We start from the raw sequence: 115,343 nt of genomic DNA, 5'->3' as shown, positions 1-115,343 counted from the left end.
ACCGTCCGCGTCAGGTCACCGTTGGCGACGGCCGCCGCGACCTGGGAGATGTTCCGCACCTGCACGGTCAGGTTGTTGGCCATCAGGTTGACGTTGTCGGTGAGGTCCTTCCAGATGCCCGTGACGCCCGACGCGTGAGCCTGGCCACCGAGGATGCCCTCCGTGCCCACCTCACGGGCGACCCGGGTCACCTGCTCGGCGAACGACGACAGCTGGTCGACCATCGTGTTGACCGTCGTGACGAGTTCAAGGATCTCGCCCTTGGCGTCAACAGTGATCTTCTTCGACAGGTCGCCCTTGGCGACGGCGGTCGTGACCTCGGCGATGTTGCGCACCTGGATGGTCAGGTTGTTCGCCATGAAGTTCACGGACTGCGTGAGGTCCTTCCAGGTGCCGGAGACACCCTGCACCTCGGCCTGACCGCCGAGCATGCCCTCCGTACCCACCTCACGGGCCACTCGCGTGACCTCCTGGGCGAACGACGACAGCTGGTCGACCATCGTGTTCAGGGTGTTCTTGAGCTCCAGGATCTCGCCGCGCGCATCCACGGTGATCTTCTGGGACAGGTCACCGCGGGCCACCGCGGTCGCCACCTGGGCGATGTTGCGCACCTGGGCGGTGAGGTTGCCGGCCATGCCGTTCACCGAGTCGGTGAGGTCGCGCCACACCCCGGCGACCCCGGGCACCTGCGCCTGCCCGCCGAGGCGGCCCTCCGTACCCACGTCACGGGCGACCCGGGTCACCTGGTCGGCGAAGGCCGAGAGTTGATCGACCATGGTGTTGATCGTGTTCTTCAGCTCAAGGATCTCTCCGCGAGCGTCGACATCGATCTTCTGGGACAGGTCGCCATTGGCCACCGCCGTCGTCACCTGGGCGATGTTCCTCACCTGGGAGGTCAGGTTGCCGGCCATGAAGTTGACGGAGTCGGTGAGTTCCTTCCAGGTACCGGACACCCCGTCCACCCGCGCCTGCCCGCCGAGACGGCCCTCCGTACCCACGTCACGGGCCATCCGCGTCACCTGGTCGGCGAAGCTCGACAGCTGGTCCACCATCGTGTTCACGGTGTTCTTCAGCTGGAGCATCTCGCCGGAGACATCGACAGTGACCTTCTGCGACAGGTCGCCATTGGCCACCGCCGTCGTCACCTGGGCGATGTTCCTCACCTGTCCGGTGAGATTCCGGAACGCCGTGTTGACGGAGTCCGTCAGGTCCTTCCACGTACCCGCCGCGCCCGGCACCTGCGCCTGGCCGCCCAGCTCACCCTCGACACCGACCTCCCGCGCGACCCGGGTGACCTCGGCACCGAACGCGGACAGCTGGTCGACCATCCCGTTGACGGTGTTCTTCAGCTCCAGCATCTCGCCGGCGACCTCGACGCTGACCTTCTGCGACAGATCACCGCTGGCCACAGCGGTCGTCACGGCGGCGATGTCCCGCACCTGGGTGGTCAGGTTCCGGAAGACCGTGTTGACGGAGTCCGTCAGGTCCTTCCACGTACCCGCCGCACCCGGCACGTTCGCCTGACCGCCGAGCCGCCCCTCGCCACCGACCTCGTTGGCGACGCGGGTGACCTCGTCCGCGAACGTCCGCAGCGTCTCGGTCATCTGGTTGATCGTCTCGGCGAGCTGGGCGACCTCGCCGCGCGCCGACACCGTCACCTTCTGCGACAGATCGCCATTGGCGACCGCGGTCGTCACCTGCGCGATCCCGCGCACCTGGGCCGTCAGGTTGCCGGCCATAAGATTCACCGAATCGGTGAGGTCTTTCCACACACCCGCCACACCCGGCACCTGCGCCTGGCCACCGAGCTCGCCCTCCGTACCCACCTCGCGCGCGACTCGCGTCACCTCGGAGGAGAAGGACGACAGTTGGTCGACCATCGTGTTGACGGTGTTCTTCAGCTCCAGCATCTCGCCGGCCACGTGAACCGTGACCTTCCGGGACAGATCACCCTTCGCGACCGCCGTCGTCACCAGCGCGATGTCCCGGACCTGCGCCGTCAGCCGGTACGCCATGGTGTTGACCGAGTCCGTGAGATCCCGCCACGAACCGGACATCCCGCGCACCTGGGCCTGACCGCCCAGCTTGCCCTCCGTACCGACCTCGCTGGCCACCCGCGTGACCTCGTCGGTGAAGGTCGACAACTGGTCGACAAGGTTGTTGACCGTGCGCCCGACCTTGAGGAACTCCCCGCGCAGCGGATGCCCATTGCCGTCCGCGGCCTGCGCCCGCAGCTCCATCCGGGGCGACAGATCACCCTCCGCGACCGCGCTCAGCACCCGGCCGACCTCGGCCACCGGACGTACGAGATCGTCGACGAGCGCGTTCGAGGCATCGATCGCCACGGCCCACGAGCCCTCGCTGACGCCCGCTTCCAGCCGCTCGGTCAACTTCCCCTCGCGCCCCACCATGCGCCGTACGCGCGACAATTCACCCGTCAAGTGGAGATTACGGTCAGCCACCTCGTTGAAGACCGCCGCGATCTGCGACATGACACCGTCGCCGGACACGGTGAGCCGCTTCCGGAAGTTGCCGTCACGCATCGACTCCAGCGCCGACAGCAACCTGTCCAGGGACGCCGTGTCCACCTCGGTCGTCCCGTTGCGCGGTTTACGGCGGTTACTCAGGGCCTGTCCGCCTTTCGCGCGCGTCTTAGTGCCCCGCGTCGCTGCGCCAGACTCCACTGTGTCCCTCCCGAAGGGGTCGACCGTTTCTGCTCTGTGTGCTCTGCCATCACTCGCGCGTACCAGGACACTGCCAGCGCCCGTTTAGACCTTCTCCTGGAGCTTGCCCAGTGTTTCACCCCGTCCGAACCCGGCCATAACAGTTCGGCAGCTTTGCACACCGTCCGCACACTCTGGGGACGTAAACACTGCAGACCTGCATCCGTATGGACCGCGAAGGTAAGTAACCTTGCATACGGCTGTCCAGCCACACCGGTCCGTCCGGTCTGGGCGGTGGCACGACCACGAGCGGGCAGGCATCGGAGGGGCACCGCACCATGACCACCGGACTGCATCCAGGGGGACCACCCCAGGATCCCCGGCCGACGGGGAACCAGGCCCTGCCCCGGCAGGAACGGGTCGGCCCCGGCACGCATGCCGACAATCGGACGAGGAGTTCTGTGATCACCGCGCGCGCGTCCGCCACCTTCGACCCCGTCGGGCGATCGGTGGCGACCGCCCGTTCCTTCGTCCGCGACACCCTGCAGGGCTGGGGCTTCGCGGACATCGTCGACGACGCCGTGGTCCTCACGAGCGAACTGGTCACCAACGCCGTGATCCACGCGGGCACCTCCGCGGACGTCCTGTGTCTACGCAGTGACGACGGCGTACGCGTCGAGGTGGCCGACCGCTACCCGGAGCGGGAGATCCCTCTGCAGGGTTCGCCCGTCAACATGGGCAGCCCCGACCGGGAGGGAGGCCGCGGCCTCCAGCTGTGCGCGGCGCTGGCCGGGCGCTGGGGCGTCGAGTACACGCCCACACAGAAACAGGTGTGGTTCCAGATCGACCTCCCCGCGCGCGCGGTGGGCACCCGCTCCGCGGGTCCGTCCCTCCCCGCCGCCCTGCTCCCACTGGCCGACGGCCGGGTCCGGGTCGCGGTCATCCAGATCGACCGCACCGGGTCCATCGCGGCATGGAACGAGGACGCCGACGAACTCTTCGGCTACGCACCGGAGTCGGTCATCGGCAAGCCCCTCACCGACCTCGCCGCCTGGCCGCACACCCCCGGCACCAGTACCGGCATCGCCGAGGCCCTCCAACTCTCCCGTTGGGAGGGCAGTTACGGCATAAGGGGCGCCAGCGGCCGCGTCATCCCGGTGTACGCCTCCCACCTTCGCGTCCGCGACACGGAGGGCGAGCCCTCGACGGTCTGCCTCCTCGTACGCGACCACGAACGGGCGGTCCTGCAGACCCCGTTGCGCGGCAGCTCGTCCGACACGATGTCGAGCTCCGAGGGCCAGAACACCGACCCCTTCGAGGTGTTCATCGGCTCCCCCGCCCCGGACGACCTCGACGGTCTGCTCCAGCGCACGGTGGAGCGCGCCCGCGACATGCTCGACGCGGACTCCGCCTTCCTGCTCCTGGCCACGGACGACGAGACGGAGTTGGAGGTGCGGGCCTCGACGGGTCTCCCCTCCGCCCGCCAGCGCTTCGCCCGCGTCCCGGTCGAGGCGGGCCCCGGCCGTTACGGATCGGCCCGGATGCCGGCCGTCCACGACGACCTCTCGGCCGTCCCCGGCGCGGTCCCCCTTCTGAGCGGCACAGGCATGCGCTCGGTCGTCACCGTCCCCCTCAAGGTGGAGGGACGGCTCACCGGCTCCCTGGGTGTCGCCGCCGAGTCCCCCGGCCGCTACTCGAACGAAGAGGCCCTGCGTCTCCAGTTCGCCGCCGATCGCATCGCGTTGGCCGTGGAATCGGCCCGCCTGGGCGAACTGGAACGCCTGCGCAGAGGTTCGCTCAGCTTCCTGGTCGAGGCCTCCGACCTCCTCGCGGGAACACTCGACCGCGACCAGACCCTCGCCCTCATGGCCCAGATGACCGTCCCGACCCTGGCGACCTGGTGCGCGGTCTACACGATCGCCGACCAGGCCTCGGACCCGTATCTCTCGTACGTCCTGCACGAGGACGAGGACCGCATCGACGGCCTCAAGGCCCTCCTGTCGAAGATCGCCCCGCCGGACCCGGTCCCCACCCCCGGCGCCCGCGTCTGGTCGGCCCCGGCGGCCGCGGCCCATCAGGCGGCCCTGCGTACGTCCATGCGGAGCCTGGGGCTCAACTCGCCCACCTCGGTCAGTTCCGGCATCGGCACAACTCTCGCCACGGCGGCGGCGGTCGGCGGCGAGACAGTGGTCCTGCCCCTGGTCGCCCGCAACCGCGTGATCGGCATGCTCACCCTCGGCAAGCCGACGGACGAACACTTCCGCCAGGAAATCCTGGAACTGGCCGAGGACCTGAGCCGCCGGGCCGCCCTGGCCCTGGACAACGCCCGCCTCTACTCGGAACGCACCGCCATCAGCCAGTCCCTCCAACGCAGCCTCCTCCCACCGGAGTTGCCGGAGATCGACGGCGTGGAGGTGGAGGTCATCTACCGCGCGGCCGGCGAGGGCAACGAGGTCGGCGGCGACTTCTACGACCTCTTCCCCATCCGCGACGGCGCCTACGGCTTCGCCATCGGCGATGTCTGCGGTACGGGCCCGGAGGCCGCGGCGGTGACGGGCCTGGCCCGCCACGCACTCCGCCTGCTGGCGAGGGAGGGCTTCGGCGGCCCGGCGGTCCTGGAGCGCCTCAACTCGGCGATCCTCGACGAGGGGGCCCGCAGCCGCTTCCTGACCCTCCTGTACGGCGAGTTGTGGCCACAGGAGGACGGCAGCGCCGTACTGAAGGTGGTCTGCGCCGGCCACCCGCTCCCGCTCCGCCTGCGCCAGGACGGCACGGTGGAACCGGCAGCGGAGCCCCAGCCCCTCCTGGGCGTCCTGGAGGACCTGGAGCTGTACGAGCAGACGATCACCCTCGACCCCGGCGACGTCCTGCTCTGTGTCACGGACGGGGTCACGGAACGCCGCGAGGGCACCCGCATGCTGGGCGACGACGGCCTGACAGACGTCCTGACGACCTGTACGGGCCTGACGGCCGGCGCGGTCGCGGCCCGCATCATGCGCGCCGTCGAACGCTTCGCCTCCGACGCCCCCTCCGACGACATGGCGATCCTCGCGATGCGCGTACCGGGCCTGCAGAAGGACTGACGGAGCGACGACGGGCATGAGAAAGGCCCCGCCCAATTGGGCGGGGCCTTCTGTGTGGAGCCCCCCAACGGAATCGAACCGTTGACCTTCTCCTTACCATGGAGACGCTCTGCCGACTGAGCTAGGGGGGCCAGTTACTTTTCGAGGTTTCCCTCGCGGCAACAAAAGAGATCATACCCCGAACAGACCCGTGCTCCCAACTACGCCCGTACGATCAGAACGCGGGCTGCAGCAGTCCCCCGAGCGAGTTGCACGCGGAGACGATCCGCTGCATGTCCCGCTTGGTCAACGAGGCGTCGACCGGCAGCGCCAGGGTCTCGTCGACAGCCAACTCGGTCTCGGGCAGCGAGACACAGCACCGGAACGCGGGCATGCGATGCACCGGTGCCTTCACGGGCACTCGGCAGTCGACTCCTCTGGCCCGCAGGGCCCGAGCGAAGGCATCCCGATCGGGCCGCCCGTTGCCGGGCACTCGCACGACGTACTGCTGGTAGGTGTGTCCGTCCCCGTCGTCGGGCGTGCGCACACCCCTCAGCTTCAGATCGAGGAACGCCGCGCGTTGCCGCCGTTGAGCGATCTCGTCGTACGGCGCCTCGGACTCCCCGTGCTGCAACACGAGAAGCCCGCGCCGCTGCCCGAGATCGAGGAAACGCCCCATGTCGGCCGGCCGTCCGAAGCGGTGTACGACAACGACAGCCGCCGTCCGCGGAGTTGTCGCCGCCTCGACGCCTGACGCGTCAAGGCAGTAGGTCACCGGGTCTATGTCGGCGAACACCGGCAGCCCCCCGGCCTGGATCACCGCCTCGGCGACTTCCACGTTCCCGTAGGCCGGCACGACGACCTCGTCGCCGACTCCGACGCCGGCGGCCCTGAGCATTGCAGCAGTACTCATGCCATGGATGTTTGCCGCGAGACGTGAACGTCAAGTGACGCACAACAAAAAAGGGTTGGACCCCGAACCGAAGTTCAGGATCCAACCCTTTCAATATTTGTTCGGCGGTGTCCTACTCTCCCACAGGGTCCCCCCTGCAGTACCATCGGCGCTGTGAGGCTTAGCTTCCGGGTTCGGAATGTAACCGGGCGTTTCCCTCACGCTATGACCACCGAAACACGGTGAAACATATATCAACCGCACCACCCCCCATAACCAACGGGGGTGGGGTTGTTCGTGGTTTCAGAACCAACACAGTGGACGCGAGCAACTGAGGACAAGCCCTCGGCCTATTAGTACCAGTCACCTCCACCCGTTACCGGGCTTCCAGATCTGGCCTATCAACCCAGTCGTCTACTGGGAGCCTTAACCCCTCAAAGGGGGTGGGAACACTCATCTCGAAGCAGGCTTCCCGCTTAGATGCTTTCAGCGGTTATCCCTCCCGAACGTAGCCAACCAGCCATGCCCTTGGCAGGACAACTGGCACACCAGAGGTTCGTCCGTCCCGGTCCTCTCGTACTAGGGACAGCCCTTCTCAATGTTCCTGCGCGCGCAGCGGATAGGGACCGAACTGTCTCACGACGTTCTAAACCCAGCTCGCGTACCGCTTTAATGGGCGAACAGCCCAACCCTTGGGACCGACTCCAGCCCCAGGATGCGACGAGCCGACATCGAGGTGCCAAACCATCCCGTCGATATGGACTCTTGGGGAAGATCAGCCTGTTATCCCCGGGGTACCTTTTATCCGTTGAGCGACGGCGCTTCCACAAGCCACCGCCGGATCACTAGTCCCGACTTTCGTCCCTGCTCGACCCGTCGGTCTCACAGTCAAGCTCCCTTGTGCACTTACACTCAACACCTGATTGCCAACCAGGCTGAGGGAACCTTTGGGCGCCTCCGTTACTCTTTAGGAGGCAACCGCCCCAGTTAAACTACCCATCAGACACTGTCCCTGATCCGGATCACGGACCCAGGTTAGACATCCAGCACGACCAGACTGGTATTTCAACGACGACTCCACAGACACTGGCGTGCCCACTTCACAGTCTCCCAGCTATCCTACACAAGCCGAACCGAACACCAATATCAAACTATAGTAAAGGTCCCGGGGTCTTTCCGTCCTGCTGCGCGAAACGAGCATCTTTACTCGTAGTGCAATTTCACCGGGCCTATGGTTGAGACAGTCGAGAAGTCGTTACGCCATTCGTGCAGGTCGGAACTTACCCGACAAGGAATTTCGCTACCTTAGGATGGTTATAGTTACCACCGCCGTTTACTGGCGCTTAAGTTCTCAGCTTCGCCACACCGAAATGTGACTAACCGGTCCCCTTAACGTTCCAGCACCGGGCAGGCGTCAGTCCGTATACATCGCCTTACGGCTTCGCACGGACCTGTGTTTTTAGTAAACAGTCGCTTCTCGCTGGTCTCTGCGGCCACCCCCAGCTCGGAAAGCAAGTTTCCTCACCGGTGATGGCCCCCCTTCTCCCGAAGTTACGGGGGCATTTTGCCGAGTTCCTTAACCATAGTTCACCCGAACGCCTCGGTATTCTCTACCTGACCACCTGAGTCGGTTTAGGGTACGGGCCGCCATGAAACTCGCTAGAGGCTTTTCTCGACAGCATAGGATCATCCACTTCACCACAATCGGCTCGGCATCAGGTCTCAGCCTTAATGTGCGACGGATTTGCCTATCGCACGGCCTACACCCTTACCCCGGGACAACCACCGCCCGGGATGGACTACCTTCCTGCGTCACCCCATCACTCACCTACTGCAGGTCTGGTCCGTCGGCTCCACCACTCCCCCTTGCCCGAAGGCTCCGGGGCGGCTTCACGGACTTAGCATCGCCTGGTTCAATGTTTGACGCTTCACAGCGGGTACCGGAATATCAACCGGTTATCCATCGACTACGCCTGTCGGCCTCGCCTTAGGTCCCGACTTACCCTGGGCAGATCAGCTTGACCCAGGAACCCTTAGTCAATCGGCGCACACGTTTCCCACGTGTGTATCGCTACTCATGCCTGCATTCTCACTCGTGAACCGTCCACCACTAGCTTCCGCTGCAGCTTCACCCGGCACACGACGCTCCCCTACCCATCCCAGCAGGCGTTGGCCCTATTGCTGGAATGACACGACTTCGGCGGTACGCTTGAGCCCCGCTACATTGTCGGCGCGGAATCACTAGACCAGTGAGCTATTACGCACTCTTTCAAGGGTGGCTGCTTCTAAGCCAACCTCCTGGTTGTCTGTGCGACTCCACATCCTTTCCCACTTAGCGTACGCTTAGGGGCCTTAGTCGATGCTCTGGGCTGTTTCCCTCTCGACCATGGAGCTTATCCCCCACAGTCTCACTGCCGTGCTCTCACTTACCGGCATTCGGAGTTTGGCTAAGGTCAGTAACCCGGTAGGGCCCATCGCCTATCCAGTGCTCTACCTCCGGCAAGAAACACACGACGCTGCACCTAAATGCATTTCGGGGAGAACCAGCTATCACGGAGTTTGATTGGCCTTTCACCCCTAACCACAGGTCATCCCCCAGGTTTTCAACCCTGGTGGGTTCGGTCCTCCACGAAGTCTTACCTCCGCTTCAACCTGCCCATGGCTAGATCACTCCGCTTCGGGTCTTGAGCGCGCTACTGAATCGCCCTATTCGGACTCGCTTTCGCTACGGCTTCCCCACACGGGTTAACCTCGCAACACACCGCAAACTCGCAGGCTCATTCTTCAAAAGGCACGCAGTCACGACGTTGAGTACAAGTACTCAACGCGACGCTCCCACGGCTTGTAGGCACACGGTTTCAGGTACTATTTCACTCCGCTCCCGCGGTACTTTTCACCATTCCCTCACGGTACTATCCGCTATCGGTCACCAGGGAATATTTAGGCTTAACGGGTGGTCCCGCCAGATTCACACGGGATTTCTCGGGCCCCGTGCTACTTGGGTGTCTCTCAAACGAGCCGTTGATGTTTCGACTACGGGGGTCTTACCCTCTACGCCGGACCTTTCGCATGTCCTTCGCCTACACCAACGGTTTCTGACTCGCCTCACAGCCGGCAGACTGTGAAAGAGAGATCCCACAACCCCGCACACGCAACCCCTGCCGGGTCTCACACGTATACGGTTTGGCCTCATCCGGTTTCGCTCGCCACTACTCCCGGAATCACGGTTGTTTTCTCTTCCTGCGGGTACTGAGATGTTTCACTTCCCCGCGTTCCCTCCACACACCCTATGTGTTCAGATGTGGGTGACAGCCCATGACGACTGCCGGGTTTCCCCATTCGGAAACCCCCGGATCAAAGCCTGGTTGACGACTCCCCGGGGACTATCGTGGCCTCCCACGTCCTTCATCGGTTCCTGGTGCCAAGGCATCCACCGTGCGCCCTTAAAAACTTGGCCACAGATGCTCGCGTCCACTGTGCAGTTCTCAAACAACGACCAACCACCCACCACCCCACCCACACGGGCGAGTTCACTGGGGCCGGCACTGAAGGCGACCGTTTCCGGCCGTACCCTCAGACACCCAACAGCGTGCCCGGCCCTCTCACCGCTTCCCTCAACGTTCCACGCCCCGAAGGACAGTACTGGAAGGAGAAGACAGTCAAGAGTGCCGAATAATCAACGTTCCACCCATGAGCAACCAGCATCGGACATGCGCCGATGTACTGGCCCTGGACCACCAAGCAAGCTTGGCGGCCTAGATGCTCCTTAGAAAGGAGGTGATCCAGCCGCACCTTCCGGTACGGCTACCTTGTTACGACTTCGTCCCAATCGCCAGTCCCACCTTCGACAGCTCCCTCCCCGTAAGGGGTTGGGCCACCGGCTTCGGGTGTTACCGACTTTCGTGACGTGACGGGCGGTGTGTACAAGGCCCGGGAACGTATTCACCGCAGCAATGCTGATCTGCGATTACTAGCAACTCCGACTTCATGGGGTCGAGTTGCAGACCCCAATCCGAACTGAGACCGGCTTTTTGAGATTCGCTCCGCCTCACGGCATCGCAGCTCATTGTACCGGCCATTGTAGCACGTGTGCAGCCCAAGACATAAGGGGCATGATGACTTGACGTCGTCCCCACCTTCCTCCGAGTTGACCCCGGCAGTCTCCTGTGAGTCCCCATCACCCCGAAGGGCATGCTGGCAACACAGAACAAGGGTTGCGCTCGTTGCGGGACTTAACCCAACATCTCACGACACGAGCTGACGACAGCCATGCACCACCTGTACACCGACCACAAGGGGGCACCCATCTCTGGATGTTTCCGGTGTATGTCAAGCCTTGGTAAGGTTCTTCGCGTTGCGTCGAATTAAGCCACATGCTCCGCTGCTTGTGCGGGCCCCCGTCAATTCCTTTGAGTTTTAGCCTTGCGGCCGTACTCCCCAGGCGGGGAACTTAATGCGTTAGCTGCGGCACCGACGACGTGGAATGTCGCCAACACCTAGTTCCCACCGTTTACGGCGTGGACTACCAGGGTATCTAATCCTGTTCGCTCCCCACGCTTTCGCTCCTCAGCGTCAGTAATGGCCCAGAGATCCGCCTTCGCCACCGGTGTTCCTCCTGATATCTGCGCATTTCACCGCTACACCAGGAATTCCGATCTCCCCTACCACACTCTAGTCTGCCCGTATCGAATGCAGACCCGGGGTTAAGCCCCGGGCTTTCACATCCGACGCGACAGACCGCCTACGAGCTCTTTACGCCCAATAATTCCGGACAACGCTTGCGCCCTACGTATTACCGCGGCTGCTGGCACGTAGTTAGCCGGCGCTTCTTCTGCAGGTACCGTCACTTTCGCTTCTTCCCTGCTGAAAGAGGTTTACAACCCGAAGGCCGTCATCCCTCACGCGGCGTCGCTGCATCAGGCTTTCGCCCATTGTGCAATATTCCCCACTGCTGCCTCCCGTAGGAGTCTGGGCCGTGTCTCAGTCCCAGTGTGGCCGGTCGCCCTCTCAGGCCGGCTACCCGTCGTCGCCTTGGTGAGCCACTACCTCACCAACAAGCTGATAGGCCGCGGGCTCATCCTGCACCGCCGGAGCTTTGAACCCACCCCCATGCGAGGGAAGGTATTATCCGGTATTAGACCCCGTTTCCAGGGCTTGTCCCAGAGTGCAGGGCAGATTGCCCACGTGTTACTCACCCGTTCGCCACTAATCCACCCCGAAAGGCTTCATCGTTCGACTTGCATGTGTTAAGCACGCCGCCAGCGTTCGTCCTGAGCCAGGATCAAACTCTCCGTGAATGTTTACCGGATATCCGGTGCACACACACGAGAGCGGAACAGTCAAGCGGAATAAGCCCGACCGTTCACAGCGTCCTCGCTGTGTTTGTGTTACTTCAAAGGAACCTCGAACTCACAGAACATTCCGTGAGCCGGGGTATCAACAAATCTGGCGTTGATTTTTGGCACGCTGTTGAGTTCTCAAGGAACGGACGCTTCCTTCATACTCACCCAAGAGACTCTCTCAGGCTTTCCTCCGGGCAGTTTCCCTTCGGTCCTACTGTTTAACTTTGTCTCGCTGTCCTGCGTTTCCGACTCTATCAGACCGTTTCCGTATCCGATTTCCTCGGCGCTTTCCAGGTTTTCGCTTTCGCGTTTCCCTTTCCGGCGACTCCGACTTTATCAGAAGTTCTGAGTCGGAATTTCCGTCCCGCTCGGGTTGGTCCCTGGCTCGCAGTTGAGCCGGGTTCCCTCGCTGGCGGAGCCGTAAACGTACTGGAGCGGGGCTCCTCGATGCAAATCGAGGAGCCCCGCTCCGGGTTCACGCGTACGAGGGGCAGCTCAGGCGCCCTCCGTGGCCGTCAGACCTCCACGACGACCGGGAGGATCATCGGGCGCCGACGGTAGGTGTCCGACACCCATTTGCCCAGTGTGCGGCGGATGAGTTGCTGCATCTGGTGGGGCTCCACCACCCCGTCCTGCGCCGACCTCTGGAGGACCTCGGCGATCCTCGGAACGACGTCGGTGAAGGCGGAGTCCTCGATGCCCGACCCGCGGGCCTGGATGTGCGGGCCCCCCGTGATCTTGCCCGTCGACGAGTCCATCACCACGAAGACCGAGATGATGCCCTCGTCGCCGAGGATCCTGCGGTCCTTCAGGGTGGGTTCGCCGACATCCCCGACCGAGAGTCCGTCGACGTACACATAGCCGGCCTGGACCTTGCCCGAGATCTTCGCCTTGCCCTCGATCAGGTCGACGACCACGCCGTCCTCGGCGATGACGATCCGGTCGTGCGGGACGCCCGTCATGGCGCCCAGTTCGGCGTTGGCCCGCAGATGGCGCCATTCACCGTGGACCGGCATCAGGTTGCGCGGCTTGCAGATGTTGTAGAAGTACAGGAGCTCGCCGGCCGAGGCGTGGCCGGAGACGTGCACCTTGGCATTGCCCTTGTGGACGACCTTCGCACCCCAGCGGGTCAGGCCGTTGATCACTCGGTACACCGAGTTCTCGTTGCCGGGGATCAGGGACGAGGCCAGGATCACCGTGTCGCCTTGGACGATACGGATCTGGTGGTCCCTGTTGGCCATGCGGGACAGCGCGGCCATCGGTTCGCCCTGGGAACCCGTGCAGACCAGCACGACCTGGTGGTCCGGGAGGTCGTCCAGGGTCTTGACGTCCACGACGAGACCCGGCGGGACCTTCAGATAGCCCAGGTCCCGGGCGATGCCCATGTTGCGGACCATCGATCGCCCGACAAAAGCGACCCTGCGACCGTATTCGTGGGCGGCGTCCAGGATCTGCTGGATGCGGTGGATATGGCTGGCGAAGCTCGCCACGATGACTCGCTTGCCGGCGCCGGCGAAGACCTGACGCAGCACGTTCGAGATGTCCCGCTCGGGCGGAACGAAACCCGGAACCTCGGCGTTCGTCGAGTCGGAGAGAAGAAGGTCGATGCCCTCTTCGCTCAGTCGCGCGAAGGCGTGCAGGTCGGTGAGGCGGCCGTCCAGCGGGAGCTGGTCCATCTTGAAGTCGCCGGTGTGGACCACCATGCCCGCAGGGGTGCGGATGGCGACCGCGAGGGCGTCCGGAATGGAGTGGTTGACCGCGATGAACTCGCACTCGAAGGGGCCGATGCGCTCACGGTTCCCCTCCGTCACCTCAAGGGTGTACGGGCGGATGCGGTGCTCCTGGAGCTTCGCCTCGATGAACGCGAGGGTCAGCTTCGAGCCGATCAGCGGGATGTCCGACTTCTCCCGCAGGAGGTAGGGGACGGCACCGATGTGGTCCTCGTGGCCGTGCGTGAGGACGATGCCCTCGATGTCGTCGAGACGATCTCTGATGGACGTGAAGTCCGGCAGGATCAGGTCGATTCCGGGCTGCTCCTCCTCGGGGAAGAGCACGCCACAGTCGACGATCAGCAGGCGACCGCCGTACTCGAAGACGGTCATGTTGCGGCCGATCTCACCGAGGCCGCCCAGCGGGGTGACCCGCAGGCCGCCCTCCGGGAGCTTCGGCGGGGCGCCGAGTTCAGGATGCGGATGACTCAAAAGACTCTCCTCACCACGCACGCCACGTACCGGCAAGGCACGTGGCGCGCATGACGTTCGTGCAAAAGCAGTTGTTGGATGTGGACTGCGGACACGGTTGTCCCGCGTATTCAGTTGTGAAGTCTGGTGTCAGAGCTGTACCCCGCCTGCGGCAAGATCGATCTTGAGCTGGGTGATCTCGTCGGCCGACAGCTCGACCATCGGTGCGCGCAGCGGTCCGGCGGGCAGTCCCTGGAGGGCGAGCGCCGCCTTGGTGGTCATGACGCCCTGGGTACGGAACATGCCCGTGAAGACCGGGAGCAGCTTCTGGTGGATCTCGGTGGCCTTCTGGACCTCTCCGGCGATGTACGCCTCCACGAGGGTGCGCAGCTCCGGTGTGACTACGTGGCCGACGACCGACACGAAGCCGACCGCGCCCACGGACAGGAGCGGCAGGTTCAGCATGTCGTCGCCCGAGTACCAGGCGAGGCCCGAGCGGGCGATGGCCCAGCTCGCTCGGCCGAGGTCGCCCTTGGCGTCCTTGTTGGCGACGATCCGGGGGTGCTCGGCGAGTCGGACGATCGTCTCGGTGCTGATCGGGACCCCGCTGCGGCCGGGGATGTCGTACAGCATGACCGGGAGTTCGGTGGCGTCGGCGATGGCCTTGAAGTGCCGGTACAGGCCCTCCTGCGGGGGCTTGTTGTAGTACGGCGTCACCGTCAGAAGGCCGTGCGCGCCGGTGCTTTCCGCAGCGCGGGCCAGTTCGATGCTGTGGTGGGTGTCGTTCGTGCCGACGCCCGCGATGACGTGCGCCCGCTCGCCGACGGCCTCCAGTACGGCTCGTACGAGGTCCGATTTCTCCGCGTCGCTGGTGGTCGGGGACTCGCCGGTGGTGCCGTTGATGACCAGGCCGTCATTGCCTGCGTCCACCAGGTGGGTGGCGAGCCGCTGTGCGCCGTCGAGGTCGAGCGCGCCGTCCGCCGTGAACGGCGTGACCATGGCGGTGAGGACCCTCCCGAAGGGGGTCTGCGGAGTGGAGGTCGGAGCCATGGGTACCACGCTACTCGGTGCGCAGGGCGCGGTCTGCCCTAGGGGTGCGGGAAAAGTCATGACAAAGAAGGAGCCCGGCACTGCCTGCTCGGGGGTTCAAGCAGTGCCGGGTCCGTTTGATCAGGCTAGATGAACCTCTCGAAATACCGCAATACGGACACTTCGCGAGGCTGATCCGCACATCTGTGCCTGGTAGTGCAACGTGCGTGCGTCTGCCTTAGGGTGCGACCCTGCCGTTCGCGTTGAAGGCCGCGTGGGTCAGCGGCATGAGCTTCGACCACTCCGCCTCCATCTTCTCGCCGACCATCTCGATCTCCCGCTGCGGGAACGACGGCACCTTCGCCAGCTCGTGCTGGGTGCGCAGGCCGAGGAAGTGCATCAGTGAGCGCGCGTTGCAGGTGGCGTACATGGACGAGTACAGGCCGACCGGGAGCACCGCGCGGGCGACCTCGCGGGCGACGCCCTCGGCCAGCAGCTTCTGATAGCTCAGGTACGCCTGGCGGTACGAGTCCTCCATGGCGTGGCCCACGAGTTCGTGCTGCTCAGGGGTGCCCTCGACGAAGACGTACTTGCCCGGTCGTCCCTTCTGGACGAGCTTGCGCGACGTGTCCGGTACGTAGAACACGGGCTGCAGCTCCCTGTACCGGCCGGATTCCTCGTTGTACGACCACCCCACGCGGTGCCGCATGAACTCGCGGAAGACGAAGATCGGGGCGCTGATGAAGAACGTCATGGAGTTGTGCTCGAACGGGCTGCCGTGCCGGTCGCGCATGAGGTAGTTGATCAACCCCGTCGAGCGCTCCGGGTCCTTGCCCAACTCGTCCAGGGACTGCTCCCCGACGGTCGACACACGGGCCGCGAACAGTACGTCGGAGTCGGCCGCGCTGTGTTTGACCAGCTCGACGGCCACCTCGCTGCGCAGGTCGATCTTGAACTCGTCGTCGGGGGTGGGGCTCACGTTCTGGAGGGTCCTTCCCATCTCGTCTCGTCACTGGCGACGCCACTCTACGACCCGCCAAACGGGACGTTCACCATCGTCACAGAGTTAAATCGGTGAAACCGGGCACCATTTGGGGCACTCGCTCGTCTGTACAAGCAGCAGCGATTCGTTCGATCCCCAAGGAGAAGCACCCCATGTTCCGCCGGCGCGAGCCCGTCCCGTTCGCCTTCATCGCCGAAGCCGACAAGTTCCGCAGCAATGTCGCTCCCCCGCCCCGTGAGCGCGCGTCCGCCGGTGACATAGCCGGGCGTTGGCTCCTGGGACTCACCATCGTCGCCGGGCTCGTGGGCTCGCTGGTCCTCGGGATGCCGGCCCTGTCGGTCGACCGGTCCGCCGGGCACACCTCGCAGTCCGAGGCAGCCGACAGCCGTTGAGGGCGCCCGGCTGCGGCCGAATGGCGTGGTCCCGCCCTCCTCGGGCCCCCAAGGCTGGTGACTGGGCAGCCGGCTGTATAACCTCACCGGGCACAGCCCGCGCATGGAACTGAGTGAGGACCAGCCGTGCCCCTGCCCTTCCTGACGGCCGACCACGCCTCCGCCGAGGCCGCGGCCGGTCACGCGCTGCCGTTCGACGACCGTGACCGCTGGCGGCGCCCCTACCGGCCCGGCCCGTGGCGGGTCGGTGCGGCGGCGCTCCTGCTGCTGTTCGCCTCGTACGTGCTGTTCGCGGCGGTCATCATCGCGGCCACCGGCGAGTTGCCCGGTGGCACGGTGTGCCTCGGGGTCGCGCTGGCCGTCATCGCCGTGGCACTGCGGCTGCTGCGCACAGGGGTGTGGGTGAGCGCGTACGGACTGCGGCGGGTGGGATTCTTCGGTACGCGGACGACGCGCTGGGAGAAGGTCGTCGCCGTGCGGACGGCTCAGCAGCCGGTGCGCTGGCTCGGTCTGCCGCGCACCGTGCAGGGGCAGGCGCTGCTCCTCGTACGGCGGGACAAGCCCGCTGGCGACCAGGCACCGCTGCTGGCCACGCACAGCGCCGACTTCCTGGGCCGTACGGAGGCGTTCGACCGGGCCGCGGACAGCGTCGAGGCGTGGGCCGCGGAGTTCGGCCGGGGTTAGGCGCCGGGGTGCGGCCCGGGACTCAGGCGGTCTGGGTACTCAGGCGGTCTGGGCCGGGGACTTGCCGGCGTGGAGGGCGATCGCGCGTTGCATCGCCTTGCGGGCGCGCGGTGTGTCGCGGGCGTCGTGGTAGGCGACGGCCAGGCGGAACCAGTTGCGCCAGTCGTCGGGGGCCGACTCCGTCTCGGCCTTGCGCCTGGCGAAGACCTCGTCGGCCGAGTCACGGTCGACCCGGCCGCTCGGGGTGCGCCTCAACTCGTCGACGGGCAGGCCGCCCTCGGCTTCGAGTTCGGTGGCGAGGCGGTTGGCGTCGCGGACGAACTGCGTGTTCTTCCAGAGGAACCACACGCCGATCCCGGGCAGGATCAGGACCGCCACGCCGAAGGTGACGGTCAGGAGTGTGCCGGCCTGTATGAGCATCACCCCACGGCTGCCGACCAGGACGAAGTAGAAGACCAGGACGACGGCCGTGAGGGCGTAGGAGAGTTTCGCGCGCATGAGGTCCCTCAGCCGAGGTCGAGGAAGTGTTCCAGGCCGAAGGTGAGGCCCGGGGTGTCCACGACGCGGCGCGCGCCGAGCAGGATGCCCGGCATGAAGCTGCTGTGGTGGAGCGAGTCGTGGCGGACGGTCAGCGTCTCGCCCTCACCGCCCAGCAGTACCTCCTGGTGGGCCAGGAGGCCGCGCAGGCGTACAGAGTGCACGGGCACCCCGTCCACGTTCGCGCCCCGGGCACCGTCCAGCGCCGTCACCGTGGCGTCCGGCGCCGGAGCGGAACCCGCCTTGGCCCGGGCCTCGGCGATCAGCTGCGCCGTACGGGCGGCCGTGCCGCTGGGCGCGTCCACCTTGTTCGGGTGGTGCAGCTCGATGACCTCGACCGACTCGAAGTAGGGCGCCGCGATCTGCGCGAACTTCATGGTCAGTACGGCCCCGATGGAGAAGTTGGGCGCGATGAGCACGCCTGTCTCCGGGAACTGGACCAGCCAGCCGGTGAGCTGCGCGAGGCGTTCGTCGGTCCAGCCGGTGGTGCCGACGACCGCGTGGATGCCGTGGCGCACGCAGAAGTCGAGGTTGCCCATCACCGAGGCAGGGGTGGTCAGTTCGACCGCGACCTGGGCCCCGGTGTCGACGAGCGTCTCCAGCTTGTCGCCCCGGCCGAGGGCCGCGACCAGTTCCATGTCCTCGGCGGCCTCGACCGCCCGTACCGCCTCGGCCCCGATACGGCCGTTGGCGCCGAGGACCGCCACGCGCAGCTTGCTCATCTTCTTGCTTCCTTACCGGACGGATAGCGGGTGTGGAGCGGATACGGCTGTCAGGCGACGGCCTCGTGCAGACGCGCGGCCTGCTTGTCCTTGAGCGGGCCGATGACCGCCAGCGACGGACGCTGTCCCAGGATCTCGTGGCCGACCTCACGGACCGCGTCCGGGGTGACCTCGGCGATCCGGGCCAGCATGTCGTCGACGGACATCTGGTCGCCCCAGCACAGTTCGCTCTTTCCGATACGGTTCATCAGCGCGCCCGTGTCCTCCAGGCCGAGGACCGTCGAGCCGCGCAGCTGGCCGATGGCGCGGCCGATCTCCTCGTCGGAGAGGCCGTGCTCGGCAACCTGGTCGAGTTCGTCGCGGCAGATCTTCAGCACGTCGTGAACCTGGGACGGCCGGCAGCCCGCGTACACGCCGAAGAGGCCGCAGTCAGCGAACCCGGACGTGTACGAGTAGACGCTGTACGCCAGTCCGCGCTTCTCCCGGACCTCCTGGAAGAGGCGCGACGACATCCCGCCGCCGAGGGCCGTGTTGAGCACTCCCAGTGCCCAGCGGCGATCGTCCGTGCGGGCCAGGCCCGGCATGCCGAGGACGACATGGGCCTGCTCGGTCTTGCGGCCGAGGTGTTCGACGCGGCCGGTCGTACGGAGGCTGCGGCGGCCGTCGCGCGGGGCGATGGGTGTGGCGTCGAGCCGCCCCAGGGCGCCCGCCTTCTCGAAGGCCGCGCGGACCTGACGTACGACCTTGTCGTGGTCGATGTTGCCGGCCGCCGCGACGACGAGGTGGGTGGGGTCGTAGTGCTTCTTGTAGAAGCGGCGGATGCGGTCCGCGGTGAGGGCGTTGACCGTGTCGACAGTGCCGAGGACCGGGCGGCCGAGCGGGGTGTCGCCGAGCATGGTGTGCGCGAACAGGTCGTGCACACAGTCGCCCGGGTCGTCCTCCGTCATCGCGATCTCTTCGAGGATGGCACCGCGCTCGACGTTGACGTCCTCTTCGAGGATCAGGGAGCCCGTGAGCATGTCGCAGACGACGTCGATGGCGAGCGGGAGGTCGGTGTCGAGCACGCGCGCGTAGTAGCACGTGTACTCCTTCGCCGTGAACGCGTTCATCTCGCCGCCGACCGCGTCGATCGCGGAGGAGATGTCCAGCGCCGACCTGCGCTTCGTGCCCTTGAAGAGCAGGTGCTCCAGGTAGTGCGTGGCGCCGTTCAGGGTCGGGGTCTCGTCGCGGGAGCCGACGTGGGCCCAGATGCCGAAGGTCGCGGAGCGGACCGACGGCAGGGTTTCGGTGACGATGCGCAGGCCGCCCGGGAGGGTGGTCTTACGGACCGTGCCGATGCCGTTGGTGCCCTTGATCAGGGTTTGCGTACGGGCAACGGCCCGCGCCTCCGAAGAGGTGCGGGCCGTCGCCGTGGAGCTGCTCGACGTCACTGGTCGGTGTCGTCCTTCTTCTCTTCGTCGCCTTCACCCTCGATGACCGGGATGAGGGAGAGCTTGCCGCGGGAGTCGATCTCGGCGATCTCGACCTGGACCTTGGAGCCCACGCCGACAACGTCCTCGACGTTCTCCACGCGCTTGCCGCCGGCGAGCTTACGGATCTGCGAGATGTGCAGCAGTCCGTCCTTGCCCGGGAGCAGCGACACGAACGCACCGAAGGTCGTCGTCTTCACGACGGTGCCCAGGTAACGCTCGCCGACCTCCGGCATGGTCGGGTTGGCGATCGAGTTGATCGTGGCGCGCGCGGCCTCGGCCTGCGAACCGACCTGGGCACCGATGTAGATGGTGCCGTCGTCCTCGATCGTGATCTCGGCGCCGGTGTCCTCCTGGATCTGGTTGATCATCTTGCCCTTCGGGCCGATGACCTCACCGATCTTGTCCACGGGGATCTTGACGGTGATGATCCGCGGGGCGTTCGGGGACATCTCGTCCGGCGTGTCGATCGCTTCCATCATCACGTCGAGGATGTGGAGGCGGGCGTCACGGGCCTGCTTGAGAGCGGCGGCCAGGACGGAGGCGGGGATGCCGTCCAGCTTGGTGTCGAGCTGGAGGGCGGTCACGAACTCCTTGGTGCCGGCGACCTTGAAGTCCATGTCACCGAAGGCGTCCTCCGCACCGAGGATGTCGGTGAGGGCGACGTAGTGCGTCTCGCCCTTGATCTCCTGGGAGATCAGGCCCATGGCGATACCGGCGACGGGGGCCTTCAGCGGCACACCGGCGTTCAGCAGCGACATGGTGGAGGCGCAGACCGAGCCCATGGACGTCGAGCCGTTGGAGCCGAGGGCCTCGGACACCTGACGGATCGCGTAGGGGAACTCCTCGCGCGTGGGCAGGACCGGCACGATCGCGCGCTCGGCGAGCGCGCCGTGGCCGATCTCGCGGCGCTTGGGGGAGCCCACGCGGCCGGTCTCGCCGACGGAGTACGGCGGGAAGTTGTAGTTGTGCATGTAGCGCTTGCGCGTCACCGGGGAGAGGGTGTCGAGCTGCTGCTCCATACGGAGCATGTTGAGGGTGGTGACGCCCAGGATCTGGGTCTCGCCACGCTCGAACAGCGCCGAGCCGTGCACGCGCGGGATGGCCTCGACCTCGGCGGCGAGCGTACGGATGTCCGTGACACCTCGGCCGTCGATGCGGACCTTGTCCTTGATGACGCGCTCACGGACCAGAGCCTTGGTCAGCGAGCGGTACGCGGCGGAGATCTCCTTCTCGCGGCCCTCGAACTGCGGGAGCAGCTTCTCGCCGGCGAGACCCTTGACGCGGTCCAGCTCGGCCTCGCGGTCCTGCTTGCCCGCGATGGTGAGCGCCTGGGAGAGCTCGTCCTTGACGGCGGCGGTGAGCGCCTCGAAGACGTCGTCCTGGTAGTCGAGGAAGACCGGGAACTCGCCAGTGGGCTTGGCAGCCTTGGCGGCGAGGTCGGCCTGGGCCTTGCAGAGGACCTTGATGAAGGGCTTCGCGGCGTCCAGACCGGCGGCGACGACCTCCTCGGTCGGCGCCTCGGCGCCGCCCGCGATCAGCGTGATGGTCTTCTCGGTGGCCTCGGCCTCGACCATCATGATCGCGACGTCGCCGTCCTCCAGGACGCGACCGGCGACGACCATGTCGAAGACGGCGTCCTCGAGCTCGGTGTGCGTCGGGAACGCGACCCACTGGCCGTTGATCAGCGCGACGCGAACGCCGCCGATCGGGCCGGAGAAGGGCAGACCGGCCAGCTGCGTCGACGCGGAGGCGGCGTTGATCGCCACGACGTCGTACAGGTGATCGGGGTTGAGCGCCATGATCGTGGCGACGACCTGGATCTCGTTGCGCAGGCCCTTCCTGAAGGACGGGCGCAGCGGGCGGTCGATGAGGCGGCAGGTGAGGATCGCGTCCTCGGAGGGCCGGCCCTCACGGCGGAAGAAGCTGCCGGGGATCTTGCCGGCGGCGTACTGCCGCTCCTCGACGTCCACCGTCAGGGGGAAGAAGTCGAGCTGGTCCTTGGGCTTCTTGGAGGCGGTGGTCGCCGACAGCACCATGGTGTCGTCGTCCAGGTACGCCACGGCGGAACCGGCGGCCTGCCTGGCCAGCCGGCCCGTCTCGAAGCGGATGGTGCGGGTGCCGAAGGAACCGTTGTCGATAACGGCCTCGGCGTAGTGGGTCTCGTTCTCCACTAGCGTTTTCTCCGATACATTTTCGTCTTTTGTCCCGTCCTGCCCGTGTGGCAGAGGGACGTGGGGTCGGAGAAGCGCGCCTTCTGATTGCGGGCCGGTCTTCGATCGAAGCACCCGGGAGTCGGTTCCCGGGGGCCACTACCGAGGACCGGCGGCGGCGAGGTGCACTTCTCCTCGTTTGTGTCCTGCGTGTGCGTCCTGCGTATTGCGTTGTGCTACCACACTACAAAGAGGTGGTGACACTCCGCACGTACAGCAAAGGGAGCGGCCCCCTAAAAGTGGGAACCGCTCCCTCCACGGCGTGTTACTTGGCGCCCGCCGCACCGCGGCGGATGCCGAGGCGGTCGACCAGCGCACGGAAGCGCTGGATGTCCTTCTTCGCCAAGTACTGGAGAAGGCGGCGACGCTGACCGACGAGGATCAGCAGACCACGACGGGAGTGGTGGTCGTGCTTGTGCGTCTTGAGGTGCTCGGTCAGGTCCGAGATACGGCGCGAGAGCATCGCGACCTGGACCTCGGGGGAGCCGGTGTCGCCCTCCTTGGTACCGAACTCGCTGATGAGCTGCTTCTTCACTGCGGCGTCGAGCGACACGTGTACTCCTCGTAAGTCTCTGTAGAGCCACCGAGCGCCCCTGGTCCACATCTCAGGGGATCTTCTGTTACTCGGGAGGCGGGAATCCGCTGCGCGCCGCCTCCGGAGTGAGTGACTCCAGGGGTGCGTACACAAACGGCCGTCGCCCAGGATACCAGCAGGCAGCGGCCGTCTTCACCGCGTGTGCAAACAGCCCGGACGGGCCGGGCTCGGCCACTAGGGTGAGAGCACAGACCGTAGTTGTCATATCACGTACGTCGGGAAGGGGTCGCTTCGCCATGGCGGAGGTACAGGGCGCACCGGGCTCACAGGATGAGGACGTCAAGGCGCGCAAGGAGCGGGAGCGGGACGAGCTGTACTCCCTCGACATCTCGGGCGTCGAGTGGCACGGCGCTCCGGGCACCGAGGAGCACGAGGAGCGGGTCGAGATCGCGTATCTCCCCGAGGGCGCGGTGGCCATGCGGTCGTCCCTGGACCATGACACCGTCCTCCGTTACACGGAGGCGGAGTGGACGGCCTTCGTGCTCGGGGCACGCGACGGGGAGTTCGATCTGGAGCCGACGGAACTCAATGGCGGGCTCGCCGCGGGTGCCGGTACTGATTCGGGTGGGGACGTGGAGTAGTTCGCTCAGCCGTCCTGAGCGAGGGGTCCCAGGGGCGGGGCCGGTGCGGTGCGCCGGTCCCGCCCCTTCTTTCTTGCGCTTTTTGTTGCGCTTTTCCGCGAAGTGCGTTGTCAGAGGGGCCGCCTACTATGCATGTGAGGTTATGGCGCCGGTCGGACAGATGTCGTAGCGGTCCTGTCAACTCTCTTGCCGGAGACGGCGGTTCGAGTACGGACGGGATCGGTTCCGGTCAGGCTGTGACGCAATGGACGGTCACTGAGGGGTGGCCGGGCCTGCCGGGTCAGGGGTCGTGGTGATTAGGCTGGGAGAGGCGCGACGCCAGAACCCGTGGACCGGGCGCCGGCGTACCGGGGGGAAAGCCGGGCAGATCGGACGACCTCCAGCGTCCGACGCCGGACGACGTGGACACGATCCACGGGCCGGCTTCGGACGAGACGAATACAGACGAGAAATGGTCGCCCAGCACGGCACGAGGGTGCTCGACCACACCAGGAGGAATTGTGAACAGCGATCCGGACGGGATCCGCGGGGGCTGGGCCACACCCGGCGATGACCAGTCCGACGCGGAGTCCGCCAGCGAGATGACGGGCGAGTTCACCATCGATTACGCGACGCCTGCCTGGTACACGCAGAACGCGTCGGGAGGGTCGGGGGCGTCGGGGGACGAGTCGAGTGCCGAATCGGATGCCGAGGCGAGCGCCGAGTCGGCCGATGCCGCGGACACAGGTGTGGATGCGGACGCGGATGTAGACGCTGACGCGGCTGCTGATGCGGCTGTGGATGCTCCTTCGGGTGCCGGGGCGGCGGGTTCCGTACCTGGTTCCACTCCGGCGGTGGGTGCTCCTCCCGCAAGTGCTGTGGCTGTGCCCCGGCTGCCGGTGAGCGGTGGTTTCCAGCCTGCGGCGCCGCAGGGTGGAGTTCCGGGTGGGCCCGCGAGCCCCACGGCAGTCCCCAGCTTCCCTGCGGGCGGATTCCCGACCCAGTGGACCCCTCCGGTACCGCCGACCCCTCCTGCTCCGCCGGCTGATGTGGTGGGGGACGGTGACCTGGAGAGCGGCTCGACGATGCGGATCTCCCCTGCCGCCGCGCGGCGCGAGTCCGTGGAGCAGGCCGCCGGCGAGGTCCCTCAGGAGCCGGTGGTCGCGGCTGAGACCGACGTTGAGTCCGGTCACTCCGGCCAGTTCGCGGGGAGTGTCCCGGAGTCCGTGGATGACCTGGCCGAGCCCGTGGGGGAGGCCGAGGGAGAGAGCGACGAGGGTACGGGGGTTGGCGAGGTCACCGAAGAGGTGAGCGGCGCCGGTCCCCAGCCCTCGGAGGACGAGCCTACGGATCAGGACGCCCCCGAGTACGCCGTACCGCCGCAGGCCGTCGAACTCACGGACGCGGAGGCCCAGGCGCAGGACGCCGAGCTCGTCGATGCGACGTCGGCCGCAGTGGAGCCCGAGGAATCTGTGACCACGGCGTCGGTGGACGCCGAGCCCGAGCAGGCGGAGCACGAGGCTGCCGCCGAGCCCGAGCCCGAGGATGCGGAGCCCGAGGTCGCCACGGAATCCGAGGACGCGCTGCCGGTGCCGGACGCTGTCGATGACGTACAGGACTCCGTCCCGGTCGTGCCCGCGCGGGACTCGGTGCCCAGCGCACCGTTCAACATGCCTCCGCTTCCGGAGGGTGCGCCCGGGACCGTGCCGCCCTCGTGGGCTCCCGCCCCGACGTCTCAGGGCGGGTTGCCGCCGCTGCCTCCGTCATTCCAGCCGGCGGCACCTGCTCCAGCGGGACAGTGGCCCGCGCAGCCGCACGCTCAGCCGCCCGCGCAGCCGGAAGCAGCTCCTGTTCAGCCCCAGGCCGCGTCGGCGCAGGGCCAACCTCAGCCTCCGGCCGTTCCGGGCGCCCTGCCGCCCGTACCGTCGCCGCAGCCTCCGTTCCAGCCGCAGGCCCCGCAGCCCGCGCCCGCCGCGTGGAACGCTCCCCCACAGGCACCGGGTCCGGCCACCCCGCAGGCGGGGTACGGCTTCCCGCCTCCCCACCCGACCGCCCAGGCCACGGCCCCGGGTGAGCCACCCGTCGGCCCCGGACTCCCGCCCCAGACAACTCCGGCAGCTCCCACCGGCCCCAACATCCAAGCGGGGTACGGCTTCCCGCCCCCGGCCCCGACCGCCCAGGGCAGCTACAGCTTCCCCCAGCCAGGCGCACCCGTCACGAACCCTGCAGGCCCCAACTCCCAGGCCGGCTACGGGTTCCCGCACCCCGGCAACCCAGCCCCAGCCCCGAGCACGTCTGCCCCCACGTCGGACGCCTCGCCCGCCGGATACGGATTCCCGCACCCCGGCGCCCCGGCGCCCAGCCCGGCGGGCCCGGCACCTACAGGTCCCCAGCCCCAGGGCGACTACAACGTCCCCCAACCAGGCGCACCCACCCCGAACCCGCCGGGCCCCAACGCCCAAGCCGGCTACGGATTCCCACACCCCGGCAACCCGGCCCCCGCGCCGGACGCCGGTGCAGCCGGATACGGGTTCCCTCCCCCGGCAGCACCGGGCACCGGCCCGGCCGAGGTGGCGCCGAGCGCCCCTGTGGCCGCCCCGAACACCCCCCCGGCGGGGTACGGCTTCCCGCCGCCCCCCGGACCGGCGCCCACGGCACCCCACCCCCAGTCGGGCGCACCCGTCCCGAACCCGGCAGGCCCCAACGCCCAAGCCGGATACGGATTCCCGCACCCCGGTAACCCAGCCCCAGCACCAGCCCCGAGCACGCCGGACGTCTCGGCCGCCGGACATGGCAGCCAGGGCCCGGCCGCTGCCCCTCACTCCCAAGGCGCCCCCGGCTTCCCCCAGCCCGCCGGCCCGCCTGCGGCTCCCGCTCCCCCTGCTCCGGCACCCGCCGGCAACGCCGGGCCCCCGCCCCCCGCCCCGGCGTCCGATCCCCAGGACGGGTACGGCTTCCCGCCACCCGCCGGGTCCCCCGTGCCTCCGCAGCCCGGGTACGGATTCCCCTACCCGGGGCAGCCCGCCGCGCCCGGAGGGTATGGGTTCCCCTTCCCGCAGGCGTCCCCGCATCAGGCGCCGCAGCCCGAGCCGCCCCAACCGCAGGCCGGGCCTCAGCCGCCCTCGCCTGTGCCGGGACAGGTCCCGGGTGCCGTTCCCGCGTCGCCGCCGCAGCCGGTGTACGGGCAGCCCATGCCCGGCCCGGAGGGTGGCGTTCCCGGGGTTCCGCAGGCCGCGCCGCAGCCGCCCGTGGATCCGCGTACGGGGGCCGCCTGGCCGCAGGCCATCCAGCACGACCAGCGGCAGATGACCAACCCCGGTGCCGCGCCGCTCGGTTACACCGCCGCCGTCGAGCTGTCCTCCGACCGGCTGCTCAACAACAAGAAGCAGAAGGCGAAGAGCGGCCGGCCCGCGGCAGCGCCCTCCCGGTTCAAGATCGGCGGCAAGAAGGAGGAGGCCGAGCGCCAGCGCAAGCTCGAACTGATCCGTACGCCGGTGCTGTCCTGCTATCGCATCGCCGTCATCAGCCTCAAGGGCGGTGTCGGAAAGACCACCACGACCACTGCGCTCGGCTCGACCCTCGCCACCGAGCGGCAGGACAAGATCCTCGCCATCGACGCCAACCCCGACGCCGGCACGCTCGGCCGTCGTGTGCGGCGCGAGACCGGGGCCACCATCCGTGACCTCGTCCAGGCGATCCCGTACCTCAACTCGTACATGGACATCCGGCGGTTCACGTCCCAGGCGCCGTCCGGTCTGGAGATCATCGCCAACGACGTCGACCCGGCCGTCTCCACCGCCTTCAACGACGAGGACTACCGGCGCGCGATCGACGTACTGGGCAAGCAGTACCCGGTCATCCTGACCGACTCCGGTACCGGTCTGCTCTACAGCGCCATGCGCGGCGTACTCGACCTCGCCGATCAGCTGATCATCATCTCGACGCCGTCCGTCGACGGTGCCAGCAGCGCCAGTACGACGCTGGACTGGCTGTCCGCGCACGGGTACGCGGATCTGGTCTCGCGGTCCCTCACCGTCATCTCGGGAGTGCGCGAGACCGGCAAGATGATCAAGGTGGAGGACATCGTCTCCCACTTCGAGACGCGCTGCCGGGGCGTCATCACCGTGCCCTTCGACGAGCATCTCGCCGCCGGCGCCGAGGTCGACCTCGACATGATGCGGCCCAAGGTGCGCGAGGCCTACTTCAACCTCGCGGCGATGGTCGCCGAGGACTTCGTACGGCACCAGCAGATGCACGGGCTGTGGACGTCGGACGGCAACCCGCCCCCGGTCGCCGCCCCGCCGATGCCGGGACACCAGCAGCAGTTTCCGGGCCAGCCGGCGCAGGGGCAGCCGTACCCGGCGGCCCCGCCGGCTCCGGGACAGGGCCAGCAGTACCCGCCGCCGCCCGGTCAGCCCGGGCAGTACCCGCCGCCGCCCCAGCCCGGCCACCCGTACCCGCCACAGCCGCCGTACGGCTACCCGCCTCAGCCGGGGCAGCCCTACCAGCCGCCTCAGCAGCAGTAAGCGGGAGGAACAGACAACAGGGAAGGCGGCCGGTGCCCTTGGGCACCGGCCGCCTTCCCTGTTGTCTGCTGCCCGCTCGGCGCTATTCCGCCGCCGTGATCAGGTCGCGGCACTTCTTCACGTCCTCGGAGATCTGGACGAGCAGCGCGTCCAGCGAGTCGAACTTGGCCTGGCCTCGCACGAACGCCAGGAAGTCGACGGCGACATGCAGACCGTACAGATCAAGACCCAGACGGTCGATGGCGTACGCCTCCACCGTCCGCTCCGTGCCGTCGAACTGCGGGTTCGTGCCGACGGAGATCGCAGCCGGCATCACCTCGCCGTCCGCGTGCAGCCAGCCCGCGTAGACGCCGTCGGCCGGGATCGCGGTGTGGGGCAACGTCTCGACGTTGGCGGTGGGGAAGCCCATTTCACGGCCGCGCTGGGCGCCTCGGACCACAACGCCCTCCACGCGGTGCGGGCGGCCGAGGATCTCGCCGGCGCCCGCCACGTCACCCTCGCCGACCAGGCGACGCGTCAGCGTGGACGAGAACGGCTCGCCGCCGCCCGCCTCACCCGACACGTACAGGTCGACGACCTCGACCTCGAAGTCGTAGGTGCGGCCGAGTTCGGTCAGGAGCTCCACGTTGCCGGCCGCCTTGTGGCCGAAACGGAAGTTCGGACCCTCGACGACGGCCCGGGCGTGCAGCTTGTCGACCAGGACCTTGACCACGAAGTCGGCAGGAGAGAGCTTCGAGAACTCCTTGGTGAAGGGGAGGACGAGCACGGCGTCGACACCCAGCTCGGCCATCAGTTCGGCGCGGCGGTGGTGCGGGGCCAGCAGCGGCGGGTGGCTGCCCGGCCGCAGGACCTCGCTTGGATGCGGGTCGAACGTGACGACGACCGAGGGAACGCCCAGCTCACGGGCGCGCGCAACGGCGTGCCTGACGATCAGCTGGTGTCCGCGGTGGACTCCGTCGTAGGAGCCGATGGTGACGACGCTGCGTCCCCAGTCCTCGGGGATGTCCTCCAAGCCACGCCAGCGTTGCACTGTGACCGCTCCTCGTCGAACCCGTGTCCGTGTCTGCCTCTTACGCAGGCCTTCTTACGCAGGTCTAAGGGTGCCATGCCGAACGCGCCCCGCTCGCATCGGCATGGGGGCTGTGACGGGGCGCACGTGACTGATTGTCGACTGTCGCCGCAGATGTCACGGGAGATGCCCCTGGAGTTGTCGCTGGAGATGTCGCTGGAGACGGGGCTTCGGACCACGTCTAGGCGGGGACCCGTACGCCCGCCAGGTTCTCGATCATGCGGCGGGTGCTGGGGCCTACCACGGTCGCCCACTCCCCGGGAGTGTCGGCCAGCCAGCCCGCCAGCGACACCGCGAATCCGGGTACCCGCCTGCTCAGTTCGACCAGGACGCAGTCGAAACGCGTCGCACCCTCCGGAGTACGCACGAGAAGCAGCCCGCAGCGGTGCACCAGGCCCCGGGTGCGCAGCTCTCCGTGGCGGGCCGAGTCCTTCGCGGTGGCCCGGAGCAGGGCGTCGAGGACGGTGGGGTCGTGCTCCCGGGTCAGAAGGGCTTCGAGGAGTTCGTGGCGGAAGGGGCGGGAGACGGGGGCCCCGGGCGCGGCGAGCACGGTCGCGAGGGCCGCGCGTACCGATGGCGGGCCGTCGTCGAGGAGGCCGGTGACCAGCGGGAGGAGTACGGGCCGGACGGTGGGGCCGTGGTCCAGGCGCCGGTCCACGTACGCGGCCATGTGGCCGGCGGTCCCCGGGTGCCGCTCCACCACCTCCCGTACGAGGGCGGCGACCCGGCGGGCCGAGGCGGGGGGCGTGACATCGGCGAGGGTGCGCAGGGTGTCGCCCGCCTCCGGGCCGAGCAGCCTGGCCCGGAACGCGTCGAGGACGGGCTCCGGGTGGGTCGCGAGCGCGACGACCAGGGCGCCCGGCGGGAGGTGCGGGTCGCCGGCCGTGAAGTGCCGCAGTGCCTGCGGGAGATGGCGGGCGCGGGTGGCCGGATCTCGGACGAGGAGTGCGAGCGCTCCGCCGTGCAGGGTTCGGTCGGTGGGGCGGGCGAGCAGCGCGAGGGCCGCGGAGCGCAGAAGGTCGCGATCGGCCTCCGTACGCGCATGAGGTGCGACGCGCGGTCCGTACGCCACCGCCGCGACCCGCCGGGCCGGCCGCTCGTCGTGCGCCCACCGGGCCACGGCCCGGCAGACGGCGGACGGCTCCTCCTCGGCGAGCACGGCGAGGAGTTCGTCCCCGCGCCGGTGAGCGCTGTCGACGAGCACTTCGATCAGGCCGTCCAGGGCCCGGTGGCGATGGGTGTGGAGCAGCGCCTGAGCGGCGGTGGCCACGGTCGCGTCCGGTGTCGCGGGCAGCGGACTGTCGTCGTCGAACCAGCGGGCGAGGAGCGGTTGTACGGCGACGGGGTCGGTGGCGAGCAGCTGGGCGACGGCGTCCAGGTAGCGGGGCTGGTCGGACCGGCCCGGAGGTTCGTCACCGACGACGAGCCTGCGGAGCAGGTCGAAGCGGCCGACTTCGGGAAGCAGGAGCGCCGTCCAGAAGGAGGGCCCCAACTCCGGCGGCACCGCCCGGTTCTGCCGGCGGCGGGCCACGATGTGGTCGGCGAGGAGGCGCAGGACGTGCGTGTACGGGGTGGCGTCGGGGACGTGCCGGAGTACGTCGGTGAGGAGGTGGGTCGCCCACCAGTCGGAGGCCGACGGGCGGGGTACGGACCCGGACCCGGGGTACAGGGCCTGCACCAACTCCCGCAGGCGGGACGCCAGTTCGGGAGTGCCGTGCTGGCGGGCGAGGAGCAGCAGCGACTGGACCACCGGTCCGATGCGGTGGTGCGGCACGGGGACGGGGGCCGTGTCCCCGGCGTTCTCCGGGCGGCGCCGGTGGACCAGGGCGTGCAGCGCCTCGTCCACGTCCAGGTGTGCGCCCTGGATCCAGTCGGCGAGTTCCTCGTGGGCGAAGCGGTAGCCGGTGCCGGCGGGGACGAGGAGCCCCTCGGTGAGGACGGCGGAGGCCCAGCCAGTGCCGCCGCCCAGCCGGGCCGGTGCGGGGCCCCAGGGGAACACGGACTCGAAGGACACGCGGTCCAACTCGCCCTGTCCGGGGCCCAGACTGCGGCGGGCGGCCTCATGGACCTGACCCGACACCTTGGCGGCGAGGCGGCGCACGGAGGTGCCGCGCAGGCCGTTCTCGACGGCGAGGCGGACGGCGATGCGGAGGCACATCAGGTCGAGGTAGGCGGTGAAGACGTCGTGGCGGTCGAGCCGGGGGGTGGGGGTGCAGGGGTCGTCGGGGAGTGCGGGGAGTGCGGCGCGGACCTCGGAGAGCAGGCGGAGGGTGAGGGGGTGGCGGGCGTCCTGGGGGGTGAGGGCGGTCGGCGGGACGCCGTAGCAGGCCTGGGCCTGGTGGGCTTCGGCTTCGGTGAGGTCGGTGAGGAGGAGGTGGCGGTGCTGCGGGGGGTGGGGCGGGCGCTCGGGGTTTTCGCCCCCGCCGCCCCTGCCCGTGCCGTCCCCGGGGGCTGGGCCCCCAGACCCCCCTTCGGCCTGAACGGCCTCGTCCTCAAGCGCCGGACGGGCCGAATGTGTGCCCCCTGTCTGCTCCCAGTACTCCGGGCGGCAGGCCATCACGAGGCGCGCGTTTGTCTCCTGGAGCCAGTTCTCCGTGGCCCTCGTCCAGTCCTGGGCGCGGTGGGCCAGGACCGGGGGCATCTCCTCGGGGCCGTCGAGGAGGAGCAGAAGGGGGCGGCCCGAGGTGTGGGCGAGGCGGGCCAGGCGTTCCGGGGTGATGTCGCCCAGGTCCGTGTCGCGCCCGGCCGACGCGGCCACGATCCGGCCCGCCCGGTCCAGCGCGCGGCGGGCCGCGTCCGCCACCGAGGTGTCCTCGTCGCGCAGGTCGGCGCCGCGCAGCCACAGGGTGGGGGCCGGATCCGGGTCCCGGTGGCGGCGGGCGGCGAGGGCCGCGAGTTCCGTCGTACGGCCGCTGCCCGGGGCCCCGACCAGGCCGAGGACTACGGCCGGGCTCTCGTGCTCGGCGGTGAAGGCCTTCAACTCCCTTGCCAGTTCCGCCCGTTCGACCGGTTCGACCACGGGGGTGCCGTCGGCCGCGCCGCCCGTGGCACGGCCCACGAAACCCGCCAGCGCGCCCGGCGGTCCGTCCGAGCCCACTGAAGTGGCCGTCAGTTCCAGGACGCCCGCGAGATTGAGGTCGACGCCGTAGGCGGGCACCGTCGCCGCGTTGCGGGCCAGGAGTTCGGTGAGCGGGCCCGGGCTGTCCGCGAGCCGGCCGCGCAAGGGAAGTGCGAAACCGGCGGCACGGTGTCCGGCCGGTTCTCCCGGCCCGTCCGTGGGCTGCGGGAGCAGGGCGGTGCCCAGGACCGCCAGCACCGCCCCCGTCGTACGGTCGAGCACCGGCCCTCCGGCCGCGCCGCCGCCCAGCCGCAGCGCGTCGCTGCCTGCCGTGCCGATCGCCAGCTCAAGGGCGTCCGGGAGGAGATGGAAGCGGTCCGTGGCCGTGTACGTGACGTCGGTCGTGCCGAGCACACGCGCCTCACGCCAGCCGCCCGCCGCGATCCGTACGTACGTGCCCGTCGCGACGCGGATCCGTGCGGAGACGGGGACCGGGGCCACGCCCAGGCCCTGGGTGTGCACAAGGGCCAGGCCGAGGTGCGGAAGGGGGGTCACGGCGTCCGCCGCCGACACCACGCAGGTACGGTCCGCGGCGCCGTGCACGACCAGCCGGGCCAGGCCGTCGACCGCCTCGTGGCTGGTGATCAGCGTGCCGTGGTGGTCCGCGACGAAACCCATGCCCCGCGGGCGTCCGGCCAGGTCGCACACGCGCACGAGCCACTCGTCGGCAGCTTCGGCAGCGGTCCCGCCGTCCCGCGCTTCTCGCGCACCGGCCGACGGCCGACGGCCGCCCCCGGCACGCGGGCCCCGTCCCGCCATCGTCGTCCTCCCCGTCATACACGCGAGCCTGCGTACGCACGCGTCTACTACGACGGTAGGCAACCGATGATCAGCAGGACAGGGAGTGCGGCGAACGCGCCCCCTTCCGCCCCCTCGGTTCACTCCGAGCGCCTGCCCGGACGGGTGAATGCATCGCGACGGATGGATACACCTTGGGTGGGGGAACCGAGGGGGAACCGTGGAGCGGCGGGAACGTGTCCCCGTGATCGCCGCTCCACGGCTCGGCCAAGGTCTCAGACGAAGACCGCGAGGCTCTTCGCCTTGCCCTTCTCCTCCTCCACCAGGGCGAGGAACTGCCCGGCGGGGTCGAAGACAGCCACGGCGCCGACTCCCGTGTACTCCTCGGGCATCTCCAGCCGTACGCCGTTCGTCAGCAGGCGCGCCCGCCGCTCGTCCACGTCCCAGCGCGGGAACGCGGCGGTGGCCGCCTCGGCGATCGGCATCACCGTCAGCTCCTCCTGCAACTGGTCGAGTGTCCGGGCCGTGTCCAGCTTGTACGGGCCGACCCGCGTCCTGCGCAGCGCGGTGAGGTGACCGCCGACCCCGAGGTCGGCGCCCAGGTCCCGGGCCAGCGCACGGATGTACGTACCGGAGGAGCACACCACCGACACGACCAGGTCGACCACGGGGGTGCCGTCGGCCGCGACCGCCTCCCGGACGTCGTACACCGCGAAGGAGGAGACCGTGACCGGGCGGGCCGGGATCTCGAAGTCCTCGCCCTCACGGGCCCGTTTGTAGGAGCGCACGCCGTCGATCTTGATGGCGCTCACCTTGGACGGCACCTGCATGATGCGGCCGGTCAGCTTGGCGACACCGGCGTCGACGGCCTCGCGGGTGACCGCGGAGGCGTCGGTGGAGGAGATGATCTCCCCCTCGGCGTCGTCCGTGAGCGTGTTCTGTCCGAGGCGGACGGTGCCCACGTACTCCTTCTCGGTCAACGCGAGGTGACCGAGGAGCTTGGTCGCCCGCTCCACCCCGAGGACGAGTACGCCCGTGGCCATGGGGTCGAGGGTGCCGGCGTGTCCGACGCGGCGGGTCCTGGCGATCCCGCGCATCTTGGCGACCACGTCGTGCGAAGTGAAGCCCGACGGCTTGTCGACAATGACAAGTCCGTCGGGCGTCCTGGTGTTCTTCTGCGTCATTCGGCGGTGTCGTCCTCGTCGTCAGGCTTCTTGTACGGGTCCGCGTCACCGGCGAACGCGGCGCCCGCGGACGCCTGGCGCACCTGTGCGTCGGAGGCACGGGCCTTGTCGAGGAGGTCCTCGATCTTCTTGGACGTGTCCGGGAGCGCGTCCGCGACGAAGGTCAGGGTCGGCGTGAACTTCACGCCGGCGGCCTGGCCGACCGCGGAGCGCAGCACGCCCTTGGCGCTCTCCAGGCCGGCGGCTGCCGCTGCCCGCTCCTCCTCGCCCCCGTACACCGTGTAGAAGACGGTCGCCTCCCGGAGGTCCCCGGTGACCCGGGTGTCCGTGATGGTGACCTGGGTGCCGAGCCGCGGGTCCTTGATCCCGCGCAGCAGCTTCTTGGCCACCACCTCTCGGATGAGGTCAGCCAACCTCTTCGCCCGCGCGTTGTCGGCCACTGGTCCGTCTCCCGTTCTTTCTGTTCTGCGTTCTCGCAGGTCGTTCGTCTGTGTGCGGCTGTGCGTCCGCCCGGCCGGTCGCCGCCGTCAGTCGTCGTCGCCGTGGAGGCGCCGTCGTACGGACAGCAGCTCCACCTCGGGACGACCGGCGACCAGCCGCTCGCACTGGTCCAGCACCTCGGTGATGTGCCCCACGTCCCCGGCCACCACCGCCAGGCCGATGCCGGCTCTGCGGTGCAGGTCCAGGTGTTCGACCTCGGCCGCGCTCACCGCGTACTTGCGCTGGAGTTCGGCGACGATCGGACGGACGACGGAGCGCTTCTCCTTCAGCGAGCGTACGTCGCCGAGCAGGAGGTCGAAGGACAGAGTCCCCACGTACATGTGTGTATCCGGATGTCCCGCCGGTACGGGATCGATGGCCCCGCCGACGGTGTGGGCGGGGACATCGAGAACGGTACAACGATCGGGCCGGCGGCTCGACGGGATTGTTCTCGCCCCCGCCGCCCCTACCCGTCCCATCCTCGGGGGCGCTGCCCCCGAACCCCCGCTCCTCAAACTCCCCCAGAGGGGGGACCCCCAAGAGGCTGGTATGTCAGCCCGTCCGACGTTTGAGGACGAGGCCCCTTCAGGGCCGACAGGGGGGTCTGGGGGCGCAGCCCCCAGCACACGGCCAGGCTGGCCGGCGGGGACTTGCCCCGCCAGCCAGCCTGATCACGCACAGCCTGCTCAGCCGCGCGGCTTCTCCCGCATCTCGTACGTCGCGATGACGTCGTCGACCTTGATGTCGTTGAAGTTGCCGAGGTTGATACCGCCCTCGAACCCTTCGCGGATCTCGGTGACGTCGTCCTTGAAGCGACGCAGACCGGAGATGGTGAGGCTCTCCGCGATGACCTTGCCATCGCGCAGCAACCGCGCCTTGGTGTTGCGCTTGACCTCGCCGGAGCGGACCAGCACACCGGCGATGTTGCCCAGCTTGGACGAGCGGAAGACCTCGCGGATCTCCGCCGTACCGAGCTCGACCTCTTCGTACTCCGGCTTGAGCATGCCCTTGAGGGCCGCTTCGATCTCCTCGATGGCCTGGTAGATCACCGAGTAGTAGCGGACGTCGACGCCTTCGCGCTCCGCCATCTGCGCCGCGCGGCCCGCAGCGCGGACGTTGAAGCCGATGACGATGGCGTCGGAGCCGGTCGCCAGGTCGATGTCCGACTCGGTGACGGCACCCACACCGCGGTGCAGGACGCGGATGTCGACCTCTTCGCCGACGTCGAGCTGGAGCAGCGAGGACTCGAGAGCCTCCACCGAACCGGATGCGTCGCCCTTGATGATGAGGTTGAGTTCCTGCACCAGACCGGCCTTGAGGGCCTCGTCCAGGTTCTCCAGGGAGAACCGGACACCCCGGCGGGCGAAGTTGGCGTTGCGCTCGCGCGCCGCCCGCTTCTCGGCGATCTGACGCGCCGTACGGTCCTCGTCGACAACCAGGAAGTTGTCGCCGGCGCCCGGGACGTTGGTGAGACCGAGGACGAGGACCGGGGTCGAGGGACCCGCCTCTTCCACGTTGTCGCCCTTGTCGTCGAGCATCGCGCGGACACGGCCGTACGCGTCGCCGACCACCATGGTGTCGCCGACCCGCAGGGTGCCTCGCTGGACCAGGACGGTCGCGACGGCGCCGCGGCCCTTGTCCAGGTGGGACTCGATCGCAATACCCTGCGCGTCCTGCTCCGGGTTGGCCCGCAGGTCGAGCGAGGCGTCCGCGGTGAGGACCACGGCCTCCAGCAGGCTCTCGATGTTGAGGCCCTGCTTGGCGGAGATGTCGACGAACATCGTGTCGCCGCCGTACTCCTCGGCCACGAGCCCGAACTCGGTGAGCTGACCGCGCACCTTGGTCGGGTCGGCGCCCTCGACGTCGATCTTGTTGACCGCGACCACGATCGGCACACCGGCCGCCTTGGCGTGGTTCAACGCCTCGATCGTCTGGGGCATCACACCGTCGTTGGCCGCCACCACGAGGATCGCGATGTCGGTCGACTTGGCACCACGGGCACGCATGGCGGTGAACGCCTCGTGACCCGGGGTGTCGATGAAGGTGATGCGACGCTCTTCGTCGTTGACGACGGTCGCGACCTGGTAGGCACCGATGTGCTGGGTGATGCCACCGGCCTCGCCCGCGACGACGTTCGTCTTGCGGATGGTGTCGAGGAGGCGGGTCTTACCGTGGTCGACGTGACCCATGACGGTCACGACCGGCGGACGCGCGACGAGGAACTCCTCGCCACCCTCGTCCTCACCGAACTCGATGTCGAAGGACTCGAGCAGCTCGCGGTCCTCCTCCTCGGGGCTGACGATCTCGAGGACGAAGTTCATCTCGTCCGCGAGGAGCCTCAGCGTCTCGTCGGAGACGGACTGCGTGGCAGTGACCATCTCGCCGAGGTTCATCATCACGCCGACGAGCGACGCCGGGTTGGCGCCGATCTTCTCGGCGAAGTCGGTCAGGGAAGCACCTCGCGACAGACGGACGGACTGTCCGTTGCCGCGCGGCAGCATGACGCCGCCGACCGACGGGGCCTGCATGGCCTCGTACTCCTGGCGCCTCTGACGCTTCGACTTGCGACCACGACGCGCGGGACCGCCGGGACGACCGAAGGCGCCCTGCGTGCCACCACGGGCACCCGGACCACCGGGACGACCGCCGAAGCCGGGACGACCGCCGCCGCCACCACCGGGACCACCCGGACGGCCGGCGAAACCGCCGCCACCGCCACCGGGGCCACCGGGACGGCCGGCGAAGCCGCCACCGCCACCACCGGGACCGGCCGGACGGCCGGCGAAACCGCCACCGCCACCACCGGGACGACCGGCGCCACCGCCACCGGGACCGCCGGGACGACCGCCGCCGCCACCGGGACCGCGGCCACCAGGGCCACCGCCGGGACGCGGGCTGCCCGCAGCGGGACGCTGCGGCATCATGCCGGGGTTGGGACGGTTGCCGCCGGGGCCGCCGCCGGGACGCGGAGCGCCACCGGGACCACCCTGCGGACGGGGCATGCCGCCCGGGGACGGACGGCCGCCGCCCGCACCCTGCGGACGCGGAGCACCCTGACCGCCACCGGCACCCTGCGGACGCGGAGCGCCGCCGGGGGCACCAGGACCACCCTGACCACCGGGACGCGGGGCGCCCTGCGGACGGGGCGACTGGGGACGCGCCATGCCGGTGGAACCACCGGACGTGAAGGGGTTGTTGCCCGGACGGGGACCGGCCGGACGGGCACCACCGGGACGCGGAGCGCCCTGGCCGGCCGGACGCGGGGCGCCCGGACGCTCGCTACGGCCCTGGCCACGGTCCTGACCGCGGTCCTGGCCCTGACCCTGGCCACGGTCCTGACCGGGACCGGCGGGACGGGCACCAGTGGGACGCGGGGCACCGGGACGGGCACCGCTGGGACGCGGGGCCTGCGCGGCGGCCGGAGTGACCGGGGCCGACGGCGGAGCGGTGAACTCCGGCGTGGTCGGCGCCGGGGTGACCGGCTTCGGCGCGGGCTTGGGACCCGGCGTCGGGCGTGAGCCCTGGGGGGCCGGCGCGACCGGAGTGACCGGGGCGCTCGGCGCTGCGGGAGCCGCGGGGGCCTCGGCCGCAGCGGGCTTGGGAGCCGGCGGCCGCGGGGCAGCCGGACGGGCCGACTGCGCCGGGGAGGGCGCGCCGGGCTTGGGGGCAGCCTTGCGCGGGGCGCCGGGCTTGGCGCTGCTCCCGCCCTGGAAGGCGTCTGTCAACTTGCGTACTACCGGCGCCTCGATCGTCGAGGATGCCGATCGGACGAATTCACCGAGTTCCTGGAGCTTGGCCATGACAGCCTTGCTCTCCACCCCGAACTCCTTGGCGAGTTCGTATACCCGGACCTTAGCCACTTCGCTCCTTTTAGGTCCGGGTTGCGGCCGGACCGTCGCTACTTCATGGGCGTACTCATCGCGTGCTCATCGAGTGCTCATCGCAATCTCGACCTACTTCCAACTCGCGGGGGTACCAGAGCCGCACGGGGTTCCGCGCGACACGTCCTACGGTGTTGCCTCTTCGACGTACCGGCGCAACGCCACCACGTCGAGAGTTCCCGGGGCACGCAGTGCCCGTGGGAACGCCCGGCGGCGGACCGCCAGGTCGAGGCAGATCAGGGCGGGGTGCACGTACGCACCCCGGCCGGGCAGCGTACCGCGATGATCGGGGACGCATTCACCCTCGACCGCCACGATGCGCAGCAGATCCTTCTTGGCCGCTCGCTCCCGACACCCCACACAGGTGCGTTCAGGGCATGCGCGGGCACGCGTCCGGCCAGACACTCCTAAGTCTACCTCCCCGAAACGACCTCACCCCTTTGGGGCAACAATCGAACGGTTGTTGTCGTGATCTCAGCCACCTGCGGCTTGGATCTATTCCTCTAGCGCTCGCGGGGCCGCTCAGCGGGCCGCTCGGACGCCTGGTCGGACGGCTGCTCGGTGTCCGGGCGGATGTCGATCCGCCAGCCGGTCAGCCGGGCCGCGAGCCGGGCGTTCTGGCCCTCCTTGCCGATCGCCAGCGACAGCTGGTAGTCGGGGACCGTCACGCGCGCGGAACGGGCGGCGAGGTCGACGACCTCGACCTTGTTGACCCGAGCGGGGGACAGCGCGTTCGCCACCATGTCGGCCGGGTCGTCCGACCAGTCGACGATGTCGATCTTCTCGCCGTTCAGCTCGGCCATGACGCTGCGCACCCGGGCGCCCATGGGGCCGATGCAGGCCCCCTTGGCGTTCAGTCCGCTGCGCGTCGACCGGACGGCGATCTTCGTACGGTGCCCGGCCTCGCGCGCGATGGCCGTGATCTCCACCGAACCGTCGGCGATCTCCGGGACCTCCAGCGCGAAGAGCTTCTTCACCAGGTTGGGGTGCGTGCGCGAGAGGGTGACGGACGGGCCGCGCACGCCCTTCGCCACTCGCACGACGTACGACCGCAGCCGCAGCCCGTGCTGGTAGTTCTCCCCGGGGACCTGCTCCTGCACCGGCAGGATGGCCTCCAGCTTGCCGATGTCCACCAGCACGTTCTTCGGGTCGCGGCCCTGCTGGACGACGCCGGTGACGATGTCACCCTCGCGGCCCGCGTACTCGCCGAGCGTCGCGTCGTCCTCGGCGTCCCGCAGGCGCTGCAGGATGACCTGCTTGGCGGTGGTGGCGGCGATCCGGCCGAAGTCCGACGGGGTGTCGTCGAACTCGCGTGCCTCCTGCCCCTCCTCCAGCTCCTGGGGGTCCTCCTTCGCCCACACGGTCACATGACCGGTCTCCCGGTCGAGCTTCACGCGCGCGTGGCGGCGGCTTCCGTCGGTGCGGTGGTAGGCGATGAGGAGGGCCGACTCGATCGCCTCGACCAGCAGGTCGAAGGAGATCTCCTTCTCCCGCACCAAGCCCCGCAGGGCACTCATGTCGATGTCCACGGCTACGCCTCCTCTTCTTCCGTCATGTCCTGCTCATCCTGCTTGTCGTTCTTGTCCTTGCGGTTGAACTCGACCTGGACGCGGGCCTTGTCGATGTCGCCGAAGGCGAGCCTGCGGGCGGTGGCCTTTCGGCCCTTCACGCCCGGCACTTCGAGGTCCATGCCCTCGTCGTCCACGGTCAGGATCCTGGCGACCAGTTCGCCGCCCTCGGTGAGCTGGAAGCGCACCAGGCGTTCGAGGGCACGTACGTAGTGCCGGTGCTCGGTGAGTTCGCGCTCGGCGCCGGGGGTACCGACCTCCAGGGTGTACTCCCCCGCACCCATCGCGTCGGTCTCGTCGAGCTTCGCCGAGAGCGCGCGGCTCACATCGGCGATCGCGTCCAGATCGGCGCCGTCGTCGGAATCGACGACGACCCGCAGCACTCTCTTGCGCCCGATTGACTCCACTGCGATCTCTTCGAGATCGAGACCCTGCGAGCTGACGAGCGGCTCCAGGAGCTCTCGAAGCCTCTCGCTCTGGGTGGTGCTCATCCGGGTGACTCCTCGGCCGCGTGTGCTGTTGTGGGTAGGTCGCGTGTCAGGTCAAAGGGTATCCGGTCCCAGGGGGTGTTGCCGTCCACCGGGACGCCGCCGGCCGCCCGGCTGCGCCGGTGGCGGCTGCTGGGCCGGGGCGCGGGTACGGTGATCACGGGCGTGCTGCCCTCCCGTGACATTCCGCGGTCTCCCGTTCGTACGAGCCCTCCGAGGACGTCTGCCGTGCCGTTCCCCCCGCCGTCGCGCACCCCGCCGGGAACCTCTCCGGGTCCGCGCCGAAGGACCCTGCTCGCCTCGGCCGCGGGCGCCGCTCTCCTCGTGGGCTGCACCGCCGAGCCCGACTCGACGGTCACCAGCGCCGGCAGTCCGTCGGTCGCCGAGCGCACGCGCGCGCGTGCGGCCCGCGACAGCACGAACCTCGTACAGCAGTACGACGCGGCGATCGCCGCGTTCCCGGTGCTGGCGGAGCGGCTGTCGGAGCTGCGGGCGGAGGCCGTACGGCACGCGAAGGCGTTCGGGGGCGGCGAACCGACCCCCACGCCGACCCCCACACGCACGCCGACCCCCACACCCACATCGACGCCCCCATCGACATCGACGTCGTCAGCCGCGTCACCTTCGGCTCCCGGGGTGCCGGCCAGCGCGCAGGACGCCGTCGCCGGACTCGTCGCCGCCGAACGGACCCTCGTGGACCGGCGCACGAAGGCGCTGCTCGACGTGCCGGGTGAGCTGGCGCGGGTGCTGGCCTCGGTCGCGGCGGCCGGGGCCGCGCATGTGTATCTGCTGACGGAGGGCATGAAGTGAGCGGGGCGAAGGTGAAGAAGACGGAGCAGGCGGAGAAGGCCGAGAAGGACTACGCCGAGGTGACCGCGCTCCAGGCCGCCCTGGCCGCCGAGCACGCGGCGGTGTACGGGTACGGAGTGGTCGGCGGGCTGATCGGCGAGGTCCGCCGGACCGAGGCGAGGGCCGCGTACGACGCCCATCGGGCCCGGCGCGACGAGCTGGCGCGCACGGTACGGGCCCTCGGGAGCAAGCCGGTGGCGGCGGCGCCCGGTTACGCCCTGCCGTTCCCCGTGGCGGACTCCGACGCCGCCGTCCGTCTCGCGGCGGAGCTGGAGGAGCGGGTCGCCGGGGTGTACTCCGACCTGGTCCGGGCGGCCGAGGGCGAGCGGCGCCGTGCGGGGGCCGACGCGCTGCGGGAGGCCGCGGTGCGGGCGGTGCGCTGGCGGGGCGGGAGCGTACCCTTCCCAGGGCTTGCCGAGCGGGCCGGCTCCTCGTCGGCACCGGCCACGGCGCCGGGGACACCCTCGGCGTAGCCCGAACCGCATACCGCGTACCGCGCACCGGAAGGAACGACTCGCGCATGGCTTTCGAACCGCCGCCCCGTCTGGTGAGGGCGCTCGGCGAGACGGTACCGGACGGTGACGACTGGCTGGCGCGGCTGCCCGCAGCTGCTCAACAGGCCCTGGATCTACGCGTGTTGACCATGGAACGGGTGCAGGTTCCGGGCGGTCGGAGCAGCCTGGTGATGCTGGTGCGGCGGGCTGACGACGCGCCCGCCGTCCTGAAGCTCGCACCGCGCCGGGCCCGGCCGGAGAGCGAGCGCGCGGCGCTGGCCCACTGGGGCGGGGCGGGCGCGGTGCAGTTGCTGGAGCCGTCCGCGGACGCCATTGGTTCAACCGGCGAGGGTGTGCTGTTGCTGGAGCGGCTGCATCCGGATGTGTCGGTGCGGTCGCTGCCCGAGGCGAAGGCCTTGCTGGAGGCGGCGGGGACGCTGCGGCGGCTGTGGGTCGAGCCGCCCGCCGGGTCAGCGGCGGTGTTCGAGACCGTGGCCGCGCGGACCGGTCGCCAGGCGGAGGCGATGGCGGCGAGCGCCGGCGCGGACCCGCAGGTGGCGCCGCTGGTCGAGACGGCACTTGCCGCACGTACGGAGTTGCTGGTCGCGCCGCCTGAGGCGCGGTTGCTGCACGGCACGTTCCGGCAGAGCAAGGTGCTGGCCGCGGAGCGGGCGCCGTGGCTGGCGGTGGGGCCGGATCCGGTGGTCGGTGAGTGCGCGTTCGATTTGGCGCGACTGGTCCGGGACCGGGTGGAGGATCTGATCGCGTCCCCCTCGGGAGCGGCGATCACTCGGCGCCGGGTGAAACGGCTTGCCGAGTCGTTGGACGTGGATCAGGAGCGGCTGCGGGGGTGGACGCTGTTCCGGGCTGTGGAGTCGGGGGTTCGGGCACGTCGTGTGGGGCGTGTGCGGGATGCGGAGTTGTTGCTGGAGTTCGCCGGGTGGCTTTGAGGCTGCCGTGGCTTTGAGGTTTTGCGGTCCCCGAAGGTGGGACGTGACTCTGTGTCACGTCCCACCTTCGGGGACCGGCCTGCGAGAGGTTTCTCAGGCGGTGGCGGTCAGGCGGGCGATTGCTTCCTCGACCGTCAGTTCCTCGCGCTCGCCCGTCCGGCGGTCCTTCAGTTCGAGCACGCCCTCGGCCGAGCGGCGGCCCGCCACCAGGATCTTCGGTACGCCGATCAGCTCGGCGTCCGTGAACTTGACGCCCGGGGAGACGCCGGCGCGGTCGTCGACCAGGACGCGGGCGCCGGCCGCCGCCAGCTTGTCGGAGACGTCCAGGGCCAGTTCGGTCTGGAGGGCCTTGCCGGCGGCTACGACGTGGACGTCGGCCGGGGCGATCTCCTTGGGCCAGCACAGGCCCTGCTCGTCGGCGTGCTGCTCGGCGAGGGCCGCGACCGCGCGGGAGACGCCGATGCCGTACGAGCCCATGGTCACGCGGACCGGCTTGCCCTGCTGGCCGAGGACGTCGAGGCTGAGCGCGTCGGCGTACTTGCGGCCGAGCTGGAAGATATGGCCGATCTCGATGGCGCGGTCCAGCTTGAGGCCGGTGCCGCAGGCCAGGCAGGGGTCGCCTTCCTGGACGACCACGGAGTCGATGTACTCGTCGACCTCGAAGTCACGGCCGGCGACGACGTTCTTCGCGTGCAGGCCGTCCTTGTTGGCGCCGGTGATCCAGGCGGTGCCGGGGGCGATGCGCGGGTCGGCGAAGTAGCGGACCTTCTCCAGGCCCTGCGGGCCGACGTAGCCGCGTACGAGGTCGTCGCGGCCCGTGAAGTCCTCGGCGGTGACGAGCTCGACGGCGGCGGGCGCGAAGTGCGCCTCGACCTTGCCCAGGTCGACCTCACGGTCACCGGGGACACCGATCGCGACGATCTCGCCGTCCACCTTGACGAGGAGGTTCTTGAGGGTGGCCGACGCCGCCACGTTCAGGTACGCGGCGAGTGTCTCGATGGTCGGGGTCTCGGGGGTGGGGATCTCCTCCAGGGAGGGGACGGCCGAGCCGTCGACCGGCTGGAGCGCGTACGTGATCGCCTCGGTGTTGGCGGCGTAGTCGCAGTTGGGGCAGTCGGCGAAGGTGTCCTCGCCGGCGGCGGCCGGGGCGAGGAACTCCTCGGACTTGGAGCCGCCCATGGCGCCCGCGGTGGCGGCGCAGATGCGGTAGTCGAGGCCGAGACGCGCGAAGATCTTCTGGTACGCCTCGCGGTGCAGGGCGTACGACTTGGCGAGGCCCTCGTCCTCCGTGTCGAAGGAGTACGAGTCCTTCATCAGGAACTCACGGCCGCGCAGGATGCCGGCGCGCGGGCGGGCCTCGTCGCGGTACTTGTTCTGGATCTGGTAGAGGATCACGGGCAGGTCCTTGTAGGACGTGCACTGGTCCTTGACCAGGAGGGTGAAGATCTCCTCGTGGGTCGGGCCGAGGAGGTAGTCGCCGCCCTTGCGGTCGTTGAGACGGAACAGCTCGGGGCCGTACTCGTCCCAGCGGCCGGTCGCCTCGTACGGCTCCCTCGGCAGCAGGGCGGGGAGGGTGACCTCCTGGGCGCCGATGGCGTCCATCTCCTCGCGGACGACCCGCTCCACGTTGGCCAGGACCTTCTTGCCGAGCGGCAGCCAGGACCACAGACCTGCGGCGGTACGACGCACATAACCGGCCCTGACCAGCAGCTTGTGGCTGAGCACCTCGGCGTCGGCCGGGTCGTCACGCAGTGTCTTGACCATCAAACGGGACATGCGCTGGACCTGGGCCTGGGCCATGATTCTCGACTCCTGCTGCGTAAGGGTGATGGCAGGAGGTTAGCCGGGGGGTGCGGGGCGGTGGAAATCGGTGCGCCCGAGGGGGCCCGGCCTAGCGGCGGCGCAGCGGGAGCGGGGCGCCCATCACCGCGTACGGCTTCGGGGCGCTGGGGAAGAGGACCTGGCGGGCCAGGTCCTCGTACCCGAGGGAGTGGTAGAGGCCGCGGGCCGGGCTGTCGGTGTCGATCGCGGAGAGGATCGATCGGGGTTCGGCGGCGCCGTCGGTGATGGCGGTGATGAGGGCGCGGCCGACGCCGATGTTCTGGAAGGTCGGGTGGACGTGCAGTTCGGTGATCACGAAGGAGTCGTCGAGCCAGGCGTCGTGGCCCTGCCTGCGCAGATACGGCTCGACGACGGTGGACCACCAGTGCGTACGGTCGTTCGGCATGCCGTACACGAATCCTGCGAGCCGTCCCTCGGGAGTGGTCGCGCCGAGCGCGCGGGCGCCCGGGTAGCTCAGATGCCGCAGGACGATCTGCCTGCGTACGGCGACCTCGTCGGCGCCGAGTCCGAACGCCACGGCCTGGACGGCGAGCGCCTCGTCGACCCGGGCGGCCAGGTCGAGGGAGCCTACGACCACGTCGTGGGGGCGGGAGTGACGGTGGCCCTGACCGGGGAAGCGCGGCATGTCGGGAGACTACAGGGGGTGCGGGGGCCGTTCGGCGGGAGCGGGGCGGATGTGGCCGAGCCGCGTCCCCCGGGATCGCCAGGGATCGCCAGGACGACGGCGGTCGTATCAGAACAGGACGCTCATGAACGCTCCGACCTCCTGGAAGCCCACCCGCAGATAGGTCCGGCGGGCCGGGGTGTTGAAGTCGTTCACATACAGGCTGACCACGGGGGCCACGTCCGCGAGGGCGTAGCGCAGTACGGCCGCCATGCCGGGGGCGGCGAGTCCGTGGCCCCGGTATTCGGGGGCCACCCACACGCCCTGGATCTGGCAGGCCTGCGAGGTCGCGGCGCCGATCTCGGCCTTGAAGGCGACCCTGCCGTGCTCGTCGAGACGGGCGAAGGAACGGCCGGAGCCGACCAGTTCGGCGACCCGGGCCTGGTAGAGGAGGCCGCCGTCACCGGCGAGTGGCGAGATGCCGACCTCCTCGGTGAACATCGCCACGCACGCCGGCATGATCGTCTCCATCTCGTCCTTGCGGACGCGGCGGACGTACGGATCCGGGGCGACGAGAGAGGGGTCGGGCAGCCGGTCGGTGACCATGAGGGGCTGGTGGCGGCGGACCTCGCGGGCGGGGCCCCAGCTCGGTTCGAGCAGCCGCCACAGCTGGGTGGTGGCCTCGGCGGGGCCGACGATGGAGGAGCAGCGGCGGCCCGCTCGTCTGGCCCGGTCGGCGAAGGCGCGTACCGCGCGGGGGGTGGCGCAGATCGGGACGAGGTTGGCGCCCGCGTAGCAGAGGCTGGTGAGCATGCCGTCCTCGTACCAGCCCCACATCTCGCCGCCGAGGCGCCAGGGGTCGAGGCCGGCCACCTGGACCCGGGACGTCACGAAGGCGTTGGCGACCGGCTCGCGGCCGAGGACGGCGAGCGCGGCGTCCAGGTCGCCCGGGTCGAGCACCCGGGAGGTGGTCTGCGTCAACACGTACGGGGCCTCACCAATGCGGTCTGCTGATCCCCGCACTGTACCTGCGGAAGCTGGGCGGCGTCGTCCTGTGGGTGCCGCTCGCTTGTCGGTGAGCGTTGACCTGGGTGGCCGTCCCTGGGGGCTGCCGCCCCCAGACCCCCGCTTCGGCCCTGAAGGGGCCTCGTCCTCAAACGCCGGACGGGCTGGAGGTGTGCGGCCGGCGCTCAGAGTGACCGGCCGACCCTGTTGGGGCGCGGCCCGGCACCATTGGGGCCCGGCTCGGCACTGTTGGGGCGCGGCCCGGCACTGTTGGGGCGCGGCCCGGCACTGTTGGGGCGCGGCCCGGCATTTTCAGCCCGTCCGGCGTTTGAGGACGAGCGCGTTCAGCGCGGAAGCGGGGGTCTGGGGGCGCAGCCCCCAGGGATGGGACGGGTAGGGGCGGCGGGGGCGAGTCAGCCCGCGACCGACACCGAGGGCTCGCCGGAAGCGATGCCGTCCTGCTCCATCTGTTCGGCGATTTTCAGCGCCTCCTCGATCAGGGTCTCCACGATCTTCGACTCGGGGACGGTCTTGATGACCTCGCCCTTCACGAAGATCTGGCCCTTGCCGTTGCCGGAGGCGACGCCGAGGTCGGCCTCGCGGGCCTCGCCGGGGCCGTTCACCACGCAGCCCATGACCGCGACGCGCAGCGGAACCTCCATGCCCTCCAGGCCGGCGGTGACCTCTTCGGCCAGCTTGTAGACGTCGACCTGGGCACGCCCGCACGACGGGCACGAGACGATCTCCAGGCCGCGCTGGCGGAGGTTGAGGGACTCCAGGATCTGGTTGCCGACCTTGATCTCCTCGACCGGCGGAGCCGACAGCGAGACGCGGATCGTGTCGCCGATGCCCTCGCTGAGCAGCGCGCCGAAGGCGACGGCCGACTTGATGGTGCCCTGGAAGGCGGGACCGGCCTCGGTGACGCCGAGGTGGAGCGGGTAGTCGCAGGCCGCCGCCAGCTGGCGGTAGGCGTTGACCATGATCACCGGGTCGTTGTGCTTGACAGAGATCTTGATGTCCCGGAAGCCGTGCTCCTCGAAGAGAGACGCCTCCCACAGCGCCGACTCGACGAGCGCCTCAGGCGTCGCCTTGCCGTACTTCTGGATGAGCCGGCGGTCCAGCGAACCGGCGTTCACGCCGATGCGGATCGGCGTGCCGTGGTCCTTGGCGGCGCGCGCGATCTCCTTGACCTGGTCGTCGAACTGCTTGATGTTGCCGGGGTTCACCCGGACCGCCGCGCAGCCGGCCTCGATCGCGGCGAAGACGTACTTCGGCTGGAAGTGGATGTCGGCGATCACGGGGATCTGCGACTTGCGCGCGATGGTCGCCAGCGCGTCCGCGTCGTCCTGCGTGGGGCACGCCACCCGCACGATCTGGCAGCCGGACGCCGTCAGCTCGGCGATCTGCTGGAGTGTGGCCCCGATGTCCGACGTACGTGTCGTCGTCATCGACTGCACCGACACCGGCGCGTCTCCGCCCACGGCCACCGAACCGACCTGGATCTGTCGGCTCTTCCGGCGTTCGGCGAGCTTGGTCGGAACGGTCGGCATGCCGAGAGAAATCGCAGTCATCTGCTGTGCAACCCCAAGTTGTGGTTCAAGGTCCGGTCCCGTGAACAGCGGGCTCCAGGCTTCGAGATTACGGCACGCGCCCAGGCCCGAGCACCTCCCGCACCTAAACCCACTCATTGGGGAACGGCCGGGCACAGGGGGTTGTCCCCACTGTGCCCGGCCGTCACTGACGCCGCCGCGAACCCCGTATGGCTAGGAGATGCGCACCGGGTTAACCACGTCCGCCACCAGGACCAGGAGCGTGAAGCAGATGAAGAGTCCCGCCACCACATAGGCGACCGGCATCAGCTTCGCCACGTCGAACGGACCCGGGTCCGGGCGCTTGAGCACCTTCGCCGTGTTGCGTCGCAGCGACTCCCACACGGCGCCCGCGACATGGCCGCCGTCGAGCGGCAGCAGCGGGAGCATGTTGAAGAGGAACAGGGACAGGTTGAAGCCCGCCACCAGCATCAACGCCATCGCCAGCTGCTGCGTGGGCGGGATGTCCAGGGTGAAGATCTCACCGCCCACGCGGGCCGCGCCGACGACGCCCATCGGGGAGTCCGGCGCGCGTTCGCCGCCGTCGAAGGCCGCGTTCCACAGGGCGGGGATCTTGCCGGGCAGGCTCGCGATGGAGTCGACGGCCTCACCCATCCGGTCGCCCATCCAGGTCACCGAGTCGCCGAAGTCCTGGCGGACGATGCCGGTGGCCGCGCCGAAGCCGAGGAAGCCGGCCGTGACGTACTGGCCCTGGACGATCTGCCCGCTGGAGTCCTTCTTCGCCACCTGGTTCGAGGCGATCTTCGCGTGCAGGGTGACCTGCTCGCCCTTGCGGTCGACGACGATGGCCACGTCCTTGCCGGGGTTGGCGCGGATCTCGTCCGAGAGCTTGTTCCAGGCGTCGACCTGGACCCCGCCGAAGGAGAGGATCTTGTCGCCCGCCTTGAGGCCGGCCGCCGCGGCCGGGGAGGCCGCGTCGGTCTTGAGGCACTTGTCGCGGCCCTCGCTCTGCGCGATGACGCACTGGGAGACGGAGGCGACAGTGGTGGTCTGCTGCGAGACCCCGAAGCCCATCAGGACCGTCAGGAACAGGGCCACCGCGAGGATCAGGTTCATGAACGGGCCCGCGAACATCACGATGACGCGCTTCCACGGCTTGCGCGTGTAGAACAGGCGCTTCTCGTCGCCCGGCAGTATCTCCTCGAAGGACTGCGCGCGGGCGTCCTCGATCATTCCGCGCCAGGGGGAGGTCGAGCGGGCCTCTATGCGGCCGTCCGGGCCCGGCGGGAACATTCCGATCATGCGGATGTAGCCGCCGAACGGGATCGCCTTGAAGCCGTACTCGGTCTCACCCTTCTTGCGCGACCAGATCGTCGGGCCGAAGCCGACCATGTACTGGGGTACGCGGATGCCGAAGAGCTTCGCCGTGGAGAGGTGCCCCAGCTCGTGCCAGGCGATCGACACCAGTAGGCCGATCACGAAGACGACTATGCCGAGGATCATCATCAGTGCCGTCATGCACGGGCCTCCGCCGCTTGCTGTGTCTTCGTCTGTTGTGTCAGTTCGCGGGCCCTCGACCGCGCCCAGGACTCCGCTTCAAGGACGTCCGCGACGGTCAGGGAAGTTCCCGTACGAGGGGTGCCGTGCTCCTCGACCACCCGGGTCACGGTCTCCATGATTCCGTTGAACGGTAGCCCGCCGCTGCGGAACGCCTCCACGCACTCCTCGTTGGCCGCATTGAACACCGCGGGGGCCGTGCCCGCGAGCTGCCCCACATGCCGGGCGAGGCCGACCGAGGGGAAGGCGTCGGTGTCGAGCGGGAAGAACTCCCACGTCGAAGCCTTGCTCCAGTCGAACGCGGGCGCCGCGTCCGGTACGCGCTCCGGCCAGCCGAGGCCGATCGCGATGGGGCCCCGCATGTCGGGGGGCGTGGCCTGGGCCAGTGTCGATCCGTCCGTGAACTCAACCATCGAGTGGACATACGACTGCGGGTGCACGACCACCTCAATGCGGTCGAAGGGAATGTCGTAAAGGAGGTGTGCCTCGATCACCTCCAGGCCCTTGTTCACGAGCGTCGCGGAGTTGATCGTGATCACCGGGCCCATCGCCCAGGTGGGGTGCGCCAGCGCGTCCTCGACCGTCACATCGGCCAGCTGTGCCTTCGTACGGCCGCGGAAGGGGCCGCCGGACGCCGTCACCACGAGCTTGCGCACATCGGAGCGGGTGCCGGCCGCCAGGGCCTGGAACAGGGCCGCGTGCTCGGAGTCGACCGGGATGATCTGGCCCGGTCGGGCGAGCGCCTTGACCAGCGGGCCGCCGACGATGAGCGACTCCTTGTTGGCGAGCGCGAGGGTGCGGCCCGCCTTCAGCGCGGCCAGGGTGGGGGCGAGGCCGATGGAGCCGGTGATGCCGTTCAGCACGGTGTGGCAGGCGCCTGCGGCGAGGTGGGTGGCCGCCTCCGGTCCGGCGAGGAGCTCGGGGAGCGGCTCCCCGGCGCCGTATCTGGCGCTCAGCGCCTCGCGCAGGGCCGGTACGGCGTCCTCGCGGGCCACCGCGACCGTGCGTACGCGCAGCCGGTGGGCCTGCTCGGCGAGGAGCTCCACCCGACCGCCGGCGGCGGAGAGCCCGGTGACCCGGAAGCGGTCCGGGTTGCGCAGCACGAGGTCGATGGCCTGGGTGCCGATCGATCCGGTGGAACCGAGGATCACCACGTCCCGCGGACCGCCTTCGGCGACGGGGTCGAAGACGACGTGCGGGTCAGCGAGTGGGGCTGGACTGTCGGTCATCTCTCCATTGTGGCCGCTGCCACCGACAGTGAGGACAGGGCGTCCCTCGGGTGAGTGTCCATAAGTGAAACCCACATACAGATCATGTGATAACACTTCTTCCCTGACCGGTGGACGACCGGTCAGTCGTGGACGAAATCCTGGGGGGATCTCGATGCGCATCCGACGTACTGCCCTGCCCGCGCTCGCGGGCGCCGTGGCCCTGACCGGCGCGTTTCTCAGCACTCCGGCCGAGGCGGCCGGCGGTGTGGTCATCCGGCACGTGTGGTTCGACAGTCCGGGCTCGGACACCGGTTCCAACGCCTCCCTCAACGGGGAGTGGGTGGAGATCAAGAACACCAGTTCGGCGTCCATATCGCTCAGGGGCTGGATCCTGAAGGACGTCGCCAATCACAAGTACACCTTCGCCAATCTGAAGATCGGCGCGGGCAAGACCATGAAGATCCGCACCGGCAAGGGCACGGACACCGCGGCGACCAAGTTCCAGAAGCGTTCCTGGTACGTCTGGAACAACACCAGCGACACGGCGATCCTGACGAGAGCGAACGGGTCGAAGGTCGACGACTGCAAGTGGACGACCAGCGACCCGAGCGACAAGTGGTGTTAGCTCCGCTGGATGGGCGGTTCTTCGTCCGCGGGTAGTGGGGGCTTGTCGCGCCCACGTGGCGAAGCCGCAGTTCGGCACAGCCCCGCGCCCCTTTCGGGGGCGCGGGGGACACGTCAGCGGATGGGCCGGTGGACGTTCTCCCGTGTCGTGGGGCCGGGTGTGGCGTCCGCGATCCAGGGGCCGTCTCCGGAGAGGTCCACGACGCCCTCCTCCAGCCAGGTGTACGTGCCGGCGAGGACGCCCCTGACCACCGCGCGGTCGATACCGTCGGTGTTGGTCCACAGGCGGCCGAAGAGTTCCTCTACGCGGATCCGGGCCTGGCGGCAGAAGGCGTCGGCCAGTTGGTAGGCCTCGTGGCCGTTCTGGCCCTGGGCGCGCAGGAGTTCGGCGCGTACACAGGCCGCGCTCATCGCGAACAGTTCGGCCCCGATGTCGACGATCCGGCCGAGGAAACCCTGCTTGGTCTCCATCCGGCCCTGCCAGCGGGACATGGCGTAGAAGGTGGAGCGGGCCAGCTTGCGGGCGCCGCGCTCGACGTACCGCAGGTGCGGGGACAGGTCGACCTCGTGCTTGAACTCGCCGTAGGAGTTCGGGAGTTGACCCGCGCCCGCGACGAGCTTCGGCAGCCACTTGGCGTAGAAGACACCGGCGTTCGCGCCCGCCCTCGCCTTGTCCGGCAGCGACTTCTCGGGGTCGATGAGGTCGCCCGCGACCGTCAGGTGGGCGTCGACCGCCTCGCGGGCGATCAGCAGGTGCATGATCTCCGTCGAGCCCTCGAAGATGCGGTTGATGCGGAGGTCGCGCAGTATCTGCTCGGCGGGGACCGCCCGTTCCCCGCGCGCGGCGAGCGACTCGGCGGTCTCGAAGCCGCGTCCGCCGCGGATCTGGACGAGTTCGTCGGCCATCAGCCAGGCCATCTCCGAGCCGTACAGCTTGGCGAGGGCGGCCTCGATGCGGATGTCGTTGCGGTTCTCGTCGGCCATCTGGGAGGAGAGGTCGAGGACGGCTTCGAGAGCGAAGGTGGTGGCCGCGATGAAGCTGATCTTCGCGCCGACCGCCTCATGCAGCGCGACCGGCCTGCCCCACTGCTCCCGTACGCCCGACCACTCGCGGGCGATCTTCAGGCACCACTTCCCGGCGCCCACGCACATCGCGGGCAGCGACAGCCGGCCCGTGTTCAGGGTCGTCAGGGCGATCTTGAGGCCCGCGCCCTCGGGGCCGATCCGGTTGGCGGCCGGGACACGCACCTGGTGGAGGCGGGTGACGCCGTTCTCCAGGCCGCGCAGGCCCATGAAGGCGTTGCGGTGCTCGACGGTGACGCCCTCGGAGGCGGTCTCGACGACGAACGCGGTGATGCCGCCCTTGTGGCCCTCGGACTTCGGCACCCGGGCCATGACGACGAGGAGGTCGGCGACGACTCCGTTGGTCGTCCAGAGCTTCACCCCGTCCAGGACGTAGTCATCGCCGTCCGGGACCGCGCTGGTGGCGAGCCGTGCCGGGTCGGAGCCGACGTCCGGTTCCGTCAGCAGGAACGCGGAGATGTCGGTGCGGGCGCAGCGCGGCAGGAACTCGTCCTTCTGTTCCTGGGTGCCGAAGAGTTTCAGCGGCTGCGGTACGCCGATCGACTGATGGGCGGAGAGCAGCGCGCCGAGCGCCGGGTTCGCGGAGCCGACCAGGGCGAGCGCCTTGTTGTAGTACACCTGGGTGAGGCCGAGGCCGCCGTACTTGGTGTCGATCTTCATCCCGAGGGCGCCGAGCTCCTTGAGCCCGTTGATCACCTCGTCCGGGATCCGGGCCTCGCGCTCGATACGGGCCGCGTCGATCTTCGTCTCGCAGAAGTCGCGCAGCCGGGCGAGGAACTCCTCGCCGCGCCGCGCGTCCTCGGCGGCCGGGAGCGGGTGCGGGTGGATGAGGTCGAGCCGGAAGCGGCCCAGGAACAGCTCCTTGGCGAAGCTGGGCTTCTGCCACCCCTGCTCCCGGGCGGCCTCCGCCACCTGACGGGCCTCCCGCTCGGTGACGGTGGGTTTTGCCGTGGGTTCGGCTGTGGGGTCGGGCGTGGGGTCGGCGGTGGGTTTGACTGGGCTTGCGGACATGAGGCACACCTCGCCGCGAATCGGGATCTTGAGGACCGTACGTTACTGATCGGTGCTACTCGATCGTTGGTACCCGATTCCGGGCGACCTCACCAGTCCTCGCGCGGCCGTAGTCCGCGCCGGGAGCCGACGGCCTTCGCCCTGTTCCGTCTGGTTCCACGGGCTGACGCCCGCGTAGTACTGGGGACGTCGTTTCGCGCAGGCACTCCCCAGTGGCCGCCGACGGGTGCGAAAGTGGCCCTCCTGGCCGAAAAAGCTCCGCAAATCGGAGTCGAAGCGCTTCGACAACATATGGACACCCACCCGTGGTGGCGTTACTGTCGTTCCACCCCTCACTCGCTGTTATCTGTTGCCGATATCCGTCACGCGCACTGTCGAAGCGCTTCACACAATGCTTGGAGAGCTGGATGGTCACCCTCGCCGAGGTCGCCCAGCACGCCGGAGTCTCGGCGAGCACGGTGAGCTATGTCCTCAGCGGCAAGCGGTCCATCTCCATGGGCACCCGGCAGCGGGTGGAGCAGAGCATCCAACAGCTCGGCTACCACCCGAACGCGGGCGCCCGGGCGCTGGCGAGCAGCCGTTCCAACATCATCGCCCTGATGGTCCCGTTGCGTACGGACATGTACGTGCCGGTGATGATGGAGATCGCCATCGCGGTGGCGACCAGCGCCCGCACCCACGGGTACGACGTGCTGCTGCTCACCGGCGAGGAGGGCCCCGACGCCGTGCGCCGCGTGACCGGCAGCGGGCTCGCCGACGCGATGATCCTGATGGACGTCGAACTCGACGACGAGCGGCTGCCGTTGCTGCGCGGGACGGACCAGCCGTCCGTGCTCATCGGGCTGCCGGCCGCCACCGAGGGCCTGACCTGCGTCGACCTCGACTTCGGGGCCACGGGCGCACTGTGCGCCGAGCACCTCGCGCAGCTCGGGCACCGCGACATCGCTGTCATCGGCGAGGCGCCCGCGGTCTACGAACGGCACACCGGTTTCGCCGAGCGCACGCTCGACGGACTGCGGTTCCGGGCGCGGGAGTTGGGCATGCGGGTGCTGCACCGGCCGTGCGAGGGCGGGTACGACGCGATGACGGTGACGCTCGCCCGGATCTTCGACGAACGGCCGGGCACCACCGGCTTCGTCGTGCAGAACGAGTCGGCGGTCGAACCGCTGCTCGCGCTGCTGCGCCAGCAGGGGCGGGCGGTGCCGGAGGACGTGTCGGTCATCGCCGTCTGCCCGGACCAGGTCGCCACCCAGGCCTCGGTGCGGCTGACGTCCGTCGCCATTCCCGCCCAGGAGATGGGGCGCCGCGCGGTGGAACTGCTGATCGCCAAGCTGGAAGGGCACGGGAGCGACGAAGTCGCGCTGATCGCGCCCGAGTTGACGGTGCGGGCCAGTACGGGGCCGGCCCCCGCCACTTCCTGAACCGGTCGTTTCCCGGGCCGGTCGCCTGCCGGACCGGTTGCCTCCTCCGAACCGGTGCCTCCTCCGGACCGGTGCCTCCTCCGGACCGGTTGCCTCCGGAACCGACCATCAACCGATCCGACCACCATCACCGACTCCGACCCAGACCCAGACTCAGAACCTCCACGTGTGATGCCCAACGCCCCGACCTCCGGCGGGCGTTGGTGAGTCCTGCCTGTCCCGGACCGGCGGAGCCGTGCCGGATTCCCCTCCCCCACTCCTTCCTTCAGGAGACGCCACGTGAACCAGCCCGCCGAGACCCTGCCCCCGTCAGGCGCGGTCAGCCTCGCGCAGTCCTCCCCCACTGTCGGTACGTTCCGTGAGCGGGACGGTGCGCTGGAGTGGAGCGGCCGTCAGGAGACCGTACGGATCGAGCCCTGGGGCCCGGACGCTGTCCGGGTCCGCACCCGGCTCGGCGGGCCGGTTCTGGAGGGACTGCCAGGTGCCCTTCTGGACGAGCCGGAGTCGACGCCGTACACCGTCAAGATCGAGGACGGGCAGGGGCGGTTGACCGTCGGCGCGCTGACCGTCGAGGTGAGCGCCGAGGGCCTGATCCGTTTCCTGCGCAGCGATGACGCCGCCGAGCTGCTCGCCGAGGAGCGGGCGCACTTCTGGTGGCCGGGCTCGCGTCTCTACACGGCCGTCGGCAACGGCTACCACCGGCTTGAGCAGCGGTTCGCCGCCTATGAGGACGAGAAGCTGTTCGGGCTCGGTCAGCACCAGCACGGCCGGTTCGACCAGAAGGGTGTCGTGCTGGATCTGGTGCAGCGCAACGCCGAGGTGTCGGTGCCGGTGCTCACCTCCAGCCGCGGGTACACCCTGTTGTGGAACAGCCCGGCGATCGGGCGGGTGGAGCTGGCGGGCAACGGGACGCGCTGGGTGGCGGATTCGGCCCGGCAGATCGACTACTGGATCACGGCCGGGCAGCCTGCCGACGCCCAGCGGCGCTACACCGCGGTGACGGGACGTACGCCGATGCTGCCGGAGTGGGCGGCGGGTTTCTGGCAGTGCAAGCTGCGCTACCGCACCCAGGACGAACTCCTCGGCGTGGCACGGGAGTACAAGCGGCGCGGGCTGCCGTTGCGGGCCATCGTGTGCGACTTCTTCCACTGGACGCATCTGGGCGACTGGAAGTTCGACCCGGCCGAGTGGCCCGACCCGGCCGCCATGGTGCGGGAGTTGGCGGAGATGGGCGTCAAGCTCGTCGTGTCCGTCTGGCCTTCGGTCTCGCCGCTCTCCGAGAACCATCAACTGATGGAGCAGCGCGGCTACTTCATCGGCACGCAGTACGGCCCGATGGCGCACGCCGACTGGCCCGACAAGGGTGTCGCGTCCACCGTCCAGGTCGCGTTCTACGACGCCACGAACCCCGAGGCGCGGGATTTCCTGTGGTCGAGGGTCCGCGACAACTACCTTGCCCCGTACGGCATCACGGCCTTCTGGCTGGATGCCTGCGAGCCGGAGCTGAAGCCCGGCTTCCCGGAGAACCTGCGGTACTGGGCGGGCCCCGGCCTGGAGGTCGGCAACCTGTACCCGCTGGAGAACTCCCGCACGTTCTACGAGGGCCTGATCGCGTCCGGCGAGGACGAGGTGATCAGCCTCAACCGCTCGGCGTGGGCGGGCAGTCAGCGCTACGGCGCCGCCCTGTGGTCCGGTGACATCGGGGTCGACTTCCCGACCCTGCGCCGGCAGATCGCGGCCGGTCTCAACACCGCCCTCTCCGGCATCCCCTGGTGGAACACCGACATCGGCGGCTTCCACGGCGGCGACCCGGACGATCCGGCGTACCAGGAGGTGATGGTCCGCTGGTTCCAGTTCGGCGCCTTCTCGCCGCTGATGCGGCTGCACGGGTTCCGGGACCCGGGGATGCCGCTGGGGCCCGACATGACCGGCGGGCCCAACGAGGTGTGGTCGTACGGTGAGAAGGCCGGCCCGATCCTGGAGCGGTACGTCCGGCTGCGTGAGCGGCTGAAGCCGTATGTGCTGCGGGTCATGCGGGAAGCGCACGAGGAGGGGCTGCCGGTGATGCGCCCGCTGTTCCTGGAGTTCCCGGGCGACCCGGCGGCGTGGTCCGTCGACGACGCGTATCTCTTCGGCCCCGACCTGCTGGTCGCCCCGGTGCTGACGGCGGGTGCGACGACCCGTACGGCGTACCTTCCGGCGGGGGCGGCCTGGACGGACGCGTGGACCGGTGAGACGTACGAGGGCGGTGCGGCCGTGACGGTCGACGCGCCCCTGGACCGCATCCCGCTGTTCCTGCGGGACGGGGCGCGACTGCCTGTGGCGGAGTAGCGGCGCCCGACGCGGCGGCGGCCGGCCCTTCGAGCGGGGGCCGGCCGCCTGTTAATCCTGGGTTTCCTGTGAACTCCGGGGCAGCAAAAGGTAGTTGGGTGGGTAAGCACCCTCAGTCCAACTCCACTCCCCGCCGAAGGGTCCCCCCACCCGTGTCCTCACCTCCACTCGCTCTTCAGCTGGCCGACCTGCTGCTCCGCCCCGCCCACCGCTCCCGCCGGACCCCCGGCCACGCCTTCGACCGGCTGGTCGCCGACGTCGGGCAGGCGCCCGGCGACGAGGACTTCGTCGCCGACTTCCGTTCCCTGCTGGGCCACTGGGCCCGCGACGAGAACCTCACCCCGGTCGGCTGGATGTCCGCGCAGGGGCACGTCCGCAGGCATCTCACCAACAGGGCGCGGGTCCGGCGGCTGATCGCCGAGCGGCCCGCGATCGCCGAGGAGCCCATCGACAGACCGGTGTTCGTGGTGGGCCTGCCACGAACGGCCACCACACTCACCCACGGGGTGCTGTCCCTCTCGGAGGAGCACCGATGTCCGAGGTTGTGGGAGTTACTGACACCCGACCTCGACGGCACCCCCGAGCAGCGGCGGAAGGCGATCCGCGCCGCGCGCATGATGGTCGGCGGCATCAACCTGTTCGCCCCGCGCTACCGTGACATCCACCCGATGACCGCCGAGGGCCCGGACGAGTGCACCTTCGCCCTTCCGCACACGATCATGCCGTTGTCCCAGGCCCGTATCCCCGAGTACCAAGCGGCCCTGCGGGAGCGGGACTTCGTCCCCGACTACGCGTATCTCAAGCAGATCTACCAGGTGCTCCAGTACGGCCGGCCGCGCCGCCGCTGGGTGCTCAAGTCCCCGCTGCACACCGGCAACCTGGACGCACTGCTCCGGGTCTTCCCGGACGCCACGATCGTGTGGACGCACCGTGATCCGGCCGCCGTGGTGGCCTCGTTCTGCAGTCTCATCGAGGCAGGCATGGCGATCACCCTCCGCCCCCTGGACCTGCCCGGACTCGGCGCCACCTGGCTCGAACTGCTCAGCGATTCCGTGCGCCGGGGCCTCGCCGCCCGTGCGGCCGTCCCCCGCGAGTCCCTGGTCGACGTGCCGTACTCCTGGCTCGGCTCCAATCCGGCGGCGGGCGCACCGAAGCTCTACGCCGCCGTCGGCGCCCGCTGGACCGACGACGACGCCGCCCGGCTCGCCGCGGTCGCCGCCCGCCCCAAGGGCACCCGCCCCCACACCTACGACCTGGCCCGGTACGGGCTGACCAACGCCGACGTCGACGCGGCCTTCGCCGACTACAACGCGCTGCGGGCCGAGGTCGACCGCGCCTGAACGGCACAGCCGGCCCCGGCCCGCTGCCTGGCGGTCAGCGTCAGCTGCTGCTGACCGTCAGGCTGTTCGCGGCGAAGTCCAGGCCGCCGGAGGACGAGGTGATCTCGAACCCGAACTGCACGTCACCGATCGTCTCGTTGCCGAACCAGCCCTTGGTGTCCTTGATCCACTTGAGGATCGGCAGGATGTTGACCGAGCCGGACGTCGAGTTCGAGGTACGGACGAACGAGAAGACCTCGTTCGCGCCGTTGTTGCCCTTGTAGACGGTCCAGGTGTGGCCGCCCAGCGTCACGTTGCCCTGCGAGGTGCCGAGCGGGCCGACGGCTCCGGTCTTGTTGACCCAGAGCATGATCTCGTAGTCGTAGTCGGTGTCCCAGATGTCGTACGACGTGTTGTACGCGCCGGACGACGGGACCGTGACGTTGTAGTTGCTGGTCAGCGAACCGAGCGAGGTGATCGACTTGTTGATCACCTTCTTGGAGTTGGGGTACGACTTGATGCCGCCGGTGTTGGGGTGGTTGGCGTTGACGCCCCAGTTGGTGCCGGAGTTGGCCCAGATGCACTGGGCGCCGGCGCCGGAGCCCCAGATGTTGTTGTAGAGGGTGTAGCCGTTCAGGCTCGTGTTGCCGTACTGGGCGCAGGAGCTCCAGACGGCGGCCGAGGCGGGGGCGGAGGCGAGCCCGACGGTGACGCCGAGCGCGAGAGCGGGGGCCAGCATGGCCTTGGTGATCCGGCTCAGCATGCGGGTGCGTGTTGCCATGGGGGTTCCTTCCAAGGGTGGGGGGAGATGGGGGTGGGGGGGTGTGTGCTGTTGTTCTGCCGCGCTGTTCCTCGGTGCGGTTGCGGTTACCGCGGTCCCAGGTCGAGGACGCGGTCTTCTCCGGCGACGAGATCGAGCGTGTGTGCGCCGGAGGAAGTTCTGAGGTCGATACGGCGACTGCGGCTGGGGCGTACGACGGCCCGGCCCCGCCCCGGCTCCCAGTCGAGGTCCACCTCCGCGCCGAACCGCGTCCGTACGCCCCGGATCCGGCCGGTGGGGCAGGCCGCCGGGAGCGCGGGCAGGAGGACCAGCCGGTCGGGGGTCGACTGGACGAGCGCCTCGATCAGCACGGCGGGCAGGGCGTGGGCGGCGTCCGCGTTGTAGACGTTCCGCCCCGGGTAGTGGGCGCTCATCAGGGAGGCGTGGAAGAAGTCGCCGTCGAGCACCTGGCCGAGGGCGTGGGTGACCCGTTCGCCGTCGCGGAGGCGGGCGGCGACCAGCGCGTGGTGCAGGTGGCCGTGGGCCGAGTCGTTCTCGGCGCCCCGGAGTTGGAGGGCGCGGGACGCGGCGACGGCGAGGTCCGGGGTGTCGTACGGGTTGATCTCGTCGAGGGGCCAGACACCGTAGAGATGGCTGAGGTGCCGGTGGTCGTAGGTGTCGTCGAGGCCGGGCCACGCCCATTCGGCGAGAGCGCCGTCGGCGTTGACGCGGTGCGGTGGGAGCCGGTCTGCCAACGCCCGCCAGCGGGCCGCCCGTTCGGGGTCGTCGGGGTGGTGTTCGGCGGCGGTGAGCAGTGCGTGCCGGGCCGCCGAGAGGTCCATGGCGGCGTTGAGAGCCCCCCAGCTCGCGTTGGCCGGACGGTTCTCCGGTGAGTAGGAGGGGACGACGACAAGGTGTCCGTCGGCGTCGGTACGAGTGAGGAAGTCCTCGTAGAACTCGGCGACTTCGGCGAGCAGGGCGGCCGTACGGGGATCACGGACGCCCGTGGTGTCGTCGTGATCGACGAGCGGCTTGAGCAGCCAGTCGGCGCCGGCCGTCCACAGGTGGAGCGGGTACTCCCGGTCGAAGTGGTACGTCAGCCCGGACTCGCCGTCGGTGTGCGAGGGCGCGGCCACGCCTCGGGCGCCGAAGATCGTACGGGCGTTCTCCCGCCAGTCGTCGAGCTGACGATGGATCAGGGAGGCGTGGGCCTCGGTGACTTCGGGGAGGGCTCCGGCCGCCGCCGACGCGGTCTGGAGGTTGAGGTTGGCGTTGGTGGTGAACGCCCCGGACCACGCGGTGTTCCAGTCGCCGGTCCACAGGCCGACCAGCCGGGGCGGGAGCATTCCGCTGGCCGACAGCAGGTGGTAGCGGCCGGCGGCGAAGAGCCGCTCCAGGAGGGCGGGGCTCTTTGTCCGGGTCAGCAACTCCGCGCCGGGCAGGGCACGTTCGGCTTCGTCGGCGGCGAGGTCGAGGGTGACTCGGTCGTAGGCGGTGCGGTGGAGCGGGAGGTGCCGGGCGAGGAGACGCTCGTACGTCCGCTCCCCCGGCCTCGGCTCGCCGTCCGGGTCCGGCAGCAGCTCCCGCAGGGCCCGGGCATGGTCCGCCGTGTCCAGTTCACCGACGTGCCGGACGACACGGGTCAGCAGCAGCACGGACTCCGCGCCCTCGACACGGACGCCGGGCGGGGTCAGGGTCGTCTCCCCGCCCGTGGGCACCACGAGGGTCACCCCGGTGTACGCCCGGTCGCTGCCGGGGTAGCGGGCCCGGAGCGTGAGCAGTGCCCCCTCGGGGGTCCGCACCACACTCTGGCCGACGCCCAACCCTGCGGGGGCGCCGGGGAGGCGGTGGTCGAGGTCGATGTCGAGGGTGAGAGCGGCTCCGCCGGTGAGACGGGGGCTGCGCGTGACGCCGGTGGTGCCGGCGCCACGGTTGCCGCCGGTGACGCCTTTGCGGCCGGGGCCACGGGTGCTGCCAGGTGCCTTGGTGTCGCCGGGAACACCGGGACCCCGGGTCCCGCCGGTAACCCCCGCTTCCCCGGTGACGCCGGTACGGCCAGGACCGCCAGCCACGCCCGCGGGCTCGGTGCCGCCGGGAACATCCACGCCCGACGCCCCGCCCGTGAGGCCCTCCTCCCCGAGGACACCGGTACCGCCAGGTCCGTCAATGGTGGCCGGGCGCCTGGTGACGTACTGGACGATGACGTCGTCCGCGCGGGACACGAAGACGCGGCTGTGCCAGTCCTGGGACTGGGTGTCGGTGACACCGGTGGTGAAGTCGACGGAACGCCGGTAGTCGTGCCCCTCCCCCGCCGGTGGGCCGCCGCGCAGCCGGACCTGGAAGGCCGGGTGGAAGGGCTGCACCCACTGCAGCTCCCGTCCGTCGGTGAAGCTCTCGGCGGCCGTGGTGTCGCCGGCCAGCAACCTGTCCTGGAGGTCGGTCAGCCGGTCCGCCAGCTGCGGCGGGCGCGCGTGCTCGCTGCCATTGGGGCGTACGAGAGTGTGGTGCGTGACGACGACCCGGTCGCTTTCCGGGTCGCCGAACACCAGCGCGCCGTGGCGGCCGTTGCCGCTCAGGTAGCCGTCCTCCCAGCGGGTCGCGGGGCGTGGCTCCCAGGTTCCGTGAACGGGCCCGTCGGTCATGGCTTCAGCACCGCCACTCCGTACCGGTCCAGCGTGACCGTGTCCATGACGATGCCGCCGGTCAGCAGGTCCCGGTGGATCCCGGGCACCTGGGCGGTCACCGTATCGGACCCGTGGTTGAGCACGAAGAGCAGGTCACCGCGCCGGACCGCCTCGACCCCGGCGGGCAGCCCGTCCAGCACCGGCCGGACGCCCGCGTCGGCGCCGATCCGCGCGAGGAGGTCACGCAGCGCGTCGGGCTCGGGGAGCGTGGAGAGGTACCAGGCGTTCCCCTTGCGCAGCACCGCCGGCAGCCCGTCGAGTTCGCCGCCCTTGTACGGGGTGATCTCGTCGGCGCCGTCGGCCTCCAGCTCCTCGGACCACAAGTGGCCCTGGAATCCGTCCACTTCGGCGGTCTCACCCGCGTCCAGCGGCCACCACTCGTGCAGGGTGCCCAGCCCGAGCAGCTCGCGCAGCCGCACGTCCATACCGCCCGGCCGTACCCGGTCGTCCTCGTCGGCGACTCCGGTCAGGAAACCGCAGACGAGGGTGCCGCCGCCTCGTGTGTACGCCAGGAGGTTGTCGATCGCCGCGTCCGTGAGCAGGTACAACTGCGGTACGACGACGAGCCGGTAGGCCGACAGGTCGTGCTCGGGGTGGGCGAAGTCCGTCGCGAGGTTCGCCTCCCACAGGGCGCGGTGCCAGGCCCGTACGACCTGCGGGTAGTCCACCTCGGAGGAGAGCCGGCCGTCCTGAGCGCCGGCCCACCAGGCGTTCCAGTCGTGGAGAACAGCGATGTCACTTGGCGTGTAAGTGTCCATCACCTCGCCGCTGATCGCGGCCAGTTCGGCGCCGAGCTGCTTGACCTCCTGGAAGGTGCGGCCGTGTTCGCCGGCGTGGCTGACCATGCCGGAGTGGAACTTCTCGGCGCCCTGCCTGGACTGGCGCCACTGGAAGTAGCAGACGGCGTCGGCGCCGCGTGCCACCGCCTGGAGGGACCAGAGGCGGTTGAGTCCGCGCGGCTTGGGATGGTTCACGCCACGCCAGTTGACCGGGCCGGCCGCCTGCTCCATCAGCATCCACGGGCCGCCCGCCTGCGAGCGGGTCATGTCCTGGACGAGTGCGCCCTGTTGGGCGCCGAACGGGTCGCGCGGGTCGGGGTAGAGGTCGACGGAGACGACGTCCTCCTCCTGGACCCAGCGCCAGCCGTCCTGGCCCACCCACATCGGCATGAAGTTCGTGGTGACCGGGAGGTGCGGGGTGTGGCGGCGGACGATGTCCCGTTCCGCGAGGTAGCACTCCAGGAGCGCGTCGGAGGTGAAGCGTTTGAAGTCGAGGACTTGGGTGGGGTTGCGCATGTAGTGCGGGAGGCGCGGCGGCAGGATCTCTTCCCAGTCGTCGTACCCCTGGCTCCAGAAGGCCGTGCCCCAGGCTTCGTTGAGGGCGTCCAGCGTGCTGTACCGGTCCTGGAGCCAGCGGCGGAAGGCGGTGGCCGACTCGTCGCCCCAGTCGTAGGTGCAGTACTCGTTGTTGATGTGCCACATGGTGAGGGCCGGGTGGCCGGCGTAGCGGGCGGCCAGGTCCTCGGTGATGGCGGCGGCGTAGCGGCGGTACACGGCGCTGGAGTGCGCGAAGTGCTGGCGTCCGCCCCACCATTCGATCCTGCCGTCCTCGGCGACGGGCAGGGTCTCCGGGTGCAGCCGGCCCATCCAGGGCGGCGGTGAGGCGGTGGGTGTGGCGAGGACGACGCCGATGCCGTTGTCGTGCATCAGGTCCATCAGCCGGTCCAGCCAGCCGAACTCCCTTGCCCCCGGCCGGGGTTCGAGTTTCGCCCAGGAGAAGACGCCGAGCGTGACGGAGTTGACGCCGGCGTCCTTCATCAGCCGGACGTCGTCGTGCCAGGTCTCCTCGGGCCACTGTTCGGGGTTGTAGTCACCGCCGAAGAGGATGCGCCCCCGGGTGGCGTCGCCGAGCCCCGGCATCAGACGGGCTCCCCGTACTGGATGCCCCGTCCGTTGGTGGCGACGTAGACACGGCCGAAGATGCGCGGGTCGCCGGTGATCGTCTCGCCGGTCCAACCCCACTGATGGGCGTCGTCGTTGATCCGCGTCCAGGTCTTCGCCTCGTCGTCGGAGCGATGGACGGCGGTGATGGTGTCGGTGGAACCCACCAGGTAGATCGCCGGGTACGCGGCGCCCTGGGCCGCCCGGCCGAACCCGAGGGTGTACGACGCCCAGCAACTGGCGACCTTGGCGAAGGTGGCGCCCCCGTCGGTGGACCGGTGGAGCCCGTTCCACTTGACGCTCAGCCACAGGTCACCCACCCTTCCCGGCGCGGCGACCAGCTCGAACTGGCTGTCCCCGGAGGGCAGTCCGCTCGCCCGGGCCGTGAAGGTGAGGCCGCTGTCCGTGCTGGCGTACAGGGTTCCCGAGTCGGTGTCGTAGGCGTAGAAGCGCGTCGGGTCGGCCGGGTCGGCGACCGGCGTGGCGCCCTTCGGGACGGAGGTGACCTCGGACCAGGTCGCGCCGTTGTCCGTGGAGCGCTGGGCCGGGTACTTCGTGCCGTCCCAGTGCACGAAGGTCCACAGCAGCACACTGCCGTCGGCGTTGGTGGCGATCGGCCCCGGCGCGTCCTTGGCGATGCCGGGCTGGGCGGCGAAGGGTGCCCAGCTCCGCCCGCCGTCGTTCGAGAAGGCCCCGTTGCCCTTGTCGCCCCACCCGGTCCGGACGACGTACGACGGTTTGGCGGCGGCCTGGGCGAGTCCCGTCGCCGTCCCGAACACGGGGTTCGACGCCATGCCGCGCGACGGGGACGCCGTGAGCCGCTCGTGGTACATCACGCCGATGTCCCCGAGCCCGCTGAGCAGGTGCGCCTCGCCGACCGGGGGCGAGATCAGCTGGCGTACGGACGTCTCCTCCAGGCCGCGGATCTGCGGGGCCCAGTGCTTGAGGTCGCGGGTGCCGTAGAGGGTCGCGCCGGTCCCGTAGACGAGGTGGCGGGAGTCGTAGGGGTCGAGGGCGAGCGCCTGGATCCACCAGCCGAACTTCGGCTTGTCTTCGCCGAACGTGACGAAGGGCGTCTCGGACACGTCGAACACGGCGCTGTCCTTGAGGGACGTCCAGGTTCGGCCGCCGTTCGTGGAGCGGAACACCGTGTCGATGTCGGCCCAGCGGTTGTTGGTGGAGACGACGAGGGCGCCGGGCCGGCAGGCGTCGACGGCGACTCCACCGTAGGCGAAGGTGTCGGCGGAGCCGTCGGCGGTCGTCCCGCCCGGCTGGACCGGGGTCACGTCCGTCCAACTCCCGGTGGTGGTACGCAACTTGTGCACGCTGCCGTCCGACTGGCCGTTGGGCCCTGCCGCGTTGCCGTACGTCACGTACAGGTCGTGGGTGTGCCTGTCGTAGGCGGCGCGGATCGGCACCCTGGCGGAGGTGGCGCCGACGGGCTGCCCGGGCACGGCTTCCCAGGTCGTGCCGTCGGTGGTGCGGTACAGGTTGGCCGTACCGGCGGTGCCCTTTCCGTCGCCGTCGCCCCAGCCGGCGTAGACGGTACGACCGGCCGCGACCAGGAGGGTGACGCCCTGGCCGCTCGCGCTCGGGGTGGCCTGGAAGGTGCTCGCGGGGCTCCAAGTGGCGCCCCGGTCGGTGGACTTGAGGAGTCCGTCGTGCCGGGTGCCCAGCCACAGGGTGTCACTGTCACGGGGGTCGACGAGCAGTCGCTCGCCGGTGCCGCGCCCGTCCTCGTTGGCCCCGAGCTTCACGCTCAGGTCGGTGCGCTTCCAGGTCGCGCCCCGGTCCTCGGACCGCAGGACCGCACCGTTTCCGGCCCACGACTGGGCGTAGGTGCCGAGGGAGAGGTAGACGCGGTCGGGGTGCGCGGGGTCGACGGCGATCGCCTCCACGCCGAGGAGGTTCCAGTCGTCCCAGCCGAGGTGATCGGTGAGCGCGGTCCAGCGGGCGGCCCGGTCGTCCCAGCGGTAGGCGCCGCCGATGTCGGTACGGGCGTAGGCGAGACCGCGGACGGACGGGTGGAACAGCACTCCGGTGACGAACCCGGTGCCGCCGATGACGGCGGTGCGCCAGCGGTAGGCGGGGGCAACTGACGCCGCCTGGGCCGCCGTACCGGAGACGGATACGACGGAGACCGCGGCAACGGCAGCGGAAGCAGCAAGAACGGCACGTCTACTCGGCCGGGACGAAGACACGACTTACCTCGATCTCGAAAAGAGGGGGGAGGAAGACGCGCCCCGATAGGGGCGCGGGGAACTGCGCGACAAGCCACGACGCACCCGCGGTCGCCACCAGACCGCAAGAGGCACCCCATACGGCGAAAAGCGAAAACCGACCGTCAGCCCTTGACCGCGCCGGTCAACATGCCCTTCTTGAAGTGCCGCTGCACGAACGGCGACGCCACCGCGACCGGGATCAACGCGAGCACCATCACAGCCATCTGCAGCCCCAGCGCCGACAACTGCCCGGTGCGCACTGCCTGTTGCAGCCCCGTGGGCGACTCGGTGTGCTTCTGGACCAGCTGGATGAGCACGTTCTGCAACGGCATCATCTCCTGGTCACTGAGATAGATGGACGCGTTGAACCAGGCGCTCCAGTAGCCGACCGCGTAGAACAGGGAGATCACGGCCAGCACCGCCCGGGACAGCGGCATGACGATGGTCAGCAGGATCCGCACGTCCCCCGCCCCGTCGATCCGCGCGGCCTCGGTGAGCTCGGGCGAGATCCCCATGAAGAAGGCGCGCAGGACGAGGATGTTGAAGACGCTGACCGCGCTGGGCAGGACCAGCGACAGATAGGTGTCGGTGAGCCCCAGCGACTGCACCAGAAGGTACGTCGGGATGAGGCCGGCTCCGAAGAACATGGTCGCCATCATGGTGAGCAGGAAGAACCGGTGCCCCAGGCTGCCGGGCCGGGACAGCCCGTAGGCCGCGAGGACCGACACCGCCATCGAGAACAGCGTGCCGAACAGGGTGACACCGACCGAGACCATGATCGCCCGGCTGACCTGGCCGCCGCTGAGCAGCTCGGTGTAGTTGACGAAGGTGATGCCCTGGGGGATGACGACGAGGCCGCCGACCCGGTCGATCACCGGCTTCGGGGAGAGGCTGGTGACGATCACGATCCACAGCGGGCCGAGCACGCCCAGACAGCACAGCAGGAGGAAGCCGCTCTTGGCGGTGAGCCCCGCCTTGTTGGGCGGCTCCTCCCAGACGGGCCGGGCGGGGGCCCTGAGGCTGCGGACGAGCTGCGTGTTGAGGCTCACTTCTGGTACACCCCCTGCTCACCCAGCAGGTGCGCGAACTTGTTCGCGCCCAGGACGAGACACACTCCGATGGCTCCCTTGACGAGGCCGACCGCGGCCGCGTAGCTGAAGTCGCCGTTCTGGATACCCATGTTCCACACGTAGGTGTCGAGGACCTCGCTGACTCCCACGCCGACCGCGTCCCGCTGGAGCAGGAACTGCTCGAACCCGACGCTCAGCGCGTCGCCCACCCGCAGGACCAGCAGCAGGGCGATCACCGGGCGCAGCGCGGGCAGCGTCACGTGCCACATGCGGCGCCAGCGCCCGGCGCCGTCCATGGCGGCGGCCTCGTAGAGGTCGGTGCTGACGGCGGCCAGCGCGGCGAGGAAGACGATGATCCCCCAGCCGGCGTCCTTCCAGACGGCCTGCGCGGTGACCAGGTACTTGAAGAGGTCCGCGTTGGTCATCAGGTCGAAGCCGCTCCACCCGTGGTCCTCGAGGGTCTGCGCGATGATGCCCGCGCCGCCGAAGATCTGCTGGAACACGGTGACCACGAGAACCCACGAGAAGAAGTGCGGCAGGTACATGATCGCCTGCGCCACGGCCCGGACCCGGGGCCGGATCACGCTGTTGATGAGCAGCGCGAGGGCGATGGGAAGCGGGAAGAACAGCACCAGTTGGAGCGCGAACAGCACGATCGTGTTCTGCGCCGCGTCCCAGAACAGCGGGTCGTCGACCATCCGCGAGAACTGCTCCACACCCACCCAGGGGCTGTGGAAGATCGCCGTGACGCCGTTGCTGGAGACGTACGGGTCGTAGTCCTGGAAGGCGACGACGTTGCCGAGCAGCGGGACGTAGTTGAAGAGGAGGAGCAGGAGGATGACGGGCAGTGTCATCAGGATGAGCGCGCGGTCGCGGCGCAGCCGGACCCGCCAGGGAACCTTGCCCGCCTTTGCCGCCTTGGCCGTCCTGCGCGGCACCCGAACCTTCGCCCCCGCGGTGGCGACCGCGGCCGTCGGTTCCTCGACCGCCGCGGGAGATCGAGTCCCGTCCGGCCTGCTCCCGGCCGTGAGCGACATCAGTTGCCGCTGCCGTTCTTGTCGATGAGGTCCTTGTACCAGTCGCGCAGCTTCTCGCCGCCGGAGGACTTCCAGGTGGAGATGGCGGCCTGTACGTCGGACAGCTTGCGGTTGCCGCGCACGTAGTCGATCTCCAGCTGCTCGAACTGGCTGGAGAGGTTGGCGTAGCGGGTCGGCTCGACGATGTTCATGCCGTACGTGGACGTCTTCTTCATGAAGGCGCCCATCCGCTGCTGCCACTCGACCTGCTTGCGGGCGACGTCCGGGAAGTCGGGGTGGGCGAAGTAGGCGGCCGGTGCGGCCAGCATCACCCAGGCGTTGACCACCTCGGAGTTGCCCAGGTCGTTCTTGACCGGGACGCCGTCCTTGACCGTGTAGTGGGTGCCCTCGACGCCGTAGTCGACGAGCATCCGCTCCTTGGTGCCGTAGGGCGCGGCCGAGAAGTCGGCGGCGGCCAGGGCGTTCTCGACCGTCGTCTTCGAGGCGCCCTTGCGGATCATCGACCAGATGCTGGCGGGCTGAGCCGCCCACAGCTTGGGGTCGCCGCCGTCGGCGCCGAAGATGTCCATGCCGTCGATCACGAAGTCCGGTTTGGACGCCGCCTGTTCGGAGGTCTTGCCGTACCAGTGGGACATGTCGTTGTTGTAGACGAGGATCTGCCCGGCGGTGAAACGGTTCCCCACGTCGCCCGAGCGCGCCTTGTCGTCGGGGTGGACCACACCCGCGTCGAACAGCTTGCGCGTCCACTCCAGGGCTTCGAGGTACTCGGGCTGCTCGATGCGGTACGTCAGCTTGCCGTCGTCGCCGATGTTCCAGCCCAGCGACCCGGAGGCGCGGACGCCGAAGATGTTGAAGGCAGTCCAGGACATGTCGCCGCAGGCCCACACCTTGGCCTTCGCGCTGGTGGCCTCCTTGGCCCAGCTGAGGAACTCGTCGGGCGACTTGGGTACGGAGTAGCCCTTCTTGTCGAAGATGTCCTTGCGGTAGTACGGGACGATGAGGGTCGCGGTGGCGACCGGCATCGGGATGCCGCGCAGCGCGCCGCCGAAGATGCCCATGCGCCAGGCGTCGGAGGGTATCGCGGCCAGGTTCGGGTATTTCTTGACCTTGTCGCCCGCCAGGTAGGGGCCGAGGTCCATGAACTTCGCGGTGACGGCGTTCGCGATCTTGCCGACCAGTTCCCAGCTGGGCACGACCACCATGTCGGGAATGGAGCTGGAGGCGAGCACGGCGCCCAGCTTCTGGCCGTAGGTGTTGCCGTCCTGGTTCTGCCAGGTGACCTTGGTGCCCGCCGCCGCGTCGAGTGCCTTGTAGTAGGCGCAGTCGGCCTTCGGCGGAGAGCCCCAGAACGGGGACATGATCTTGAAGGGGGCGCCGGTGGCGAGCTTCTCCGGGACGGAGGCCTTGAGGGCGGCGAGGTCGACCTTGCCGGTGTAGCCGGAGGCCGAGCCGTTCTTCGACGGAAGGTCCGGCGTGGCGACCGCGCTGGCGACGAATGTCGGGAGGAGCTTGGCCGCGGCCTTGCCCGAGGTGGCTCCCTCGCGCTCGTCGCCGCCCGAGCCCCCGCAGGCGGCAAGCAGCGGCATCCCGCCCGCCACCGCGGCGGTGGCGACCGCCGTCGAGGCGAGGAAACTTCTCCGGCTCGGCCCGGAAGGACCGGAGGAGGGGGCGGCGGCGTTCGGCGTCATTGCGTCAACCCTTCATGGCGCACCAGGACACCCGGCGGAGGAGCCGTCGGCTGCGGTGTCTTGAGTGGAACTGGCTGAGCTGAAGCGATTCTCCGACTCGTGCTACGGCAATCCGCAGTCGAAGCGCTTCGATGTTGCTGCGAGGTTAAGTGAACACCTGAGGGTGCACAAGGGTCGGTTCCAAGATTCCTCCGAGGTACGAAGCCCCGCGTGGCGGCCCAAACCACCCCCTGGCGCCGCCTGACATCACGGGCGGGAGACGGATTTGTTGCGTCTGGGTCTCTTGACACCCACCCCCACATCGAATGAGCATCGAAGCGCTTCGAATGCGCTGAGCCACTCCATTGCAAAGGGAACCCCACGTGACCGCACAAACGCCGCCTTCGCCGCCATTCCGCGATCCGCGGCTGCCGACCGCGAAGCGCATCGACGATCTGCTGTCGCGCCTCACCCTCGACGAACGGGTGGCGTTCCTCCACCAGTTCGCGCCCGCCGTCGAGCGGCTCGGCGTCGCCGCCTTCCGCACCGGCCAGGAGGCGCTGCACGGGGTGGCGTGGATGGGCCCGGCGACCGTGTTCCCGCAGGCGGTCGGTCTCGGCGCGACCTGGAACGAGGAGCTGGTGCGGCGCGTCGGCGAGGCAGTGTCCAGGGAGGTCCGGGCGTTGCGCACCCGCGACGACCGCGTCGGCCTGAACGTCTGGGCGCCCACGGTCAACCTGCTGCGCCACCCCCTCTGGGGCCGCAACGAGGAGGGCTACTCGGAGGACCCGAAGCTGACCTCGGCGATCGCCACCGCCTACACCCGCGGTCTGCGCGGCGACCATCCCGAGTACTGGCGCACGGCCCCGGTCCTCAAGCACTGGCTGGCCCACAACAACGAGACCGGCAGGGACGTCACGTCCTCCTCGGTCCGCCCGCGCGTCCTGCACGAGTACGACCTGCGCGCCTTCCGCGAGACGGTCGAGGCGGGCGCGGTGGCGGGGGTGATGCCCGCGTACAACCTGGTCAACGGCCGCCCCAACCATGTCTCGCCGCTCCTCGGCGACCACCTGCGCACCTGGACGGACGAGGACCTGATGGTCTGCTCGGACGCCGCCGCGCCCTCCAACCTGGTCGATTCCGAGCACTACTTCGACACCCACGAGGAGGCGACGGCCGCCGCGCTGATCGCCGGCGTGGACAGCTTCACCGACCACGGCACGGACAGTTCGAAGATCGTCGCCCGTCTGCAAGGCGCCCTGTCCCAGGGCCTGTTGACCGAGGAGGACATCGACAGGGCGGTCCGCCGCCAGCTCTCGGTGCGCTTCCGACTGGGCGAGTTCGACCCGCAGTACGACCCGTACACGGACTCCTCGGACTTCGACACCCCGGCCCACCGCGCCCTGGCCCAGGAGGCCGCCGAACAGGCGATCGTCCTGCTGAAGAACGACGACACGCTCCCGCTGGCCCCCGGCTCGCGCGTGGCGGTCGTCGGTCTGCTCGCCGACGAGTGCAAGACCGACTGGTACAGCGGCACCCTCATCCACCGCTCGACACCGCTGGAGGCGTTGTACGAGCGCTTCGGCGCCGAGCACGTCGAGTTCGCCGAGGGCGTGGACCGCGTAAGGCTGCGCACGTCGGCCGGTACGTTCCTGCGCGTACCGCACGCCGAGGACGTGCCCGACGTCGCCCGGGGCGCGGAGGGCGCGCTGGACCCGGCCCTCCTCGCGGGCCGCACCGACCTGCCCGCGCTCACCGCCGACGCCGACGGCACCGAGTTCGCGCTGACCGAGTGGGGCGAGGGGATCCTGACGCTGCGGGCGCCCGACGGCCGGTACCTCTCGGTCGCGGAGGACGGCTTCGTACGGGCGTCGGCGGACCAGCCGGGCGGCTGGGTCGTCCAGGAGACGTTCCGCCTGGAGCCCCACGGGTCCGGGGAGTCCCACAACAACCGTCACCTCCTCAGGCACGTCGGTACGGGTCGCCACGTCTCTGTCGCCGCCGACGGCGTGAGAGTTGCCGACGGCGACGAGGCGCCTGGGGAGATCTTCGAACTGATCGTCGCCGAACGTGGTGAGGAATCGGTGAAGAGAGTGGCCGCCCGGGCGGACGCGGTCGTGGTGGTCGCGGGCAACGACCCGCACATCAACGGCCGCGAGACCGAGGACCGCACGACGCTCCGCCTCCCCGCCCACCAGCGGCGCCTGCTGGAAGCGGCCCGCGCCGCGAACCCCCGGACGGTCCTGGCCCTGGTCTCGGCGTACCCGTACGCGGTCGACGCCACGGACATCCCGGCCGCCCTGTGGACGGCGCACGGCGGCCAGGCGGCGGGCACGGCGCTGGCGCGCGTCCTGGCGGGCGACGTCTCTCCGGGGGGCCGCCTCCCGCAGACCTGGTACGCCGACGACGCGGACCTTCCCGACCTGCTGGACTACGACATCATCGGCTCCCGGCAGACGTACCTCTACTTCGAGGGCACCCCGCTGTTCCCCTTCGGCCACGGCCTGTCGTACGCGTCGTTCGCGTACGCCGACCTGACGGCCGAGCCCGACGAGGCCGACGGGACACTGAGGGTGTCGTTCACGGTCACCAACACCGGGGACGTCACGGCGGACGAGGTGGCCCAGCTGTACACGAGGGCGCCCGAGTCACCGGTCGCCCGCCCGCGCAGGGAGCTGCTGGCCCACCGCCGGCTCACCCTGGCCCCGGGAGCGTCGACCCAGGTCTCCTTCGAACTCCGGCTCAGTTGCCTGGAGTTCTGGGACGTGGCGTCCGGCGGCCGACGCCTCGCCCCGGGCGCGTACGAGGTCCTGGTGGGCGCGTCGAGCGAGGACATCCGCGTGCGTACGACGGTCCAGGTGACCGGCACCCCGTCGGCACCGCGTCCGGTCCGGCAACTCGGCCTCTCCGCGGCCGACTTCGACGAGCAGCACGGCGCCGAGATCGTCGACCGTACGAAGGTGTCGGGCGACGCGGTGACTCCGGCGGGCGGCAAGGAGGCCGAACTGCTCTACCGGGACTGCGACTTCGGGGCGGGCGTCGCCGGGATCACGGTCGAGGTGGCGGGCGAGGGGGTGGTGGAGGTCGTACTCGACGGCGACACGGAAGCCGCGGCCGTCCTGACCCCGACACCGACCGAGGGTCCGTACGACTACACGACGGTCCGGGCCACGCTCACCGTCGACGACGACAGCGTGCACGGCGTGCACGACGTGCGCCTCAGGCTGCGCGGCCCGTTGCGGCTGGCGCACGTCGGCTTCTCCGGCTGAGGGTCCGGAGCGGTCGGCACATGGAAGGGGTCCGGCACCGGAAGGCATCGGTGCCGGACCCTTTCGTGACGGCGCGTTCGCGTCATCGGTGAGCTTATATGGAAACGGTTCCCATTATCTAGAGGGCGGGACCCTTCTGCCTAAAGGGCGAGACCCGTCAGTACGAGAACGCGCTCGTACGTGTAGTCCTCCATCGCGAACCTGACGCCCTCGCGGCCGACGCCGGACTGCTTGGCGCCGCCGTACGGCATCTGGTCGGCACGGTAGGACGGCACGTCGCCGATGACGACACCGCCGACCTCCAGGGCGCGGTGGGCCCGGAAGGCGACCTGGAGGTCATGGGTGAACACGCCTGCCTGGAGGCCGTACTTGGAGTCGTTGGCGGCGGCGAACGCCTCGGCCTCGCCGTCCACCTTCCGCACCGTGAGGACCGGCCCGAAGACCTCCTCGCAGGAGATCGTGACATCGTCGGGTACGTCGGTGAGAACGGTCGGCGCATACGAGGCACCGTCCCGCTTGCCACCGGCGAGGAGGTTCGCACCGGCCCCTACGGCTTCGTCGACCCACGCCTCGACCCGCTTGGCCGCGTCCTCGCTGACCAGCGGCCCGACGTCGGTCGCGCCGTCGGCCGGGTCACCGGTGACCTGGGCCTCGACGGCGGCGACGATACGGGGCAGCAGCCGGTCGTACACGGCGGCGTCCGCGATGACCCGCTGCACGGAGATGCAGGACTGGCCGCCCTGGTAGTTGGAGAAGGTGGCGATCCTGGTCGCCGCCCAGTCGAGGTCGGCGTCGGAGGCGTAGTCGCCGAGGACGACCGCCGCGCCGTTGCCGCCGAGTTCGAGGGTGCAGTGCTTGCGCGGCACGGAGTCCATGATCGCGTAGCCGACCTTCTCCGACCCGGTGAACGAGATCACCGGGAGGCGCGGGTCCTGCACGAGGGCGGGCATGCGGTCGTTGGCGACCGGGAGGATGCTCCAGGACCCGGCGGGCAGGTCGGTCTCGGCGAGGAGTTCGCCGATGACGAGGCCGGAGAGGGGGGTGGCCGGGGCCGGCTTCAGGATGATGGGGGCGCCGGCGGCGATCGCCGGGGCGATCTTGTGGGCGCAGAGGTTGAGGGGGAAGTTGAAGGGCGCGATACCCAGGATGGCCCCCTTCGGGAAGCGCCGGGTGAGGGCGAGCCGGCCCTGACCGCCGAGGTCGGTGTCGAGGCGCTGCGCCTCGCCGCCGTTGAAACGCCGGGCCTCCTCGGCCGCGAACCGGAACACGGAGACGGCTCGGCCGACCTCGCCGCGGGCCCACTTGATCGGCTTGCCGTTCTCGGCGGAGATGAGCTGGGCGATCTCCTCCGTGCGCTCGACGAGACGCCGGCTGACGTGGTCGAGGGCAGCGGCGCGGACGTGGGCCGGGGTGGCGGCGAACTCGTCGCGGACGGCGTGCGCGGCGGCGACGGCTTCCTCGACCTGGGCCTCGGTCGGCACGCCGACCGTGCCGACGAGGCGTCCGTCCCAGGGGGAGGTGACGTCGAAGGTGGTCTCGCCGGTGGCCTGACGGCCGGCGAGCCAGAAGGCGTGGGTGACGGGCGACGTGGAGGTCATGGGTACACGGTAGGACGGGGAGGGCGGGGGGTTGTTTGTCCGGGGTGGAGTGGTAGGGGGTGGGGGGTGTGACGGTTTGGCGTAGTGGGCTCCACCGAATCACCAGCACCGGCCGCGCCCTCCAGCGCCGGCCCGCATTTCCAGCCCGTCCGGCGTTTGAGGACGAGGCCCCTTCAGGGCCGACAGCGGGGGTCTGGAGGCGCAGCCCCCAGGAACGGGATGGGACGGGTAGGGGCGGCGGGGGCGAAAAAACCACCCCCACCCCCCACCTCACTCCCCAACCGCCGCCGTCGTCTTCAAGGCCAGCCACAACTCCATCCGCACATCCGGATCATCCAACGACCGCCCGAGAATCTCCTCCACCCGCCGCATCCGGTACCGCAAGGTATGCCGGTGCACACCAAGATCCGCCGCAGCCGCGTCCCACTGCCCGTGCCGGGACAACCACGCCCGCAGCGAAGCCACCAGGTCACCCCGACCCGTCGCGTCATGCTCGTACAGCGGACGCAGCAACCCGTCCGCGAACGCCCGCACCGCGTCGTCGGCCAGCAACGGCACCACGGACCCCGCGGCCAGCTGCTCGTGCCCGACCAGCACCCGCCCCCGCCGCCGGGCCACCGACAACGCCTGCTCGGCCTGCTTGTACGCCGCCGCCGCGGCGATGGGCCCGGCCGGCCCGGACATCCCGACCACAAGCTCGTCCTCGTCACCGGAAGAACCGCCAAGACCGGAAAGACCGGAGGAGGAAAGGGAAGAGGAAGAAGAGGAAGAGGCAGAGGCCAACGCCTCTCCCCGCCCGCGCACCTCCGCCCGCGCCCCCTCCAACGCCGCGGCGAACTCCTCACAGGCCCCCACCGCCGCACCCCCGTCCACCGCGAGCACGACCAGTCGTTCACCCTCCGGCACCACCAGCACCGCTTCCCCGGCCCGCGCGGCGGCCGACTCCAGGCACTCGGCGAGCCCGCCCAGCGGATCGCCGTTCGTGTCGGCGGCCACCAGCGCACCGGCGGTCGACCTGCTCACACCGCCGCTCCCGCCCTCCCGTGCCCCTCCGATCGGCGCGGTGGCCGACTCGGCGACGACGATCCGGTACGGCGCGTCGAGCAGCTCGCCGTACAGACCCCCGGCGACGGCGCGCGCGTGGTCGGGTTCGCCGGCCAGCAGCATGCGCAGCACCGCCGCCCCGATGCGCTGTTCGGCGGCCTGGAGGGAACGGGACCGCTCGGTGGTGAGGGTCAGCAGGGCGATGGCCGAGTGGAGGGCGTACCGCTCCGCCGTACCGAGCGCGGCGGCCGTACCCACGGCCAGTGCGGCGCGCGGCCGGCGCCCGGTGCCGAGGGAGTGCAGCTCGACCCGGTCGCGCTCCCCCTCCTCGTCCCCGCCGCCCGCGCCCACCACCGCGCTCGCCGGTGCCGGCCGCTCCCGCAGCCGTTCCACGTCCGCCGTGAGCAGAGCCGCCCGCCGCCCGGCCCACTCGGGTGCGGTGGCGACGACGGCGCCCGAGGCGTCGTACAGCGCCGCCCAGCCGTCGACCTGCGAGGCGAGCGAGGCGAGCAGGCCCTCCGGACCGTCGGTCAGCGCCTGCCGGGTCAGTTCGCGCTGTGCGGCGAAGCCGGCGGTCACCGCCCGGTACTGGTCGGCGGCGATGGCCGCCGACACCGCCTTGCTGATCGCGAGGAACGGCGTGCGGCGCGGGACTTCCAGAAGGGGCAGCCCCTCGTGCTCGGCCGCCTCGACGAGTGCCTTCGGGATGTCCGCGTAGTTGACCCCGACGGCGAAGCCGAGTCCGACAACCCCTGCCGCGGCCAGCCGCTTCACATAGCGCCGCATGGCCTCGGCGTCCTCGGCGTCCAGCTTGAGGGCGGTGATCAGGAGCAGCTCCCCGCCCTCCATGTAGGGGACGGGGTCGGCCAGTTCGCTGGCATGCGCCCAGCGCACGGGCACGTCCAGACGGTCCCCGCCGGCCCGCACGGTCAGCTTGAGCGTGGAGTGGTGGACGAGCGAGGCGAGCGTCGGGGGCATGAGGCCTTCAGATCTGTGTGAGCTCCGTGGACTTTTGGCCGCCATGTATGAACAGCCTGTGCCGATTCTGCCTCACCGTACCTACCGCGTGCCCCACGCGGGTGGCTGTCCCTGCTCAGCCCCGCAGATTCACCAGCAGCGGAGGCGCGTGCTCGCCGTCCACCGTCGTCAGGGACAGCACGGCGTGCCCGGGCGGCACCTCGTGCGCCAGTTCGGACGCCGACCATCGCTCCCGTTCGACCGTCCGTACGGTCACCGCGTCGGTGGTGACCGCCTTGCCGGTGACCAGTTTGCGCAGGGCGTGGATGGCGCGGGTCATCGGCTGGTCCGCGAAGACGGTGTGCTTGGCCACGTCCCGGGTCTCCACCCAGGCCGTGCCCCAGGCCTGGGCGAACCGGCTGCCGTCCCAGGTCGTCACGCCGGCGAACGCCATCCGGCAGCCGACCGCGCCGTACAGCGGCCCGTGCAGCGCCTCCGGGACATCGCCGATCGTCCGCAGGGCGAGGACGACGCCCGCGTTCTGGGTGCGCATCCGCTGGATGCGGCGTACCGAACCGGCGGTGACCGTCCCGGTGGCGTCGTCGAGCACCAGGCAGGCGAAGTGCGGGCGCCGTCCGTCGCGTACGACGGCGCTGAACTGGGCGAGGACGAGCCGCGTGATCAGCCGGGCGGCCTCCTCGTGGCCGTGCTCGGGCAGGTCGACACGGACGCGCAGCGGGTACTGGGCGAGGGAGCGCAGCGAGAAGGGCCTCGCCGTGCCGCCCCCGCCGAAGAAGCCGTCGAATACCGGCCGGTTGAGCAGCGCGAGCCGGTCGGCGAGGGTCCGGCCGACGTCCGTCGGGCTCGCCGACTGCCGGATGCGTACGTCGAGTTCGCGCCGCATGACGGCGTACTCGTCCCCGGCGAGAGCGTCGCGCAGGGCGGACAGCGCGGCCGGGTCGCTCTCCAGCAGTTCCCGCAGCACCGGCAGGGCCGGGAAGTGTCCGTGGGCCGCCCGGTAGGGGCCGAGCAGCTGGGCGAGCGCGGTGGCCGCGCTCTCGGTGCCGACGGTGTCGAGGTCGCCGACCAGCGCCTCGGCGAGGAAGGAGGCCGCCTCGTCGGGGTCGTCGGAGTCGGCGTACGGATCGAGGTCGTGGACGGAGGAACGGTCACCGATCCGCACGACGACGTCGAACGCCGTGTCCGCGGCGATCGGCGTCCCGGGCGCGGCGACCGTGACGAACGCGCACTGCCCGGTGAGCGCCCGCAGGGCCAGTGCCTCGGTCACCGGTTCGATGAGATGCCGTGTCTTGCCCGCCCCCGACGGTCCGACCGCGAGCAGGGAGGTGCCCAGCACCTCGGCCCCGAGAGCCGCGCCGGCGCCGTGATAGACGAGCGGCGCCCGCTCGGCCGCCGCCCACCGGCCGATCCGCACCTGCCCGACGGTCAGGTCGTGACGCGCGGCCCGCCGGGTCAGGTCCCGGGCGCCGGAGGGGTGGACCCAGGCCGCCGCGCCCTGTCTCAGCACGGTGTCCCGGAAGTCCGCGAGCAGCCCGTCCCGCCTGGCGAGCGTCCACGCGTGCTCGACGCGGGCGCAGTCCACGTCGTTCATCCGGCCGCCGGCCACCTCGGCGGTGAGCAGCTCGGCAGCCTCGTACTGACCTGCCTCCCGGAGGTCGGGCCACTGCTCGCGCGGCCGGTCGGCGGGCGCGGGTCCGGTGGGACCGGCGGCGGCCTTGCGTGCGGCGAGGCGCTGCTTCGCGTACGCCCACCAGCCACCGATCCGGGCGAACGGCCATACGACGAGCAGGGTGATGACGGTGTAGAGGCCGACCTTGAAGGCCGTCGACCCGAACACGTCGAAGCCGCCGGAGATCAACGCGACGAGGGCGACGACCGCGTCGACGAGCGGCAGGGCGTTCCAGCCGGCTCCCGGGAAGGCGTTCGGGAACACGAAACTGAGGGTGACGAGGGCGCCCAGCGCGGCGAGCAGGGCCCGTGCGGGCTGCGGCCTGCGTGCCACGAAGTGCCGGGCGATGTCGGGCCAGCTGCCGAGCCGGCCCATCGCGTAGAGCAGCACGAGAAAGAAGACGCCGTTGTAGACGAGGACGGCCGCGCTGCCCTCCCATCCCTTGGGCGAGACGGTGCCGCCCCACCACCAGTCCTCCGGCGTGAACAGTTTCAGCAGCACCGACTGGTACGGCATCGCGCCCCGGCGCCAGAGCGACCACAGGAACAGCCCCACCACCAGCGGCACCAGCAGCCCGACGACGGTGACCGGGGAAAGACGTTCCGCCGCCTGGGCTCCCTTGGGCAGCCGGTAGCCGTACCGCCAGATCCCGGGCTCGGCCTCGGGCCGCGGCTCGCCCAGCCACTCGGCGACGGACGCCGGCGCGGGCACACTCGGCGGCGCCCCCTGCTCGACGGGCCGAGGGGCCCGGGCCGGCCGAGGCGGCATTGAGGGCCCGTCCGGCGGCCCCGCCGGACGCGGCACAGGATTCGCATGCGTACCCCGCGCGTCCTGGGTCCCGTCGCTGTCCATCGCCCTGCCCCCTGACCAGCCTGACCAGCTGCTTAGGCCACCGTCACTCGACAGCGGCCAATCTAACGCTCCCACAAGGGGAGTTCACCGCTTACACGGCCGACCTCGCGGACCGAACCCGGCCGCGCAGCGCCCCATGGAGGGCCCGTAGAGGCCTGTGGAATGGGTACCCGTCTGTCCATCAAGGACAACGACACACCCCCACCACTCCCAAACGGTGCATGCCCGCCCCCACCCGCCACCCCTAGCCTGCGAAGAGAACCGGGGCGAAATCCCCGCGTCCGCCGCACCTCAGCCCCGCGTCCGTCACGCCCTCAGGAGCCCCTCATGACCTCCCTCCCCCAGGAGCGCCGCGTAGTCACCGCCATCCCCGGCCCGAAGTCACAGGAGCTGCAGGCCCGGCGGCTGGCCGCCGTCGCGGCAGGTGTCGGCTCGGTGCTGCCCGTGTTCACGGCTCGGGCGAGCGGCGGGATCATCGAGGACGTCGACGGGAACCGGCTGATCGACTTCGGGTCCGGCATCGCCGTGACATCGGTCGGCGCCAGCGCCGAGGCGGTCGTACGCCGGGCCTCCGCCCAGCTCGCCGACTTCACGCACACCTGTTTCATGGTCACGCCGTACGAGGGGTACGTCGAGGTCGCCGAGGCGCTCGCCGAGCTGACGCCGGGCGACCACGCCAAGAAGAGCGCCCTCTTCAACAGCGGTGCCGAGGCCGTCGAGAACGCCGTGAAGATCGCGCGGGCGTACACCAAGCGGCAGGCCGTGGTCGTGTTCGACCACGGTTACCACGGGCGGACGAACCTCACGATGGCCCTCACCGCCAAGAACATGCCGTACAAGCACGGCTTCGGGCCGTTCGCGCCCGAGGTGTACCGCGTACCGGTCGCCTACGGCTACCGCTGGCCCACCGGCCCGGAGAACGCCGGTCCCGAGGCCGCCGCGCAGGCCGTCGACCAGATCAGCAAGCAGGTCGGGGCGGAGAACGTCGCGGCGATCATCATCGAGCCCCTGCTCGGCGAGGGCGGCTTCATCGAGCCCGCGAAGGGCTTCCTGCCGGCGATCCGGAAGTTCGCCGCCGACAACGGCATCGTCTTCGTCGCCGACGAGATCCAGTCCGGGTTCTGCCGGACCGGCCAGTGGTTCGCCTGCGAGGACGAGGGCATCGTGCCCGACCTGATCACCACCGCCAAGGGCATCGCGGGCGGGCTGCCGCTCTCCGCCGTCACCGGGCGCGCCGAGATCATGGACGCCGCGCACGCGGGCGGCCTGGGCGGTACCTATGGCGGCAACCCGGTCGCCTGCGCGGGTGCGCTCGGCTCGATCGAGACGATGAAGGAGCTCGACCTCAACGCCAGGGCCAAGCGCATCGAGTCCGTCATGAAGGCCCGGCTGACCGCCATGGCCGAGAAGTTCGACGTCATCGGTGATATTCGCGGCCGGGGCGCCATGATCGCCGTCGAACTGGTGAAGGACCGCGTCACCAAGGAGCCCCACCCGGAGGCGACCGCGGCTCTGGCCAAGGCCTGCCACCAGGAGGGTCTGGTGGTCCTCACCTGTGGCACCTACGGCAACGTCCTCCGCTTCCTGCCGCCGCTGGTGATCGGTGAGGACCTCCTCAACGAGGGCCTCGACATCATCGAGCAGGCCTTCACCAGCGTCTGACGCGTCATCGGCTCCCGCCGCCCGTCCGCGCCACGCGCTCATACCGGCCGACCGGCCCGGATTCCGCTTGTTTCCGGGCCCGCGAGGGCACCGTCAGAGCGTGTGAAGAAGGTGTGCGAGGAGGATGGCGGGATGTCATTCTGTCTGTCCGAGACCCATCCCCTGACGTAGGTTCTATCCAGATGAGAGATACACCCCGCCCGCAGGAAACTGTGGGTGGCGCCTGGTCGGGGCCTCCCCAGCTTCGATCTGGTCGTGCCCTCGCGCACACAACCGGAGCTTCTGGTTCCGGGTCTCCTCACCGATCGGACAGTCGCCCGCCCCAAACCCCCCGGGGCGTGCGACGACCCGATCTGATCGTCCGCCCTGGAGCTACCCCCCCTGTTCCAGGGCGGACGACCTCTCGGAGCGTCCTCCCCCTTCTGACCCTCGCGGTCCTCCTCTTCGCGCTGATCACCTGGCAGGTCGCCGTCCACGGCCCCCTCGCCCGCGCGGACGAACGTCTCAGTGACTCGCTGGTCCACCCCTCCCGCCCCTGGGCGCTCCTCGCCGACCTCGGCAGCATCCTGGTCGCCGGTCCCGTTCTCGTCGCCGTCCTGGTCTACGTCGGTCTGCGCGCACGCCGGGCGGGTACGGAGCGCTGGTGGCGGGAACCGGTCGGCGCGGGCGTGCTGATGGCGGCCGTACCGGCGATCGTCGTGCCCATGAAGGAGCTGGTCGCCCGGTCCGGACCGCCGGTCATGGGCCCCGGCACCGGGTTCTACCCCTCCGGTCACACCGCGACCGCCGTCGTGGCCTACGGCTCCGCCACCCTGCTTCTGTGGCCGTGGCTGCGCGGCACGTTCGCCCGTCGGCTGGTCCTGGCAGGCTGCCTCGGTCTCAACGCCGCCGTCGCCGTCGGGCTGGTCGTGCGGGGTTTCCACTGGCCGCTGGACGTGCTGGCGAGCTGGTGTCTGTGCGGCGCGCTGCTGATCCTGCTGCGGCTCTTCGTCCGCAGGCCCACGCCCCCACTCTCACCCCCGCCCTCGCCAACGCCCTCGCCGTCACCTTGATCCCTTCGGCGGCCAGGCCACCCTCCAATGGGGTGCGATCACGTACACCGGGGTGAATTCGGGTGCGGTGCCGCCCGGACGGAAGGTCCGCATGGTGGTCTCCGCGGTCACCTTGAGCTCCCAGTCCACCGCTCCCCGGAAACCGCCGCAGGCGACGTCGGCGAACAGCCGCCACTCGACACGTCCGCGGTCCTCCGTGTGCGGGGCGAGCACGAGCCGCCAGGCCGTGCCGGCCGGGATCCGCAGTGGCAGCCCGAAGTCCGGCACCACGGGTATGCCCTGCCCGTCGAGCGCGGGCCGCACCAGCGGCGGGGTCTCGTCGAGGAACACCTCCGCGTCCGGTATCTGCATGGGCTGGTAGTTCTCCAGGGCACGCCGGCGCGCCTGAGACAGATCCTCGGCGAGCGAGAGGACGGGGCCCGGCTGGGGTACGAGGCTCACCCCGCTCGGCTTCATCGGCGCCCGGCCGGTCACCTCCGCGCGCAGGCCGAGCAGTACGAGGTCGTGCTCGCCGGTCGCCGCCAGGTCGAGGTACACGTTGTGGCCGGTGAGGGGGATGTGCACGGGGTCCGGGCCGACGGTGGTGCTGGGGTCGAGCACGGCGAAGGCATGGCTCAGCCCGCCGAGCTGCAGGTCGAAGTCCACGGCATGCGCAGGCTGCGGGGCTTGAGGGGGCTGCGCAGATTGCGGAGTTCGCGCGTACTGCCGTTGATCCTCGTCCGCCGGCTTTCTCTCACGTCCTCGCCACCACTTCACGCCTCGTCCTCCCAGCTCAGGCCGTGCGGCGGCCGGGCCGCCGTCCGGAACGGATGGCCCGCGAGATCCACCCTGGTGGTGCCGTTGCGCCGGCCGCAGACCCAGTCGAGCTCCAGCTCCCAGGCCACCTGCCAGCGTTCGGTCTCCGCGCGCAGTTCGAAGGTTTCCGGCTCGTCCGGGCCGACCGTGTACGAGAACGTGGCCGGGGTGTCGTCGCCGCGCGGTTCGAGTCGGGGCGGGTCCTCGTCGAGCAGCACCGTGTAGGCGCGCACCGGCAGGACCCCGGCGTGCGGTGACAACTCCCCGCGTGGCGGCCGCCGTTCGATCACGACGACCCGGAGTCCCGCCAGCACGACGGTACGTTCCGCTGCCGTGACGTACAGCCGTACGGTGTGCCCGCTCGCCGGTACGACGCGCGAGGGCTCACCGGCGCCCGCGGGCACGTGGAGGTAGCTGACGTCCGAGAGGGCGACGTGGAAGTCCAACGGGTCCCCGCCGGGTGTCCGGCGGCGCAGGAAGGCAGCCGTTCTCTCGACCAGGGCGGCGGTGACCACCGCGCCCGGGAGAGGGGCGAGCCAGTCCGGGACCAGGTCGGAGACCCACAGGACGGCTGTCCCGACGGCGGTGAGCGCGAGGGCCACGACGGTGGTGCGGCCCAGGGCACGCGCACGCCTCGCCCTGCCTCCGAACGCCACGGCGGCTCCTGTTGTCGTCAATTACCCGGCCTTACCCACCTGCTGGTCGTTCGACACACTGTTCGACACGCCGGTGCCCCACCCGCGACCGCCCCGCCCACGGTTCGCGTCGACCGCACGGACGGCCGACGAGAGCGTGGTCACGCGGGAATCAGGCAGCCGCGGGAACCTCGGGGATCACCAGCTCTTCCCTTCCGTTCTCATCTGTCGTCACCTGTCGTCGTCCGTCGCCAGATTCGCCGCCGCCTCGTGCATGGCCAGTTCGAGGAGTGCCGGGTCGGTGAGGGTGCCCGAGCCGTCCGGCGGGATCAGCCAGCGGACGCCTCCGGTCACGCGGCCCGGGTACGGGACGACGATCCACGTGCCGCGTCCCGCCGTACGCACACCCGTGCCCAGCCAGCGGGTCGCGGTGCCCGGCGGCACGAAGAAGCCCATCCGGGAGTCGCCGAAGTCGACGAGCACCGGGCCGGGTTGGTCGATGACGCGGGTGAGGACGTCGAGGGTGGGGTAGCCGAGTTCACCCCGCAGGATCAGTACGTCCCAGGCCTTGCCGGCGGGCAGCAGCGCGATCCCCTGGGGATTGCGCTCCCATTCCCACCGGCAGGCCTCGGGATCCGGAGCAACGGACGCCAGCCACTCGACCGCCGTTTTCGCCCCAGTCATGGGGACCTCCCTTTTCTCTGTGAACGCTGGTCGCGTTCACGAGGGAGAGGGGGGTTTCCCGGGACCATTACGCGGGTTCCACCAGGTTTTATGGGTGAACCAGCTCATACCTACTGAGCTGGGCGCACGCGCCCCTCAAGGGGCGCGAGGCAGTATCCGATATGCGCCTCCGGCGCGTGGGCGCGACAAGCCCCCACCAACCCGCAGCCGACGAATGAGCTGCTAACTGTCGAATCCCAACCCGAACCGATCCATCGCCCTCAACCACAGATTCCGGCGCCCCCCATGCGTATCGGCCCGCGCCAACGACCACTTCGTCAACGCGATCCCCGTCCACGCGAACGGCTCCGGCGGGAACGGCAACGGCTTCCTGCGGACCATCTCCAGCGACGTGCGCTCCGTGCGCTCCCCCGCCAGCAGGTCCAGCATCACGTCCGCGCCGAAGCGGGTCGCGCCGACGCCGAGGCCGGTGAACCCCGCCGCGTACGCGACCTTCCCCCCGTGCGCGGTGCCGAAGAACGCCGAGAAGCGCGAGCAGGTGTCGATCGCGCCGCCCCACGCGTGGGTGAAGCGGACGCCCTCCAGCTGCGGGAAGCAGGTGAAGAAGTGGTCGGCCAGCTTGGCGTAGGTCTCCGGGCGGTCGTCGTACTCGGCGCGGACCCGGCCGCCGTACGGATAGATCGCGTCGTAGCCGCCCCACAGGATGCGGTTGTCGGCGCTCAGCCGGAAGTAGTGGAACTGGTTGGCACTGTCACCGAGGCCCTGCCTGTTGTGCCAGCCGATGTCGGCGAGCTGCGCCTCGCTCAGCGGTTCGGTCATCAGCGCGTAGTCGTAGACCGGCACGGTGTAGGCCCGGACGCGCTTCACCAGGCTCGGGAAGATGTTCGTGCCGAGCGCGATCCGACGGGCGCGGATCGACCCGTACGGCGTGCGTACGGCCATGCCGGCGCCGTACGGCCGCAGGGTGAGGGCGGGGGTGTGCTCGTAGACGCGGACGCCGAGGCGCAGGCAGGCCCGCTTGAGGCCCCAGGCCAGTTTCGCCGGGTTGAGCAGCGCGACGCCGGTGCGGTCGTGCAGGCCGGCCAGGAAGGTGGGGGACGCGACCTGCTCCCGTACCGCTTCCGCGTCCAGGAACTCGGTGCTGGTCGCGAGGCCCTTGTCCGTCAGCTCCTGGTGCCATGCGCGGAGTTCGTCGGCCTGGTGGGGTTCGGTGGCGACGTCGATCTCGCCGGTGCGTTCGAAGTCGCAGTCGAGGGAGTGGCGGGCGACCGACTTCTCGATCTCGTCCAGGTTCTGGGCGCCGAGTTCCTGGAGCCGGTGGATCTCGTCCGGCCAGCGGGCCAGCCCGTTCGCGAGGCCGTGGGTGAGGGAGGCGGCGCAGAAGCCGCCGTTGCGGCCCGAGGCGGCCCAGCCCACCTCGCGGCCCTCGACGAGCACGACGTCCCGCTGCGGGTCGCGCTCCTTGGCGATCAGCGCGGTCCACAGCCCGCTGTAACCGCCGCCCACGACCAGCAGATCGCAGTTCTCGGCGCCGGTGAGGGCGGGCTCGGGGTGGGGCTTGCCGGGGTCGTCCAGCCAGTAGGCGACCGGCTGAGCGTCCGAAAGGGATTTCGTCCAGCGATTTACGTTTCCATGGGTCATGGCGCTTGGGGCCATGATTCCAACTCCCTACGAGAAGTTAGTTCTTCTGCCTGTTTCGGCGGTTGCCGATGACCATTCCGGTCAGCACGAACAGTACGGCGATCAGGAACATGGCCGTACCGATGACATTGATCTGAACGGGCGTTCCGCGCTGCGCCGAACCCCAGACGAACATGGGGAAGGTGACGGTCGAGCCCGCGTTGAAATTGGTGATGATGAAATCGTCGAAGGAGAGCGCGAAGGCGAGCAGCGCGCCCGCCGCGATCCCGGGGGCCACGATGGGCAGGGTGACGCGTACGAAGGTCTGCACCGGCCCCGCGTACAGGTCCCGGGCGGCCTCCTCCAGGCGCGGGTCCATCGACATCACCCGGGCCTTCACGGCGACGACGACGAAGCTGAGGCAGAACATGATGTGGGCGATCAGGATCGTCCAGAAGCCCAGCTGGGCGCCCAGGTTGAGGAACAGGGTGAGCAGTGAGGCCGCCATGACGACCTCGGGCATCGCCATCGGGAGGAAGATCAGCGAGTTGACGGCGCCCCGCGCGCGGAAGCGGTACCGCACCAGCGCGAAGGCGATCATCGTGCCGAGGACGGTCGCCCCGATGGTCGCCCAGAAGGCGATCCGCAGGCTGAGCGAGAGCGAGCCGCACATACCGGCGACGCCGCAGGGATCACGCCAGGCGTCCGTCGAGAACTGCTGCCACTCGTAGTTGAAGCGGCCCTTCGGCTTGTTGAAGGAGAACACCGTGACAACGACGTTCGGCAGCAGCAGATAGCCGAGGGTGACGAGTCCGGCGATGACGACGAAATGGCTCTTGAGCCAGCGCCCGATCGAATTCACGAAGGCCATTTAAACCAGGTCCTCCGTTCCGGACTTGCGGATGTAGAGGGTGACCATGACGAGGATCGCGGCCATGAGGAGAAAGGAGAGGGCGGCGGCCGTCGGATAGTCGAGGATGCGCAGGAACTGCGTCTGGATGACGTTGCCGATCATGCGGGTGTCGGTGGAGCCGAGGAGGTCGGCGTTGACATAGTCGCCGCTCGCCGGGATGAAGGTGAGCAGCGTCCCCGAGACGACTCCCGGCATCGACAGCGGGAAGGTGACCTTGCGGAAGGTCGTGAACGGCCTGGCGTAGAGGTCGCCGGCCGCTTCGTGCAGCCGTCCGTCGATGCGTTCGAGCGAGGTGTAGAGCGGCAGGATCATGAACGGCAGGAAGTTGTACGTCAGACCGCACACCACCGCGAGCGGCGTGGCCAGCACCCGGTCGCCGGCCGTGATGCCGAGCCAGCTGGTGACGTCCAGGACGTGCAGCGAGTTGAGGGCGCCGACGACCGGCCCGCCGTCCGCGAGGATCGTCTTCCAGGCGAGCGTACGGATCAGGAAGCTGGTGAAGAACGGCGCGATGACCAGGATCATGATCAGGTTGCGCCAGCGTCCCGCGCGGAACGCGATCAGATACGCGAGCGGATAGCCAAGGACCAGACAGAGGATCGTCGCGGCACCGGCGTACAGCACCGAGCGCAGGAACTGCGGCCAGTAGTCGGCCAGCGCGTCCCAGTAGGTCGCGAAGTGCCAGGTGACCTTGTAGCCCTCCTCCAGGGAGCCCGTCTGCACGGACGTGGAGGCCTGGTAGACCATCGGCAGCGCGAAGAACACGAACAGCCAGAGCAGGCCGGGCAGGAGCAGCCAGTACGGCGTCCAGCGGCCTCTTCTGCGCGGGGGCTTCTTCGCCGGGGCGGGCGCCAGGGGTGGCGCGGCCTGGGTCGCGGTGGCCATCAGACGGCCGCCTCGTCGTCGACCGTCCCGACGCCCGCGTCTATGTCCTGGTCCGCGTCAAGACCGAAGGTGTGCGCCGGGTTCCAGTGCAGGACGACCTCCGCACCCGGGGCCAGCCGGGCGTCGCGGTCGATGTTCTGGACGTACACCTCGAACTCGGGGCAGACGGGGCTGTCGACGACGTACTGCGTGGAGACGCCGATGAAACTGGTGGCGGCGATCTTCCCGGTGATGCGGTTGCGGCCGACCGGGATGTCGCCGGCGTCGTCCGCGTGCGTGAGGGAGATCTTCTCGGGGCGGACCCCAACCAGCACCTTGCCGCCGGTCCGGGTCGGTGCGGAACATCGGGCCTCGGGGAGCAGCAGCTTGCCGCCGCCCGCCTTGAGGACGATCTCGTCGCCGCTCTTGGTGTCCACCTCGGCCTCGATGAGGTTGGAGGTGCCGAGGAAGTTCGCGACGAACGTGGTGTTCGGGTTCTCGTAGAGATCGGTGGGCGAGCCGAGCTGCTCGACCCTGCCCCCGTTCATCACGGCGACCGTGTCGGCCATCGTCATGGCCTCCTCCTGGTCGTGCGTGACATGGACGAAGGTGATGCCGACCTCGGTCTGGATGCGCTTCAGCTCCAACTGCATCTGGCGGCGCAGCTTGAGGTCGAGGGCGCCGAGCGGTTCGTCGAGGAGGAGCACCTTGGGGGTGTTGATCAGCGCACGGGCCACTGCGACGCGCTGCTGCTGGCCGCCGGAGAGCTGGTGCGGCTTCTTGCGTGCCTGTTCACCGAGCTGGACGAGCTCCAGCATGTCCTCGACCTGCTTCTTCACCGACTTGATGCCGCGCCGGCGCAGACCGAAGGCGACGTTCTCGAAGATGTCGAGGTGCGGGAAGAGGGCGTACGACTGGAAGACCGTGTTCACCGGCCGCTTGTAGGGCGGCAGGTTCGTGACCTCCTGCTCACCGAGGAAGACGGTCCCGGAGGAAGGTTCCTCCAGGCCCGCGATCATCCGCAGGGTCGTGGTCTTCCCGCAGCCGGAGGCGCCGAGCAGAGCGAAGAAGGAGCCCTGCGGGACGGTGAGGTCGAGGGGGTGTACGGCGGTGAACGAGCCGTATCTCTTGCTGATCCCGGAGAGACGGACGTCGCCGCCGTGGTCTGTGCTGGTGCTGGTCATGGTGTGGTCCTTGGGGAGTCGGAGGGGTGTCGCACCGCTGGGGGCAGGCGTGGCTACGCCCCTGTCAACTTCGCGAACTTCTCCTCGTACGCCGTCTCTTCCTTCTGGCTCAGCGACCGGAAGGCGTGGGACTTCGCGGCCATCGCCGCGTCGGGAATGATCAGCGGGTTGTCCGCCGCGTCCTTGTCGATCTTGGCGAGGTACGGCTTCACCCCGTCGACGGGACACACGTAGTTGATGTAGGCGGCCAGTTCGGCGGCCGGTTCGGGCTCGTAGTAGTAGTCCATGAGCCGCTCGGCGTTCGTCTTGTGGCGCGCCTTGTTGGGGATCAGCATGTTGTCGCTCGACGTGAGGTATCCGCTGTCCGGGATGATGAAGTCGATGTCCGGGCTGTCCGCCTTGAGCTGGACCACGTCACCGGCCCAGGCGATACAGGCCGCGAAGTCGCCCGAGGTCAGGTCGGCCGTGTAGTCGTTGCCGGAGAAGCGGCGGATCTGGCCCTTGTCGACGGCCTTCTGGAGCCTGGCGATCGCCGCGTCGTAGTCGTCGTCGGTGAACTTCGCCGGGTCCTTGCCCATGTCGAGCAGGGTCATGCCGATGCTGTCGCGCATCTCGGAGAGGAACCCGACGCGCCCCTTCAGCTTGGGGTTGTCGAGCAGGTCGGAGACCGACTTCACCTCTACGCCGTCCAGGGCCTTCTTGTTGTAGGCGATGACGGTCGAGATGCCCTGCCAGGGATAGGAGTAGGCGCGGCCCGGGTCCCAGTCGGGGCTGCGGAACTGCTCCGACAGGTTCGCGAACGCGTGCGGGAGGTTCGACGCGTCCAGCTTCTGTACCCAGCCGAGCCGGATCAGCCGGCCGGCCAGCCAGTCGGTGAGGACGATGATGTCCCGGCCGGTGTCCTGGCCCGCCGCGAGCTGCGGCTTGATCTTGCCGAAGAACTCGACGTTGTCGTTGATGTCCTCGGTGTACTTGACCTTGATGCCGGTCCGCTCGGTGAACGCGTCGAGCGTGGGATGGTGCTTCTCGCTCTCGTCGACGTCCATGTACTCGGTCCAGTTGGAGAAGTTGACGGTCTTCTCCTTGGCCGAGTGGTCGTCCGCCGAGACGCCTCCCGCGGTCTTGCCTGCCGCGGGGATGCCGCAGCCGGTCAGCGCGCCGAGGCCGCCGGCCACCAGGGCGCCGCCCGCGGAGGCACGCAGCAGGGACCGGCGGGTCAGGGCGGCCCTGCCGTTGCGGAAGCTGCGCCGCATGGCGGCCATCTGGGCCGGGGAGAGGCGGTCGGGCTCGTACTGCTCCATGCGCGTGATGCCCTTTCGGGAGGGTGTGCGGCCGCTGGTCGGTCGGCCTGTGTCCGGTCAGCGGTCCCCGAAGATCGTGCGGTGCCAGTCCTTGCGGGCAACCGCGGTGTTGTCGAACATGACGTGCTTGATCTGTGTGTACTCCTCGAACGAGTACGCGGACATGTCCTTGCCGAAGCCGGACGCCTTGTACCCGCCGTGGGGCATCTCGCTGATGATCGGGATGTGGTCGTTGACCCATACGCAGCCCGCCTTGATCTCGCGGGTGGCGCGGTTCGCCCGGTAGACGTCCCGGCTCCAGGCGGAGGCGGCGAGACCGTAGGGCGTGTCGTTGGCGAGCGCGATGCCCTCGTCGTCGCTGTCGAACGGCAGGACGACGAGCACGGGCCCGAAGATCTCGGACTGAACGATCTCGCTGTCCTGGGCGGCGTCCGCGACCAGGGTGGGCCGGTAGTAGGCGCCGCTCTTCAGCTCCCCCTGGGGAGCCTCACCGCCGGTCACCACGCGCGCGTAGGCACGCGCCCGCTCGACGAATCCGGCGACCCGGTCGCGCTGCGCGTGCGAGATGAGCGGCCCGAGGTCAGTGCCCGGGGCGAACGGATCGCCGAGCCGGACGGTGTCCATAAGGGCAGCCGTTTTCGCGACGAACTCCTCGTACAGCGGGCGTTGCACGTACGCGCGCGTGGCGGCCGTGCAGTCCTGCCCGGTGTTGATGAGTGCGCCCGCGACAGCGCCGTTGACGGCGGCGTCGAGATCCGCGTCGTCGAAGACGACGAAGGGCGCCTTGCCGCCGAGTTCCAGGTGGAGCCGCTTGACGGTGGCGGTGGCGATCTCGGCGACGCGCTTGCCGACGGCCGTGGACCCGGTGAAGGACGTCATGACGACATCGGGATGCCCGACGAGATGCTCACCGGCTTCCCTGCCGGTCCCGGTGACGACATTGATCACCCCGTCCGGGATCCCGGCGGCGGTGGCCGCCTCGGCGAAGAGGAGCGAGGTCAGCGGGGTCAGCTCGGCGGGCTTGAGCACGATCGTGTTGCCGGCCGCGATCGCCGGGAGGATCTTCCAGGCGGCCATCTGGAGGGGATAGTTCCAGGGCGCGACGGACCCGACGACACCGATGGGTTCCCGGCGGACGTACGAGGTGTGGTCACCGGAGTACTCCCCGGCCGACTGCCCCTGGAGGTGCCGGGCGGCGCCTGCGAAGAACGCGGTGTTGTCGATCGTCCCCGGCACGTCGAACTCGCGGGTCAGCTTGAGCGGCTTGCCGCACTGGAGGGACTCGGCGCGCGCGAACTCCTCGGCGCGCTCGGCGAGGACGGCGGCGAACCGGTGCAGCGCGTCGGAACGCTCACCCGGGGTGGCTCCGGCCCAGCCCGGGAAGGCGGCGCGGGCGGCTGCGACCGCGGCGTCCACGTCGCCGGGACCGGCGAGCTCGTACGTGTAGACCGCGTCGCCCGTGGCGGGGTCTACGACCCTGTGCGTACGGCCGGAGGTGCCGCGGGTCAGCCGGCCCGCGATGTACTGCGCGCCGGCCGCGAGCCGCTCCTGTGCCGGGAAGCGATGGCCCGGATTGTGCATGTCGCTCTCCTCCGTGACCCTCCCCGGACTGCTGGGGTCAACGTAGCTCCAGGTCGATTTGAGTGCCGATCCTGGCAGAGTAAGTGGACTCCAACAAGGGATTCCGTTGTTGCCATTTGGTTACGCGACGAAATCTGTCGACCAGGTGTCCAGCGGGACGGGAAATACGAGGACGCGATGTCAGTGGTGAATGCCAGACTCGCGTGCATGGGGAGAATCACGGGTGATACGGGGCAGTCGGGGCAGATCAATTCGCTGGAGGCGCTGACCAGGGAAGTCCGTGCGGGGGCCCGGGTCAAGTACCTGCACTTCTGGGGGCACCGGCCACGCCCGGACGGCCGGGTGGGGCCGAGCTGTCTCAGCCAGTGGTGGCCGTCCGCGTTCTCGGTGGACGGCGTGGAGTACGCGACGGCCGAGCACTGGATGATGGCCGCCAAGGCCCGTCTGTTCGAGGACGCGGAGGCGGAGCGCCTGGCGGTCACGGCGTCGAACCCGGCCCTGGCGAAGAAGGCCGGGCGGCTCGTGCGCGGCTTCGACGAGGCCGTGTGGGAGCGCGAGCGGTTCGAAATCGTGGTCGAGGGCAGCGTCCACAAGTTCGCCGCGCACAGTGATCTGCGGGGGTTTCTGCTGGGCACGGGCGAGCGGGTGCTGGTGGAGGCGAGCCCGGTGGACCGCGTGTGGGGCATCGGCCTGGCCGCGGACGACGAGGCGGCGATGGATCCCGGCCGATGGCGGGGGCCGAACCTGCTGGGGTTCGCCCTGATGGCGGCGCGGGAGCGGTTGCGGGCGGGCTAGGCACCTGGCCCCGGAGAGGCGTTTCGCCCGCCCTCGAGACCCGTCGAGACGGTTCCGGGACGTGGGGTGCCGATTCCGCACCCCACCTCCCGGGACCGCTCGGAGCTGCCGGGCCGACCGCTCGTCAGACCCGTTGGGACAGGGAGGTCGAGAAACTGCCGTCGATCTCGTTCGCGGAGCCCTCGTCGCCGAACACGATGGTGAGGACCCCGAAGGCGGCGGCGATGACGATGGCGACGGCACCGCAGATGATTCCGGCCAGCGCCTGGCCCGGGTTGGTCGCCTGGCCCCGGCGGGCCCGGCCCCGGGTGATCAGGCCGAAGATCACGGCGAGGATGCCGAGGATGATCGCCAGCGGCCAGAGACAGAAGAAGACCGCCGAGATGATGCCGACGACGAGCGAGGCCGTACCCAACCCGTTTCTGGGCTGGGGCGCCATGGGGGCCCAGCCGTAGCCGGGACCTCCGCCGTACATCGGGGGCGAGGGATACCCGGGGCCGGGGCCGCCGTATCCGGGCTGCTGCGGGTAGCCGTAGCCCGGTCCTGCCGGGTACGGCGGCTGGTAGGCGTATGGGGCCTGTCCGGGGCCGTCGGGCGATATCGGCGGCGGCGGAACCGGCTCGCCGGGCGCGGCGGGCTGGGCGTAGGAGGCCCCCGGGACCGGGGGCGCGAACGGGTTGTCCTGCGGGGTGCCGGCCGGGTGAGCGCCGGGTGCGGCGAAGGGGCTGGCCCAGGGCCGGGGTGCCTGGTCCGCCGGCGTCGAGGTGACCGTGGGGTGGTTGTGGACGGAGGGAGGGGGTGGGGTGGCGCCCCCGTTGTTCCAGAACACCGTGCCCCCGGGACCGTCGGGGACGGAACCCGGGCGAGGGGTGTCCTCTGCCGGCGGCGCCCAGGGATCGAACTCGGCGTCCGGACCTGCCGTGCCGGCGGGGGCGGACGGAGCCGGCGGCTTGTCGAGCGGGACCCGCGCGGGTGTGCCGCTGGCGGGGCTGTCGCTGACGGTTTCGCCGGTCGCCGCGCCCTCGGAACTCGCCCCCTCCGCAGGGACGTTCTCCGGTGACTGCGACGGCTGCGCGGCGTCGGACATGCGTGGGGTCCCCTCGTTCGTACGTTCCGTCATGCTACGACCCGCCGATCGCCGGACGACCGGGCACCTCCGGCATCCCCGCCCGGCCCTGCCGGCTGCCCTCCCACCTGCCGGCTGCCCTCCCACCTGCCGGCTGCCCTCTCCCGCCTCCGGGCGGAATCCACGGGCGCCCGCCCGCGCGCCCGGCCTACGATGATCCTCGAGTCATCGATCAGCCGATCACCCGCGTCCCGCCGACCGTCGCCCGGTCCGGGGCGCCGTTCCCGGGGAGGAACCCTTGACCGACCACAACCAGCGTGCCGCAGCCGGCGACCGTGACCCGCACGCCTTCATCGCCGGGCTGCCCAAGGCCGAACTGCACGTCCACCATGTGGGCTCGGCCTCCCCCCGGATCGTCTCGCAGCTGGCCGCCCGCCACCCCGACTCCGCGGTGCCCACCGATCCCGAGGCCCTGGCCGACTTCTTCACGTTCACGGACTTCGCCCACTTCATCAAGGTGTACCTGTCCGTCGTGGACCTCGTCCGCACACCCGAGGACGTGCGGCTGCTGACGTACGAGATCGCCCGTGACATGGCACGGCAGCAGGTCAGGTACGCCGAGCTGACCATCACCCCGTTCTCGTCCGTCCGCCGCGGTATCGACGACCGAGCCTTCATGGACGCGATCGAGGACGCCCGGAAGTCGGCCGAGGCCGACTTCGGGACCGTGCTGCGGTGGTGCTTCGACATCCCGGGCGAGGCCGGGCTCGAATCCGCCGAGGAGACGGTGCGCCTCGCCACCGACGACCGGCTGCGCCCGGAGGGGCTGGTGTCGTTCGGGCTCGGCGGGCCCGAGATCGGCGTACCGAGGCCGCAGTTCAAGCCGTACTTCGACCGGGCGATCGCCGCCGGACTGCGGTCGGTGCCGCACGCGGGCGAGACCACCGGCCCGGAGACGGTCTGGGACGCGCTGAACCATCTGCGCGCCGAGCGCATCGGGCACGGGACGAGTTCAGCGCAGGACCCCGAACTGCTCGCCCACCTCGCCGAGCAGCGCATCGCCCTGGAGGTCTGCCCGACCTCCAACATCGCCACACGCGCCGTCCGTACACTCGACGAGCACCCCCTCAGGGAGTTCGTGCGGGCCGGCGTCCTCGTCACGATCAACTCCGACGACCCGCCGATGTTCGGCACCGACCTCAACAGCGAGTACGCGGTCGCCGCCCGGCTGCTCGACCTCGACGAGTGGGGTATCGCCGACCTCGCCAAGAACGCCGTCGAGGCATCGTTCCTCGACCCGGCGGGCAAGGCCACGCTGGCCGCCGAGATCGACACGTACACCTCGGCGTGGCTCGCCCCCTGAGAAACATCGCTGTCCCCGCCCGCGCACAATGGGCCCATGCAGAACGTGACCGCCGTGGCCCATCGCGGCGACCCCTACCGCGCCCGTGAGAACACGATCGACTCGCTGCGTTCCGCGCTCGACCGGGGCGCGGACGCGGTCGAGATCGACGTACGGCTCACCCGCGACGGCGTGCCCGTGCTGCTGCACGACGCGACCCTGAAGCGGTTGTGGGAACAGGATCGGCCGCTGGCCGCGCTGTCGGCGGCCGAGGTGCGCGGGCTGACGGAGGGCGGGGTGCCGACGCTCGCGGAGGCCCTGGCCGTGACCGAGGGCAGCCGGGTGATGATCGATCTGCCGGGGTCGCCCGACGTGCGGGCGGTGCGGCGGGTGGTGGACGTGGTCCGGGAGTGCGCGGCGGAGGAACGCGTGTACTACTGCGCGGACGCTCCGGCGATGCTCGCGGTGCGCGCGGCGGACCGGTCCGCCGAGATCGCCCTGACCTGGAAGACCCTCGCGCCCCCGCGGCCCGCCCTGTTGACCGCGATCCGCCCGCGCTGGCTCAACTACCGCTTCACCCTGGTCGACCGGCAGCTCACGGCACGGGTGCACCGGGGCGGTCACCTGCTGTCGGTGTGGACTCCGGACACCCGTCGCTCCATGCGCCGACTGCTGGACGCGGGCGTCGACTCGATCACCACCAACCGGATCGACGCGTTGTGCGCGCTACGGAAGGGATGAGTGAGTCCCGGCCCGTGAGCACGCCGACGCCGCCCTACAGACGGGACTCCTGAGCCACCGTCGCCGGGTCGGCCGGGGCGTCCCTGGTGGCGTACTGCGGGACGGGGGCGTCGTCCCGGCCGGTGTCGCGGACCAGGCCGTAGCGGATGACACCCTTGGGGGGCCCGGTGGTCACGTCGCCCTCCGCGTTGTCCCAGGTCGTCGGGAAGACGTTCAGGTTGTAGTCGGCGCCCCGTTCGTTCACGGTGAGGGTGACGCTGCCGTCGACGTAGAAGTACTCGTTCTGCCACATCTGCTGGGTGCCGGCCGGCGGGACGGTGTAGCCGGTGGTCGAGCTGCCCATGCCGGTCGCGGAACTGTCGGTGCTGCTGACCCGGTCGTCCATCCGGCGGCCACCGCCCGAGGCCACGTGGAAGAGCTTGCCCTTCAGGCCGGTCCAGGTCGGCATGACCAGGCTGCCGGTCCGGTACTGCGTCACGATCTGCCAGCGGACGAGGACATAGCCCTGGCCGCTGAGCGTCACGCCCTCCCCGCGGTGGTTCATGGTGGCATGCGCGCCACCGGTGCTGGTGATCCCGCCCTCGGGTCGGTGCGGGAGGGCGGCGGGCCGCGCGTTCGGGTCGGGTGCCGTGTCGACGGCGTCGACGACCGTGCCGTACAGGTCCGGCTCGGGGCGGGTCGCCGAGGGCGTGGGCGTATGGGTGGGTGTGGGTGACGGCGACGCCGAGGGGGACGCGGACGGGGACGGGGGTGCGGAGGTGGTGGGCGCCTGGGGCCGAGGACGCGCCGTGGGTGCCCCCACGGCCGGCGTCGGGTCCTTCGCGGGGGACGTGACGACATAGGCGCCGCCCGCGATGATCGTCGCCCCGGCGCTCAGGGCGACGGCCGGCTTGGTCAGGGCGCCGAGCACCTTGCCCGACCAGCCGACGGAGGATGCGGTGGTCGCGGCCACAGCCGTCTTGCCGCCGAAGGCCAGCGACAGGGTGAACCCGACGGGCAGCGGGACCAGCGCGATGCCGACGAGGAGCCGTTCCGCCGGTACGACGACCGCTTCGCCGGGGCTCGCGCAGTACGCGCACCCCCTGATGTGCCGGGCCAGCCGCTTGCGCCACACGGAGTCCGGGTCGCCGTCCCAGCGGGCGGTCACTTCCCGCAGGTCGGGGCAGGCGCCGTCGAGCGCCCGGACGATTCCGCGCGACGCCTCCAGGCGCTCCTTCATCCGCTGGACGCGTACGGCGGCGTGCTGCCGGCTGATGCCGACGGCGGCCGCCAGCTCACGGCGGGTGAGTTCGCCCGCGACCTCCAGCCACCACAGCGACAGCAGTTGCCTGTCCTCGTCGTCGAGCCAGCGCACGGCCTCCGCGACCTCGCGCCGCTGCCCCTCCAACTGGAGCCTCAGCACGGTGAGTTCGGCGAAGTCGGCCGCCTCGTCGGCGGTCTCGTCCCGCAGGGCGTCGGTGGTACGGCGGCGGGCGCGGTCCCGGATCTGCCGCATCGCGATCGCGACGAGCCACGACCGGAAGCTGTCCGGGTCGCGCAGTGACCCGAGGTTGTCGACGGCCCGGAGCATGGTCTCCTGCACGACGTCGTCGACGTCGGCGTGACCGTTCAGCGCCCGGCCGACGATGTTGTAGACCAGCGGCAGCCAGCCCGCGACCAGCTCGTCCAGCGCCCGCCGGTCACCGGCCTGCGCCGCAGCGATGGTGGAACTCCACTGGCGCCCGTCCACAAAAGCCCCTTCTCGTACGTGTGTGCACCTTACGTCGCCCTGTTGCACACCAGTTCCCCACCGGGTCGCCACCGGGCCGCCTCAGGAGACGGATCGGAGGCACCGCCGATAACAGTTTTCGCCCCCTCCCCCAGGCCATCCAGTCCGCCCAGGACACGGCCCCTAGGTGCGATCCCCGACAAGTTCCGGAGGTGGTAGGCCAGTTGCCCCTTGGGCGACACCAGGGTGGGCGTCCTTCTTGCCGACGATCCCGGTCACTCCGTGCGGATCAAGAATGTGAGCATCCCCACCAGCCGCAACCCGCAGGAGCAGCAGATGCACCTCCGCCCGCGTACCGCCGTCCGCGCCTCGGCCCTCGCGACCGTCCTGACGCTCACCCTCGCCCTGCCGGCCGGCGCCCTCGCCGCTCCCGCGTCGGCCGCCTCCACTCCCGGCCCGGCGACCGGGCGGGGCACCGCACCGGACGCGAAGGCACTGCGGGCCGCGCTCGCCGGGTTACCGGACGGGGACGCGACGGCGGCTCTCGTACGGGTCGGGGGCACCGGCGGTGTCTGGCGCGGCAGCGCGGGTGTGCACGACCTGGCGAGCGGGCGGGCGGCGGACCCCGACGCGCGTTTCCGGGCCGGATCGACGACGAAGGCGGTCACGGCGGCGGTCGTGCTCCAGCTCGCGGCGGAGGGCGAGGTGGACCTCGACCGACCGGCCCGCCACTACCTTCCGGACCTGATCCCCACCACGTACGCGGGCGTGACCGTACGCATGCTCCTGAACCACACCAGCGGCATCCCGGCCGCCGACGGCACCGGTACGACCTTCGAGGAGTGGTACGCGCACCGCTTCGACCTTCGCTCGCCTCGTGAGATGGTCGCCAACGCCACCGCCAAGCAGCCCGAGTTCACGCCCGGCACCCAGCAGCACTACCTCAACATCAACTACACCGCGCTCGGGCTGCTGATCGAGCGGATCACCGGCCACTCGTACGAACGGGAGACGGCTCGCCGCGTCTTCGCCCCGCTGGGCCTGCGGAACACGTACTTCCCCGGCGTCGACCCGGACATCCGGGGGCCGCACAACCACGGGTACCAGGCCGTGGCGCGCGCAGACGGCACGACGGAGTACCGCGATGTCACGGTGTGGGGCACCACGGACACCTGGGCGGCGGGCGCCATGATCACCACGACGGCGGACCTGGAGCGGTTCCTGACGGCCCTGTTCCGCGGCCGGGTCGTGCCACAGCCGCAGCTGGAGGAGATGTTCACCGTCCCGGCCGACGTGCCGGGCGCCACGATGAGCGCGGGCCTGCAGCGGTATGTCACCGACGACGGTACGGAGTTGTGGCTGAAGTCGGGCGGCCGGTGGGGCTACAACTCGCTCATCGCCGCCACCCGCGACCTGTCCCGCACCCTCGTCTACAGCGTCAACTCGACCGACGCCAAGGGCCAGGGCCTGAACCCCGTCGCCGAGCGCATCGTTCGGGCGGCCTTCACACCGTGACGCCGGCCGCGACCGGGGGCGGGGGCGTCGCCGTCAGTGCCTCCAGCCGCTTGATCCGCTTCCGGACGACGTACAGTGGGATCACCCCGAACACCCCGAACGACAGGTCGATCACCGTCCACCAGAAGGGAATTCCCCGGACCGGCCCGCAGATAAGCGCGAGCGGAACGATCCCCGCGCAGGCGATCATCCCGAACTCGACGACCCAGATGTTGCGTACGGGGTCGCGGTAGGGCCCGTAGAAGGCGACCGCGATGACGAGGTGGGCGAAGGCGAGCCAGTCCGTGCCGTAGAGGACGAAGGGGTAGCGCTCGTCGGTGGCGTCGAGGCCCTCGCGTACCCGCTGGATCCACTCCATCACCCCGGGCAGGTGCTCGGGTACGGACAGGGCCCTCAACAGACTCTCGGTCCAGCGCAGTTCGTGGACGAGGGGGAAGGCCGTGGCGCCACTGAGCACCAGACACACGACGAAGAGGGCCAACCAGGCGCGAATGCCCTTGAGCAGGGCGGCTCTGTCGCTCATGAAAGGCAGCATACGCTCAAGTTGAACACGTTCAAAAGTGCTGCCGCACCACACCGCCGCACCGCCGCACCGCCACGGCGCGCGGCCCCGGACGGAGAACTCCCGTCCGGGGCCGCGCGCGTGTCACTGTCAGCCGGTCAGCCGGTCAGCCGCCGAGCGACGTCATGACGTGCTTGATCCGCGTGTAGTCGTCGAAGCCGTACCCCGAGAGGTCCTTGCCGTAGCCGGACTTCTTGAAGCCGCCGTGGGGCATCTCCGCGACCAGCGGGATGTGGGTGTTGATCCACACACAGCCGAAGTCCAGGACCTTCGACATCCGCATCGCCCGCGAGTGGTCCTTCGTCCAGACCGACGACGCGAGGGCGTAGTCCACGCCATTGGCCCATCCCACGGCCTGCGCCTCGTCCGTGAAGGACTGGACGGTGATGACCGGGCCGAAGACCTCGTTCTGGATGATCTCGTCGTCCTGCTTCAGGCCCGACACGACCGTCGCGGCGTAGAAGTAGCCCTTCTCGCCGACCCGGTGACCGCCCGCCTCGACCTTGGCGTGGGCGGGCAGCCGCTCGATGAAGCCGGAGACCTGCTTCAGCTGGTTCGGGTTGTTGAGCGGCCCGTACAGCACGTCCTCGTCGTCCGGCTGCCCGGTCTTCGTCTCGGCGGCGGCCTTGGCGAGCGCGGCGACGAACTCGTCGTGGATGGACTCCTGGACGAGAACGCGCGTGGCCGCCGTGCAGTCCTGGCCCGCGTTGAAGAAGCCCGCGACCGAGATGTCCTCGACGGCCTTGGCGATGTCGGTGTCCTCGAACACGACGACCGGCGCCTTGCCGCCCAACTCCAGGTGCACGCGCTTGAGGTCCTTCGACGCGGACTCGGCGACCTGCATACCCGCGCGCACCGAACCGGTGATCGACGCCATCGCCGGCGTCGGGTGCTCGACCATCAGCCGGCCGGTGTCACGGTCGCCGGTGACGACGTTGAAGACGCCCTTGGGCAGGATCGAACCGATGATCTCCGCCATGAGCACCGTGGACGCGGGCGTCGTGTCCGACGGCTTGAGCACCACGGTGTTGCCGGCGGCGATCGCCGGGGCGAACTTCCACACGGCCATCATCATCGGGTAGTTCCAGGGCGCGACCTGAGCGCAGACCCCGACCGGCTCGCGCCGGACGATCGACGTCATCCCGTCCATGTACTCGCCGGCGCTGCGCCCCTCCAGCATCCGGGCCGCGCCCGCGAAGAAACGGATCTGGTCCACCATCGGCGGGATCTCCTCGGACCGGGTGAGTCCGATCGGCTTGCCGGTGTTCTCCACCTCGGCCGCGATGAGTTCCTCGGCGCGCTCCTCGAACGCGTCCGCGATCTTCAGGAGATGCTTCTGCCGCTCGGCCGGCGTCTGGTCGCGCCAGGCGGGGAACGCGGCGGCGGCCGCCGCCATGGCGGCGTCGACGTCCGGCTGCCCGGACAGCGGCGCGGTCGCGTACGCCTCGCCCGTCACGGGGTTGACCACCTCGGTGGTCCGCCCGTCGGCGGCGTCCCGGAACTCACCATCGATGTAGTTGCGCAGACGACGCAGCTCGGTGCTCACTGCCGGCCCTCCAGGTTCGGATGTCGATCGACTCGGGGGTCGACCGGCTCGGTGTCCATTGACTGAGACACCCACCCTATTCCGCAGTCCGACGTTTTCAACACCCCCGGCGCCTCGCAAGCTGCGAAATCCGCAAGACAAGCGTCCATGAACAACGAATTTCATCGATCGAGCCTTGCGAAACCGTCGACTCCTCGTGCACAGTGAGCGCGTGGCCAGTCGAAGCGCAGAGCACAGGGACTCCCGCGAGTCCAGGAACGGCACCCCCCAGCTGGACGCCGTCTCCCTCGGCATCATCGAGCAGCTCCAGGAGGACGGCCGCAGACCGTACGCGGCGATCGGCAAGGCGGTGGGCCTCTCGGAGGCGGCCGTGCGCCAGCGCGTCCAGAAGCTGCTCGACCAGGGCGTGATGCAGATCGTCGCCGTCACGGACCCGCTCACCGTGGGTTTCCGCAGGCAGGCCATGGTCGGCGTCAACGTCGACGGCGACCTGGACCCCGTGGCCGACGCCCTGAGCGCCATGTCGGAAGTCGAGTACGTGGTGATGACCGCGGGCTCCTTCGACATCCTCGCCGAGATCGTCTGCGAGGACGACGACCACCTGCTGGACGTCATCAACAAACGCATACGGGCTCTGCCCGGCGTGCGCTCCACCGAAAGCTTCGTCTACCTCAAGCTCAAGAAGCAGACCTACATGTGGGGAACCCGATAACCGTGACGACCACCGACAGCCACAGCTCCAAGGACCTCAGCCGCACCGCGTACGACCACCTGTGGATGCACTTCACCCGCATGTCGTCGTACGAGAACGCCCCCGTCCCGACGATCGTCCGGGGCGAGGGCACGTACATCTTCGACGACAAGGGCCGGCGCTACCTCGACGGTCTGGCGGGGCTGTTCGTGGTCCAGGCCGGTCACGGCCGTACCGAACTGGCCGAGACCGCGTTCAAGCAGGCGCAGGAGCTGGCCTTCTTCCCCGTGTGGTCGTACGCGCACCCGAAGGCGGTGGAGCTGGCGGAACGTTTGGCCAACTACGCACCGGGCGACCTCAACAAGGTCTTCTTCACCACCGGTGGCGGCGAGGCCGTCGAGACCGCCTGGAAGCTGGCCAAGCAGTACTTCAAGCTGGTCGGCAAACCCACCAAGTACAAGGTCATCTCACGTGCCGTCGCCTACCACGGCACCCCGCAGGGAGCCCTGTCCATCACCGGCTTGCCAGGCCTGAAGGCGCCCTTCGAGCCGCTCGTCCCCGGCGCCCACAAGGTCCCGAACACCAACATCTACCGCGCCCCGATCCACGGCGACGACCCGGAGGCGTACGGCCGCTGGGCCGCCGACCAGATCGAACAGGAGATCCTCTTCGAGGGCGCGGACACCGTGGCCGCCGTGTTCCTGGAGCCGGTGCAGAACGCGGGCGGCTGCTTCCCGCCCCCGCCCGGCTACTTCCAGCGGGTCCGCGAGATCTGCGACCGCCACGACGTCCTGCTCGTCTCGGACGAGGTCATCTGCGCCTTCGGCCGCCTCGGCACGATGTTCGCGTGCGACAAGTTCGACTACGTACCGGACATGATCACCTGCGCCAAGGGCATGACCTCGGGCTACTCCCCGATCGGCGCGTGCATCATCTCGGACCGGCTCGCCGAGCCGTTCTACCAGGGCGACAATATGTTCCTGCACGGCTACACCTTCGGCGGCCACCCGGTGTCGGCGGCCGTGGGCCTGGCCAACCTCGACCTGTTCGAGCGCGAGAACCTCAACCAGCATGTGCTGGACAACGAGGGCGCGTTCCGCTCGACCCTGGAGAAGCTGCACGACCTGCCCATCGTCGGTGACGTCCGGGGCAACGGCTTCTTCTACGGCATCGAACTGGTCAAGGACAAGGCGACCAAGGAGTCCTTCGACGCGGAGGAGACGGAACGTATCCTCTACGGCTTCCTCTCCAAGGCCCTCTTCGAGAACGGCCTGTACTGCCGTGCCGACGACCGCGGCGACCCGGTCGTCCAGCTCGCCCCGCCGCTGATCGCGAACCAGGAGACGTTCGACGAGATCGAACAGATCCTGCGCGCGACACTGACGGAGGCATGGACCAAGCTGTAGCGCTCCGTCGGCGGCCCGGAGTGTCATCCGCGGGTCCGTCGTGGCTGGTCGCGCAGTTCCCCGCGCCCCTTTGGGGCGCGGCTGAACCTGCCTGTACAGCCCGGGTACACCCGTGCGAGTGAGAACGGGCGTACCCGGGCCGTGTGCTGTCCGGCCTCGCGCCGCCCGAAACCTAGCGTGCCTGTAACCGATCGGCCCTGTCTTCGTTCCCCCGCACGGGGGATGGACTCAGGGAATTACGGATCTGAACGAGGTGTACGCCCATGGTGGCCCCGCCGGACAACGACGTGCTCTGGGCACGCGCCCTGCACTACCAGCACAACGACGGCTCGCCGGCGCTGAGCGGCATCTCGCTCGGTGTCCGGGAGGGCGAGATCCTCGCCGTCAGCGGCCCGCGCGGCAGCGGCAAGACGACCCTGCTGCGCTGCCTCTCGGGCCTGGTACGACCGCTGCGGGGCGAGGTCTGGTTCAACAGCGTGCCCGTGCACAAGATGGGGCCGCTCACCCGTGAACGGCTGCGCCGCGACCGGTTCGGCTGGATCGACCCGGCCCCGGTCCTCGTACCGGAACTGAACGTCTGGGAGAACGCGGCCCTGCCGCTCATGCTGCGCGGCACCAGCCGCCGGCGTGCCAAGACGGCGGCCCTGGAGTGGCTGGAGCGCCTGGACATCGGCGACCGGGCCCGCAAACGGCCCTGTGAACTGCGCCAGTCCGAACGCCAGCGCGTCTCGATCGCCCGCGCGCTCGCCCCGGGCCCCACGGTCCTCTTCGCCGACGAGCCCACGGCGCCCCTCTACCAGGCGGACCGGGCGCACGTCCTGCGGACGCTGACGACAGCGGCCCGCTCGCACGGCATCACGGTGGTCCTTGCGACGCACGACGCGGACACGGCTGCGCTCGCGGACCGCACGGTCTCGCTGCTCGACGGGCGGCGCGTGAACACCCTCCACCTGCCGCCGGTCAACGCGAACGACACGGAGACCGGGGCCGGAACCAAAACCGGAACCGGGACAGGAACCGGGACAGGAACCGGGACCGACGCGGAAGGCCGGGCCGCGTGCTCGCTCTCCGTCTAGCCCTCGGCGCCCACCCGGGCGTCCAGTTCCGGCGTCTCCTGGTCGCGACGGCGTCGGCTGCCACGGGTTTCCTGCTCCTGGGTACCCTGGGCCACGCCCTCGCCCACCAGAGCACCCCCGGCGGCTCGGCCCTGCGCCTGGCCTGGTGCGTGGCCCCCCTGGCGGCCACGGTCTATTTCGCGGTGACGGTGGCCCGCACGGACCCCGGGACCAGACCGCGCCCCGGTCTGTCGGCGATCGGCCTGGGCCCGGCCCGGCTGATGGCCGTCGCGGCCACGACGACGGTCCTGTCCTGCACCCTGGGTTCGATGCTGGCCCTGCTCTTCTTCCTCCATCTGCGGGGCGACCTGACGGGCATGCCGTTCGACGGCGACGCGGCCGACTTCCTGGCCGCCGACCGCCCCCTCCCCCTCCCGGCCGCCCTGACGTTGCTGACGCTGGTACCGGTGGCGGCGTCCGTCTCGGTCGCCCTGACCCTGCGGCCGACGGAGACACACCCGGCGCCGGGCAAGGGCACCCGCCTGCGGAGGTACGGCCGGTTCGGAGCGGAGGGCGCCCAGAGCCCCCGGGAGACGTTCGGCGCGTACGGCCGGTTCGGCGCCCAGCTGCGCCTCACACCCCGTCAGGCGCCGGACAGCGCGCCCGGCCCTGCAGAGCCGGCCCCGAGCGCCGCCGAAACCCCGGACCAGGTCACCGGCCCCGCCCCCGACCCCGCAGACCTCACCCCGATCGACCCGCACGCCCTCCCCGCCCCGCGCCCCACTCCCCGGGGCCTCCCCTGGGGCATCGCCGTGCTCGCGGCCGGCCTCGCCGTCGAGGCGTACGCCGCCCGCGCCCCCCACACCCGCCTCGCCATGCCCGGCGGAGTCACCGGCAGCCCCGCCGCCGTCCTCGTCGGCTGGGTCCTCACCGCCCTGGGCCTCGCCCTGGCCGGACCCTGCCTCACCCATTTCTGCGGCCGCCTCCTCCAGGCCGTCCGCCCGGGCGCCCTCCGGCTGCTGGCCGGCCGCGTCCTCATGGAGGAGGCGACCCGCATCGGCCGCCCCCTGGGCGTCGTCTGCGCCGTGGCTTCGGGCGCGTACGCCATGATCGTGCTGTACGACCACGCCGCCGACGACCCGTCCCTCGGCCCCCTCACCGCCCTGGGCGCCCTGGTCGTGGCGGGCTGCGCCGTCGCCACGCTCCTCACGGCCGCCGCCGAGGCCAGACGCGCCCGCGCGGACACCACCGCCGCCCTGCTCCGGCTGGGCGCACCGGCCACCACCCTGCGTACCGCCGCAGGCCTGCGCGCCGCCGCCCTCCTCGCCCTGTTCGCCCCGCTGACCTTCCTGATCGCGGAGCTGGCGGCGCTGCCGCTGACCGCCCGATAGCCCGATAGCCCGCACGAAAACCCGTACGAAGAAAATCCGTACGCACCGATGAGTTCCGCACAGTCCGCGGGTCTACCCCACCGAACAGCACCACACCGACGGGAGAGACCCTCATGAGCGAGTACCAGCAGATGATCTTCGTGAACCTGGCCGTCAGCGACGTCGACGCCTCGAAGAAGTTCTTCACCGAGCTCGGGTACACGATCAACCCGCAGTTCACGACGGACGACTGCGCCTGTGTCGTGATCAGCGACACCATCATCGCGATGCTGCTGAGCAAGCCGCGCTACGCCGACTTCACGAAGAAGGAGATCGCGGACTCGACGAAGACCAGCGAGGTCCTCATCTGTCTGAGCGCCGAGAGCCGCGCCAAGGTCGACGAGCTGGTCGACGGAGCGCTCGCGGCGGGCGGCACCGAGCCGCGCGAGGCGCAGGACTACGGCCAGATGTACGGTCGCGCGTTCGACGACGTCGACGGCCACACCTGGGAGGTCATGTGGATGGACCCGGCGGCCGTCCAGAGCTGACAAGTGCCGTGCTTACATGGGCGGGTGCAGACGAGCCCCGCCCATGCGGCCCACCACGACGACCGTGAGATCGAGACGCTCCAGGAGTTCGACGCGGTCGTCTCGGCCCGCGGCACCCTCGCCGGATTCCGTGTCCAGTCCGTCGATCTGACGGACCGTACGAAGGAACTGCTGACCAGCAGCGCCGCCGGCGCCGTCTTTCTCGGCTGCCCGATGCGTCCGGACGCGGCGGCGAAGATCCGCACGGACGGTGCCCTGGTCTTCCCGCCGGTCCCGGACCTGCCCTTCGACCCGTACCGCGGCCATCTCTACTCGCCGGACGAGCTGTTCGCCGGGCTCGACGACGGCTACGAGCGGACCCCCGACGCCCTCGGGTACGCCTGGTTCCAGCGCACCAAGGCCGACGGCGACATCTTCGCCTCGATGCTGCGCTCCGTCCACGACGACGCCGTCTCCGACGCCCTCGACGAACTCCTGCGCCAGGCACGGGTGGTGGGGGTGATGGGGGGTCACGCGATGGCACGCGGCACGCGGGAGTACGCCGGTGCCGCGCGCCTGGGGCGCGAGCTGACGCGCACCGGGTTCACCGTGGCCACCGGCGGCGGCCCGGGCGCGATGGAGGCGGCGAACCTCGGCGCGTACGCGGCCCCGTTCGAGGACGCCATGCTGGACGACGCGTGCCAACTCCTCGCCGGGGCACCGTCGTTCACGCCCTCGATCACCGACTGGGCGCGGGCGGCCTTCGAGGTCCGCGCGCGCTGGCCCGAAGGGGCCGGCTCGGTGGGCATCCCGACCTGGTTCTACGGGCACGAACCGCCGAACGCCTTCGCCTCGCACATCGCCAAGTACTTCGCCAACGCCACCCGCGAGGACGGGCTGTTGGCCCGCTCGAACGCCGGGATAGTCTTCCTGCCGGGCGCCGCCGGGACCGTACAGGAGATCTTCGACAACGCGACCCCGAACTACTACCAGTCGCGCGGCGAGCCCACGCCCATGGTCCTGGTGGACCGCGTCCACTGGACCGAGCGGCTGCCCGCCTGGCCACTGCTCCAATCACTGGCGCGGGAGCGGGCGATGGAGGACCGAATCGCCCTGGTCGACCGGATTGAGGACGCTCCGGAGGCTTTGAAACGCCTCGGCGGTTAACGGGTAGGCAAAGACCAATGCTTGGAGCCTGCATACAGATTGACAGCCCTTATGCTGCGCTTATAAACCTGTGAGACTCGTGGGGGTGACGAGGTGATGAGGTCTCTTCACTCCCTCCACCCCCCTCAGTTGTGCATCCCGTGAAGGGCAACCGTGTCCATAACTTTCCGTACCGCGCGTACCGTGCGCATCCTCGGTGTTGCCTCCGCCTCGGCCGCGCTCGCGCTGGGCGTCGCAGGCAACGCGTTCGCCTGCAACATCACTGAGTTCTCCGCCGTCGCCAAGTGCGACGGCGAAAAGGGCGTCATCAGCGTCACCGACAAGGACGCGTCGGGCACCCCCGCCACAGTCACCGTGTACCTGGGTGAGAAGGTCATCGGCACCCAGGACGTCGTGGGCAGCCGCGAAGGCGTCACCGTCGACTTCTCGGAGGACTGGGCGCCGAACACGACGTACCGCGTTCGCGTCCAGGCCGAGCGCGCTCGCCTCGACCAGGACATCAAGGGGGGCGTGACTACCCCGGGCGACGCCTGCAAGACGGAGCCGACCCCGACTCCGACCCCCACCCCGTCGGCTTCGCAGCCGGAGGAGTCGGCCACCCCGACCCCGTCGGCCTCGGAGCCCGAGGAGTCGGCCACCCCGACCCCGTCGGCCGACGAGAGCACTCCGGCCGCCCCCGCGGACAGCGTTCCGACGCCTGCGGGCGGTAGCTCCAACCTCGCCGAGACCGGCGCCAGCTCGAACACCGGTGTGATCGCCGGTATCGCGGCGGCCCTGGTCGTCGTCGGCGGCGGCGCCGTCTTCTTCGGCCTGCGCCGTCGTGGGACGTCCAGCAACTGACGTTCCGCTCGCCGTATCCGCAGTACCCGGCTGTACGTTGTGGCCCGTCCCGTGTGTCAGGGGGCGGGCCACTTCGCTGTCGTCGAAGGTGCCGGGTGCGCGGGCCGCGCGGGGCGGCCTTCGCATGAGGACGGATACCGCGGGCACCTGACCCCACGGGTGGGGCCCGGCTAGCCGAGTACGACGATCTCGGACGCGTCGAAGACCACGCCGACCTCGGCGCCCGGCTCCGGTGCCTCGCGCAGCGCGCACGCGGCCTCCAGGCGGGGCGCGTTCTCGGGCCGCAGCTGTACGGCGACATGCGTACCCCGGAAGGTGCGCGAGGTCACGGCGCAGCGCAGGCCCTCGGCGGCAGGCACCAGGCGCACACCGGCGGGCCGTACGAGCAGGGTGCGCGGCCCCTGAGCAGCGCCCTCGGGGACCGGCATCTTGCCCCAGGGGGTGTCGGCGACCTGCCCGCTCACCGTGGCCGGGACGATGTTGTCGAAGCCGAGGAAGCGTGCCACGAACTCGTCGTCGGGCCGCTGCCAGACCTCAAGTGGCGTGCCGGACTGGGCGATCAGCCCGTCACGCATCACGATCACCCGGTCGGCGAGGGCGAAGGCCTCGCCCTGGTCGTGGGTGACGGCGAGCACGGTGGTGCCCAACCGGCCGAACATCTCCCTCAGTTCGACGACGAGACGCTCGCGCAGCGAGCGGTCCAGCTGGCCGAACGGTTCGTCGAGCATCAGCAGACGGGGGCGCGGCGCGAGAGCCCGGGCTAGGGCGACGCGCTGCTGTTCCCCACCGGAGAGCGCGGCGACGGCCCGTCCGGCAGCCCCCGGCAGCCCGACCAGGTCCAGCAACTCCCGTACCCGTACGTCCTGTTGATCCTTGGATACGCGGTGCATGCGCAGCCCGAAGGCGACGTTGGCGCCGACGTCCCGCTGCGGGAACAGCTGGTGGTCCTGGAACATCAGGCCCACCTCGCGCTTGTGCGCGGGCACCCCGGCGAGGTCCTGACCGTCGAGCAACACCCGTCCCCCATCGAGGGGTTGGAGTCCGGCGACCGCCCGCAGCAGCGTCGACTTCCCGCTGCCGCTGGGGCCCAGCACGCACACGATCTCGTGCTCGACGACATCGAGGCCGACACCGTCGAGCACCGCCCGCGCCCCGAACCGTACGGTCGCTCCTTCGAGACTGAGCATGGTCAGAACTCCCCGGTCCGGTCGGTCCGCAGCCGCTCCAGCACGAGCAGAGCCACCGCGCACACCACCATCAAGATCGTCGAAAGGGCCATCGCCTGGCCGTAGTTGAGGTCCCCGGGCCGGCCCAGCAGACGGGCCACGGCGACCGGCAGGGTCGGGTTGTCGGGCCGGGCGATGAACACGGTCGCCCCGAACTCGCCCAGCGACACGGCGAACGCGAACCCGGCCGCGACCAGCAACGCCCGCCGCACGATGGGCAGATCAACCTCGCGCCAGACCCGCCAGGGAGAGGCCCCGAGCACGGCCGCCGCCTCCCTGAGCCGCCCGTCCACGGCACGCAGCACCGGCAGCATGGTCCGCACGACGAACGGCACCCCGACCAGCGCCTGCGCGAGCGGTACGAGGATCCAGCTGCTCCGCAGATCGAGCGGCGGCTCGTCGAGCGCGATGAGGAACCCGAACCCGACGGTCACCGCCGACACCCCGAGCGGCAGCATCAACAGCGCGTCGAACCCTCGTACGAGCCGCCCGGCATCGCGCCGGGTGAGCGCCACGGCGGCCAGCGACCCGACGACGACGGCGATACCGGTGGCGGCGAGGGCGTACTGGAGCGAGTTCCCGATGGCGGCGATCGGCGCCACCAGGAAGATGCCGGAGTCGTCGCGGGTGAGCGCCCGGTAGTAGCCGAGGCCCGAGCCGCCGGGCATGGCGAACGACCGCTGGACGAGTACGGCGAGCGGCAGCACCAGCAGGACGGCGATGCTCACGAGCACTCCGCCGAGCAGGGCCCACTGGCCCCGGCCGCGCGGCCGGCGTGCTGTCGTCTCCGGTGCCACGAGCCGCAGCGCGCTCTCCCGTCGCCGTACCGTCCGGGCGTGCACGGCGAGAACCGCGCCCACCGCGACGAACTGGACGATGGTCAGCACGGCGGCCGTGGCGAGGTCGAAGATCTCCGAGGTCTGGCGGTAGATCTCCACTTCGAGGGTGGCGAAGGTCGGTCCGCCGAGGATCTGCACCACTCCGAAGGAGGTGAAGGTGAAGAGGAAGACCATGAGCCCGGCGGCGGCGACGGCGGGCGCGAGGGCGGGCAGGGTGACCTGCCGCCAGGCGGCGAACCGCGAGGCGCCGAGAACCCGCGCGGCCTCCTCCTGGCGCGGGTCGAGCTGCGCCCAGAGCCCGCCGACCGTCCGTACGACGACGGCGTAGTTGAAGAAGACATGCGCGAGCAGGATCGCCCACACGGTCGTGTCCAGCCGTACGCCCCACAGCTGGTCGAGCAGTCCGGCGCGCCCGACCAGCGCCAGGAAGGCAGTACCGACGACGACGGTCGGCAGCACGAACGGCACGGTCACCACGGCCCGCAGAATCTGCTTGCCCCTGAAATCGAAGCGCGCGAAGACGTACGCGCCGGGGAGCGCGACCAGCAGCGTGAGCGCGGTGGACGCGAACGCCTGCCAGACGGTGAACCACAGGACATGCCGGATCCCGGGGTCCCCCAGCACGTCCCCCACCTGCCCCAGCCGCCAGACCCCGTCGACGTGCAGGCCCCGCGCGACGATCGCGGCGACGGGATAGGCGAAGAAGAGCGCGAAGAAGACGACGGGCACCACCAGCAGGGCACCGCGCAGAGCGGCGCCCTGCCGGCGCACAGCCGCCGGGACCGCTGCCGCTACTTCAGTACGAGCGATGTCCACGACTTGACCCACTGGTCACGGTGTTCGGCGATCTTCGCGGGGTCCATCGTCTCGGGGTCCTTGGCCTGCGGCCCGAACTCGGTGAACTCGGCAGGCACCTTGGCGCCCCCACGCACCGGGTACACGAACATGTTGAGCGGCATGTCCTCCTGGAAGGCCTTGCCCACCAGGAAGTCGAGCAGCGCCTTGCCGCCCTTGCTGTTCCCGGCGTTGCTGAGCAGTCCTGCGTACTCGATCTGCCGGAAGCAGGTGCCGGTCGCGACGCCGGTCGGCGCGGTGGTCGGCTTCGGGTCGGCAAAGATCACCTCGGCGGGCGGCGAGGAGGCGTACGAGACGACGAGCGGCCGGTCCGCCTTGGCCTTCTTGCCGCCGGCCGACCCGGAGAACTCCTCGTTGTAGGCCTGCTCCCAGCCGTCGACGACCTTCACGCCGTTGGCCTTGAGCTTCGTCCAGTAGCCGGCCCAGCCGTCGTCGCCGTACCTCGCGGCGCTGCCGAGCAGAAAGCCGAGTCCGGGCGAGGAGGTGGAGGCGTTCTCCGTGACGAGGAGATCCTTGTAGGCGGGCTTGACCAGATCGTCGAAGGACTCGGGCGGCGTCAGCTTGTGCTCGCTGAACCAGGCCTTGTCGTAGTTGACGCAGATGTCGCCGGTGTCGATCGGCGTGACCCGGTGCTTGTCCGCGTCGGTCCGGTACGCGGGCAGGATCGCGTCGGCGTCCTTCACCTCGTACGACTGGAACAGCCCGTTGTCGAGCGCGCGGGAGAGCAGGGTGTTGTCGACGCCGAAGAAGACGTCGCCCTGCGGGTTGTCCTTGGTCAGGATCGCCTTGTTGACGGCCTGGCCGGCATCGCCGTCCTTGAGGACCTTGACGGTGTACCCGGACTGCTTCTCGAAGGCGGCGAGGACACCCTTCGAGACGGCCCACGAGTCATGGCTGACGAGGGTGACGGTCTTGGAGTCCGCCGCCGAACCGCTGCCGCCGTCCCCGGACCCGCACGCGGACAGCGTGACGAGCCCGAGCCCGACGGCAAGGGCCGTGACCTGCTTGGTGATGCTCACCGGATTTTTCCTCCTGGGATGACCAGGAAGAGACGCGGCCCTGCCCGGACCCCATGACGGGTTCCGGGCAGGGCGCAACAGCTTGAGTGATGACCGAACTTCCTACCCAGAATGACCTGGGCGAGGTTCAGAGGGTCTGCGGTCTGTCCCGCACTCTCAGCGCTGTGGCGCTCCCCTGTCGGAATATGAAGATATGTAGGTACGGCGTAAGACTACCGCTCGGTGGCCGCCAGCTGACCGCACGCCCCGTCGATCTCCTGCCCCCGCGTGTCCCGAACGGTGACGGGCACGCCGTGAGCGGCGATCGCCTCGACGAACGCCTTCTCGTCCTCGGGCCGCGAGGCGGTCCACTTGGACCCCGGAGTCGGGTTCAGCGGAATCAGGTTGACGTGCACGGGCTTGCCCCTGAGCAGCCGCCCGAGCCGGTCACCACGCCAGGCCTGGTCGTTGATGTCCCGGATCATCGCGTACTCGATGGACAGCCGACGCCCCGACTTCGCCGCGTACTCCCACCCGGCGTCGAGGACCTCCCGCACCTTCCACCGCGTGTTGACGGGCACGAGGGTGTCGCGCAGCTCGTCGTCGGGCGCGTGCAGGGAGATGGCGAGCCGGCACTTGAAGCCCTCGTCGGAGAACCGGTTGATGGCCGGTACCAGTCCGACGGTCGAGACGGTGATCCCACGCTGCGACAGCCCCATGCCGTCCGGCGCGGGGTCGGTCAGCGCGCGGATGGCGCCGACGACGCGCTTGTAGTTGGCGAGGGGCTCGCCCATGCCCATGAAGACGATGTTGGAGAGCCGCGCGGGGCCACCGGGGATCTCCCCGTCCCGAAGCGCACGCATCCCGTCCACGATCTGGTGCACGATCTCGGCGGTGGACAGGTTCCGGTCCAGCCCGGCCTGCCCGGTCGCGCAGAACGGGCAGTTCATCCCGCACCCGGCCTGCGAGCTGATGCACATGGTCACCCGGTCCGGGTACCGCATCAGCACCGACTCGACGAGCGTCCCGTCGAACATCCGCCACAGCGTCTTGCGGGTGGTGTCCTGGTCGGTCGACAGATGACGGACGACCGTCATCAGCTCCGGAAGCAACGCCTCCTGGAGCTTGCCGCGCGAGGCGGCCGGAATGTCCGTCCACTCGTCCGGGTCGTGCGCGAACCGCGCGAAGTAGTGCTGCGAGAGCTGCTTGGCACGAAACGGCTTCTCACCGATCGCGGCAACGGCCTCTTTACGCTCGAGGGGCGTGAGATCGGCAAGATGCCGCGGCGGCTTCTGAGCTCCGCGCGGGGCGATGAATGTGAGTTCTCCGGGCTTAGGCATGGCCATACCAGTGTCGCAGACATCCGGACACCCCCTCGCCGCCCTGTGGACAACCTCACGTACAAGCACAGAAGCCCAGGTCAGCGACCCTCTCCACGCTCTCGCCCGCTACGTTCTCACCGAGGCGCCGCAGCCATCACCCCCCGAAGCCGCGTCACCTCCCGCTCCAGCTCGCGGTAGTGGTCGCTGACCTTGCGCCGGGCCGTCGGGGTGACGCGGCCCCCGTCCAGTTCGGTCAGCCGGTGTCCCAGGGCGGCGAGGTCCGTCTGCCAGCTGTGCCAGCCGTCGGCGCCCTGGGCGACAGCCAGCTCGTCCTGGGCGGCCCGCAGGGCCTCGTGGGCCGCCTGACGCAGCGGGAGGAGGTCGGCGCGCAGTCGTTCGGTGCGCTCACGGAGATAGACGAGGGACTCGCCGACCCCGGCGCACGTCTCGCCCAGCTCGGTCATCGATCTGGTGTGCACCCCGAGCGCGCCCAGCCAGGGCACGGCCGCTTCGACACCGTCCTCCGCCGCCGCGACCGCCCCGGTACGGATCTCGTCGTAGTACCGGGAAACACCGTCCAGATCGGCGAAGACACTCACCGCCCCGGTCGTCTGCTCACGGATGGTGTCCGAGGGCAGCCCGTCGCCCTGATCGAGCAGCGCCTCGATCCGCGCCAGCTCACCCCGAACAGCTCTCCGCAGCTCCAGCAGAGCCTGGTGAGCCGCGTCGGCCGCCTCGACGGGGCCGGCGACAGCGGCCAGCCCCTCGGCCTGCCGCTGGCGTCTGGCCCGACTACGCCCCCACATGCACGCCACCCCTTCCGGACGGATCGACCGCACTGAAGTCGATCTTAGGTTCGAAAGGGGTGGTTTCGGGCTGACGTGTGTGCTTCACAGGAAATCCGGACCGTACTGGAACATTCCGGCCCGCCCTCAGCCCACGAAGGCGACGAACAGCAACCACACCACAGGAGCCGTGGGAAGCAGCGAGTCCAGCCGGTCCATGATGCCGCCGTGCCCGGGCAACAGCGTGCCCATGTCCTTGATGCCCAGGTCCCGCTTGATCATGGACTCGCCGAGGTCGCCGAGCGTGGCGCTCACCGCGACCGCGAGGCCCAGCAGCAGCCCCTGCCACCAGGTGCCGTCGTCGATGGCGTACTCCATCAGCAGCGCGCCCGCCACCATCGCGAACGTCACAGCGCCGAACAGGCCCTCGCGGGTCTTGCCGGGGCTGATGCGCGGAGCGAGCTTGTGCTTGCCGAAGCGCCAGCCGATCGCGTACGCACCGGTGTCGCTGACGACCGTGAGCAGCAGGAACGTCATGACGCGCTGCGCACCGTCGTCGGCGGTGAGCATCATCGCGACGAACGTCGCCAGGAACGGGACGTAGAAAGCCGCGAAGACGCCCGCCGTGACGTCCTTGAGGTAGCCCTCGGGAGGTTCCGTCATACGCCAGACCAGGACCGCGAGCGCGGTGAGCGCCATCGCGACCCACGCGCCCTCGGGACCCCGGACATAGCCGGCGACGACCATCGCGGCCCCGCCGAGCGCGAGCGGCACCAGGGGTGCCTTGATGCCCTTGCGCTCCTGGAGCCGGGACGTCAGTTCCCACAGGCCGACCACGACGGCGACCGCGATCACGCCGACGAAGGCGGCCTTGACGACGAACAGCGACGCGATGATCACCGCACCGAGCCCGACGCCGACACCTATGGCCGCACCGAGGTCCCGGCCCGCGCTCTTCTTCTGCGGGGCGGGGGCGGGCTGCTGGGCGTCGTCGGGCGTGGGCATGGAATCCGGCTTCTGCGGCACCGCCCCGTAGGGCTGTGCCTGCGGCATCTCGTCGCGGAACAAGGGGCCGCCCGGCCGAGCGGCCCCCCGGTCGTCATCCTGGTCTCCGCCATGTGCGGGTACGTCGGGCACGATGGGCATGGGGCGAGTCTGCTGCGCGGGCTGCGCATCGTACGCGGGACCCGCCGGGGCAGACCCCTGGACAGGCCCTCCGTCGGACGGCCCCCAGTACCCGGCGTGGGGCGGCGCCCCCCAGGAAGAGTCGTTCATCAGACTTCGAGAAGCTCCGCTTCCTTGTGCTTGAGAAGCTCGTCCACCTGCGCGACGTACTTCGCGGTGGTGTCGTCGAGCTCCTTCTCCGCGCGACGGCCCTCGTCCTCGCCGACCTCGCCGTCCTTGACGAACTTGTCGATGGTGTCCTTGGCCTTGCGGCGGATGGACCGGATCGAGATCTTGGAGTCCTCGGCCTTGGTCCGGGCCACCTTGATGTAGTCCTTGCGGCGCTCCTGGGTGAGCTCGGGGAACACCACGCGGATGATGTTTCCGTCGTTGCTCGGGTTGACGCCGAGGTCGGAGTCCCGGATCGCCTGTTCGATGTTGCGCATCGCGGTCTTGTCGAACGGGGTCACCACGGCCATCCGCGGTTCGGGCACGG

The 115,343-nt window shown here is 69.9% G+C and carries 82 protein-coding genes, 1 tRNA gene, 3 rRNA genes, 1 pseudogene and 1 riboswitch (2 of these 88 running past the window's edge); of the genes and pseudogenes, 27 read left to right on the top strand and 60 right to left on the bottom strand.

What is annotated here, in order from left to right; all coding sequences use genetic code 11:
- Window positions 1-2,684: the start of a HAMP domain-containing protein gene (locus OG241_RS40665; protein WP_405822815.1), read on the bottom strand. The gene continues 2,788 nt to the left of window position 1, outside the view; 2,684 of the gene's 5,472 nt are visible here — the first part of the coding sequence; it begins with the start codon at window positions 2,682-2,684; its stop codon lies off the left edge, out of view.
- 317 nt (window positions 2,685-3,001) lie between these two features.
- On the opposite strand from OG241_RS40665, the gene OG241_RS40660 reads away from it, so the two are divergent.
- Window positions 3,002-5,746: a SpoIIE family protein phosphatase gene (locus OG241_RS40660; RefSeq protein WP_405822813.1), complete on the top strand. Its 2,745-nt coding sequence runs from the start codon at window positions 3,002-3,004 to the stop codon at window positions 5,744-5,746.
- 55 nt (window positions 5,747-5,801) lie between these two features.
- Here the strand turns inward: OG241_RS40660 and OG241_RS40655 are convergent.
- The 8 genes from OG241_RS40655 to thyX form a co-directional block, all read right to left on the bottom strand.
- A tRNA-Thr gene (locus tag OG241_RS40655) sits at window positions 5,802-5,877 on the bottom strand.
- Between the two features lie 83 nt (window positions 5,878-5,960).
- Complete coding sequence (locus OG241_RS40650) at window positions 5,961-6,623, bottom strand: DegT/DnrJ/EryC1/StrS family aminotransferase (RefSeq protein WP_405826708.1); 663 nt, start codon at window positions 6,621-6,623, stop codon at window positions 5,961-5,963.
- 114 nt (window positions 6,624-6,737) lie between these two features.
- Window positions 6,738-6,854 (bottom strand): 5S ribosomal RNA (gene rrf / locus OG241_RS40645).
- Between the two features lie 96 nt (window positions 6,855-6,950).
- Window positions 6,951-10,074, bottom strand: a 23S ribosomal RNA gene (locus tag OG241_RS40640).
- A 313-nt stretch (window positions 10,075-10,387) separates the two neighbouring features.
- Window positions 10,388-11,914 (bottom strand): 16S ribosomal RNA (locus OG241_RS40635).
- The 16S, 23S and 5S rRNA genes sit together here, the layout of an rRNA operon.
- Before the next feature lie 560 nt (window positions 11,915-12,474).
- Window positions 12,475-14,160 (bottom strand): ribonuclease J, encoded by a 1,686-nt coding sequence (locus OG241_RS40630; protein ID WP_405822811.1) that lies wholly within the window; start codon window positions 14,158-14,160, stop codon window positions 12,475-12,477.
- Between the two features lie 129 nt (window positions 14,161-14,289).
- Window positions 14,290-15,189, bottom strand: a complete 900-nt coding sequence (dapA, locus tag OG241_RS40625; protein ID WP_405822809.1) for a 4-hydroxy-tetrahydrodipicolinate synthase — start codon at window positions 15,187-15,189, stop codon at window positions 14,290-14,292.
- Between the two features lie 217 nt (window positions 15,190-15,406).
- Complete coding sequence (gene thyX, locus OG241_RS40620) at window positions 15,407-16,147, bottom strand: FAD-dependent thymidylate synthase (protein WP_405822807.1); 741 nt, start codon at window positions 16,145-16,147, stop codon at window positions 15,407-15,409.
- A 176-nt stretch (window positions 16,148-16,323) separates the two neighbouring features.
- On the opposite strand from thyX, the gene OG241_RS40615 reads away from it, so the two are divergent.
- Window positions 16,324-16,563, top strand: coding sequence for a hypothetical protein (locus OG241_RS40615; protein ID WP_405822806.1), 240 nt, complete (start codon window positions 16,324-16,326; stop codon window positions 16,561-16,563).
- 126 nt (window positions 16,564-16,689) lie between these two features.
- Window positions 16,690-17,247, top strand: coding sequence for a PH domain-containing protein (locus OG241_RS40610; RefSeq protein ID WP_405822805.1), 558 nt, complete (start codon window positions 16,690-16,692; stop codon window positions 17,245-17,247).
- A gap of 39 nt (window positions 17,248-17,286) precedes the next feature.
- Here OG241_RS40610 and OG241_RS40605 read toward each other — a convergent pair whose 3' ends face one another.
- The 5 genes from OG241_RS40605 to rpsO form a co-directional block, all read right to left on the bottom strand.
- Entirely contained in the window at window positions 17,287-17,745 is a 459-nt protein-coding gene (locus OG241_RS40605) for a hypothetical protein (RefSeq protein ID WP_405822804.1), read from the bottom strand.
- A gap of 8 nt (window positions 17,746-17,753) precedes the next feature.
- Complete coding sequence (gene dapB / locus OG241_RS40600) at window positions 17,754-18,506, bottom strand: 4-hydroxy-tetrahydrodipicolinate reductase (RefSeq protein ID WP_405822802.1); 753 nt, start codon at window positions 18,504-18,506, stop codon at window positions 17,754-17,756.
- Between the two features lie 50 nt (window positions 18,507-18,556).
- Complete coding sequence (locus tag OG241_RS40595) at window positions 18,557-19,936, bottom strand: M16 family metallopeptidase (RefSeq protein WP_405822800.1); 1,380 nt, start codon at window positions 19,934-19,936, stop codon at window positions 18,557-18,559.
- A complete protein-coding gene (locus OG241_RS40590) occupies window positions 19,933-22,149 on the bottom strand; it encodes a polyribonucleotide nucleotidyltransferase (RefSeq protein WP_405822798.1) in 2,217 nt (738 codons plus the stop codon). Before OG241_RS40590 ends, OG241_RS40595 begins: the two co-directional genes overlap by 4 nt.
- A 304-nt stretch (window positions 22,150-22,453) precedes the next feature.
- On the bottom strand, window positions 22,454-22,741 hold the full coding sequence (gene rpsO / locus OG241_RS40585) for a 30S ribosomal protein S15 (RefSeq protein WP_189149835.1): 288 nt from the start codon (window positions 22,739-22,741) through the stop codon (window positions 22,454-22,456).
- A gap of 278 nt (window positions 22,742-23,019) precedes the next feature.
- Here rpsO and OG241_RS40580 point away from each other — a divergent pair, with 278 nt between their 5' ends.
- The 3 genes and pseudogenes from OG241_RS40580 to OG241_RS40570 all read left to right on the top strand — a co-directional run bounded on the left by OG241_RS40580 (window position 23,020) and on the right by OG241_RS40570 (window position 27,869).
- Window positions 23,020-23,364, top strand: coding sequence for a DUF397 domain-containing protein (locus OG241_RS40580; protein ID WP_405822797.1), 345 nt, complete (start codon window positions 23,020-23,022; stop codon window positions 23,362-23,364).
- 401 nt (window positions 23,365-23,765) lie between these two features.
- Window positions 23,766-23,945, top strand: a pseudogene (locus OG241_RS40575) (hypothetical protein); the annotation flags it as partial.
- A gap of 450 nt (window positions 23,946-24,395) precedes the next feature.
- The gene (locus tag OG241_RS40570) at window positions 24,396-27,869 is read left to right on the top strand and encodes an AAA family ATPase (RefSeq protein WP_405826706.1); all 3,474 of its coding nucleotides are present in this window, start codon (window positions 24,396-24,398) and stop codon (window positions 27,867-27,869) included.
- Window positions 27,870-27,951: 82 nt separating this feature from the next.
- Here OG241_RS40570 and OG241_RS40565 read toward each other — a convergent pair whose 3' ends face one another.
- From OG241_RS40565 to rimP, 9 genes are all read right to left on the bottom strand, one after another.
- Complete coding sequence (locus OG241_RS40565; protein ID WP_405822795.1) at window positions 27,952-28,899, bottom strand: bifunctional riboflavin kinase/FAD synthetase; 948 nt, start codon at window positions 28,897-28,899, stop codon at window positions 27,952-27,954.
- Between the two features lie 220 nt (window positions 28,900-29,119).
- Entirely contained in the window at window positions 29,120-32,815 is a 3,696-nt protein-coding gene (locus OG241_RS40560) for a serine protease (protein WP_405822793.1), read from the bottom strand.
- 254 nt (window positions 32,816-33,069) lie between these two features.
- On the bottom strand, window positions 33,070-33,978 hold the full coding sequence (gene truB / locus OG241_RS40555) for a tRNA pseudouridine(55) synthase TruB (protein ID WP_405822791.1): 909 nt from the start codon (window positions 33,976-33,978) through the stop codon (window positions 33,070-33,072).
- Window positions 33,975-34,418, bottom strand: coding sequence for a 30S ribosome-binding factor RbfA (gene rbfA, locus OG241_RS40550; RefSeq protein WP_405822789.1), 444 nt, complete (start codon window positions 34,416-34,418; stop codon window positions 33,975-33,977). Before rbfA ends, truB begins: the two co-directional genes overlap by 4 nt.
- An 87-nt stretch (window positions 34,419-34,505) precedes the next feature.
- Window positions 34,506-34,799: a DUF503 domain-containing protein gene (locus OG241_RS40545; RefSeq protein WP_405822787.1), complete on the bottom strand. Its 294-nt coding sequence runs from the start codon at window positions 34,797-34,799 to the stop codon at window positions 34,506-34,508.
- A 345-nt stretch (window positions 34,800-35,144) separates the two neighbouring features.
- Window positions 35,145-38,318 (bottom strand): translation initiation factor IF-2, encoded by a 3,174-nt coding sequence (gene infB / locus OG241_RS40540; RefSeq protein WP_405822786.1) that lies wholly within the window; start codon window positions 38,316-38,318, stop codon window positions 35,145-35,147.
- A 147-nt stretch (window positions 38,319-38,465) separates the two neighbouring features.
- Complete coding sequence (locus OG241_RS40535) at window positions 38,466-38,744, bottom strand: YlxR family protein (protein ID WP_405822784.1); 279 nt, start codon at window positions 38,742-38,744, stop codon at window positions 38,466-38,468.
- A gap of 98 nt (window positions 38,745-38,842) precedes the next feature.
- Complete coding sequence (gene nusA, locus OG241_RS40530) at window positions 38,843-39,868, bottom strand: transcription termination factor NusA (RefSeq protein ID WP_405822782.1); 1,026 nt, start codon at window positions 39,866-39,868, stop codon at window positions 38,843-38,845.
- A 2-nt stretch (window positions 39,869-39,870) separates the two neighbouring features.
- Window positions 39,871-40,398, bottom strand: a complete 528-nt coding sequence (gene rimP / locus OG241_RS40525; RefSeq protein ID WP_405822780.1) for a ribosome maturation factor RimP — start codon at window positions 40,396-40,398, stop codon at window positions 39,871-39,873.
- A 225-nt stretch (window positions 40,399-40,623) separates the two neighbouring features.
- Between rimP and OG241_RS40520 the strand changes: the two genes are divergently transcribed.
- The 3 genes from OG241_RS40520 to OG241_RS40510 are packed head-to-tail and all read left to right on the top strand — an operon-like array spanning window position 40,624 to window position 42,688.
- The gene (locus OG241_RS40520) at window positions 40,624-41,205 is read left to right on the top strand and encodes a hypothetical protein (RefSeq protein WP_405822778.1); all 582 of its coding nucleotides are present in this window, start codon (window positions 40,624-40,626) and stop codon (window positions 41,203-41,205) included.
- A gap of 11 nt (window positions 41,206-41,216) precedes the next feature.
- The gene (locus OG241_RS40515) at window positions 41,217-41,717 is read left to right on the top strand and encodes a ferritin-like domain-containing protein (RefSeq protein WP_405826704.1); all 501 of its coding nucleotides are present in this window, start codon (window positions 41,217-41,219) and stop codon (window positions 41,715-41,717) included.
- Window positions 41,718-41,764: 47 nt separating this feature from the next.
- Entirely contained in the window at window positions 41,765-42,688 is a 924-nt protein-coding gene (locus OG241_RS40510) for an aminoglycoside phosphotransferase family protein (protein ID WP_405822776.1), read from the top strand.
- A gap of 93 nt (window positions 42,689-42,781) precedes the next feature.
- Here OG241_RS40510 and OG241_RS40505 read toward each other — a convergent pair whose 3' ends face one another.
- The 6 genes from OG241_RS40505 to dxr form a co-directional block, all read right to left on the bottom strand.
- Window positions 42,782-44,488, bottom strand: coding sequence for a proline--tRNA ligase (locus OG241_RS40505; RefSeq protein ID WP_405822774.1), 1,707 nt, complete (start codon window positions 44,486-44,488; stop codon window positions 42,782-42,784).
- A gap of 91 nt (window positions 44,489-44,579) precedes the next feature.
- Complete coding sequence (locus tag OG241_RS40500) at window positions 44,580-45,155, bottom strand: GNAT family N-acetyltransferase (RefSeq protein ID WP_405822772.1); 576 nt, start codon at window positions 45,153-45,155, stop codon at window positions 44,580-44,582.
- Between the two features lie 108 nt (window positions 45,156-45,263).
- Window positions 45,264-46,118: a GNAT family N-acetyltransferase gene (locus OG241_RS40495; RefSeq protein WP_405822771.1), complete on the bottom strand. Its 855-nt coding sequence runs from the start codon at window positions 46,116-46,118 to the stop codon at window positions 45,264-45,266.
- A 434-nt stretch (window positions 46,119-46,552) separates the two neighbouring features.
- The gene (ispG, locus tag OG241_RS40490; RefSeq protein ID WP_405822769.1) at window positions 46,553-47,710 is read right to left on the bottom strand and encodes a flavodoxin-dependent (E)-4-hydroxy-3-methylbut-2-enyl-diphosphate synthase; all 1,158 of its coding nucleotides are present in this window, start codon (window positions 47,708-47,710) and stop codon (window positions 46,553-46,555) included.
- A 192-nt stretch (window positions 47,711-47,902) separates the two neighbouring features.
- On the bottom strand, window positions 47,903-49,195 hold the full coding sequence (locus tag OG241_RS40485; protein WP_405826702.1) for a M50 family metallopeptidase: 1,293 nt from the start codon (window positions 49,193-49,195) through the stop codon (window positions 47,903-47,905).
- Between the two features lie 8 nt (window positions 49,196-49,203).
- Window positions 49,204-50,475: a 1-deoxy-D-xylulose-5-phosphate reductoisomerase gene (dxr, locus tag OG241_RS40480; RefSeq protein WP_405822768.1), complete on the bottom strand. Its 1,272-nt coding sequence runs from the start codon at window positions 50,473-50,475 to the stop codon at window positions 49,204-49,206.
- A 154-nt stretch (window positions 50,476-50,629) separates the two neighbouring features.
- Between dxr and OG241_RS40475 the strand changes: the two genes are divergently transcribed.
- The gene (locus tag OG241_RS40475) at window positions 50,630-51,082 is read left to right on the top strand and encodes a lamin tail domain-containing protein (protein WP_405822766.1); all 453 of its coding nucleotides are present in this window, start codon (window positions 50,630-50,632) and stop codon (window positions 51,080-51,082) included.
- Window positions 51,083-51,195: 113 nt separating this feature from the next.
- Here OG241_RS40475 and OG241_RS40470 read toward each other — a convergent pair whose 3' ends face one another.
- The gene (locus OG241_RS40470; protein WP_405822765.1) at window positions 51,196-53,175 is read right to left on the bottom strand and encodes an acyl-CoA dehydrogenase family protein; all 1,980 of its coding nucleotides are present in this window, start codon (window positions 53,173-53,175) and stop codon (window positions 51,196-51,198) included.
- Between the two features lie 407 nt (window positions 53,176-53,582).
- Here OG241_RS40470 and OG241_RS40465 point away from each other — a divergent pair, with 407 nt between their 5' ends.
- The 3 genes from OG241_RS40465 to OG241_RS40455 all read left to right on the top strand — a co-directional run bounded on the left by OG241_RS40465 (window position 53,583) and on the right by OG241_RS40455 (window position 58,267).
- Entirely contained in the window at window positions 53,583-54,596 is a 1,014-nt protein-coding gene (locus OG241_RS40465; protein WP_405822763.1) for a LacI family DNA-binding transcriptional regulator, read from the top strand.
- Between the two features lie 279 nt (window positions 54,597-54,875).
- Window positions 54,876-56,927, top strand: a complete 2,052-nt coding sequence (locus OG241_RS40460; protein ID WP_405822761.1) for a TIM-barrel domain-containing protein — start codon at window positions 54,876-54,878, stop codon at window positions 56,925-56,927.
- Window positions 56,928-57,079: 152 nt separating this feature from the next.
- Window positions 57,080-58,267, top strand: coding sequence for a sulfotransferase family protein (locus tag OG241_RS40455; protein ID WP_405822760.1), 1,188 nt, complete (start codon window positions 57,080-57,082; stop codon window positions 58,265-58,267).
- A 40-nt stretch (window positions 58,268-58,307) separates the two neighbouring features.
- On the opposite strand, the gene OG241_RS40450 is transcribed toward OG241_RS40455, so the two are convergent.
- From OG241_RS40450 to OG241_RS40420, 7 genes are all read right to left on the bottom strand, one after another.
- Entirely contained in the window at window positions 58,308-59,027 is a 720-nt protein-coding gene (locus tag OG241_RS40450) for a glycoside hydrolase family 12 protein (protein ID WP_405822758.1), read from the bottom strand.
- An 86-nt stretch (window positions 59,028-59,113) separates the two neighbouring features.
- Complete coding sequence (locus OG241_RS40445; protein ID WP_405822756.1) at window positions 59,114-61,648, bottom strand: glycosyl hydrolase family 95 catalytic domain-containing protein; 2,535 nt, start codon at window positions 61,646-61,648, stop codon at window positions 59,114-59,116.
- The gene (locus tag OG241_RS40440; protein WP_405822754.1) at window positions 61,645-63,609 is read right to left on the bottom strand and encodes a beta-galactosidase; all 1,965 of its coding nucleotides are present in this window, start codon (window positions 63,607-63,609) and stop codon (window positions 61,645-61,647) included. Before OG241_RS40440 ends, OG241_RS40445 begins: the two co-directional genes overlap by 4 nt.
- Entirely contained in the window at window positions 63,609-65,831 is a 2,223-nt protein-coding gene (locus tag OG241_RS40435) for a WD40/YVTN/BNR-like repeat-containing protein (RefSeq protein WP_405822752.1), read from the bottom strand. Before OG241_RS40435 ends, OG241_RS40440 begins: the two co-directional genes overlap by 1 nt.
- Before the next feature lie 143 nt (window positions 65,832-65,974).
- Window positions 65,975-66,901 (bottom strand): carbohydrate ABC transporter permease, encoded by a 927-nt coding sequence (locus tag OG241_RS40430; RefSeq protein ID WP_405822750.1) that lies wholly within the window; start codon window positions 66,899-66,901, stop codon window positions 65,975-65,977.
- Window positions 66,898-67,959 carry an ABC transporter permease gene (locus OG241_RS40425; RefSeq protein ID WP_405822748.1) on the bottom strand — a complete coding sequence of 354 codons (1,062 nt, stop codon included), beginning with the start codon at window positions 67,957-67,959 and terminating at the stop codon, window positions 66,898-66,900. The genes OG241_RS40430 and OG241_RS40425 overlap by 4 nt, the downstream gene beginning before the upstream one ends.
- A complete protein-coding gene (locus OG241_RS40420; protein ID WP_405822747.1) occupies window positions 67,959-69,647 on the bottom strand; it encodes an extracellular solute-binding protein in 1,689 nt (562 codons plus the stop codon). The genes OG241_RS40425 and OG241_RS40420 overlap by 1 nt, the downstream gene beginning before the upstream one ends.
- A gap of 362 nt (window positions 69,648-70,009) precedes the next feature.
- Here OG241_RS40420 and OG241_RS40415 point away from each other — a divergent pair, with 362 nt between their 5' ends.
- On the top strand, window positions 70,010-72,895 hold the full coding sequence (locus tag OG241_RS40415) for a glycoside hydrolase family 3 C-terminal domain-containing protein (RefSeq protein ID WP_405822745.1): 2,886 nt from the start codon (window positions 70,010-70,012) through the stop codon (window positions 72,893-72,895).
- Window positions 72,896-73,035: 140 nt separating this feature from the next.
- On the opposite strand, the gene OG241_RS40410 is transcribed toward OG241_RS40415, so the two are convergent.
- The 3 genes from OG241_RS40410 to OG241_RS40400 form a co-directional block, all read right to left on the bottom strand.
- Window positions 73,036-74,493 (bottom strand): aldehyde dehydrogenase family protein, encoded by a 1,458-nt coding sequence (locus OG241_RS40410; RefSeq protein WP_405822743.1) that lies wholly within the window; start codon window positions 74,491-74,493, stop codon window positions 73,036-73,038.
- A 270-nt stretch (window positions 74,494-74,763) separates the two neighbouring features.
- Window positions 74,764-76,515 carry a PucR family transcriptional regulator gene (locus tag OG241_RS40405; RefSeq protein ID WP_405822741.1) on the bottom strand — a complete coding sequence of 584 codons (1,752 nt, stop codon included), beginning with the start codon at window positions 76,513-76,515 and terminating at the stop codon, window positions 74,764-74,766.
- 115 nt (window positions 76,516-76,630) lie between these two features.
- Window positions 76,631-79,036: an ATP/GTP-binding protein gene (locus OG241_RS40400; RefSeq protein WP_405822740.1), complete on the bottom strand. Its 2,406-nt coding sequence runs from the start codon at window positions 79,034-79,036 to the stop codon at window positions 76,631-76,633.
- Window positions 79,037-79,363: 327 nt separating this feature from the next.
- Between OG241_RS40400 and gabT the strand changes: the two genes are divergently transcribed.
- Both gabT and OG241_RS40390 read left to right on the top strand, forming a co-directional pair.
- A complete protein-coding gene (gene gabT, locus OG241_RS40395) occupies window positions 79,364-80,698 on the top strand; it encodes a 4-aminobutyrate--2-oxoglutarate transaminase (protein ID WP_405822738.1) in 1,335 nt (444 codons plus the stop codon).
- A 338-nt stretch (window positions 80,699-81,036) separates the two neighbouring features.
- On the top strand, window positions 81,037-81,750 hold the full coding sequence (locus OG241_RS40390; RefSeq protein WP_405822737.1) for a phosphatase PAP2 family protein: 714 nt from the start codon (window positions 81,037-81,039) through the stop codon (window positions 81,748-81,750).
- Here the strand turns inward: OG241_RS40390 and OG241_RS40385 are convergent.
- The 9 genes from OG241_RS40385 to OG241_RS40345 form a co-directional block, all read right to left on the bottom strand.
- Window positions 81,742-82,395, bottom strand: coding sequence for a hypothetical protein (locus tag OG241_RS40385; protein WP_405822735.1), 654 nt, complete (start codon window positions 82,393-82,395; stop codon window positions 81,742-81,744). The two genes, OG241_RS40390 and OG241_RS40385, sit on opposite strands and share 9 nt — an antisense overlap.
- 107 nt (window positions 82,396-82,502) lie before the next feature.
- Window positions 82,503-83,201 (bottom strand): hypothetical protein, encoded by a 699-nt coding sequence (locus OG241_RS40380; RefSeq protein WP_405822734.1) that lies wholly within the window; start codon window positions 83,199-83,201, stop codon window positions 82,503-82,505.
- 210 nt (window positions 83,202-83,411) lie between these two features.
- Window positions 83,412-83,864 carry a hypothetical protein gene (locus OG241_RS40375; protein ID WP_405822733.1) on the bottom strand — a complete coding sequence of 151 codons (453 nt, stop codon included), beginning with the start codon at window positions 83,862-83,864 and terminating at the stop codon, window positions 83,412-83,414.
- A 222-nt stretch (window positions 83,865-84,086) separates the two neighbouring features.
- A complete protein-coding gene (locus tag OG241_RS40370) occupies window positions 84,087-85,520 on the bottom strand; it encodes an NAD(P)/FAD-dependent oxidoreductase (RefSeq protein WP_405822732.1) in 1,434 nt (477 codons plus the stop codon).
- A 22-nt stretch (window positions 85,521-85,542) separates the two neighbouring features.
- Window positions 85,543-86,355 carry an ABC transporter permease gene (locus OG241_RS40365; RefSeq protein WP_405822730.1) on the bottom strand — a complete coding sequence of 271 codons (813 nt, stop codon included), beginning with the start codon at window positions 86,353-86,355 and terminating at the stop codon, window positions 85,543-85,545.
- On the bottom strand, window positions 86,356-87,282 hold the full coding sequence (locus tag OG241_RS40360; protein WP_405822728.1) for an ABC transporter permease: 927 nt from the start codon (window positions 87,280-87,282) through the stop codon (window positions 86,356-86,358).
- On the bottom strand, window positions 87,282-88,445 hold the full coding sequence (locus OG241_RS40355; RefSeq protein WP_405822727.1) for an ABC transporter ATP-binding protein: 1,164 nt from the start codon (window positions 88,443-88,445) through the stop codon (window positions 87,282-87,284). The genes OG241_RS40360 and OG241_RS40355 overlap by 1 nt, the downstream gene beginning before the upstream one ends.
- Window positions 88,446-88,498: 53 nt before the next feature.
- Entirely contained in the window at window positions 88,499-89,746 is a 1,248-nt protein-coding gene (locus OG241_RS40350) for a PotD/PotF family extracellular solute-binding protein (protein ID WP_405822725.1), read from the bottom strand.
- 57 nt (window positions 89,747-89,803) lie between these two features.
- Entirely contained in the window at window positions 89,804-91,327 is a 1,524-nt protein-coding gene (locus tag OG241_RS40345; protein WP_405822723.1) for a gamma-aminobutyraldehyde dehydrogenase, read from the bottom strand.
- Between the two features lie 177 nt (window positions 91,328-91,504).
- Here OG241_RS40345 and OG241_RS40340 point away from each other — a divergent pair, with 177 nt between their 5' ends.
- Window positions 91,505-92,122 carry an NADAR family protein gene (locus OG241_RS40340; protein WP_405822721.1) on the top strand — a complete coding sequence of 206 codons (618 nt, stop codon included), beginning with the start codon at window positions 91,505-91,507 and terminating at the stop codon, window positions 92,120-92,122.
- 124 nt (window positions 92,123-92,246) lie between these two features.
- Here OG241_RS40340 and OG241_RS40335 read toward each other — a convergent pair whose 3' ends face one another.
- A complete protein-coding gene (locus OG241_RS40335) occupies window positions 92,247-93,209 on the bottom strand; it encodes a DUF4190 domain-containing protein (RefSeq protein ID WP_405822719.1) in 963 nt (320 codons plus the stop codon).
- Window positions 93,210-93,486: 277 nt separating this feature from the next.
- Here OG241_RS40335 and OG241_RS40330 point away from each other — a divergent pair, with 277 nt between their 5' ends.
- Together OG241_RS40330 and OG241_RS40325 are read left to right on the top strand one after the other, a co-directional pair.
- Window positions 93,487-94,551, top strand: coding sequence for an adenosine deaminase (locus OG241_RS40330; protein WP_405822717.1), 1,065 nt, complete (start codon window positions 93,487-93,489; stop codon window positions 94,549-94,551).
- 36 nt (window positions 94,552-94,587) lie between these two features.
- Window positions 94,588-95,271, top strand: coding sequence for a glycerophosphodiester phosphodiesterase (locus tag OG241_RS40325; RefSeq protein WP_405822716.1), 684 nt, complete (start codon window positions 94,588-94,590; stop codon window positions 95,269-95,271).
- 34 nt (window positions 95,272-95,305) lie between these two features.
- On the opposite strand, the gene OG241_RS40320 is transcribed toward OG241_RS40325, so the two are convergent.
- Window positions 95,306-97,000: an RNA polymerase sigma factor gene (locus OG241_RS40320; RefSeq protein WP_405822714.1), complete on the bottom strand. Its 1,695-nt coding sequence runs from the start codon at window positions 96,998-97,000 to the stop codon at window positions 95,306-95,308.
- A gap of 315 nt (window positions 97,001-97,315) precedes the next feature.
- Here OG241_RS40320 and OG241_RS40315 point away from each other — a divergent pair, with 315 nt between their 5' ends.
- Window positions 97,316-98,494: a serine hydrolase domain-containing protein gene (locus OG241_RS40315; RefSeq protein ID WP_405826700.1), complete on the top strand. Its 1,179-nt coding sequence runs from the start codon at window positions 97,316-97,318 to the stop codon at window positions 98,492-98,494.
- Here OG241_RS40315 and OG241_RS40310 read toward each other — a convergent pair.
- Window positions 98,484-99,017: a hypothetical protein gene (locus OG241_RS40310; protein ID WP_405822712.1), complete on the bottom strand. Its 534-nt coding sequence runs from the start codon at window positions 99,015-99,017 to the stop codon at window positions 98,484-98,486. The two genes, OG241_RS40315 and OG241_RS40310, sit on opposite strands and share 11 nt — an antisense overlap.
- Before the next feature lie 145 nt (window positions 99,018-99,162).
- Complete coding sequence (locus OG241_RS40305; protein ID WP_405822710.1) at window positions 99,163-100,602, bottom strand: gamma-aminobutyraldehyde dehydrogenase; 1,440 nt, start codon at window positions 100,600-100,602, stop codon at window positions 99,163-99,165.
- Between the two features lie 196 nt (window positions 100,603-100,798).
- Here OG241_RS40305 and OG241_RS40300 point away from each other — a divergent pair, with 196 nt between their 5' ends.
- The 7 genes from OG241_RS40300 to OG241_RS40270 all read left to right on the top strand — a co-directional run bounded on the left by OG241_RS40300 (window position 100,799) and on the right by OG241_RS40270 (window position 107,658).
- Window positions 100,799-101,314, top strand: coding sequence for an Lrp/AsnC family transcriptional regulator (locus OG241_RS40300; RefSeq protein ID WP_319095154.1), 516 nt, complete (start codon window positions 100,799-100,801; stop codon window positions 101,312-101,314).
- Window positions 101,315-101,379: 65 nt separating this feature from the next.
- Window positions 101,380-102,699 carry an aspartate aminotransferase family protein gene (locus OG241_RS40295; RefSeq protein WP_405826698.1) on the top strand — a complete coding sequence of 440 codons (1,320 nt, stop codon included), beginning with the start codon at window positions 101,380-101,382 and terminating at the stop codon, window positions 102,697-102,699.
- Between the two features lie 263 nt (window positions 102,700-102,962).
- Window positions 102,963-103,775: an ABC transporter ATP-binding protein gene (locus tag OG241_RS40290; RefSeq protein WP_405822708.1), complete on the top strand. Its 813-nt coding sequence runs from the start codon at window positions 102,963-102,965 to the stop codon at window positions 103,773-103,775.
- Window positions 103,757-105,145 carry a hypothetical protein gene (locus OG241_RS40285; RefSeq protein ID WP_405822706.1) on the top strand — a complete coding sequence of 463 codons (1,389 nt, stop codon included), beginning with the start codon at window positions 103,757-103,759 and terminating at the stop codon, window positions 105,143-105,145. The genes OG241_RS40290 and OG241_RS40285 overlap by 19 nt, the downstream gene beginning before the upstream one ends.
- A 113-nt stretch (window positions 105,146-105,258) precedes the next feature.
- Window positions 105,259-105,672 carry a VOC family protein gene (locus OG241_RS40280; RefSeq protein ID WP_405822704.1) on the top strand — a complete coding sequence of 138 codons (414 nt, stop codon included), beginning with the start codon at window positions 105,259-105,261 and terminating at the stop codon, window positions 105,670-105,672.
- 24 nt (window positions 105,673-105,696) lie between these two features.
- Window positions 105,697-106,818, top strand: coding sequence for an LOG family protein (locus tag OG241_RS40275; protein ID WP_405822702.1), 1,122 nt, complete (start codon window positions 105,697-105,699; stop codon window positions 106,816-106,818).
- A 153-nt stretch (window positions 106,819-106,971) separates the two neighbouring features.
- On the top strand, window positions 106,972-107,658 hold the full coding sequence (locus tag OG241_RS40270; RefSeq protein ID WP_405822700.1) for an LAETG motif-containing sortase-dependent surface protein: 687 nt from the start codon (window positions 106,972-106,974) through the stop codon (window positions 107,656-107,658).
- 170 nt (window positions 107,659-107,828) lie between these two features.
- Here OG241_RS40270 and OG241_RS40265 read toward each other — a convergent pair whose 3' ends face one another.
- The 7 genes from OG241_RS40265 to frr form a co-directional block, all read right to left on the bottom strand.
- On the bottom strand, window positions 107,829-108,845 hold the full coding sequence (locus OG241_RS40265; protein ID WP_405822698.1) for an ABC transporter ATP-binding protein: 1,017 nt from the start codon (window positions 108,843-108,845) through the stop codon (window positions 107,829-107,831).
- A gap of 2 nt (window positions 108,846-108,847) precedes the next feature.
- Window positions 108,848-110,539: an ABC transporter permease gene (locus OG241_RS40260; protein WP_405822697.1), complete on the bottom strand. Its 1,692-nt coding sequence runs from the start codon at window positions 110,537-110,539 to the stop codon at window positions 108,848-108,850.
- Window positions 110,515-111,597: a thiamine ABC transporter substrate binding subunit gene (locus tag OG241_RS40255; protein WP_405822695.1), complete on the bottom strand. Its 1,083-nt coding sequence runs from the start codon at window positions 111,595-111,597 to the stop codon at window positions 110,515-110,517. Before OG241_RS40255 ends, OG241_RS40260 begins: the two co-directional genes overlap by 25 nt.
- An 81-nt stretch (window positions 111,598-111,678) precedes the next feature.
- A riboswitch (TPP riboswitch) is annotated at window positions 111,679-111,784 on the bottom strand.
- 25 nt (window positions 111,785-111,809) lie between these two features.
- A complete protein-coding gene (gene rlmN / locus OG241_RS40250) occupies window positions 111,810-112,916 on the bottom strand; it encodes a 23S rRNA (adenine(2503)-C(2))-methyltransferase RlmN (RefSeq protein WP_405822694.1) in 1,107 nt (368 codons plus the stop codon).
- A 116-nt stretch (window positions 112,917-113,032) separates the two neighbouring features.
- Entirely contained in the window at window positions 113,033-113,704 is a 672-nt protein-coding gene (locus tag OG241_RS40245) for a hypothetical protein (RefSeq protein WP_405822693.1), read from the bottom strand.
- A gap of 126 nt (window positions 113,705-113,830) precedes the next feature.
- On the bottom strand, window positions 113,831-114,958 hold the full coding sequence (locus OG241_RS40240; RefSeq protein WP_405822691.1) for a phosphatidate cytidylyltransferase: 1,128 nt from the start codon (window positions 114,956-114,958) through the stop codon (window positions 113,831-113,833).
- A protein-coding gene (frr, locus tag OG241_RS40235; protein WP_006373551.1) for a ribosome recycling factor crosses the window boundary here: on the bottom strand, window positions 114,958-115,343 show its 3' portion. 172 nt of this gene lie beyond the right edge of the window; only the last 386 of its 558 coding nucleotides appear in the window; its start codon lies off the right edge, out of view — the gene reads right to left on this strand; its stop codon occupies window positions 114,958-114,960. Before frr ends, OG241_RS40240 begins: the two co-directional genes overlap by 1 nt.

The organism is Streptomyces sp. NBC_01390 (assembly GCF_045040105.1).
Taxonomy (GTDB): Bacteria; Actinomycetota; Actinomycetes; order Streptomycetales; family Streptomycetaceae; genus Streptomyces.
The sequence above is the reverse complement of the archived record's forward strand: the minus strand, read 5'-3'. Positions and strand labels throughout refer to the sequence as shown.

Excerpts from the sequence above, each read along its gene's own strand:
- gabT (WP_405822738.1), top strand. The coding sequence starts at position 79,364 with ATGACCTCCCTCCCCCAGGAGCGCCGCGTAGTCACCGCCATCCCCGGC.
- OG241_RS40325 (WP_405822716.1), top strand. The coding sequence starts at position 94,588 with ATGCAGAACGTGACCGCCGTGGCCCATCGCGGCGACCCCTACCGCGCC.
- ispG (WP_405822769.1), bottom strand. The coding sequence starts at position 47,710 with ATGACTGCGATTTCTCTCGGCATGCCGACCGTTCCGACCAAGCTCGCC.
- OG241_RS40405 (WP_405822741.1), bottom strand. The coding sequence starts at position 76,515 with ATGCCCCCGACGCTCGCCTCGCTCGTCCACCACTCCACGCTCAAGCTG.
- dxr (WP_405822768.1), bottom strand. The coding sequence starts at position 50,475 with ATGACCGACAGTCCAGCCCCACTCGCTGACCCGCACGTCGTCTTCGAC.
- OG241_RS40240 (WP_405822691.1), bottom strand. The coding sequence starts at position 114,958 with ATGAACGACTCTTCCTGGGGGGCGCCGCCCCACGCCGGGTACTGGGGG.
- OG241_RS40505 (WP_405822774.1), bottom strand. The coding sequence starts at position 44,488 with ATGGCCCAGGCCCAGGTCCAGCGCATGTCCCGTTTGATGGTCAAGACA.
- OG241_RS40410 (WP_405822743.1), bottom strand. The coding sequence starts at position 74,493 with ATGACCTCCACGTCGCCCGTCACCCACGCCTTCTGGCTCGCCGGCCGT.
- OG241_RS40400 (WP_405822740.1), bottom strand. The coding sequence starts at position 79,036 with ATGGACAGCGACGGGACCCAGGACGCGCGGGGTACGCATGCGAATCCT.
- dapA (WP_405822809.1), bottom strand. The coding sequence starts at position 15,189 with ATGGCTCCGACCTCCACTCCGCAGACCCCCTTCGGGAGGGTCCTCACC.
- OG241_RS40295 (WP_405826698.1), top strand. The coding sequence starts at position 101,380 with ATGCACTTCACCCGCATGTCGTCGTACGAGAACGCCCCCGTCCCGACG.
- OG241_RS40315 (WP_405826700.1), top strand. The coding sequence starts at position 97,316 with ATGCACCTCCGCCCGCGTACCGCCGTCCGCGCCTCGGCCCTCGCGACC.
- OG241_RS40345 (WP_405822723.1), bottom strand. The coding sequence starts at position 91,327 with ATGCACAATCCGGGCCATCGCTTCCCGGCACAGGAGCGGCTCGCGGCC.
- rimP (WP_405822780.1), bottom strand. The coding sequence starts at position 40,398 with ATGAGCACCACCCAGAGCGAGAGGCTTCGAGAGCTCCTGGAGCCGCTC.
- OG241_RS40465 (WP_405822763.1), top strand. The coding sequence starts at position 53,583 with ATGGTCACCCTCGCCGAGGTCGCCCAGCACGCCGGAGTCTCGGCGAGC.
- OG241_RS40445 (WP_405822756.1), bottom strand. The coding sequence starts at position 61,648 with ATGACCGACGGGCCCGTTCACGGAACCTGGGAGCCACGCCCCGCGACC.
- OG241_RS40510 (WP_405822776.1), top strand. The coding sequence starts at position 41,765 with ATGGCTTTCGAACCGCCGCCCCGTCTGGTGAGGGCGCTCGGCGAGACG.
- OG241_RS40470 (WP_405822765.1), bottom strand. The coding sequence starts at position 53,175 with ATGTCCGCAAGCCCAGTCAAACCCACCGCCGACCCCACGCCCGACCCC.
- OG241_RS40450 (WP_405822758.1), bottom strand. The coding sequence starts at position 59,027 with ATGGCAACACGCACCCGCATGCTGAGCCGGATCACCAAGGCCATGCTG.
- OG241_RS40475 (WP_405822766.1), top strand. The coding sequence starts at position 50,630 with ATGCGCATCCGACGTACTGCCCTGCCCGCGCTCGCGGGCGCCGTGGCC.
- OG241_RS40650 (WP_405826708.1), bottom strand. The coding sequence starts at position 6,623 with ATGCTCAGGGCCGCCGGCGTCGGAGTCGGCGACGAGGTCGTCGTGCCG.
- OG241_RS40580 (WP_405822797.1), top strand. The coding sequence starts at position 23,020 with ATGGCGGAGGTACAGGGCGCACCGGGCTCACAGGATGAGGACGTCAAG.
- OG241_RS40355 (WP_405822727.1), bottom strand. The coding sequence starts at position 88,445 with ATGACCAGCACCAGCACAGACCACGGCGGCGACGTCCGTCTCTCCGGG.
- OG241_RS40360 (WP_405822728.1), bottom strand. The coding sequence starts at position 87,282 with ATGGCCACCGCGACCCAGGCCGCGCCACCCCTGGCGCCCGCCCCGGCG.
- OG241_RS40440 (WP_405822754.1), bottom strand. The coding sequence starts at position 63,609 with ATGCCGGGGCTCGGCGACGCCACCCGGGGGCGCATCCTCTTCGGCGGT.
- OG241_RS40265 (WP_405822698.1), bottom strand. The coding sequence starts at position 108,845 with ATGCTCAGTCTCGAAGGAGCGACCGTACGGTTCGGGGCGCGGGCGGTG.
- OG241_RS40660 (WP_405822813.1), top strand. The coding sequence starts at position 3,002 with ATGACCACCGGACTGCATCCAGGGGGACCACCCCAGGATCCCCGGCCG.
- dapB (WP_405822802.1), bottom strand. The coding sequence starts at position 18,506 with ATGAGCAAGCTGCGCGTGGCGGTCCTCGGCGCCAACGGCCGTATCGGG.
- OG241_RS40365 (WP_405822730.1), bottom strand. The coding sequence starts at position 86,355 with ATGGCCTTCGTGAATTCGATCGGGCGCTGGCTCAAGAGCCATTTCGTC.
- OG241_RS40615 (WP_405822806.1), top strand. The coding sequence starts at position 16,324 with ATGTTCCGCCGGCGCGAGCCCGTCCCGTTCGCCTTCATCGCCGAAGCC.
- OG241_RS40280 (WP_405822704.1), top strand. The coding sequence starts at position 105,259 with ATGAGCGAGTACCAGCAGATGATCTTCGTGAACCTGGCCGTCAGCGAC.
- OG241_RS40500 (WP_405822772.1), bottom strand. The coding sequence starts at position 45,155 with ATGCCGCGCTTCCCCGGTCAGGGCCACCGTCACTCCCGCCCCCACGAC.
- OG241_RS40310 (WP_405822712.1), bottom strand. The coding sequence starts at position 99,017 with ATGAGCGACAGAGCCGCCCTGCTCAAGGGCATTCGCGCCTGGTTGGCC.
- OG241_RS40545 (WP_405822787.1), bottom strand. The coding sequence starts at position 34,799 with ATGTACGTGGGGACTCTGTCCTTCGACCTCCTGCTCGGCGACGTACGC.
- OG241_RS40245 (WP_405822693.1), bottom strand. The coding sequence starts at position 113,704 with ATGTGGGGGCGTAGTCGGGCCAGACGCCAGCGGCAGGCCGAGGGGCTG.
- truB (WP_405822791.1), bottom strand. The coding sequence starts at position 33,978 with ATGACGCAGAAGAACACCAGGACGCCCGACGGACTTGTCATTGTCGAC.
- OG241_RS40485 (WP_405826702.1), bottom strand. The coding sequence starts at position 49,195 with ATGATGATCCTCGGCATAGTCGTCTTCGTGATCGGCCTACTGGTGTCG.
- OG241_RS40290 (WP_405822708.1), top strand. The coding sequence starts at position 102,963 with ATGGTGGCCCCGCCGGACAACGACGTGCTCTGGGCACGCGCCCTGCAC.
- OG241_RS40375 (WP_405822733.1), bottom strand. The coding sequence starts at position 83,864 with ATGACTGGGGCGAAAACGGCGGTCGAGTGGCTGGCGTCCGTTGCTCCG.
- OG241_RS40605 (WP_405822804.1), bottom strand. The coding sequence starts at position 17,745 with ATGCGCGCGAAACTCTCCTACGCCCTCACGGCCGTCGTCCTGGTCTTC.
- OG241_RS40340 (WP_405822721.1), top strand. The coding sequence starts at position 91,505 with ATGTCAGTGGTGAATGCCAGACTCGCGTGCATGGGGAGAATCACGGGT.
- OG241_RS40335 (WP_405822719.1), bottom strand. The coding sequence starts at position 93,209 with ATGTCCGACGCCGCGCAGCCGTCGCAGTCACCGGAGAACGTCCCTGCG.
- OG241_RS40420 (WP_405822747.1), bottom strand. The coding sequence starts at position 69,647 with ATGACGCCGAACGCCGCCGCCCCCTCCTCCGGTCCTTCCGGGCCGAGC.
- OG241_RS40350 (WP_405822725.1), bottom strand. The coding sequence starts at position 89,746 with ATGGAGCAGTACGAGCCCGACCGCCTCTCCCCGGCCCAGATGGCCGCC.
- OG241_RS40370 (WP_405822732.1), bottom strand. The coding sequence starts at position 85,520 with ATGGCCCCAAGCGCCATGACCCATGGAAACGTAAATCGCTGGACGAAA.
- OG241_RS40425 (WP_405822748.1), bottom strand. The coding sequence starts at position 67,959 with ATGTCGCTCACGGCCGGGAGCAGGCCGGACGGGACTCGATCTCCCGCG.
- OG241_RS40560 (WP_405822793.1), bottom strand. The coding sequence starts at position 32,815 with ATGGCGGGACGGGGCCCGCGTGCCGGGGGCGGCCGTCGGCCGTCGGCC.
- rlmN (WP_405822694.1), bottom strand. The coding sequence starts at position 112,916 with ATGCCTAAGCCCGGAGAACTCACATTCATCGCCCCGCGCGGAGCTCAG.